We start from the raw sequence: 115343 nt of genomic DNA, 5'->3' as shown, positions 1-115343 counted from the left end.
GTTCTTGCGATTGAAACGAATCGGGTAGTGCGTATAGCGGAAAAAATCTTTCAGCCAGATGACCTTTACGACGAAGACCGCACACGAAATGCATATTATGGTAGCGATCCAACTAAATGCAACCATTGCATCGGTGGGGTCTGATCCATCGTCACGTGGCGAATATATAATAAACCCAAACAAACCAGCAAAAAACAAGGCCAAAAAAAGAATGGAACCCCACCCATTGCAGCCCACCCGCGGCGCAAAAAATACCTATCCATGTATTCGAAAAAAGTCGAATTCAACCGGAGGAGTCCACGATCATTTGGCGGTAATTCCGCAGTGACAGCTTTAGGATCCAGATATTCCTCTTCCTCATACTGATACAGTGGCCTATCTAATTTATATCGTGTAATCCAGCCTGCATACTCACCGCCTCACATTCATTAACTCCAATCAGACGTTCAGCATCGCCTCATAGGCGCATTCCGGCTCCTTCAAGTGCTTGAAACGTCAATGCGCATGACAACCAAATGATGGTTTATCGAGCCAGAGCTCAAGTTGGGTGATGAGCTTGCGCTCCCCCTCCGTAGAGGATGTCCACCAGCACCAGCTCCGTTTCACTCTGCCCGCGCCGGGCGGACCTGCGAACAGGACCACGCTGCGTGGCCTCGTAGGATCTTCCAGGCTGCCGGCGACGGTGCGCACGCGCTGCCCCGATTTCATTCAGCGTGGTCTTGGCCGATCAACCGTGCCGCCAGCAAGGGCTTCAGGTTCCCTCGACCATTGCGGCGGGGACAATTCCGGTCCATGGAATACGATCGCGGAGAGCATTTGTCCGCCCCTGAAGTGGCACCATCGGCGTCTCACTCGTATCACTCTGGAGGACACGTAGTTCGGCCAAAAGCCCGGCCGAGTTTGTCAGGTTCGGCGGCTGCAACAGACTTCCGGCCCTTCCTTGGCATCGCCACCACATCGATGTTGGCGGCTATGGCCGTATTGGCAATGTCCGCCTCCCGCGGTGCACAGCGCCTGGATCCTCCACCGCTTCGCGGCCCTGTGCCAATCGCGCATCGGCTGCGACTGCGCGTTGCTCGAGTTCGGTCCGCTGCGCCTCCAGCGCTGCGAGGCCGCCCGCGTGCGCGGCACCGGCTCGTTGCTCCCGCTGCAGCGCTACCATTCAAACAGGTACCGATTCGCCTTGCCCTTTCCTACTAGTTTCGCGAACAGCCTTCCACCGTAACGGCTCTTCCGGCCCAATCCCGCTCTCTCGGCGTTTTTGGCCGCAGTCGCTGTTCCACTCCTCTGGGAAGGTAGGCCACTTGCACAGGCGTTCAGCCAAGCAATGCAACGGCGACCAGATTGCTGTCATCATAAAAGTGATTTGCGTCTGAGCCGAGTTACTGCCTCGTCCACCAATCTCGTCCAGCACCCGGGATGGGCCTAACTCGGTTTCCTCGATATGTTGTGAAGGAGTATGAAACCCTTTACGAAGCCATTCATGCTTATTGGGAGCCGGTACTGTGTCGATGCCCTCTTCCATGAAGGTACGTATATATTGCCAAAGGTGTTCCCCCGCAAGTTTGGGGCCAACCCATAGCACGTCCTCTCCCTTCCGTTCCGGATCATCACGATTCAACGGCGGCCAATACAACACGAGGCCTCGCATCCGAAATTCCCCCCCGGCATTGTCTTGTCGGCGCTGGCGTGCGTCCCGATCATCGATTTCGTCGGGCTCCATCTCCCGCGGTGCACACCAATTTGGATGAGCCCGCACCCGATCCCAGTCAAGGACCACGTTACCCCCATAACGACTTGGCCGAAGAACATAGACCTTACGCGTCGTGCGATTGAATCGATAACGAGCACGAAGATTAGTAAAGAAATTCGGCGTGATTTGTATAGGCCAAAAATATACGCCGAAAATAATTGCACACCCAACAATCGCAGCCACAAAAAAGAATGCCAGATCGAATGGCCCACCCTCTACAATATCCATCAACATAAATGCAGCGGGAATCAATGAAACAGCGAGATAAATAATGGAGAGCAGAAACTCCAAAGAGCGATCCTCCTCACCAAGGTTAGAAAGCTCTATAAAATGTTCATTATAATCAAATATTGTTCTAGTGAAATTAAGACTAGGATTTACCGAGGATGAACTCGCATTACTTTTTTCATTCGGAAAATGAAATTTTGTATATTTATTTACATCAGCCACATATTCAATGGCTTCTTTCCTACCATGCTTTTTTTGATGTAGCCAGAAAACTGATTCACAATCGAACATTGCGGATCCCTAAATTATGCCATTTCAGCCAATGCGTCGGCCAGCTTATCCAACGTCTCATCCTCACTAGAAAAAGGCACCTTCTGGCTATTTTTCTGTCGAAACGGCTGCGATTTCAACCAATTTACCCACGCCTCACCTTTCAATTTATTGATCGCCAATGTCAGGACCACTGTCGCTACGGCAATCGCAAGGTTCAATCGCGTCAATATTAATGCCGCTTTGACATAGCGTGCGCTCTTGATGGTCGTGTAAACCCCACCGGCACCGAGGGCTAGTCGACCTAAGTATGCCGCCATCAAACTACGTTCACCTTCTCTTCGCGCTGTGGTGGCATCGACAGCATCCCATACCACGCCAACCACCATCCCCGCGGCAACGAACCGCGCCGCCGCACCCTTGAGTCGAATAAGCTCACCCTCTGCAACACTTGCAACACCAGCCCGATGTGTCTTGTATGCCCAGTCTGGCACAGTCTTGAATAGAGCCTTTTCGTAGAAATCTGCCCTCGCTTCCTTTAGCGTGCCCACTAGTGAAGCCAATGCTCCCGCCAATTCCGTCGTTGTTCGAGTATCGCGGCGTGTGTCCGCACGGCCGATTGCCGGAAAGATAGACAGCGCCGTGATCGCACAGACAGCATGCTTTAATCGCAATTCTGGCATAGCGCCCTTTGCGCCCCCGTCACGGATCCTCTTCTCTACCCGACGCTGGATTGAATTGGCTTGCCTGAACCAAGGTCGATCAAGTGCTTCGGCCTCCTGCTGCTTGAGAAACGCCATCGCCTGAACGCCAAGCCCTCGGGCCAGCAACAATGCCTGCCCCTGGGCAACCGCGCTTTCGATGCCGCTAGGCGCAAGCGCCTTGATCTTCCCCACAACAGCGGCGAACAAGACCGCTGCCATGCTATCTTTAGCCGCCTTGCCAACTTTCACCAGCGCCTCTATACGCTGTCCAGGCTTGGCAGTGCTATCGACAACCGTCCGCCATTCCTTGTCCAGCTTCTCGGCACTGGATAACGTTTTACTCATGGAGCCCAAAGCCGCCACCATGTCAGCATATGCTTTTTGAGTGCGGGCATTGTCCTTGGCCTCTTCAATAGCTGGACCGGGAACCGGCAAAGGATCGGCAAGCCGCTGCAACGCAGTGACCAACTCCTGGCTTACCTGAGCGTTGTTCAGGCTCAGCATCCGCCAAACCAGATTCTTCTTACCGGGTGAAAAGGTGTCCAGGGCAGCATACCAGTCCCGCCCCCGGCTACTGTTGTCAAGCTGAAGCAGGATGGCGCACAACTGGCCGGCACAGCGCATACCGTCCCCCGATTCGATCGGAGCCGTCGCACTGTATCGGGCCAATGCATTGTCGATAAAGCTGTCGGCCTTTAGCCAGACGATCAGGTCGTCGGCAAGACGGTCCAGCAACATATCGCGCTTCTCGATCTGCTTCTGGTGCAGTGCATCGAATGCCTGCACGGCAGCCATGTCGCAATTCGCGGCAATCTTCGCGAGAGCGTCCTCGTTTGCCTTCTTTTCGACCTTGTCCCGCTCCGCAACGCGCGTATCAATGTCGTTTTGGATTGCCTCTCGCCTGCGCCGATTTAGCTCCTGTACAGAGATCAACTCGTAGGTGCCGTCAGGTCGCGGCAGTCGTACGGGCATGGGACTGTCAGAACCGGGATAGTGCCCACCCATCCGTTCATGCACGTCACGAAGGTTTTCGGTCTGACCGTCGTAGGTCGAGATTACCTGCTTCTCCAAGGCTGCCTTGATTGTCTGGATGCTGCGGCTGGCGCTATCTTTCCATTCGTTGCTGACCTTGTTGCTGTCCGTCTCCTTCAACCAATCCATATAGGGAATGGCAGCGCTGAGGTGATGGAGGCTCAATTCCTGTGCAATGCCTATGGCATCCTCACACGCTACGACGGCGCCTTTGTTGTCCAGCAGGAACTTACGAATTCCCTCAAGGCGCGGCCCATGAGCCTCTGCATATGCAGGTTGTTTGACGTGGACGGTATGCGGTCCCTTTGCCATCCCAACCACAGCTCCCGCGCCATTTTCTACGAAATGCTTGCCATCGCGCAGTTCATCGTAGCTGCCCCAACCACGCTCACGAGGCGTAGCGCCCATTAGACCAAAGCATTGCTCATTTCCGACACGCTGCAATGACTCATTGCGAAGGGCGGCGTACTCCACCACATGCTTGTCGAGTACCGACGGCTCACAGGAATCTTTCTGCTGTGTGTTGCCACCCAGCCAGCCCGCGACGTTGAGGCGCTGCATGTACTTTGCACGATTCGGTTCGAGCTCCTGCTTCAAATGCCGGGGGTCAACAGGGTCGGGATGGAACATGTACCATAATGCCGACACCTTCTTGGCATCTTCCAGCCACACTAGACTGTTGTTGGCCTGGCGCGCCTCGCGTGCGCAGGCAACTTTAGGTGCAGCATTCTCCGGCAACATCACCGGAAATTCATTCAGGTAACCATGTGGGTGGACTGCGTAGCCTTTCCATTCCAGTTCCCCCGCGCGTTCAATGCACAAGTACAGAAAACCGGTGCGTAGCATGCGCACGACGTAACGACCGGTTTTCAGCGGAACTCCGGCAGGATTGGCCTGAAACTGCCCACCCGGCGCATGGGCTTCGAGCAGTTCCATTCCCTCAGCTCTAGGACTGTATGCCGCTGCATAGCGCGTAAACAGAATAGGCAGACCTTTTCGGTTGCATTGCTCGCACGGTGTAGCACAAGTCATGGGTTTCTCACTGTTCAATCGGACAGTTGCGCATGCAGCGCTTCAGCAAATCCTGTATCTGGGTCATTCCGGATTGTGGCCAGCACTCCGTCTAGAATGTACTTCCATCTTTCGTTGCGCCAGTCTACTGCGGGTGCTTCGCCCCGATAGCGCCAACTGCACCAGACAAAATCCTTCAGATCGCGGCTCGCCAGGCCAAGGGCGCTTCCCATATCAAGTAGCGAGTTCATTTGGCTGCCGTCAAGCTGATCTTCAAGCCTGATGGCATCCATAGCAAACCTTTGCCACACAAGATTGCCAGCCGACGTTCCGTGAGCGCATTGCCATTGTTCCTTCTGAAAAAGCTGGTGAATCCCGTGGTCGCTCGGCGGTGCGGCTCTGGCGTCTGAGCCAAGTGCACAGAACCAATGCGGATCTGCTGAATTGGTCAAGTCGTCACCAACCAGTTGACCCAGGTCCATGGCCCCCCATGGCTGGACAATAGCCCACCACTGGCTGACTGGCCCCAGCCATCGCATTTGCTGATTGGGGGACAACCGGGGCCACACCCTTTGCATTACGCGTGGATCCTGATATCGAAAGAGTCTGGGCGGCCCGCCGGTCGGCGGCACCTGCACTCCCAAAAGGGCGAAATGGTCGGCGACTTTTGTAATGGGCTGGTCAGAGAGAAGAACGGCGCAGAGCGGTATGCTCACCAGCCGCTTTTGGGACTGCTGCCACGTCAGCTCCAGCCACCGCGCAAGTTGTTCCTGTGCCTTGGCTTCCGCAAGCGACCCCGTACCTGACGGGGCAGGCAACATAGCGCTAGGCACGGGGACTAAACAAGGCGCGGAATCTTCACGGCCCTTGTAATGACTGTCTGGAACAGCAATCCGCTGGCTTGCTTCAATGGGAAAGCGCGAAGTAAAGTCCTCGGCCAGCTCTGCTTCATTCCATCGATCAAGCAACAAGTATGCGCAGATAGGTTCTCTGGTGCCTGCCTTAGAGGCGAAGTCGGCATACCCTTGCGCTAGCGACTTGCACAGCGTAATAAACTGGAACCGACGGGGACTTTCGCCTAGATCAGACATAGGCGTTGACAGCACGGGTTCTTGCATTTGGACCATATGACGTGCTAACGGGAAACAGAAGCTTCGCCGGCAGCGGCGCTATACGTCTCTTGTACATCGCAGCCCTTTAGGCTGCCGTTCGGCATGGCATGACTATTGCCGCTACCCCCCGGCCCCACAAACAAATGCTGCCCCCCCTTAAACGTAGTCATCCCCGGCGCATGCACCTCAATCGTGTTCCCGAGCACCCGGATCTGCGCCCCGGCCGCATTCAACAGCACATGCTCCTTCGCTTGCACATTGACCGCCCCCTGAGACGAGGACACCGTCACCAGCTTTTCGGCGGCGATGCGTCCCTGTCCCTGCAAGCTGGCAATACCCACCTTCCCGCTCGCCGCATGCATGGCAATCCCAGCCGCGGCTTCACCCCCAGCCTTACCATGCGTAAACAAGCTAACCCCATCAGCCACCGCCACCGACAGATTCCCACCGGCCGCCACATTGGCATCCTTTTGCGCCGCCACCGTCAGCTGCGTACCCGCGACCAGCACAGCATCGGCAGGCGTGGTTGCGGCGATGCCCTTGGGTGATGACACCTGCAGGTGGGGCTCGTTATAGGCAGTGGCGCTGGCCTTGCCATCGGCTCCCGCTTCCGTATGCCGCAGCACTTCGGTGGTGTGCTTCAGCTGGGCGATGGCCGGCAGTTCGGCGGGAGCCGGTTCGTCCGGCAAGTCCGCCTTCTGCTTGCGCGCGACATCGGCGAGCGAGGTCAGCAGTTCGGTGCTGGCTTCTACCTGCGTTGCAGCGCCTTCGCTGTCGAGCAAGGGCACGCTGGTGCTGGCGCCGTGCGCGGTCAGCAGCATGCCTGCGCCGCCGCGCAAGGCGCCGCTGTCTGATGTTTCCAGCGCGGCGCCGTGGCCGAGTGGGGCCTGGCGGGCGTTATCGCGCTGTTCCAGGTGGTGGCCCAGCGTCAGGGCCGAGGCCGCTTGCGTGGTGGACAGCAGCGTGCGGCTTTGCCCCTGGGTATCGTCGAAGACAAGCTGGTTGTAGCCGCCGGTACCGTCCTGGCTGTGGCCCAGTGCCTGGGTCTTGATGCCGGACAGCACTGCATTGTGGGCGTGGCCTTGCTGGCCGTTGGACGGGTCGCCACCCTGCTGTTTGCCATCGGCGGCCTCGTTGCTGCCGGCAAACCACGCCGGGGCGTTGCCGGTGGCGTTGGCGGCGCCGGTCTGGTTCTGGTTGTACTGGGCGCTGGCCTGGCCGCGGCCGTTGTAGGCGGCGCCGATCACGACCGGGCGGTCGATGTCGCCGTGCTGGAATTCCACCACCACTTCCTGGCCGACGCGTGGCAATGCCACGCCGCCCCAGTTGGCGCCGGCAACCGGGGTTGCCACGCGCACCCAGGTGCCCAGGCTGGCTTCGGCGCGGGCATTGTCGTCTCCGGCGGGATGAGACAGCCGGCTGGCCGAGCGGGCGCCGCGCTGCCAGTGGAACTGGACCTTTACCCGATGGTCCCGGTCGGTATGCACGGGACCGTCCGTGCCGATGACGATGGCGGTCTGCGCGCCGGTGACTGTGGGTCGCGGGTGCAATTGCCGGCCTTGTCCGTCATGCTGCTGCGGGCGGTATGGCAGCTTTGCCGGCACAACCGTAAATCGATTGCGGTAGAACGGCACGTCCGCGGCGGCAGATGTATCTTTGGCTGGCGCCTCAGGCGGCTGGCCGGTCCCGAGCAATTGATCGATGACGGCCCGGAAGCGCTCGTGCAGGTTGTTGCGGGCCGCATGCGCCACCGCCAGGACGACAAAGCGGCGCTCGTCGTCTCCCTGCACGCGCTCGTAGTCATAATGGCCGGTCAGCATGAAGCGGCTGGCGGGCGCCAGCGTGCGCACGCTGCCCTCGCCAGAGAACGACAGGCGCCTTACTTCCAATGCCTCAATCAGTTGCCGGGCATGCCGCTGCGCCTGGTCGCCGTCTTCGAACCAGTATTGGCCGGGATAGTCGGTGTCCTGCAGGGCTGGGGTGGCTGAGTTGCCTTCGACCGGCGCACCGGCCTCGGCACTGCGCACCGCCTTGGCGCGATAGTCCCAGCTGGCCACGGCCACGGCGTTGGTCTGCAGCCTGCGCGCGCCTTGCCAGCGGTCGATCACGTCTTCGGCAGCGGTGGCATCGGCGCGGCCGAAGCGGATGCTGGCCTGCTCGTTGTCCTGGAAGACATCGTTGGCCTCGGCGATCACCATGCGGTGCGTGCCGAGTGCCTCGCCGTCGGCGGCTTCATGTTCGAAGTAGTAAAACAAGCCTTCTTCGGCGAGCAGGCGCGTCACGAAATCGAAGTCGCTTTCTTCGTACTGCGTGACGATGCTGCGGCGCGGATAGGCCGACGCGTCGCGCAGCGCCCAGCGCCACGCCGGCACCAGCTTGCCCTGGCCGTTGTAGTCGCCGAACACGCTGTCGACCACGTCGACCACCGACATGTCCTGGAACAGGAAGCTGTCGCGACGGTGGCGCAGGAACGCAAGCCATGGCTCGATCACGATGCGATAGCGCGCCAGCCCGCCGTTTGCGCCGACGCGTTCGAAGCGTGTGACGTGGCCATGGAAAGGCCGCAACGTGGTGCGGCTGCGCTGCGTCAGCAAATCCACGCGCACGGCCTGGCCCAGCAGGCTTTGCGGTTCGATGCCGGCGTTGTCCGATACCGCCGTCAGTTCGATGCGGAACCCGCCGCCGTCCAGCTGCTCTGCCACCTGCAGCTGCTCCGGCATCAGCGCGTCTTGCCCAAGGGGCGTCTGCAGGCGCAGCAGGCGGTTGGCCTGCGAGAAGGCGGCGCCAAGCAGTTTGGCCAGGTCGGTCGCTGCAACCATGAATGACTCCTGCGATGTCACCAGTCTGCGCATGCAGATATCAGCTGATGCGGTACTTGAACTCACCGTTCTTGCCCGTGGTGACCTTGATCTTGTCGACGCCGCCGCCCTCTGCCATGCGCACCAGCACGGTTTGCGCGATCTCCGGAAGCAGCGTCCCGTTCAGGATATGGTCGACCGCACGCGCACCGGCATCGACTTCGGTGCAGCGCGCCAGCACCGCCTCGACCAGCGCGTTATCCCACTGGAATTCCGCCTGGTGGTTGGCGGCTACACGGTCGCGGATGCGACCGAGCTTGAGCGTGATGATCTCCACCAGCACGTCGTCCGGAATCGGGTAGTACGGCACTACCTTGGTACGCCCCAGGAAGGCAGGCTTGAAGGCCTTGTACAGCGTCGGCCGCAGCATCTCGGCCAGGGCGTCGGCGTCAGGAAATTCCTCTGCCGGCTTGTTCAGGCAGGCCTGCATGATGGCCGACGAGCCGACATTCGACGTCAGGATGATGATGGTGTTGCGGAAGTCGATGGGCCGCCCTTCGGCGTCGTCCATCTCGCCCTTGTCGAAGACCTGGAAGAACATTTCCAGCACGTCGGGGTGGGCCTTCTCGATCTCATCGAGCAACACCACGCTGTAGGGGTTGCGGCGCACGGCCTCGGTCAGCACGCCGCCCTCGCCATAACCGACATAGCCCGGCGGCGACCCCTTTAGCCCGGACACGCTGTGCGCTTCCTGGTACTCGCTCATGTTGATAGTGATGAGCTTGCGCTCGCCACCGTAGAGGATGTCCGCCAGCGCCAGCGCGGTTTCGGTCTTGCCCACGCCGGACGGGCCTGCGAACAGGAACACGCCGCGCGGCTTGTTGGGATCTTCCAGGTTCGCGGTGGCGGTGCGCACGCGCTGGGCGATTGCATCCAGCGCATGGTCCTGGCCGATCACGCGCGCGGCCAGCAAGGGCTTCAGGTTCAGCACCGTGCGCAGCTCGTCCTTGACCATGCGGCCGAGCGGAATCCCGGTCCATGCCGAAACGATCTCCGAAACCACGTGCCCGTCCACCTGCAACGGCACCATCGGCGCCTCACCCTGGAGCGCACGAAGCTCCGCCAGCAGCCGCTCGAGTTCGTCGGGTTCCGCGGCCGCTGCGGCTGCCTTGCGGCTGCCCTTGCGCGGCATTGCCACCACATCGCTGTTGGCCGCCATGGCTGGGGCGGCTGCTTCCGTCTCCGCATCGTTGCCCTGCTCTCGTGCCGTACGCAGTGCCTGGATGCGCGCCACCAGCTCGCGCTCCTGCGCCAGGCGCGCATCGGCGGCGGCCACGCGTTGTTCCAGTTCGGCTCGCTGAGCTTCCAGCGTTGCCAGACGCTCCCCGTGCGCGGCGCCGACGCGCTGCTCGCGCTGCAGCGCGGCCAGTTCCACGGCCAGGCGCTCAAGCGCCTTGCGATCGTCCTCGATCGCGCCTGGCGTAGCGTTCTGCCCCAGCGCCACCTTGGCGCAAGCGGTATCGAGTACGCTGACCCCCTTGTCCGGCAGCTGGCGGCCGCTGATGTAGCGATGCGACAGGCGCACCGCCTCGGTGATGGCTTCGTCCAGCACGCGCACGCCGAAATGGCGCTCCATCAGCGGTACCATGCCGCGCAGCATCGCTGCGGCCAGCGTCTCGCTAGGCTCGTCGACCTTGACCACCTGGAAGCGCCGCGCCAGGGCGGCGTCCTTCTCGAAGTACTTCTTGTACTCGCTCCAGGTGGTTGCGGCGATGGTCCGCAGCTCGCCGCGCGCCAGCGCCGGCTTGAGCAGGTTGGCGGCATCGTTCTGCCCGGCCTGGCCGCCCGCGCCGATGATGGTATGGGCTTCGTCGATAAACAGGATGATGGGCTGCGGGCTCTTGCGGACTTCCTCGATGACGTTCTTCAGGCGATTCTCGAATTCGCCTTTCACGCTGGCACCGGCCTGCAGCAGCCCCATGTCGAGCGTACGCACGGTCACGCCTTGCAGCGGCGGCGGCACGTCGCCCACCGCAATACGCTGCGCAAGGCCTTCGACCACCGCGGTCTTGCCGACGCCGGCCTCGCCGGTCAGGATCGGGTTGTTCTGCCGGCGCCGCATCAGGATGTCGATGACCTGGCGGATTTCGGCATCGCGCCCGATCACCGGGTCGATGCGGCCGTCGCGCGCCGATTGGGTCAGGTCGACGGTGAACTGGTCGAGCGCCGGCGTCGCGGTCAGCGCGGGCGCCGCCGTGGCACCGTTGGCGTTTGCCGTGATCCCGCTGCCCTCGGCAATATCCACCGCCTGCTCCCGCTCTTCGGAACCGGCGGTCAGCTGGTCGAAATCATGCTTGAGGCGATCCGCATCAAACTCCGCAAAGCGATGCGAGCCGCGTACCGCCAGCGGCGCCAGCGCCGGCTCCGTCAGCAAGGCCAGCAGCAGGTGGCCGGATCGGATGCGGGTGGTCTGGGAGTCGAGCGACGCAATCAGCCACGCATGTTCGAACAGCTTCGGCAGATAAGGCGAAAAAGCCGGCGTGCGCGTGTTGCCGTCCTTGAAGCGCGCGATTTCCGCTTCCAGGTCGCGCTGCAGCGCCGAGGGATCGATGCCGCTGGCACGCACGGCCACCGAGAAATCGCTGCGCGCGTTTTCCAGCAACGCCAGGAACAGGTGCTCCAGGTCGACCTCATAGTTGCCGCGCGCCATGCACAGCGACGCGGCGCGCTCCGCGGCCTGCCGGCAGCTTGCATTCAGTTTGGCGATCAACGTCTTGAGGGGAATGGCCATGGCGGCTTGGGCTCCGGTAGGTCTTAATCGCGTTGGTGGCGCGCGTTAGTGGCGAAATCGGGACGAAATCAACTTGGTACTTAGTGCACGGGGGCAAGCGTGTAGCGGGCATCGCTGCGGTCATGGCGCGCGGGCCTGGTGCTGAGGAAGGTATCCCAGCCAAGCCTGCCGCTGCCCTCGGCGCCGAGCGCGCAGCCGGATACGTCGCTGGCGCGCAGGATCAGGCCGACTTCGTACTCCAGCGTCGCGCCGCACAGCACCGTCACCATCTTGCGCAAGGCCAGGGCGCCTTCGGCGCCGGGCAGAAAGTTGCGATACTGTTCGCGGCCCAGCGGCCCCATCCAGATCCGCACGCGCAGGTCCCGCTGCCAGACGCGAGTCCCGGCAAGCGCAGTGGCGCCCAGCAGGTTGTTGGTGCCGCCAAGCCGTGAATACTGGGACGGCGGCACCTGGTACCAGCCGCCGACGAACTGCTCCACGCGCACTTCAGCCTGGAAGTAGTCGGACAGCACCTGCTGCAAATAGGCGGCCGATACCGGCCGGTGGCGCGCGGCGGTGGCATACCCGGCCAGCGCTTCGTCATGCACGACCCCGGCAGTGGCCGACAGGCTGCGCCGCATCGACTTGTCCGCCATGCCGGCGAGCGACAGCAGCAGGGGCAGGTAATGCCGGTTGCGGTCGACTTCGTGCTGGAACGGCAGCCGGTATTTTTTCCACGCCTGGTAGAACAGCGCCGTGGCGCGATTGGAAAAGATATCGAAGAAGGCACGTGCGGCGCGGTCGCGGCGCAGGGTTTCGCGCTCCGCCACGATCTCGGTGTAGTGCAGCGGCAGCGCGCCCTGCGCCCCCAGCATCCCGAAGAAGGTCGGCGTGATCGACACCTGGTCCAGCGCACCATCGGCCAGGGCCTGTGCAAAGGCCGCATCGCTATCCAGTTCGCCATTCAATGCCGTGGCGGCCTCGATGGACTGCAGCTCGCTGGGCGGGAACGACAGCGACAGGGTGTTGCGGAAGGCGACGCGCGTGGCCAGCACCTGCTCCGGCGTGCCGGCACCTTCGCGCGCATAGTGGAGCTCGAGCAACCGCACCGCCTGGAAGAACTCATAGCGATAGGGTTGCCGCAGCAGCGTGCGGATTACACCAGGATCGATTCGCCGCTGCGGGGTGCGCATCTTGCCAGTTCCTTGCCGCCGCGGCGCGATACCGCGACCAGCTGCACAAAGCTGTTCAGGTGGACATAGAGGCCAAAGAAATGATCCATGACCCGGATAAAGCGATGCAGGCCGGTGCCGACGAAGGCATCCTCGTCCAGCGTCAGCTGGATCTCGAGCCCGCGTACAAAGGTGGCGAACGGCTTGCCGGCCAGCCACTGCGTCGTCGGCTTGTAGTCCAGGCCGACGATGCCTTCGATCTGCCGCGCCGAGATCGCGCTGCGCGGCAGGTCATGCAGGCGCAGCATCTCCTTGAGCGTGGCCAGGCCGTTCTGCACCAGGGACAAATGATTCAGCGCCAGCAGCGAAACCAGCCGCCACTGCGACGAACGCCCGCTGCTCAGCCGCATCGACGGCGTTGGCTTGCGCAGGAAGCTGATGCGGCGAGCGATCGAGCTGCCCTCCATGGTCAGGTCGCCATCGGGCTGGCCGAACGCCAGCAGCGCGGGCAGGTCGCGGTTGGTGCAGGTTACGCTCAGGCTCAGCGTTTCCGTGCGCGGGCTGGCGGGATCGAAGTCCGAATCGACGATGGAGATTTCGGTCTCGAAGCCTGGGCTGCGTTCCGCTACCAGGGCATTGCGACGGGCGATCCAGTAATGGCCGGCGCTGCCCGGATCTTCACCGTGGTGCAGAGAGTAGAACGGCCGGAACTCCACCACGTCGTGACTGGCGGCGGTTTCACGCACCAGTTGCACCTGGTCGATCGAATAGATCTCGAAACCGTGCGCCCGGCGGCTGTCGGCCACCACCGGATAAGCGGTGGCGGTATGCTCGATGCGGATCGGGTCGGCCTTTTGCCGGAACAGGTTGACCACCGGCGTGCAGTGCAGGCGCAGGTGAGCCGCGCCAAGCCCTTCAAGCAGACGCGCGGTGTTGCTGTCGCTGCGGATCTCGGTCAGCACCAGGTGCAACGTCAAGCGGCGCGCGGCGGCGCCGGCCGATAGCGCGCGCTGAACCGGATCCAGGTCGAGATCGAAGAAGTTGAACTTCTCGGCAAAGCCGAAATGCTCGCTCAGCAGACGGTATGCCGGATGCGAGCGCGCGGGGGTGTCGATCAGCGCCTCGTCCGCGCCGAAACCCACTTCGCGCAGCGGCACCCGCTGCAGGCGCTTCCACACACCGGGGCGCTCTTCCACATATGCCGCGGCCACGTGCAGGAACAGTGCGTCGCCCAGCGCCGCCACGAATGACGGCTCGCCATCCAGGTAGACGCGCACCGCCTGGCGGCCCAGTGCATCGAAGCCGCCCTGCTCCCCCAGGTACTCCAGTTCGATCGAGATGGCGCCCGTGGCGCCATTCGGCAAGGTCACCGTCGACGGCGCGGACACAGCCCGCTCAAAGCCGGCGGCAGCGACCCGCAACGGCAGGAAAGTCACGTCATAGGCCGTGCGGAAACGGCACTCCACCTTGCGCACCGGGCGCGTGGTCAGCAACGTGCCGCGCGGCACTTTGACCGGCGCGCTCAACTGCGCGGCCATGCCGGCCACGTCGAAATGCGCAATGGAACAGGACGGAAACGGGCTCAGATAATGCGGATACAGCACCTCCAGCAACGCTTCGGTGAATTCGGGGTACTCGTCGTCGAGCTTCTTGCTGATGCGGGCGGACAGGAAGGCGAACGATTCGATCATCCGCTCGACGTGGGGGTCGTCGCAGCCATCGGCCGACATTGCCAGGCGCGCCGCAATCTTGGGATAGCGCTCGGCAAAGTCGCGCGAATACCGGCGCAGGAAGGCCAGTTCGCGTTCGTAATATGGCAGCAAGTCTTCCATTCTGTGTGGCCGGTGGTGACACTAGTAAGGCGGGTACGCAGCGATTGAGGTCTGTGGCTCCGACCGCCAACCCGACCCGCCGCGCTTCAGCCCCGCCCTCGCGTGACCGAGTACTGCAGCGTCGATGGCTGCAACATGGCATCGAAGCTGACCGGCTCGCGCGCGGGCCCCACCAGCAGTACTGCACTGATGCCAAAGCACAGCACACTGGTGGCCCGCTCGTTGACCGACAGCGCGACGTTGACGTTCTGCAAGCGCGGCTCATGGCGCTCAATGGCGTTGCGCAGCGACTGGCAGATGTACTGGCGGTCATCGAAGCTGGCCAGGCTCAGCCCCGCGAAGTCATTGAGCCCATAGGTCAGCAGCGACCGCCGGCATTCGGGCAAGCCGTTGAAATCGGCATCCTCATGGACGATGCGCGTATTCAGCAGCGACTCGATGTCGCGTGCGACCGTTGCCTTCAGCTCCTCCAGCGACAATTGCCGCAGCGCGCTGGGCAGCGGCGCGTGCGGCTCGTCGTCGAAGAGCTTGTCGAGCAGGCTGGGCTCAAAGCCTTTCATGGGAGCGAACAAGCAAATGCCGCGGCAACGCTGCCGCGGCAAGGCTTGACTGCAGGAACGTCAGACCGAGTAGGTCTTGTCGTTCTTGGTCAGGCTCCAGGCGCCCTGGGAGTTGCCGCCCTGGTTGCCGCCGATCTTCTGCTGCGTGTACTTCCACTGCACGGCAGCGTACTTCAGCGTGAAGCTGTCGCTCGGAATGCCCTCGGCTACCACGTTGGCCGACACCGCGCCGAGGATGGCGTTCTTCAGCTTGATTTCCAGGTACTTGACCCGCTTGCCTTCACCGTCGGCACGCAGGAAGTCGATGGTGACTTCGTCGAACGTGGTGCCGCCCGACACGTGCTGGTACAGCAGCGGGCTGACCACGTCCAGATCCTTGGTGAACACCATCTCGCCGTGCTCGCAACGCTCGGCGGTATGGCCGCCCGCGGTGGACGCGGTTGCCGAACGCGGCTGCGTGATGCTGTGTTTCCAGGTGTTGACCTCGATCCAGTCCTTGTGGTCCTTGTCTTGCGATTCGCCCTTGATTGCCGGGCTGCCGAACTTGACGTAGATATCCTTCATGGAAAGACCCTCGATGAAAATCGCTATTTAGGCTTCTTGCCAGTTTCCTGGCATTGCTAGGTACTGCGCCCGCATTCCCCCGCAGGGATCACGGTCAGGAGTTTGCCGCTTTCGGCAAATCCGCAACCAGCCGCAGCGAGATCGAAAGTTCATCAAGCTGGAAGTGCGGGCGCAGGAAGGCGACGGAGCGGTAGGTGCCCGGCTTGCCGGGTACCTCCGACACCTGGATCGAGGCTTCCCGCAGGGGGAACTGAGCCTTCTGCTCCTGGCTGGCGTTGTCGTCCAGCAGAACGTATTGCGAGATCCAGCGGTTCAGGAAGCTCTCCACGTTCTGCGCTGAAGCAAAGCTGCCGATCTTGTCCCGCATCATGGCCTTCAGGTAATGCGCCACGCGCGACACCGAGAAGATGTACTGCAGCTGAGCCGACAGCACGGCATTGGCGTTGGCGCTGTCAGTGTTGTACTTCTTGGGCTTCTGCACCGATTGGGCGGCGAAGAACGCGGCATAGTCCGAGTTCTTGCAGTGCACCAGCGGGATGAAGCCGAGGTCGCTCAACTCCTTCTCGCGGCGATCGGTGATGGCGATCTCGGTCGGGCACTTGAGTGCGATCTCGCCATCGTCGGTCTTGAAGGTATGCGTCGGCAGGTCCTCGACCAGGCCGCCGCCTTCGACGCCGCGGATGGCTGCGCACCAGCCAAAATCTTCAAAGGCTGCGGTCAGACGCGCGCCGAAGGCCCAGGCGGCGTTGCACCACAGATATTTGCCATGATCGGTGCCGTCCACGTCCTCGACGAAATTGAAGCCCTCGACCGTGGTGCCGTCCTTCGGGTTGTACGGCAGGCGCCCCAGGAAGCGCGGCATGGTCAGGCCGACGTAGCGCGAATCCTCGGATTCGCGGAACGACTTCCACTTGGCATATTCGACGGTGTCGAACACCTTGGCCAGATCGCGCGGCTTGCCGAGATCGGCGAACGTCTCCAGGCCGAGCAGCTCGGGCGACGCCGACGCAATGAACGGTGCGTGCGAGGCCGACGCCACGTGCGACATCTGCTCGATGAAATACACGTCCTCGGGCTGGCGCGTAATCTCGTAGTCGCCGATCAGCGCGCCGAACGGGGCGCCGCCAAAGGTGCCGAACTCTTCTTCGTAGACCTTCTTGAACAGCGCGCTCTGGTCGAAGTCGATCGCGGTCTTGAAGTCACGCACCAGGTCGCGCTTGGTCGCGTTCAAGGCCTTGATCTTGATCATCGTGCCGGTCTGCGTTTCCTTGACCAGGTACGACAGGCCGCGCCACGTGCTCTCCAGCTTCTGGAACTCCGGCGCATGCATCACGGCGCTCAGCTGGGCCGAGATCAGGCGATCCAGCTCGGCCACGCGCGCATCCAGCGTCGCCGACAGGTTGTCGGACACCACCACGGTGCCGTCCAGCACCTGGGTGACCAGCTCGCCGATGATGTCCTTGGCGCGCGCATGCTCGGAATCCGACTTCGCCACCTTGCTTTGCTCGACGATCTCGTCGAGCAGGTTCAACGTGCCGACAGCCGCGCCGGGCTGGGCCACTGCAGCGGATTGGTTATCAAGCATCGTCGCCACCGTTCCTGGCATTGGCACCGAGCTTTTGCAGCGACTCGGTATTGGTCAGCACTTCGGAGAGCAGGTCTTCCAGCTTGTCGTTGCCAGCCAGCTTGTTGCGCAGGTCGGCCAGCTTGGAGCGGGCTTCGAGCAGCTTGCGCAGCGGCTCGATCTGCTCGACCACGGCTTCCGGATTGAAGTCTTCGAGGGAATGGAACTTCAGGTCCACGCCAAACTTGCCGCCTTCCTCGGAAAGCGTGTTGGGCACCTGGAACGCCGCGCGCGGCTCGATGCCGGCCATCACGTCGTCGAAGTTGTCGCGGTCGATATTGACGAACTTGCGGTCGCGCAGCTTGGGCTGCGCCACTTCCGACTGGCCCGACAGGTCAGCCACCACGCCCACGACAAACGGCAGTTCCTTCTGCTCGATGGCATCGCCCTTCTCGACGTCATACGTCAGTTGCACACGGGGGGGACGCACCTTCTGCAGGCGCTTCTGGACACTTTCTTTCTTGGCCATCACTACTCTCCGATCTGGCGGAATCCGGTCTGGGAATCAGCGCAGGGCGCCGAACGGGTCTGCGCTGCCGCCGCCCGAAGCTGCGGGCTGTGCCGGCTGCGCCGCGGCGGCGGTCGGCTTGGCAGGCGCGGCACGGCGGCGCGGCACCGGCTTGGCCACGGGCGCTGCATTCTTGTCGCGGGGGAACAGCACTTGCTCGCCCAGCGTGTCGCGCAGCATCTGGGCCAGCAACTGGGCGTCGGAGCGGACGTCGCCAGCCAGGGCGCTGTCGGCGCGCAGTTCCTGCAGCGAGCGGCGCGCCACGCGCAGGCCGCTGACCGCCAGCACGCTCTTGGCCTTGCGGTCAGTGGCGTCGCGCTGCAGCGCTTCTTCGGCCGCGACGATCGCCTGCGGATAGTGCTCGGCACCAAACTCGATTTGCGCCATGCGCGACCATGGTTCTTCGCGCGTCGGATTGTTCTTGGCGATCTGCTCGAACAGGCTGATGGCCTGCTCGCGCTGTCCGCTGGCCAGGGCCGCTTCGGCCTCGGACATGCTCTGCTTGAACGACTCATCGCTCTGCGGCCCCGGGTTGGAGGTTGCACAGCCGGCGAGCAGCACGGCGGTGCTGGCCAGCATCACCAGGGTGCGATGGATTCCTGACTTGGGCTTGTAGTCGTTCACGGCGAGTCTCTGTGAAAGTTCAAGATTGCTGCGGGGCGATTCGGGCCTGGCCCTGGCAAGATCCGTCTGGGGAAAAGTGCCAAATGCCAATAATGTCAGAACTGTGTTGAACCCGAATTGGCCGGAATAGTACACTCTGCCGCTTACGGCTGACAACAGATCGGCGGATATTGTCAGCATTAGTACTTTTTGGTAGTTCTCTACCGTTTTGTCGGATAAGTCTCCGTCTGCTGAGTTAGATAGTTCTTACTTCTGTCATGCGCCAAATTGAATTCAGTCTGGAGCCGTACCGCGCGCCTGCCGCTCATGCGCCGCGCAGCTACGCCATGTGCCAGCGCGCCAGGCTGGGCGCAGGCCTGGCTGCGGCGGTTTGTGTAGCGGCGCTGACAGGCTGCTCGGTCGGCGGCACGCTGCTGGCGGGCGCAGCCAGCGGGGCGCTGGAGGCTGTTGGCCTCAAGCCGTCCAACCTGCCGGAATCCCAGAAGCCGCCGCGCGAAGTCCCGCTGAAGCTGTACGCCGGCAACAACCTGAATGCGGCAGCCGATAACCGGCCGGCCGCCATCGTGGTGCGGCTCTACAAACTGAAGGATCCCACCAGCTTCCTGCAGGCGCCGTTCGATACCTTCATCGACCCGCAACGAGAGCAGAAGACACTGGGCGCCGATCTCGTACAAGTTAGAGAGATGACTCTAATTCCCGGCCAGCGCTATGAAATCGTGGAAAAGATCACGCGCGAGGCGGGCACCTTCGGCGTGGTGGCGCTGTTTCGCAGCCCTGCCCCGCAGCGCTGGAAATTCGCCTTCGACAGCGCCAGGAGCGAGAAGTCCGGCGTGACCATTGGCCTGCACGCCTGCGCCATGACGCTGACGGTTGGCGATGCCATCACGCCGGCGGGCGCCGCGTCCAGCAGCAACCTGAACCTGGTCTCGGCAGCCGGCTGCCGCACCTGACGTAGCCGACCCGGCACCAACAAGGACAACAAAGGCAACCGTGAGTTATTCCGCCAAGATTCTGTGGGGCGAAGGCCTGTTTCTGCGGCCCCAGCATTTCCAGCGGCAGGACGCGTACCATGAGTCGCGCCTGCACGCCACCGCGCAAGTGATCCAGCCCTACGGTTGGGGCGTGCGCAACGCCAGTTTTGACACGGACGCGCTGGCCAGCGGAGTGCTGCGCGTGACCGAGCTGTCGCTATTCTTTCCCGACGGCGAGCTGTATTCCGCGCCCCAGGCCGATGAACTGCCACCGCCGGTGGTGCTGGACGCGATTCCCGCCGGTACTTCGGAACTGACCTTCTACCTGGCCCTGCAGCCGCTGCATGATGCCGGCGGGAACTACCGCGATGACGTGGAAGGATCGCTGTCGTCCCGCTATGTCGGTCTGCAAAGCGAAACGTCGGATCTCTTCACCGAAGCGGAACCGGCAGCCATCACCTACCTGAAGAAGGCCGTGCGGCTGGTGGCCGAGACCGAGCCGCGCGACCAGTTCATCTCTCTGCCGGTCGTGCGCATCCGGCGTACCGCGACCGGCGGCTTCGAGCTAGACGAGACTTTTGTCGCCCCCAGCCTGTCGATCAATGCATCGGCCGTGCTGTACCTGCGCCTGCGACGGCTGATCGATGCGCTGCAGGCCAAGGTCAATGCGCTGTACGGCTTCCATCGCGAACCCACCAAGAACATTATCGAGTTCCGCTCGGGCGACATCGCGTCGTTCTGGCTGCTGCACACCGCCAACGCCTCTTTCGCTGCGCTGGCACACCTGTTCCACCATCCCGAACTGCATCCCGAGCGGTTGTTCCAGGAGATGCTGCGCCTGGCCGGCGCGCTGATGACCTTCTCCAAGAGCCACACGCTGGCCGATCTGCCGGTCTATGACCACGACAGTCCGGGCCCGGTCTTTGCGCGCCTGGACAGCATCATCCGCGACCTGCTCGATACCGTTATCTCCACGCGCTACTTCTCGATCGCGCTGGACGAGACCCGTCCCTCGTTCCATCTGGGGCGGCTGGATTCGGGCAAGATCGACGACAAGACCAGCTTCTACCTGTCGGTCAGCGCGGACATGCCCGTGGCCGAGCTGGTCGAGGCCATCCCCAGCCGCTTCAAGGTCGGCGCGCCCGACGATGTGGACAAGCTGGTCCTTTCATCAATGCCGGGCGTGCCGTTGACCTACACGCCGCAGGTGCCGCCCGCGATCCCGGTGCGTCCGGGCGCGTGCTATTTCGCGGTCGAAGCGCGCGGCGCGCTGTACGACCGCATGCTGCAGGCCCAGACCATCACCATCTACACCCCGGCCGGCATCCGGGAACTCAAACTAGAACTGATCGCGGTGACCGCATGAGCGCTACCTCCACGCCTTCGCTGTTCGGCGCTTCGCCGTCCGGCCAGCCCTCTCCTGCTGCTGCGGGCTCCGCCGACGGCGCCATGCACGCCCGCACGCTGCTGGACCTGCTCTACGATGGCTTTTTCATGCTGTTCCTGCTGCGCAATGGGCAGCAGCCCGGCAGCGCCGAAGAGTTCCTGCAGAAGGTGCGCGACTTCCTCGATGACTTCGAGCGCGGCGCCAAGCGGCTTAACGTGGCGGCCGAAGACATCTTCGATGCCAAGTACGCGTTCTGCGCCGCCATCGACGAGACCATCCTGGCGTCGAACTTCAGCATCCGCAGCACGTGGGAGCGGCGGCCGCTGCAACTGGTGCTGTTCGGCGAGCAACTGGCCGGCGAAGGCTTTTTCACCAAGCTGGAAGAACTGCGCGCGCATGGCGCGCCGCGCCTGCAGGCGCTGGAAGTCTTCCACATGTGCCTGCTGCTGGGGTTCCGCGGCAAGTACATCCTGGAAGGGCCAGAGAAACTGGCTTACCTGACCGCGCGGCTGGGCGACGAGATCTCGGCGATCAAGGGCAAGCGGGCCGCCTTTGCGCCGCAATGGCCGATCCCGGACAAGATCTCGCACGCACTCAAGCGCGAAACCCCGTTGTGGATTTTCGGCGCGGTCTTTGCACTGATCGCACTGCTGGCCTTCCTGGGGCTGTCGACCACGCTGCGCTCGCAGACCAGCGATACGCTGCAGGGCTACTCGCAGGTGATCAAGCTGGGCCCGCGTTATTCGCACCTGACCATCTCGCTGCCCTGATGCCGCGTTGATGCCATCGAAGGCGGTCCTGCCGCATCCAGGCCCGCATGCCGAACCCTCTAGCGCGAGCCCGCTCCGATGAAGCCCTTGTCCTCATATCCGTCATCCGCGATGGCCGCCCTGTCCGGGCTGCTGGGCCAGCGCACGCGCCAGATCACGCTGGAGACGTCGCTTACCGCCGACGACCTGGTAGTGGAGCGCTTCGTCGCGCACGAGGGTGTCTGCACACCGTTCCAGCTGCAGATCGACTGCCTTAGCCCGTCGGCACACCTGGACACCGCCCGCCTGGCCGCCGAGGAAATCACGCTGCGGCTGATGCTTGCCGACGGCACCCGCCGCGCCTGGCACGGCTATGTGCAGACCTGCGCGGCCATCGGCGGCGACGGTGGCCTGGCGCGCTACCGGCTGACGGTGGGCACCTGGTTCGATCGCCTGCGCGCGCGCACCGATTGCTATGTCTACCAGGACAAGACCGCGCTGGAGATCATCGAAGACGTGCTGGATGACTACCCGCTGGCCCAATTCCGCATGGTGGTGAGCCAGCCGCTGCGCAAGCGCTCGGTCTGCTGCCAGTATCGCGAAACGGATCTTGCCTTTGTCACGCGGCTGCTGGCGGAAGAAGGCCTCTCCTATCGCTTCGAGCATCAGCAGGACGACGCCGAACAATCCAGCCAGGATGACAAGGCCCAGTCCCGCCATTGCCTGGTGATCTTCGACAACCAGGCCGAACGCCCCGCCTGCGCGCAGCCCAGCATCCGCTTCCACCGCAGCGACGCCACCGAGCGCGAAGACGCCATCGACCATTGGTCACTGCAGGCAGCCGCTGGCACCAACGCCGTCACCGTCGCCTCGTGGGACTACAAGTCCCTGGCGGCGACCGCCGCCGACGCCGGCAGCGAAAGCCTGGGCGAATGGCCCACGCTGGAGTCCTTCGAAACGCGGGGCACCTACCGCTTCCCCGACGCCGACGCCGCTCGCCGCGCCGCACAGTTGCGCGCGCAAGCCCATGAAAGCCGCTACCTGCGCTACGAAGGCGAAGGCAGCGTCCGCGCCCTGGGCGCCGGCGAACGCTTCACGCTGACCGGGCACTTCGACACCGCCTCGAACGAGTTCGTCACGCTGGCCGTGCGCCATGAAGCGGCCAACAACCTGGGGGCCGAGGTAGCGCTGCTGCTGGGCCTGTCCGACATCGAAGCCGGCAGCTACCGCAACCGCTTCGAAGCGGTGCGCGCCGACGCCCCGATCGTGCCGGCGTACTTGCCCAAGCCCACCGCGCCGGAAGGGCAGCCAGCCGTCGTCATCGCCGAAGGCGGCGCCCCGCTGACCACCGAGCGCGATCACCGCGTGCGCGTGCGCCTGCCCTGGCTGCGCGCGCCAATGGCCGACCCCAAGGCCGACACCGCCGCCGACCCGGCCCAGGACGACCTGACCCAGGTCACCGCCTGGGTGCGCGTGGCCACCGCCGCGGCCGGTCCGAATTGGGGCGTGCATCACCTGCCTCGTGCCGGCACCGAGGTCATGCTGACCTACCTCGATGGCAACATCGACCGCCCGATGGTGGTGGCGCAACTGCACAACGAACAGGACGCCCTGCCCTGGCCCGCCACCGAGGCCCCGCTGAACACTGCGCTGTCCGGCTGGCATTCGCACAACCTGGGCGACGGCGGCTACAACCAGTGGGTAGTCGACGACAACACCGGCCAGCTGCGCATGCGCCTCGCAAGCTCCGCCGCCGACACCCAGCTCAACCTTGGCTACGTCATCGCGCAGGCCCCCGCCAGCGGTGAACGCGGCGCCTGGCGCGGCACCGGCGCCGAACTGCGCACCGACGCCTGGGCCATCGTGCGCGCCGGCAACGGCTTGCTGCTGTCGACCACGGTCCAGGCCAGGGCCGCCGGCACCATGCTCGACATCCGCGAAGCCCGCGGCCAGATCACGGCCGCCGAGCGTACCGCCCAGCGCCTGTCCGATGCCGCCACCTCGCAGCAGGCGCTGCCGCTGGGAGCCGTCGCCGCTTTCGAACCGCTGACCAGGGCCATCGACCCGCAGCAGGACGGCAGCTATCCGGACCGCGTCAACGAGCAGGACGCCAAGCGACCCGATACCGGCACCGCCGCCGAGCGCTTCGGACAACCGTGGCTCGTCGCGGAATCGCCGAGCTCGATTGCACTGGCCACGCAGGCCACCACCAGCATCTTTGCCGGACGCCACCTGTTGGGCTTGGCACAGGCCGACTGGCATGTCGGCGCCGGCAACACAGTCGCCGCGGCCGCGGCCAAGGGCGTGAGCCTGTTCAGCCAGAACAACGGGATTCGCGCCATTGCGGCCGGCGGACCGGTTTCCATCCAGGCCCATACCGATGCGCTGGCAGTCATGGCGGACAAGGCCGTGACGGTGACTTCATCGACTGACGGCATCGAGGTGCTGGCGCAGAAGAAAGTGGTGCTGCACGGTGGCTCGTCGCGGATCGTGCTGGATGGGAATGCGATTACGTTTGAGACGCCGGGGTTGTTGTCGGTGAAGGGGGCTGGGCATCCGTTGGTGGGGGGTGGGGGGAATCCGGCGGAGTTGGCGGCGCTGCCGGTGGGGGCGATGTCGCCCTCGACGCTAATGCTTGATCACCGATATCACGACGACGAAGGCCTTGCAGGCGCCCAATACTTTGCGAAGTTGGCTGACGGCTCTGAACGTCAGGGAACACTCGATGCGCAGGGACGCGCCGTCATTGAAGGCATTCCTCCGGGGCCCGTGCAGGTCAGCTTCGGCCCGATGCCAGGCGCCTTCGAACGCAAAGACAAGACACCGACGCCCGGCCACGACCCTAATCCGACGGAAGCCAAGTTAGCCAGCCTGGTGGACAAATACCTGTCCACTGAGACGGATCCGGAAGCAACGTCCGCTTAGCCTACTCCAGAAGCAAGAAAAAATGCCTTCAGCTGCAAACACAACGCCACCGGGTGGCCTCACCTGGAGTCGCTTCCGTGCCATCTGCGCCGACGTCGGCAGTTGGACCTGGGGTACGGTCCAGGGCGCCTTCAATGAGAAGGCAAGTTTTTCCCAAATCATCGTAGATGCCGTAATCGGCATGATCCCGCTTGTTGGCGATGTGACCGCCGTTCGCGATATTATCGCCGTCGTTATTGGCATGGTCGACAAGCCGGAGAAGCGGGAAAGTGTCTGGGAGTGGGTGCTGCTCGTTGTTCTTGTCGTTGCCTTGATTCCTGTATTCGGTGGTGTCATCAAGGGCGTCGGCCGCATTCTCATCAAAGTCTGCAAGGAAGCCGCTGCGCTGAAGGGCGCTGCGCGAGCCGCTAAGCTGCTTGAAGGCGCTAATGAAATCATTGCTTTCCTGAACCGGATAGGTGTCAAGAATGCTGAACGGTGGCTGCTAAAGCTGCGTTTTGCGGATCATCAGGCAGCGATCATGGAACGATTCGCGGCATTGATGAACAACTTGTATAAGGTACTCGGTCAGATTAAGAACAAGGCCGGCACAGCGATCCCGGCGGTCTTGTTACGACGAATCGATGGTCTGCGCAGTGGACTGCTACAACTCAAAGCCAAGGGAAACGAAATGATTCCTAAGGCTATCAAGGAATTGGATCAATATCTAAGGGAGGTCCAAGCCTATATTAGATCGGGTGGCGAGTCGACTAGTCGAAAAACGATGCATCAGGTGGCCACAGGGCAGCGGGTCATTACTCGGGCCGATGAGGCGAGATTGGTTGAAAATGGATCGCTGCCTGTGCGCTCCGCCAGGGGAGGCTGGAAGCAAAACGAAGCTCTCGTTCGCGATCCGGGAACTTGGAGAAGCAAGTATCGGCCAGCGCCTGGATATCCGGACCTTACCGCCCGAACCTCACCTGACGGTAAATTCTATCCCGCCATTCGAGCTTATAGCGGAAAGTTGGTCAATCGTGAACTGAAGCAGGGCGAGAGAATATTCCGATTCTTTGGCCCCGAGGGCACCACTCACGGCAAGAAAATTAATGAGACCTTCCCCGGCGGGGCCTGGTGGGGACTTGGCTCACCACCGAAGTCGGCAAAGGAATGGCGCGAACGAGCAGCCGTCTTGGATGAATTCAACCGTGATGGGTTCTTCGTTACTGGAAGTGTGAACGGGAAGACCGGGCCCAAGGCAGTAGTCGGGACCGTTGCGGAGCAGACTGGCGAGATGCTACCCGGTCAATACCTTCCCGGAGGGGCAACTCAGGCATTCTTCTTCCTCGACAAGAAGGTGTCCGACGCGCTGGAAGCACTTGGAAAAAAGGTCATTGCGACCGGAAAAGCAGCGACGTGGACAGACGAGGTCAGTGGCCTGACCTTTCGCATAGCTCCCACCGGATGGACGGACGCAAACGGTGTCTGGGGATACAAGTCACCTTTGGGACAAGGTACAGTTCAGACCTTGCGGCTTGGTGCACGCGAGAAAGCAACGAAAGAAAACCGGCAAGTATTGGTGAAACCATGAAACCGAGCTCCGTCAATAACATCCATCTACCAAACGACGATGAGCGTCGAAAAATATTTCATTGGCTCAAGCGAATCAGTTCATACACAGCATGGAAACGCATTCTTGAATACTACGAGGCCTGGACGCTCGCCATCGAAAAATGTAGAAAACTGGCTAGTGAATTGGGTAAGGAGCATTCTTCACAAATTACCGAATCTCACTATATCGACGCCCTGGAAGGGCTCGCCCACTTTGAGGATGCGGTACTCCGACTTAAAGCTGGAGACAAGCTAGTATTTAAATATGACGTTAACGGCCTCCTTGCACTGGCAGATCGGCCTCGATCGTATTGGGGAAATTACCTGGTTCGTGTTGATTGGCGAGAACAACCAGCGATCGAGGAGCCTAGCAGTCCTGGGGCGACTAGCTTTCTCAATACCTTTAAAGATCTCTCGGAGGCTTGGGGAGAGTGTTCCGACATACTTGAAAGCAAATGGCTTGATGACGCCGCACCATATAGTTTTGGCAGCTGGCTGCGAGATCAACTCGCCAGCATGCATTTCCCCGATTTCCTAGTCGATGTACCTGACCCAAAGGTACCATTGCTCATTTCAACCGGAAACACCATTCCTTATTCCGGAATATGGGAACCTGTTGAGGTTCCGAAATCAGTTGGATTTTCGCTATTCAAGAAAAAGGAAGAACCCAAAGGACCATTCCCGATCAGCGGATGTATGAACTACTTGCACGCGGGATCGCCAGCCCCAGCATCGAGGTACGAACATCAGGATGAAAGTCTTTCAGAACCTGTAACCTGGCGTCTGCTATGGAAGGATACGCGCTACGAAGATGGTTCAATCCCTGCGGAGGAAGACGAGTATGTCTTCCAGAAGCCAAATGGAGCTACAGATGATTCTTCCGCGACAAGCGAAACGGATAGCACCATGATTTGGTTCGAAACAGGCCAGCCCGCCCCAAAAGCGGGACGTTGGCTTCCAGAAGATGACCTCTCCGTGAGCATCGTCGTGCAAGCCGGCGAAAAACTTCCTATGCATCGAGGCCGCTCGACCCGGTGGGTTTTTGCCTCCGATTAGACGCTTCATTGATTCAGGAATACGAGGCAAGTCCCGAAACTGATGCGGTCTGGGGTACAAGGGCGAACGCCCCGCCCGCGCACAAGCCAGCGTTCCTGACGATATTCAATGAGTTCCACCAACCTGAAACACTATCCAATCGCGCAGCGAAATCTCGACCAGGATGCTTGGTTCCTGTATCAAACCAGTTCGCTCGCCTACTATGAGTGTTGCGCGCGCCTGTGCGAGGACTTCGCCCACCTCTATGACTCCCTGATCACCGATAACGACGTACACGGTGCAGCAGCGCTAGACTACTGGGTAGCACGTTATCGCTCCCATGCGAGTAGCATCAGACGAGGCATCCGGTTCGTTGAACTTGGCGGCGATTACATGTCGCTCCTTGATCTGATCGAGGCACCGTCGACCGATTTTCGCGGCATGATCGAACAGCCGCTTGGCTGGATGTCGGATGAGGAGCGATCACGCTGGGACCTTGCCATCCAAAAGGTGATCTATGCCTGCGGCACCGCAGCTACCACACTTGACAATAACCGCGGCAAGGGCAGCCTTTGGCTGCAGCGAATGAATATCGGTGCCGACCAGGTTTACTTGAACCGTGACGACAGCCATGCCGGTGACAGCACAGAGGCAATCGAGCTTCTAAACAGGCAAGGTCTCCTTCCTAAACCCTCCGTTTATCCTCGCCACACCATCGACCAAATTTTGACCACCGCCCCAGGACATGCATGCCCTCGAAGCGGAGTTTGGGTGCCCAAGCAATGGCTCGATGGCGCGAAAGATTTCAGTTTGGCCTTCGGCGTACACGGCCAGCCAATGCAGCCGGCCTATCGTATCATCGGACTGGAGACAGATAATCCCTTTGCCGGATTCGATGACGAAATGGCCGAAGCGTATGAAGCGGTGGCCCAGGGGTCGCCTGTCACCGAGGCAATGGATACAACGTGGTTCTTTATCGATCCGGCACCCATATCGACTCAAGGTGCCGAGGACCAAACCTATCACATGCGTTGTGAAGCCGGACAACGGAAAAACTCTGGCTAGTCCCGCTCACTGCAACGCCCCTTCGATCAGGATAGCCTGCATGCGCTGCTCACGCGCTGTCCACTAGGGAAGGCTGATTTTTCAGCTGTGCTCGGCTCGGGCCAATTGGCCAAGGAAGGGATACGCGACTTGCTCCGGGCGTACAGCGAATAGTCTGGATGCGACTATCGCGCACAGCAATTTCTCCAGCATTTCACCGCCCCCTTTCCCGCTCCATCTTCTCAATCACCCTCACCCTCTGCCCACAATCCCCCGGCACCGCCTTGCACAGCGTCTTGTCATCCACCCCCAGCTTGCACTGCAAGACCCGAAACTCCCGCAAATAAACCCGCGCCGCCGCCTCGGCCCCCGGCAACGACAAACGCGCCGAACTATTGGCCCCGACCCACGCATAGTAGTAATGCCCGAGCAACCGCGCCGTCGTATCCTTGCGCCCCCGCGGAATCTCGCGGGCGACGGCGTCGATGCAGGAGCGGTATTCGTCGGCGTCGTCATGCATGTATTCCTGGCAGGCCGCCATGGCATGCCGGCTTGCCTGCGCCACGGCTGGCGGCAATTCGGTGGTGGCGGCTTGGGTAATGCCCGTGGACACGGCCAGTGCGCAGGCGATCAGGTAGGGATGCATTGGCGTTCGGTGCATGGCGTCTTTGATGGCGCTTCAGGTTAGCGCCATGGCATGACATCCCCGCGTCATGAAGCAGTCACGATAGGCCCATAGAGTGGCTGCCTGCAGCCGCTTCCCAAAGGATGGGCCACATGACACGCAAACGGTATGTCGTCGCGAGCCTGGGTGCGCTCGCTCTTGCAGGCATCGTTGCTGCCTGCGGTTCCGGGAATGACGAGAGCGGCTCGGCGCCGTCGAGCCCCGCTCCGGTGGCGGATGCTCCGGTATCGGTCAAGATCATCGGTCTCAATGATTTCCACGGCAACCTGGAAGCGCCGGCGGCAGCGTGGTGGTACAGGATGCCGCCAGCCCGGCTGGCACGCGGGTTTCGGCGGGCGGTGCCGCATACCTGGCCGCGCTGATCCAGACCCTGAAGGCGAAGAATCCGAATAACGTGGTGGTGGCCGCCGGCGACATGGTGGGCGCTTCGCCGCTGGTTTCCGGGGCGTTCCATGAGGAGCCGGCCATCGATGTGCTGGGCCAGATGGGCTTGGAGATTTCATCGGTCGGCAATCACGAGTTCGACAAGGGCCGCGATGAGCTGCTGCGGCTGCAGAACGGGGGCTGCTTTCCGCGGTCGGCCGACGGCCGGCGCGGCATTGTCGGCGTGGATACGTGCATGACCAACGGCGCCTACGCTGGGGCGAAGTTCCAGTACCTGGCGGCCAATGTCATCGACCAGGCGACCGGCAAGCCGCTGCTGCCGGCATACCAGATCAAGACCTTCGACTGGGCCAAGGTGGCCTTTATCGGCATGACGCTAAAGGACACGTCGTCGGTGGTGACACCCGCGGGCACGGCGGGCCTGACGTTCGAGTCCGAGGCAGACACAGTCAATAAGCTGATTCCGGAACTGCGCCAGCAGAACGTCAATGCGATCGTGGTGTTGCTGCATGAAGGCGGAGCGACCACGGCGGGCACGGTGAACGACAAGAGCTGCCCGGGACTGAACGGTGCCGTCGTATCGATCGTCGACAAGCTGGATCCCGCCGTGGATATCGTGATCAGCGGCCACACGCACCAGGAATATGTCTGCACGCGGCCGGACGGCAAGCTGCTGACGCAGGCGGGCTTCTACGGCCGGCTGGCTTCGGAAATCGATATCACCATCGATCCGGCCACGCGCCGGATCTCCTCCAAGCTGGCGAACAACCGCGTGGCTGTCAACGAGCTGGTGATCAAGGACAGCCAGGGCAAGCCGATCCCGCTGCCTGCCGGCTATACGGCGCTGCCGAAGGACAGCGCAGTCGACGCGAAGGTCAGCCGTTACGTGGCACTGACCGCGCCGATCAAGAACGCGGTGGTGGGCGCCATCACCGCGAGCATCGATCGCACCCAGACGGCGGCGGGCGAGTCGGCACTGGGCGGCCTGGTGGCGGACGCCTACCTGGCCGGCACGTCGGATGCATCATTCGGGCCGGCGGTGATCGCCTTCACCAATCCCGGCGGGCTGCGCCAGAACCTGACGTACGACGCCGCCACCAATGGCCAGACCACGTTCGGGCAGCTCTATGCCGTGATGCCCTTCGGCAACAGCATGGTGACGATGAACCTGACCGGCGCGCAGATCCTGCGTCTGCTGGAACAGCAATGGGAAGCCCCACAACCTGCGGGCGGGCGCGTGCTGCAGGTTTCCGGCGGCTTTACCTATACCTGGGACGCAAGCAAGCCGGCCGGTGCCGCCGCAGGACAGGGCAATCGCGTCGATCCGGCCTCGCTGCGGCTCAATGGCGTCGCCATCGACCCGGCAAAGACCTACCGCGTCACGGTGAACAACTTCATGGCCTCCGGCGGCGATAATTTCACGGTGCTCACGCAGGGCACGAACCAGCAGGCCGGTCCGGTCGATATCGATGTCTTCGAAAGCTATTTCAGGGCGAAATCCCCGGTCAGTCCAGGCGCGGCCAACCGCATCACGCGCCTGAACTGAAAGAGCGAGCGGCGGATCCCGCCGCTACGACCGCGGCGCAGCAGCCGCCAGCCGCATCCAGCTGGCCACGGCACCGGCGCCGGCAAACGCCGCGCCCAAAGCCAGCGCCAGACCCGGCCCGTGGTCGCCGGCGATGCCGAAGCACAATGCCACCAGCGCCGCCCCGGTGGCCTGCCCCAGCAGCCGCGCCGTGGCCACCACGCCGCTGGCGCCGCCGCTGCGCTCGCGCGGGGCGCTGGTCATCAAGGCCTTGAGATTGGGCGACTGGAAGAAGCCGAACCCGGCGCCGCACAGGCACATGCGGATCCCGATATCGAGCGTGCTAGGGTTGTCCGGCAGCAGTGCCAGCGACAGCATGCCGGCACTAAGCACGGCCAGGCCCACGCCGCCGAGCACGGCCGGCGGATAGCGGTCGGACAGGCGCCCGGCCAGCGGCCCGATCAGCGCCACCACCACGGACCATGGCGTCAGCAGGAAGCCGGTCTCCACCTGCCCTCGCCCCAGCACGTGTTGGAAGTAGAACGGCAGCGACACAAAGGCCAGCCCCTGCGCCGCGAACGAACACACCGCCGTCAAAGTCGACAGCGCGAACATCGGCCGCCGGAACAGGTCTACCGGCAGCATCGGCGCCGGATGGCCGCGTTCGCGCCACAGCAGCAGCCCGAACGCCACCACGAAGATACCGGCTGCAGCCAGCGACAGATGCAGCGGCGCGCGCTGCGCGCCCTCGCCCAGCGCGAGGATCAGCGCGGCAAAGGCAATCACGCTGAGCGCCGCTGCCACACGATCGAAACCGTGCGTGCTGCGCGCCGTCAGCGGCAGCGAGCCGCGCCCGATCGCCAGCGCCAGCAGGCCGATCGGCAGGTTGACGGCAAACAGCCACGGCCATGTGCCGAATGACAGGATCACCGAAGCCACTGTCGGCCCCACGGCGAACGAGACGCCGACCACCAGCGCATTCAGCCCAAGCCCGCGGCCAAGCCGGTGCGCGGGAAAGATCGCGCTGATCAGCGCCGTGTTGACGCTCATGATGGCTGCCGCGCCGATGCCCTGCAGCACGCGCGCCGCCGCCAGCGTCGGCAGCGACCACGCCAGCGCGCACACCACCGACGCGGCCGTGAACAGCAGCACACCGCCCAGGTAGATGCGCCGGTGGCCAACCACGCCGCCCAGCGCGGCGAACGGCAGCAGCATCGCCACCATCGCCAGCTGATAAGCATTGATGACCCACACCGAGGCGGCCGGGGTTGCACGAAGATCCGCCGCGATCGATGGCAACGCCGTGTTGGCAATGGCGGTATCCAGCGTGGCAAGGGCGACGGCGATGAGGATGGCTGCCATGCCGCGCCGCTCGCGCGAGGTCATGGCGTCTGCTGCGGAGGCGGTCTGGGGAGGGGCTGTGCTGGACACTGTCTTTACCGGTTGCCGCCATGGCCGGCGTCGACGATGCAGGAGCGCACCGTGGGCGAATGGCGGTCGTCAGGCAAGACGATACGGGAAAACCCTTCACCTTGCTGAAGACGGGTTCATATGTATGCACATTACCGTTACGGGGAGAGGAATTAGATGATGCCCAACATCTATTGAATAAATGACGTACATCATCTAAGCTTTGCGAAAGCCCAATCCCAGCGAGGTCAGCAGATGGCACGCGCATCACGCGAGCAAACCGACAAGAACCGCGAGGCGATCGAACAGGCGTCGTCGCGGCTGTTCCGCGAGCGCGGCCTGAATGGCGTCAGCGTGGCGGAGGTGATGGCCGATGCAGGCCTGACCCATGGCGGCTTCTATGGCCACTTTGCTTCGAAGGATGCGCTGGCGGCTCAGGCCTGCAAGCGGGCGTTCGAAGAATCCACCGCGCGCTGGCAGCGCCGCCTCGACCGTGCGGGCGGCGACCACAAGGCCATGCTCGCCAATCTGGTCGAGCCCTACCTGACCGCCGCGCATTGCGCCAACCCGGGCGTCGGATGCGCGGCAGCCGCGCTGGCTGTAGACGTTGCACGCGAGCCCGCCGGCAAACCGGTGCGCCAGGCCTATGCGGAGGGGCTGCGAACGATGATCGATGACATGGCCCAGACCGTGGCGTCAGCTGATCCCAAGCAACGCCACGACCAGGCACTGGTGCGCATGGCGCTGCTGGTCGGCGCCCTCACGCTGGCGCGGGCCACTGAAGGCGATCCGCTATCCGACGAGATGCTGAACGCGGTGCGGACGCACCTGCTGGGCAACACCGGCTAGCATCAAGCCATTCTCTTCCCAAAGCCTGACCAGCAACCCGCCGCAGCGAGCGGCGGGACGCCCTTTCTTTGCCTTTTTCAACCGCATCCAGACCGAGAGCACAAGAGCCCCATGTTCGCGCAAGCCCTTTCCCGCCGGCTCGACCGGCGCGGCATCCACTACGCGTGGCTGATCGCCGCCCTGACCTTCCTGGTCATGCTCACCACCTCGGCCGCGCTTGGCCTGCCCGGGGCCTTCCTGCAGCCGCTGAGCCGGGAGATGGGCTGGAACACCGACCAGATCTCGTCGATCCTGGCATTCCGCTTTGCCCTGTTCGGGCTGATGGCGCCGTTCTCGGCGCTGCTGATGGACCGCTTCGGCGTGCGCAACGTGGTCTGCGCCGCGCTGGCGCTGATTGCCGGTGGCATGGCGCTGGCCACGGTATCGACCGAGTTGTGGCAGCTCTTCGTGGCGTGGGGTCTGATGCTGGGCGTCGGCTCGGGGCTGACCGCGCTGGTGCTGGCGGCCATCGTTGCCAATCGCTGGTTCAGCGCACGGCGCGGCCTGGTGATGGGCATCCTGACAGCCAGCGCCGCCACCGGCCAGCTTGCGTTCCTGCCGGTGGCAGCCTGGCTGATCGAGCATATGGGCTGGCGCGTGGCCGTGTTGCCGGTGCTGGCGGCGTGCGCGGTGCTGGCATTGCTGGTATTCGGGCTGATGCGCAGCCGGCCCGCCGATGTCGGCCTTGCCGCATTCGGCGAAGTCCTGGCCACCACGCCCGTGCCGCCCGCAGCCCAGGCCCCTATGCCGTTTACGCTGAGCGGACCGTTCCGTGTGCTGCGCGACGCGACGCGTACCCAGGCGTTCTGGGTGCTGGCGGGCACCTTCTTCATCTGCGGCCTGAGCACCAACGGCCTGATCCAGACCCATTTCATCGCACTGTGCGGTGACTTCGGCATGGGTCCGGTGCCGGCGGCGTCGGCGCTGGCCATGATGGGCGCGTTCGATTTTGTCGGCACCATCCTGTCGGGCTGGCTGTCCGACCGCTACGACAGCCGCAAGCTGCTGTTCTGGTACTACGCACTGCGCGGCCTGTCGCTGTTCTGGCTGCCGCATTCGACCTTCACGCTGTACGGGCTGTCGATCTTTGCGATGTTCTATGGCCTCGACTGGATCGCGACGGTGCCGCCGACGGTCAAGCTGGCGGCCACGGCGTTCGGCCGCGAGCGCGCGCCGATGGTGTTCGGCTGGATCTTCGCGGCACACCAGATCGGCGCGGCCGTGGCGGCGTTCGGCGCGGGCCTGAGCCGTACGCTGCTGCTGACCTATACCCCGGCGCTCTACGCCGCGGGCGCAGCCTGCATGGTGGCGGCGCTGATGGCGTTGATGGTCAGCCGCCAGCGTGCAGGGGTGGCCACGGAAGCTGCGCGCGCCTAAGCCAGGCGCGAGGCGCTGTTCGCTTCAGAGCTTGCAGAGAGAACTAAAGAGAGAAATCGCCGGCGTCATGCGCGCCGGCCACTCAGAATTTCGGGATGCGCAGCGTCTTGCTGACCATCAGCGTGCCCGACAGCGCGAACAGCAGCACCAGCGGATGCAGCACGGCGGGGCCGAGCGCCCATGCGCCGCCAGGCAGTTCGGCACCCAGCTGGCCCTGCGACGCGCACCAAGTCAGCACGGCAGTCAGCAGCACGCTGGTGGGGATGGGCGTGCCTTCGAAATACGCCACCTTGCCGCTGTCGCTTCCCGCCGCCAGCGATTCGGCGGTGACGTTGAAGCGCGCCAGCCGGCTGACGCCGCAGCAGACAAAGTAGATCAACACCGCCAGGTCCCAGCCGCCGCGCATGCCAGCGGCAAAGGCCAGCGTGGCGGGGCCGACGCCGAACGAGATCACGTCGGCCAGCGAGTCCAGCTCGCGCCCCAATGCCGAATGCGCGTGGCGCCAGCGCGCGATGCGGCCGTCGAGCACGTCGAAGATAAAGGCCAGCGGTGCCAGCGCCGCGGCCGTATAGAAATGCGCCAGCTGCTGGTCGGCCACGTAGAACATCGCGAAGAACACCGACCCCATGCCGCAGGCCGCGTTGCCAAGCGTGAAGACATCGGCCAGCTGCAGTTCGCGCAGCATCGAGAAATGGCGGGGACGTTCAGGCCGGGTGTTCATAACGCGGGCTTACAGGACCTTGGACACGTGGTGCACGCTTGGCGGCCCGGCAAAGGTTTCCGCCACCAGCCCGCGCCATTGCTGGAACTCGGGCGATTCGCGGAACAGGACCATGTGGTCGTCGACGGTTTCCCAGTCCACCACCAGCGTGTACTGTTCCGGCTGCTCGATCGAGCGGAACAATTGCACCCCGTGGCAGCCGTGCGAGCGCAGGAACAGCGGCGTGGCCTGGCTTACGCCTTGCTCGAACTGCTTGTCCATGCCGGGCTTGATGGTGATTTGCGCGATTTCCTTGATCATGTCGTCGTGGCGATGAGGTGGATGCCGGCGCCGGTCGGGTACCGGCGGGTCTCTACTACCTTAGCACGATCGCGGCGTCACATGCCGGCGGCAAGGATTTCGTTACACGCGGGGGTTAGCATCGTCCACCTTGCCAACACCTGCCGAAACCGCCATGCGTCTGCCCTTGCCCGAACGCAGCATTGCGCTGCCCACCCTGTGCCTGGTCTGCCTGCTGGCCCAGCCCTTCGGCGCGGATGCTGCAATGCAGCCATGCGGCAGCCCCGCGACCGCGCTTGCCGATGTTCGCAGCCCCGGCCAGGTCTCGCCGCTTGCCGGCCGCACGGTCGAAGTCCAGGCCATCGTCACGGCGGACTTCAGCGGCGACGGCGGCCTGCGCGGTTTCTTCCTGCAGACCGCGGATGCGCAGCGCTTGCATCGACCCGGCCTTGCGGAAGGGCTCTTTGTCTACGCGCCGCGCGCCCGGGCCGAGGTCGGCGACATGGTGCGCGTGTCCGGAAAGATCGAAGAAAAATTCGGACAAACGCAACTGGTGCTGTCAGGCTCGCCCGCCGTATGCGCGCGGGGGCTGTCCGTCACGCCGCAAACGCTGACGCTGCCGCTCGCCGGCGAATCCGATCTGGCCGCGCTGGAGGGCATGCTGGTGCGGCTGCCGCAGACACTGACCGTCAGCGATGCCCACGAACTCGGCCGTTATGGCACCTTGGTGCTGAGCCATGGGCGCCCCATCGCGCCCACGCAACAGGCCCTGCCGGGGCCGGCTGCGCGGCAAGCCGCGGCGGTCAACGCACGCAACCGCTTGTTGCTCGACGATGGCTCGACACGCCAGTTTCCTGCCGTGGTGCCCTACCCGCCCCCGCGACTCTCGCCAGCGCATCCGGTACGGGCCGGCGACACCGTCACCGGCGTGCAGGGCGTGCTGGAGCGACGCCACGGTCAATGGCGGCTGCAGCCGGTGCCCGGTGCCGGCGCACCGGCCTACCAGCACGCCAACCCGCGCCCCTCGGCACCGCCGCGGCATCCGGCCACCACGCTGCGCGTGGCGGCCTTCAACCTGCAGAACTACTTTAATGGCGACGGCCACGGCGGTGGCCTGGATGCGGCCGACAACCGCGGCGCGCAGGACACTGCTGCGCTGGCACGGCAGCAGGCCAAGCTGGTGGCAGCGCTACGCGGCCTGGACGCCGACGTGATCGGCCTGATGGAGGTCCAGAACAATGGCTATGGCCCGACCGGCGCGATCCGGCAGCTGGCCGCGCTGCTGGGGCCGGACTGGCGCGTAGCCGACCCAGGCACCCCTGCGCTCGGCACCGATGCCATCGCGGTCGGGCTGCTGTACCACGCCCGCACCGCGCTGCCCGCCGGCCGGGTGGCCACCACATGGCTGGGCGAGCGCAGCCGCCAGCCGCTGGCGGCCACCTTCCGTGCCACGACGGGTGGCGCGCCGGTGACGGTGGTGGTCAATCATTTCAAGTCAAAAAACTGCGTCGAGGCCGCCGGCGCGCAAGCCGACCAGCGCGACGGCCAGGGCTGCTGGAATCCCGCGCGCGTGCAGGCCGCCGACACCCTGGCGCGCTGGCTGGGCACGGCGCCGACCGGCATCGCCGATGCGGGCGTGCTGGTGATCGGCGACCTGAACAGCTATGCGATGGAGGATCCGATACGCCTACTGGCGCAACGCGGCTACGCCGACCTGGTCGCGCGCTTTGCCGGCCCGCACGCCTACAGCTACGTCTACGCGGCGCAGGCCGGGTACCTGGACCATGTGCTCGCCGACGCCACGGCCGCGGCGCATGTGGTGGCCGTCCAAGCCTGGCATATCAATGCCGACGAGCCTGCGGCCTTTTCCTATGCCCCGGCCCCGGGATCCGGCGCCGTGCCGGGCTTCTATGCGCCCGGCCCGTTCCGGTCTTCCGATCACGACCCCCTGGTGGTCGATTTCGCCAGCAGCCCGCGCGCCAGGTAAAGCACCACCAGCAGGTTGGCCGCGGCCAGCGCGCCATGCAGCCAGCTGGGGTGGACCAGCGCTTCGTATAGTTCCAGCGGGATGTAGATGCCGCCCGACCACACCCCGAGCCAGTTGCCCCAGGCCAGCCCGCGCCATAACCCGTAGGCCTCGGCAAAACGCATCAGCGCATAGACCGCGGCGGATCCGCCGATGGCCCACAGGCGCGCGTTGTCCGGATGCTGCAGCAGCGACAGGAAGATGGTGGGATAGCGACTGGCCGGATTGACATGCCAGCGCTGGATGATGGCTTCGGCCAGGGCCTGGGCATCGCGATGCAGCAGTGCCGCCAGGCCCAACCCGGCCACGATCACCAGCAGCCCCTTGGCGGCCTCGAACAACGCAATGCTCCTGAGCCCCAGTGCGCCCTGCTTTGCCATGCGGTATCTCCGGTCGATGCAATATCTGCAAAACCGGTATTGTGCAATATCGGCAAACACAAGGACTCGGCAAGCCGAGCGCGCGCCGCCTACTGTCGTGACTTCTGGTAAGTGCCAATCAGTTCCGCGTTGCCGAGCACGTGGCCTTGCATCGCCCGCTCCAGGGCCGCCTTGTCGGGCTGGCCGAGATCCGGCAGAGTCACGTCCAGCGCATAGAGCTTGAAGACATAGCGGTGCTGGCCGATGGGCGGACAAGGGCCGCCGTAGCCGGTGCGATGCCAGTCGTTCAGCCCTGGTCGCGTGCCGGCCGGCAACCCGGCCTTGGCGATATCGGCGGGAAGCGCACTGGTGTCGGCCGGCAGGTTGTAGAGCACCCAGTGGACCCAGGTCATCTTCGGCGCGGCAGGGTCAGGCGCGTCCGGGTCATCGACGATCAGCGCCAGGCTTGCCGTGCCGGGCGGCAAGCCGCTCCAGGCCAGCGGTGGCGAAATATCGGCGCCTTCGCAGGTGTGCTGTGCCGGGATCGCGCCACCCGCGGCAAATGCGGTCGATTGCAGCTGGAACGGCATACGGGCCTCCCTGGAAGCAATGCGCAATGGCTCCAACTTAGGCCGGATCGGTGCCGCGCGCAAGGCGCCGCGCTGCGATGGCGGCGGCTCGGTCTCGAGCAGCGCCTTGAGCCGGCGCACCGCTTCGGAGGACTCTGCCTGTAACTGCTCGCGCAACATCAGGCGGTTGATCAGCGCAAACAGCAACGTGGGCGAGCGGTAGTGGAATTCGCGCTCGAAGCGCGTGCGTTCGGCCGTCGGCGTCAGCGAGGGGTTGATGGCGGGCGTCAGCCGGTAGGTGATGGTGCCAACGCGGCGCCCGTCGGCCACGCCCTCGATCGACCACGTGCGCGGCCGCTGGCTTTCGATCACGGTCCAGACCACCACGCCTCCGCGCCGCGCCAGCATGAAGGTCTCGGCGACGCGCTCGCCGCGCTCGAGCGGATGATCGGTGGCGCCCGCGACGCCGAGCGAGGCCGGATGCCAGGCGGGCCAGTGCCGGGGCGTCGCGACATAGTCGAAGACCAGCGCCAGCGGGCGCGCGATCACCACCTCGTCATGGATGGCGGTACGGTCCAGCCCCGGCAGCGGTGCCAGCAGCGCACCCACCGTGACCGCGGCAAAGATAAATCCCCAGAGCAGTTTCCTGTGTCGGACAAGCATGGCGGCGGGACCGGACGCAACCGGGACGCACCCGTGCATCCCTTGCGCATGGCGCGATGCTTACAGTGTAGTGACTGCGAGGCATCGCGCCAGTCCCGTGCGTGGTTCAGCGCGCCACCGCGGCGACGGCGCCCTCGGCCGCAGGCGCCGGCGCCGTGGCCACCGTTGCCGGCAGCGGGCCCCAGCCACCGCCCAGCCGGCGCACCAGCGACACTGTGGCGGCCGCGCGCAGGCCGGCAACCTGGTTGGCCTCGCGCTGCGACTGCAGCACGGTGCGGTCGGCATCGATCACCGTCAGGTAGTCGACCGCGCCCGCGTCATAGCGGCTGCGCGAAATCCGCGCCGCACGCTTCGCGCCGCCGAGTGCGCTGTCCAGCGCGCCGGCTTGCTGGCTGAGCCAGCGCACGTCCGCCAGGCTGTCCTCTACTTCGCGGAACGCCACCAGCACGGTCTGCCGGTAGCTGGCCACGGTTTCCTCGTGCGCGGCGCGGGCACCGGCCAGGTTGGCGCTGTTGCGGCCGCCGTCGAACACGGTCTGCGCGATGCTGGAGCCGATCAGCGGGCCGAGCATCCAGGTGCGCGAGGACCACTTGAACAGGTTGGACAGGTCGGCCGATTCAAAGCCGAACAACCCGGTCAGCGTGATGCGCGGGAAAAACGCCGCCTTGGCCACGCCGATGCGCGCGTTGGCCGCCGCCATCTGGCGCTCCGCCGCTGCGATATCCGGGCGCCGCTCCAGCAGCTCGGACGGCAGCCCGGCCGGGATTGCCACCGGCGCGGCGTCGAACGGCCTGGACGGCAGCGCGAACGCCGCCGGCGGCACCCCGGTCAGCACTGCGAGCGCATGCTCCTGGTTGGCGCGGCGACGCTCGATGCCGGCCAGGTCGGCGCGCGCGGTGCCCAGTTCCGCTTCGGCGCGGGCGGGATCGAGGTCGGTGGTTTCCCCGGCGTCATAGCGCTTCTTCAGCAGCGACAGCGCATCTTCGCGCAGCTTGATGGTGGCGTTGAGCAGCTCGCGCTCGCTGTCCAGCGTGCGCAGCGCGAAATACGCCTGCGCCACATCGGCCTGCAGCGCCAGCTGCACCGAGCGGTACAGGTCTTCGGCGGCCTCGCCTTCGGCGCGGGCGGCATTGACGCTGGACGCGACGCGGCCGAACAGGTCCAGCTCATAGCTGGCGAAAGCGCGCGCCTTCAGCACCGTCTGCGGCGGCACACGGGTGCCGTCGGGCAGGCCTTGGGAGGCCGCCGACGGCTGCGAGCGGGTCGGATCCAGCCCCACGCTCAGCTGCGGGTAGAGGTCCGCCTCGGTGGCGCCGGTGAAGGCGCGCGCCTGCTTCAGGCGGGCCGCGGCGATGGCGAGGTCCTGGTTGGATTCGCCGGCCGCTGCGATCAGGCGGTCCAGTTCGGCGTCGCCGAAGATCTTCCACCATTCGCCGCGATGCTGGCCCTCGGCCGGCGTCGCGGTCTTCCATTGCGCGCCTTCGGCCTGGGCGGCCTCGGCTTCCTTGAAGGCCGGCACGGTGGCCGTCTCCGGCACCTTGTAGGTCGGGGCCAGCGAGCAGCCGGCCAGCACCAGCGCGGCGGCCAGCGTGGCGGTTCGGGGCAACTGCCTTGTGATGTGGGCAATCATTTGTGCATTCCTTGATTGTTCTGTGCTCCGGCGGTATCAACGCCGCCGAGGTAGCTCCCCTCTCCCGCTTGCGGGAGAGGGGTTGGGGGAGAGGGCCGGCTTGTATGACGAAGTGAAGCGCGTCCGTACGGCAAGCGCCGGCCCTCTCCCCCGCCCCTCTCCCAGAGGGAGAGGGGAGCAAACATGCGTTATTCAGCCGAAGCCACGGCCTGGTGTTCGACCTGTGCCGGCTGCGCGCGGCGCTGGCCACGCGTGGCCAACAGCCGCAGCGCCACATAGAACACCGGCGTCAGGAACAGCCCGAAGAAGGTCACGCCCAGCATCCCCGCGAACACCGCCACACCCATCGCATGGCGCATCTCGGCGCCGGCGCCGGTGGAGACCACCAGCGGCACCACGCCCATGATGAACGCGAACGACGTCATCAGGATCGGGCGCAGGCGCAGGCGGCTGGCCTCGATCGCGGCCTGCACCACGGTGCGGCCGTGATGCTCCAGCTCGCGCGCAAACTCGACGATCAGGATCGCGTTCTTCGCTGACAAGCCCACCAGCACGATGAAGCCGATCTGCGTGAAGATGTTGTTGTCGCCCTGCGTCAGCCACACGCCGGTCATTGCCGCCAGCAGGCTCATCGGCACGATCAGGATCACCGCCAGCGGCAGCGTCAGGCTCTCGTACTGGGCAGCCAGCACCAGGAACACCAGCAGCACGCACAGCGGGAAGATCCAGATCCCGGCATTGCCGGCCAGGATGTCCTGGTAGGTCAGCTCGGTCCATTCGAACTTGATGCCCTTCGGCAGAGTCTCCGCGGCAATGCGCTCGGCGGCGGCCTGCGCCTGGCCCGACGAGAAGCCGGGCGCGGGCCCGCCGTTCATGTCGGCGGCGGTAAAGCCGTTGTAGCGCACCACGCTGTCCGGACCGAAGCCCTGCTTGACCTGCACCAGCGACGACAGCGGCACCATGTCGCCGGCGGCGTTGCGCGTCTTCAGCTGCAGGATGTCCTCGGCATGGGCGCGGAACGGCGCATCCGCCTGCACCTTGACCTGGTAGGTCCGGCCGAACTTGTTGAAGTCATTGACATAGGCAGAGCCCAGGTAGGTCTGCAGCGTGTCGAACACATCCGTCACCGGCACGCCCAGCTGCTTGGCCTTGACGCGGTCCAGCCTGACGTCCAGCTGCGGCACGTTGACCTGGTAGTTGCTGAAGATGCCGGTCAGCTCGGGCGTGGCGCGCGCCTTGTTGGCGAACGCGTTGGTGGCCTCGAACAGCGCGTCATAGCCCAGCGCGGCACGGTCTTCGATCATCAGCTTGAAGCCGCCGATGGTGCCCAGCCCCTGCACTGGCGGCGGCGGGAACACCGCGATGAAGGCATCCTGGATCGCCGCGTACTTCTGGTTCAGCTCGGCCGCGATGGCCGCGCCACCCAGCTCGGCGCTCTTGCGGTCCTCGAACGGCTTGAGCGTGGCGAAGACGATGCCGGCGCTCGGGCTGTTGGTGAAGCCGTTGATCGACAGGCCGGGGAAGGCCACTGCCGATTCCACGCCCGGATGCTTGAGCGCGATGTCGCTCATCTTGCGGATCACGTCTTCGGTGCGGTCCAGCGTGGCGCCGTCAGGCAGCTTGGCAAAGCCCACCAGGTACTGCTTGTCCTGCGCCGGCACGAAGCCCTTGGGCACCAGCTGGAACACGCCCCAGGTCAGCGCCAGCATCACCGCGTACACGCCGAACACCGAACCCTTGCGGCGGATCACGCCCTTCACGCCGCGGCCGTAGCTCTCGGCGCTGCGGCCGAAGAACTTGTTGAAGCGCTTGAAGAAGCCGCCGAAGACACGCTCCATCCAGCGCGACAGCCAGTCCTTGGGCGCGTCGTGGCTCTTGAGCAGCAGCGCCGACAGCGCCGGCGACAGCGTCAGCGAGTTGAACGCCGAGATGATGGTCGAGATCGAGATGGTCAGCGCGAACTGCTTGTAGAACTGCCCGGTCAGGCCGGTCATGAAGGCCAGCGGCACGAACACCGCGATCAGCGTCAGCGCGATGGCGATGATGGGGCCGCTGACTTCGCGCATGGCCTTGTAGGTGGCCTCCTTCGGCGTCAGCCCTTCCTCGATATTGCGCTCGACGTTCTCCACCACCACGATCGCGTCATCGACCACGATGCCGATCGCCAGGACCAGCCCGAACAGCGACAGCGCATTGATCGAGAAGCCGAACAGATGCATCAGCCCGAAGGTACCGACGATCGACACCGGCACCGCCAGCAGCGGGATGATCGACGCGCGCCAGGTCTGCAGGAACAGGATCACCACCAGCACCACCAGCGCAATCGCCTCGAACAGCGTGTGCGTCACCGCCTCGATCGAGTGGCGCACGAACTGCGTGGGGTCATAGACGATGCTGTAGTCGATGCCGTCGGGGAAGTTCTGCTTCAGCTCTTCCATGGTCTTGCGCACGTCATCCGATATCTGGATGGCGTTGGAGCCCGGCGCCTGGAAGATCGGAATCGCCACCGCCGGCTTGTTGTCGAGCAGCGAGCGCAGCGCATATTCCGACGCGCCCAGCTCGATCCGGGCGACGTCCTTCAGGTAGGTCACGGCACCGTCGGCAGAGGTGCGCACGACGATATCGCCGAACTCTTCCACCGTGCTCAGGCGGCCCTGCGCATTGACCGACAGCTGCAGGTCGGCGCCCGGCAGCGACGGCGACTGGCCGATCACGCCGGCCGCCACCTGCACGTTCTGCTCGCGGATGGCCTTGATCACGTCGCCGGTGGCAAGCTGGCGCTCGGCCATCTTTTCCGGGTTGAGCCACACGCGCATGGCGTAGTCGCCCGAGCCGAACAGCTGCACCTGGCCCACGCCCTGCAGCCGCGCCAGCCGGTCCTTGACGTTGATCACCGCGTAGTTGCGCAGGTAGGTCATGTCATAGCGGTCGTTGGGCGAAACCAGGTGGACCACCATGGTCAGGTCGGGCGAGCTCTTGACCGTGGTGATGCCGAGGCGCCGCACGTCTTCCGGCAACCGCGGCTCGGCCTGCGAGACGCGGTTCTGCACCAGTTGCTGTGCCTTGTCCGGGTCGGTGCCCAGCTTGAAGGTCACGGTCAGCGTGAGCAGGCCGTCGCTGTTGGACTGCGAAGACATGTACAGCATGTCCTCGACGCCGTTGATCTGCTCTTCCAGCGGCGACGCCACGGTTTCGGCGATCACCTTGGGGTTGGCGCCCGGATACTGTGCGCGCACCACCACCGACGGCGGCACCACTTCCGGGTACTCCGAGATCGGCAGCTTGAACATCGAGATGGCGCCGATCAGGAAGATCAGCACCGACAGCACCCCCGCGAAGATGGGGCGGTCGATAAAGAATTTTGAGAGATTCATGTTGGTCTCTGCTAAAAGCGCTCCCCTGGCGGCCCGCTCGTGGCGGGCACCATCAACAGCCTGGGGGACGATGCAAAACTAGGGGCGCTGGGTGTGCGGGCTCAGGTAATGGCCGTAGCTCAACTCACCGGCTTCACGTCTGCATCGCCCTTCTCGCTCGCGGCCTGCTTGCGGTCAGGCGCTGCCGGGCGCGGTTCCAGTTCGCTGCGGTAGGCCATGGCCACCGTCTTGGGCTGCACCGTGTCGCCCGGCCGCACGCGCTGCAGGCCATTGACGACGATGTTCTCGCCCGGCTTCAGACCCTTGCGGATCACGCGCAGGCCTTCATAGTTGGGTCCGAGCTCGACTTCGCGGTAGACCAGCTTGTTGGCCTTGTCGACCACCAGCACGAACTTCTTGCCCTGGTCGGTGCCGACCGCCCGGTCGTTGACCAGCACCGCCGCGTGCGGCGCGCCGCCGCCCATCTTGACCTTGGCGTACAGGCCCGGCAGCAGGCGGCCGTCGTCGTTGTCGAACACCGCGCGCACGCGGATGGTGCCGCTGCGCGTATCGAGCCGGTTGTCGACCGACTGGATCTTGCCTTGATGCGGATGGCCGTCTTCGTTGGCCAGGCCCAGGAAAACCGGCAGGTTGGCTTGTCCGCCGCCGGCGCCGGGAGCGGTGTAGCGCAGGTAGCTCTGCTCGTCGATCTCGAAGCTGGCATAGATCGGCGACACCGACACCACCGTGGTCAGCGGCGGGGTCGCCACGCCGGGCGCCACCAGGTTGCCCACCGTGATCTCGGCGCGCGACACGCGGCCGGACACCGGCGCGGTGATGCGGGTGTAGGCCAGGTTCAGGCGCGCGGTTTCCAGCTGTGCCTGCGCGGCGCGCACATTGGCGCCGGTTTCGCGCGCGGCATGGATGCGCTCGTCGAACTCGCGCCGCGAGATCGCGTTGTCGTCCAGCAGGCGCTGCGCACGTTCGCCCTCGCTCTTGGCGTGGGCTGCGCGCACCTGCGCCGCGGCCAGCGCGGCCTCGGCGCGTGCCACCTCCGCGGCATAAGGCCGCGGGTCGATGGTGAAGAGCGGATCGCCCTTCTTCACCAGCGCGCCTTCGCGGAAGTGCACGGCATCGATGGTGCCGCCGACGCGCGGGCGGATTTCGACCCGGTCCACCGCTTCCAGGCGGCCGGAGAATTCATCCCACTCGGTGATGGTCTGCCCGACCACCGCGGCCACCTCGATAGCGGGCGCCGGCGGCGGCGTGTTGGCGTGGGCTTCGCCGCTGTGCCAAGGGCGCAGGATCGAACCGGCCACGCCGGCACCGAGCACCACGACGATGGCGAGGGCAATCAGGGTACGTCGCTTCTGCTGCTGCATTTCTCAAACTCCTGGATCGGGTTTTCTTCAACCGGAAAAGCAAATGGCCGAACGCCGCCTGCCGGTCCGCGCGGGCGGATCGGAACCATGGTCAAACTGATGGTCGGACTTGGACCGCGCGCATCACGGCGCGCGCTGCGGTCCTGGCTCTGGCCGAAACAGAGCCGGCTGGCGGTTGTCTGGAGCGGCTCAGCCGGCGGGCTTGGCTCCAGGCCGGCTGGCGTTGGCGCCAGCGCAGCGTTCAGTCAAGGTGAGGTAGCGTCGGCCACGGCCAGACATCGCCGCAGGAACCGCGCACCTTCGTCGACCCATGCCTGACAGCTGTCATGGGCCTCTTCCACGCCGTCGCCGCAGGCGCCGGGCATGATCATGGCTTGGGCCGGCACACCGGCCTTGCCCAGGCGCCCGGCGAAGGCTTCGCCTTCGGCACGCAGCGCGTCGTGTTCGGCTACCTGCACCAGCGTGGGCGGCAGCCCGGCCAGGCGCGAGGCCAGCGCCGGCGCGGCATACGGATGCACCGTATCGGCCGGCGTCGGCAGGTAATCGCGATAGTTGTCGGCCAGCCGGCGCAGTGTTTCCATCGGCACCGTGCCGCCGCCAAAACCCGCGCAGGAGGCATGCTGCAGGCACGGGTCGGTCACCGGGCGGATCAGCCACTGGCCGCGCGGCTGGGCGGTGCCGCGGTCGCGCAGCATCTGCGCCAGCGCGATCGCCAGGTTGCCGCCGGCCTCCTCGCCCACCAGCGCGAAGCGGGTCTTGTCGACCTTCAGGCGCCGGGCATTGCGCAACACCCACTGCACCGTGCTGTGCGCATCCTCGGGCGCCGCCGGGAACGGGTGGTCGGGCGCCAGCGAATACGCCGGCGTGACCACCACCGCGGGCACCGTCGTGGCCAGGTCCTGCACCAGGTGGCAGGCGTGCTCCAGGCCGCCGTCGACGAAGCCGCCGGCGTGCAGGTACACCAGCCAGGGCAGCAGCGCGGCGCTGTCGATGCCCGGTGCCGGGTAGCCCGGCGGATAGCACACCCGCACCAGGATCTCGCGGCCATCGCTGGTCACCGTGTGCTCGGCCACGCGCGCCTGTCCCGGCCCGGCTGCCGTGGAGGCAGTGGCGGCGCTGGCGGCTGCGGAGCGTTGGCCTGGCTTCTGTGACATGGCATCGGCGCACGGCATGACAATGCGCTTGAGTGTTGCGATGCAACGGATTATGGTGATTGACGAGGATGGGATAAAGCGAGAGATCGCCAATGCACTGTTCCGGGATTGGAATAATCAGAAACCGGCCTGTCAGCCGTCTGCAAAATGAAATCCCCACGCATGACAAGGTCTTGGATTTTGTGATTCACTCCCGCTCTCGGCACGCGCGGCGGTTGGCCAGGCCGTTGCGCGCCCGGCCCGCAGGTGGACTTCCCGCCGCGCCGGACGCCTGACTGAATTCAGGCCGGCATCGCGCCCAGCCAGCGCGCATCCAGTGCCGGCAGCCGGCAGACTCCCCATCACAACAACAAGACAGGCCGCGTGCGCCACGAGCGCGGGCGGCACGCCGTTCGGATCTATCGTCGGAACCTCATCATGGACCGTCTCGTATCAATGCAGGCATTCACCCGGGTCGTCGACGTCGGCAGCTTTGCGCGTGCCGCCGAATCGATGGACCTGCCCAAGGCCACGCTGACCCGCCTGATCCAGAACCTGGAGACCCACCTCGGCGTGAAGCTGCTGCACCGGACCACGCGCCGCATCAGCGTGACCAACGACGGCGCCGCGTACTACGAGCGTTGCGTGCGCATCCTGGCCGATGTCGAGGAGGCCGAGCAGTCGCTGACGCGCCAGAACAATTCGCCGCGCGGCACGCTGTCGGTCGATACCACCGCCGGGCTGGCGCAACTGGTGCTGGTGCCGCACCTGCATGAGTTCTTCCAGGCCTATCCGGACCTGAAGCTGGAGCTGACCATCAACGGCAAGCCGATCGACCTGCTGCAGGAAGGCGTCGACGTGGTGCTGCGCGTCGGCATTCCGCTGGACGAAGCCATGGTGGCCCGCCGCATCGGCCATGTGCAACTGGCGTTCTACGCCTCGCCGATCTACCTGAAGCGCAGCGGCACGCCGCGCGACCTGGCCGAACTGGCGCAGCACAAGGCGGTCAATTTCCTGTCCAACCGCACCGGCCGGGAAATGCCGTGGCCGCTTGCGCGCGGCACCGAGCGCGGCGAGGTGCTGCTGCCCTCCGCCATTTCGACCAACGACGCCGATGTCTACCTCGGCTGCGCGCTGGAAGGCCATGGCATCGCCCGCATCTCGCGCGCCATGGCCGAGCCCTATGTGGCCAGCGGCAGGCTGGTGGAAATCCTCGCCGACTGGCAGACCGATGAACTGCCGATTTCGGCAATGTATCCGCAGAACCGCCACCTGTCGGCCAAGGTACGGGTGTTCGTGAACTGGGCTGCGGAGCTGTTCTCGCGCCATCCGCATTTTGGTGCGGCACAGCAGCCGCTGCCCGTGGCGGCCTGAGTGGCTGACCTGAACGACTAAGCTGCGCTGGCGCGATCCGCCAGCGGCGCGTGTGCAGGCGGCATGTAGGACAAAACCGGAAATCGGTTCAGCGGCCGCCGACCTATACTGTTTCTTCCGAAATCACGACAAGAAGAGGATTCCGATGAAACAAGTGCTTCTCCCCCTGGCGGCGTGCATCGCCGCAACCATGGCACTGGCCGGCTGCGCCGGCTCCGGCATGCCTTCGTCGTCCGCGGCCCCGCCGTCCGCCACCGGCGCCACCAGCGGCGCGCGGGCGTCGGCCACGCTGCAGCCCAAGAGCGGCTCCAACACCGCGGGCACCGTCACCTTCCAGCAGCAGCCCGGCGGCGTGATGATGACCGCCGCGATTACCGGCCTGCCGCCCAATTCGGTCCACGGCTTCCACGTCCACGAGAAAGGCGATTGTTCCGCGCCTGACGCGATGAGCGCGGGCGGCCATTTCAACCCGACCGGCAAGCCCCACGGGCAGATGACCATGCCGGACCACCATGCCGGCGACATGAACAACGTCACCGCCGATGCCAGCGGCAACGTGCGCGTCAGCATGCTGCTGCCGTCGCTGTCGGTTGGCACCGGCGCCAACTCCGTGATCGGCCGCGCGGTGGTGGTGCACAAGGATCCGGACGACTACAAGACGCAGCCCACCGGCAATGCCGGCGGCCGCATTGCCTGCGGCGTGGTGGCGGCGTCTTGAACCCAGCACGCTCGGCCGGCGGGCCTGGACCACGCGGGTCCGGGCTCGCCGCGCTGCCACACCCTCCTCAATACCCCTTGAAGTTCGCATCGACCCGCTGGCGCAGGTAATCCCCTGCGCTGATCGGCGGGTACTTGCCGGCCGGCCCTGCGATGGTCGCGCCGCGGTTGGCCTGGCAGAAAAACGCCATGCTGTAGCGCGGCCCCATGTATTCGCCCGGCGCGGGATTGCGCACGCGATGGAAGTTCGACGGCAGTCGGTCATCGCTCCAGCGCATCAGCATGTCGCCGATATTGCAGGTGATCACGGTCTCGTCCGGCTCGATCGGGGTCCATGCCTGCGCCGCCATCTCCTTGCCCGGGCACACCTGCAGGCCGCCCTGGCCGGGTCGCTGGAGCAGCAGCGTCAGGCAGTCGAAGTCCGTATGCGCGCCGGCGCGCCACAGCCCCAGCCCTTCGCGCAGCTCGGGCGGGATCGCGTAGTAGTGCAGCAGCCGCAGCGTGCTCTGGTAGTCCGGCGCGCTCGGATCGTGCGCCTGCGTGAAAAAGTCGCTGGCAAAGCCCAGCTTGTCGGCAAAGCATGACAACACCCTCATGCCGACTTCCCAGCATTGCGCCTCGAAGGCAAGCATGGTGTCGCGGAAGCCTGCCAGTTCGTCCTCGCCCGGCCACAGGCCATCCATATGCGGGCGCGTGATCTGGTACGACTCCTTCTGGTCTGCCGTGCCGGTGGAGGGCCGGACCTGCGCGCGGCTTTCCCAGCCGGCGTTGCTGGCCTTCTGCAGCGGGTATTGCGCCTTCACCTTATCGGGCAGCGCAAAGAAGCGCTCGGTCATGGCAAAGGCATGGCGCACGCTGGCCAGGTCGATGCCGTGGTTGGCGAGCTGGAAGAAGCCGACGTCGACCGACGCCTGCCACAGCGCATCGGCAATCTGCGGCTTGCGCCGCGCGTAGTCGGACAGGTCGATGCGGCGGATCTCGCGCTGGCGGGTTTCGGAACCGAACGCGCCCATGCGCGATTCGCGGCGGAGTTCGTCCAGGGAGCAGGCCTGGTCTGGCTGGGTCATGGCATTTCTCGTTGCAAGCGGGTCAGGGACTTGCCCCGCGCCGGCCAGGCATGGCCACCAACGACAATGCGCGCCGGGACAGCGCGGTCCTGAGGTCGACGGTGCCAGCCTGCGCAACGGCGCGGGGCACGGACTTCAAGAGCAATTCCCGGCCAGCCCGCATGCGCATCGATCTGGCACGCGGCTGGTGAACGCTTCTACTCTTGCCTCGGCTTATGCAGGTTCCGGGCCAGCGCCGTAGCCCACGACATGCCGGCATTTGCCCTGCCGTGCTTCGCCATGGCGCACGCCGGGGCGCAGTCTGGTGCATGGCGCAGCCGCTTGTCGCCTGCCCGAATCGGGACGCCCGCGGCGCGCCATGGCAACATGGCGCCATTGCCGCAACCACGGGGCCCCGCACCGGGGCCGTCCCGACGCCCAATGCCATTGCCGACAGACGCCGCATTCGTCCCCCACCGCCGCTTGCGCGCCGGTTCGCTAATGCTGTGCTGCGCCGCCCTGCTTGGCGGCTGCGCGCTGCCGCCGCTGCATCCCCGCACCGAATCCTCTGCGCTGACGCCGGCCGAAGCCCAGGCCACGCCGCTGGGCCAGGCGCTGGCCGGCGAAGTGGCGCGCCACCCGGGGCTGAGCGGCATCCACCCGCTGGAGAACGCCTACGCCGCCTTTGCCGCGCGGGTGCAACTGGCCCGCACCGCGCAGCGCACGCTCGACGTGCAGTACTACATCTGGCGCGACGACCTCACCGGCACGCTGCTGCTCGAGGCCCTGCACGAGGCCGCCGATCGTGGCGTGCGCGTGCGCCTGCTGCTCGATGACAACGGCATTGCCGGCATGGACGAACTGCTGGCCGCGATGGACGCGCACCCGCAGGTCGAAGTGCGGATCTTCAACCCGTTCGTGATCCGCCATCCCAAGGCACTCAATTTCCTGACGGATTTCCGGCGCCTGAACCGGCGCATGCACAACAAGTCGTTCACCGCCGACGGCGTCGCCACCATCGTCGGCGGGCGCAATGTCGGCGACGAATACTTTGGCGCCACCGACGGCGTGCTGTTCGCCGACCTCGACGTGATTGCGGTCGGTCCCGCGGCCGGCGACGTGGCGCAGGATTTTGACCGCTACTGGTCAAGCGCGTCGGCCTACCCTGTTGACCGGCTGCTGCCGCCGGTCAGCGTGGAACGGCTGCAGGCGCTGGTCGGGCACGCGCGCGAGGTCGAGCGCAACCCGGCCGCGGCGGCCTACCTGGCCGCGGTGCGCGAACTGCCCGACGTGCAGCGGATGCTGGACGGCACGCTGCAGTTCCAGTGGGCAAGCACGCGCATGGTCAGCGACAACCCCGCCAAGGCGCTGGGCGAAGCCTCGCGCAGCACGCTGGTAGCGCACCAGCTGCGCGAAATCCTGGGCGAGCCGCAGCGCGAGCTCGACCTGGTCTCGCCCTACTTCGTGCCTTCGACCGGCGGCACGTCCTATTTCGCCGATATGGCCGCGCGCGGCGTCGCGGTACGGGTGCTGACCAACGCGCTGGAAGCCACCGACGTGGCCGCCGTGCATTCGGGCTATGCCAAGCGGCGCAAGGCCCTGCTCGAGGCCGGCGTGGACCTGTACGAACTGCGGCGCGCGGCCGCGCCGCGCAAGAAGGAAGAGCGCGCCGGCCCCTTCGGCAGCTCAGGCTCAAGCCTGCACGCCAAGACCTTCGCGGTCGATGGCAGCCGGGTTTTCGTGGGCTCTTTCAATTTCGATCCGCGTTCGGCCATGCTCAACACCGAACTCGGTTTTATCATCGACAGCCCCGCGCTGGCGGGCCGGATCGAATCCACCTTCGCCAGCGTGGTCCCGCAAGCGGCCTACCAGGTCAAGCTGGACGAGGCCGGCCAGCTCTACTGGCTGGAACGGCGCGGCGATGAAGTGATCCGCCACGATACCGAGCCGAACACCAGCTGGTGGCGCCGTCTCGGCATCTGGTTCCTGTCGATCCTGCCGATCGAGTCGATGCTGTAGGCGCGCGGCTCGGTTCCGGGCACTCAGATCTGGTCGATCAGGCTGCGCACCACGTCGGCCAGCCGGCCGGCGCGCTGGCGCCCCTTCGCGTCAAGACCCATGCCGCTGCCGCCGGCCAGCGCCTTCAGGCCGAATAGTGCATCACCCACGTCGCGCCAGGCCGGGAAATCGGCATGGATTTTCTCCAGAGCGGCGGCCCCCGCCGCCACCTGGGCGGGCGCGGGCGTGTTGCCGGCCGCCAGGTCTTCCAGCGCCATGGCGGCGTCGACCAGGCCTTTGCGATTCATCTGCTGTCTCCCCGGAAGCTCTTTTGTCATGGCCGCCTGCATGGCGGCCATGACACTGTAGCAGGCCTGCTGCTGGCCTTTGCCGGGATGGGGGAAAGTCCGGGGGCAGGCTCGGTAACGGCGGCTCAGTTGCGGCCGATATCCTGCAGGATCCGAGTCATCAGGTACAGGCGCGGCACGATCGAGTCCAGTTCGATGTATTCGTCGCGCGCGTGGTAGCCGAAGCCCGCCAGGCCGAAGCTTTCCACTACCGCGGGCTTGCCCGAGCGGGCCGCGTAGCTGGCGTCGGTGGCGCCGCCGGTGCCTTCGGCCAGCGCCAGCGTGCGGCCGTCCAGTTCGGCATAGATTTCCTGCGCGCGCTTGGCCAGCGCGCGGCCGCGCGCATCGGCCACGAACGGCGGACGGCCCTCTTCCATCGTCACCGTGGTGTGCGTGTCGGGCACCAGCTGGCTGGTCTTGACCTTGTCCTGCAGCGCCACCTTCAGTTTTTCGGCGGCACCGGCGGCCGTGGTGCGCACGTCGCCGTAGGCCACGGCGCTTTCCGGGATCTGGTTGCGCACGGTGCCGGCCTGGGCCTGGGTCCAGTTCAGCTGCGAGCCCGGCACCAGGCTGGCCGCGTCGCGCGTCTGCTGCAGCTGGTGGGCCAGCTCGATCAGCGCATTGCGGCCGCGCTCGGGCGCGGCGCCCGCGTGGGAGGCGCGGCCCTTGACCTGCATGGTGGCGGTGGCGGTGCCGGAGGCGCCCAGCAGCAGCGCCTCGGCCTTGACTACATCCTTGGCCGCGGTGGGCTCGCACGACAGCACCACGTCATGCTGTGCCGCCAGCGTGGCGATGGTTTCGGCCGAACCGACCGAGCCGACCTCCTCGTCCGGGTTGAACAGCACCGTGATCTGCGCGTAGTCGCGCCAGCCCTGCTGCTTCAGGATCTCCAGCGAATGCAGGATCACGGCGATGCCGCCCTTGTCGTCGGCGATGCCGGGGCCATAGAGCCGGTTGCCTTCCTCGCGGATCGGCTGCGTGGCGAGCGTGTTGTCGGGGTATACGGTGTCCAGGTGGGCAATCAGCATGACGCGGCGCTTGCCGGTGCCGGTGAAGGTGGCCTTGACCATAGTGCCCGGACCCTTGGTCACGGGCAGCCGCTCGACCTTTGCGCCCAGCGCCTGCAGGCGCTTCTCGGTGTAGCTGGCCATCTGCGCCAGCCCCTTGGCATTGGCGCTGCCGGACTCGATCGACACCATCTCCTTGAGCGACTGCACGACCCTGGGCTGTGCGGCCTGCGCGGCCGACAGCAGCGCGGCATCGGGCTGCGCGGCAATGGCCGGCATGCCGGCCCCGGCAAGCGTCAGGGCAGCGGCAATGGCAACGTGGCGAACGGAAAACGGCATGGAATCTCCTCGGTATGGTCTTGTTGGCGGTGCCGCGGGCATGGCCGTTCGCCGCGGCACAACGGCACGATGCTAGTCCTTGCCAGCCACTATGGGGAGGTTCAATATCGCCAATCCGGATGCCGATCCCGCCACCGCGTTCGGCATCCGGCCCATCATCAACCATTCGAACGCCTCAAGCGAACGCCTCAAGGCATGCCCGCCCCCACCGCCGCCATCGCCCCCTCATCACAGAACGTCCCGCTGCATGTGCGCCTGCTGTGGCTGCCGCAAGCCATGCCCGGCAGCCTGTTCACCACGCTCGACGTGCTGCGCACGGTGGCAGGCGTGGCCAGCCTGCAGCGCCCCGGCGCCGCGCCGACGCTGAGCTGGCAGCTGTGCCGCGCCAACGGCCGCACGCTGGCCACGGAACTGCCCGGGCTGGTGTCGTCGACGCGGCGCGCGCGTGCGCCCGGCAGCCGCACGCTGCTGGTCATTCCCGCGCTGCTGGCCAGCAATGCGCCGCAGCTGGGCGAACTGGTGCTGCGCGATGCCGCGGCGTTGCGGCTGGTGGAGCGCCATGCGCGCGCCGGCGGCTGGATCGCCGCGTGCGCGTCGGGGATGGTGCTGCCGCTGCAGCTGGGGCTGCTGGATGGCGCCAGCGTGGGGGCGCCGTGGATGTTCCAGAGCTGGATGGCGCGCCAGTACCCGCATTGCGATCTCGCCAGCGACGCGGCCATGAGCGTGCACGGGCAGGTGTTTTCGTGCGTGGCGCCCGCGCTGCAGGTGGAATTCATGCTGCGCGTGCTGGGCCACCTGCACGACCCTGACCTGGCGCAGGCGGCGTCGCGGCTGATGCTGTTCCAGCCCGAGCGCCAGCGCAGCGTGCCGGCGCTGGTGTCGCAACGCTGGCTCGGCCGCACCGCCGACAGCCCGGTCTACCGCGCCATCCAATGGCTGCGCGACCATGTGTCCGAGCCCTACTGGCTGGCCGCGGTGGCGCAGGCGGCGGCGGTCAGCGAACGCACGCTGCTGCGGCATTTCCGCCAGGTCACCGGCATGACGCCGCTGGACTACCTGCACACGCTGCGCGTGGAGCGTGCCCGCATGCTGCTGGAGGTCACGCTGCACGGCACCCATGCCATTGCCGAGGCCTGCGGCTACAGCGACGCCGCGGCTTTCCGCCGGCTGTTCCAGCGTACCACCGGCATGTCGATGTCGGATTACCGCGCCCGCTTTGCGCTGCGGGCGCGGCGGCGCTACTGGCGCATGGAAGATACCGCTGCAAAGCGCGGCGCGCACCGATAGTCGGTCCCGTGCCCGCGCTCAGGGGCGCAGCGAGATGTGGTTGACCACGTCCTCCACGCCCTGCACGTACCACGCATCGCGCTCGGCCTGACGGCGCGTGCGCTCGTTGTTGACGCAGCCCTCGAGCGTGACCACGCGGTCCTGGGTATGCGCGCTGACCTGGGCGGCATCGACGAAGGGATCGGTCTCGAGCACCAGCATCAGCGCCTCGGTGATTTCATCGTCGCGGTCGGTCTCGGCGGGCGCCACCACCAGTTCGTTGACGACGCAGCGGCAGCCGCGCGACCACCACGCCAGCACGCCGGCCAGGCGCATGTGCGACAGGCTGATCACCTGCCCCCACAGTGTCACCACGCCGTCCTGCACCGCGACCTCGATCCAGCCGTTGCGTTCGTTCACCGGTTCGCGCATGGCCTCCGGCTTGCCCTTGACGCGTGCGCAAATCTTGCAATCGTGGAATTCGACGGCATTGAGCAGGCGCTCGCACACCGCGTCGCGCAGTTCGCCGTCGCCGACCGGGGCGCCGCCGTCGGCCACGCGCAGGTGGTCGATCACGCTGGTGACGCCGTCCACGCGCCGCAGCGTCGCCGCGGCCCGGGTCTTGTCGACGATATCGGCCACCTCGCCCTCGAGGATCAGCGCCCCGTCCGAGAGCCGCAGCTGGATGGTGGGATGGAGGACATGGCCCTGATAGGGCACATGGGCCAGGGCTGCGCGCGCCTGCGTCAGCACCGCTTCGCTACTCTGCATGTTGTCGCCTCGCCGGTTGGTCTGGAGATGGAGGGATGCGCGCCCCTGCCTGCAGGCGCGCGGGAGCGGCGCCGCGGCCTCCTTCACCCCCGGGACCCCGGCAACCGCTTCCTCATTATAGGAAGCGGTCCGCCGCGGGCTCGCCAGGCACCTGCCGACATGGCAGGGTTCAGGCGCCGGCCGCCTCACGCACCCGGGCGACTTCCTGGTTGCGCAGGATAAAGCGCTGGACCTTGCCGCTGGGGGTCTTGGGCAGTTCGGCGACGAACTCGATCTCGCGCGGGTAGGCATGGGCGGCCAGGCGCTGGCGCACATGCAGGCGCAGGGTCTCGGCCAGTTCGGGCGAGGCCGGGTGCTGCGGGTCCAGCACCACGAAGGCCTTGATCAGCTCCGTGCGCTCCGGGTCGGGCTTGCCGATCACCGCGGCCTCGACCACCGCCGGGTGCTCGATCAGCGCGCTTTCCACGTCGAACGGCCCAACCCGGTAGCCCGAGGTGGTGATGACGTCGTCGGCGCGGCCGATAAAGCTGATGCTGCCGTCGTCGTTGAGCTCGGCGGAATCGCCGGTCAGGTAGTAGTCGCCGGCAAACGCGCTGGTGGGCGTGCCGTGGTAGCCGCCGAACCAGCACATCGGCGAGCGCTTCAGGTCCAGCGCCAGCGTGCCGGGCTGGCCGGGCGGCAATTCGCGCAGCGCGTCGTCGACCACCACCACGCGGTGCCCAGGGCTGGCAAAGCCGGCCGCGCCCAGGCGCACCGGGTGGGCCAGGGCGTGGTGGTTGCACAGCACCATGCCCAGTTCGGTCTGGCCATAGTGGTCGTGGATGGTGACGCCCAGCTCGCTGGCGAACCAGCGGATCACTTCCGGGTTGAGCGGCTCGCCGGCGCTGCTGACGGCGCGCAGCTGCCCGCGCAGCGGGCCGGACACGGCCTCGCCCGCCGCGATCAGCAGCCGGTAGGCCGTGGGCGAGCCGGCCAGGTTGGTGATGCCATATTTGCGGATCACGCGGCAGGTGCTGTCGACCGTGAACGGGCCGTCGTAGAACGTGGTGGCATGGCCCAGCGACAGCGGGCCGGTGACGGCGTAGTACAGGCCGTAGGCCCAGCCCGGATCGGCCAGGTTCCAGAACGCGTCATCGTCGCGCAGGTCGACCGCATCGCGCATATAGCCGGCAAACGCCGCAATGGCCTTGAGCGGCACCAGCAGCGGCTTGGCCGGGCCGGTGGTGCCGGAGGTGAACATCATCAGGAAAGGATCGTCGCCGCGCCGCATCACCGGCGCCAACGATGCCGGCTGGCGTGCCAGCTCGGCCCAGAAGCTGAAATCGCCCGCATCCAGAGCGTGTTGTTCAGCGCTCCCCTGGGTGCCGGTCACGGTGACGATGGCGGGACAGCCGGCTACCTCGTCCAGCTTGGGACGGTTGGCGGAATCGGTGACCACCACTTTCGCCCCCGACGCATTGAGCCGGTGCTCGATGGCCTTGGGGCCGAAAGCGGTAAACAGCGGCTGGTAGACGGCTCCCGCGCGCCACGTGCCGAGGATCGTCACCAGCAGTTCCGCGTTGCGCGGCAACAGGCCCGCGACGCGATCGCCCGGCTGCACACCCTGCGCCTTGAGGAAGCCAGCAAACTGTGCCGACAGCGCCTGCAGTTCGGCGAAGGTCCAGCTGCGCGCATCGCCGTTGCGCCCTTCCCAGTTCAGCGCAATGCGGCCTGGCTGTGCGTGCCGGTCGCAGCATTCGACGCAGGCATTCATCGCCGCCAGGCTGCCGTGCAGTTGCCGGGCCACGGCGTCGTCATGGGAAAATCCATCGAAAGCTTGGGCGTAGTCGCGCATGGGGTCTCCTGGATCCGGCTTGTGCCTTGTAGTCGGTGGCCGTGCGCGTTGACCGCGCCACGGCTGCCGCAAGAGTGTGCGCCACGGCGCGCCGATCCGGCAATAACCGATTCCGCCAGCGCGGCTGACGGTTTTTGCCATCCCTGCCATGCGGGTCAACGGGGCGCCGAAGCGGCCTTGACGCGGCGCCCCTGGCCCCACACGATACGGGCATCACCCTCGGGAGAGAGCGCATGTGCACCAACTATGCCCCGGTCCAGCGCCGCATCCTGCGGGAGATCTTCGGCGTGGAGCCACCCGCGGGCGTGTACAAGGCCGAGACCTACCCCGACTATGCGGCGCCGATCGTGCGCGCCGACCACGGCGGTGCACGCAGCGCCGACCTGGCCTCGTTCGGCATGGTGCCGCGCGCACGCATTCCACCGGGCGCACGGCGTTACGACACTACCAATGCCCGCAGCGAAACCGTGGGCGAGCGACCCGCCTTTGCGCGCTACTGGCGCCAGGGCCAGCTCTGCCTGATACCGGCCACGGCGTTCTATGAGTTTGCGTACCCCGAAAATGTGGCGGACGGCGCGGCGCCGGGCAAGCCGGTGCGCTGGCGCGTCTGGCTGCCCGGCGAGCCGGCCTTCGGCATTGCGGGGGTGTGGCGCGGTTGGCCGGACCAGGCGCTGTCCTTCACCATGCTGACCGTCAACTCGGCGCAGCACCCGCTGCTGCAGCGCTTCCACAAGCCGGGCGACGAGAAGCGCGCCGTGGTCGTGGTGCCGCGCGCGCAGTGGGACGACTGGCTGGCCTGCCGGGACCCCGAGATCGCGCGCACCTTCCTGCGGCTGTTGCCCGCCGATGCGCTGCAGGCCGAGCCGGCGCCCAAAGTGCAGGGTGCGCCCATTCCCGACGCGGATTAGCGCGAACGGCGCGGCGGCGGCAAGGCACGATCCGCTGCCACCCTTGCCATGGCGATTTTCCCGACTACACTCGTTGCTGGACGCCGACGGGCGTCTGATTGCTGATCGGGCCCCCGACCACCCCGGCCGGGGGCTCGATTCTTTGCGCCGGTCCGCTCAGAAGCGATAGGTGACCGTGCCCACTACCGTGCGGCGCGCGCCGAAGTAGCAGTCGCCGCGCGCGAGGCAGGTCGTCAGGAACTGCTTGTCGAACAGGTTGTTGGCGTTCAGCGCGACCCGCAGCGGGCCACGGTCATAGGCGATCATGGCGTCGTACAGCGTCACGCCGCCCACCCGGTTCTGGTCGTTGCCGTCATAGCTGGGCCCGACGTAGCGCAGGCCGCCGCCCGCCACGAAGCCCGGGATCCCCAACAGCTTGAAGCGATAGTTGGCCCACAGCGAGGCCATGTTCGACGGCGTGCTTGCCAGCTTCTTGCCGACCTCGGCCGGGGTGCCGTCGATCACGCGCGCGTCCAGGTAAGTGTAGGTCGCGATCAGGTCGAGCCGGTTCGTCAGCGACGCCAATGCCTCCACCTCGATGCCGCGCGTGCGCGCTTCGCCCACCTGCACCGAATCCGGAATGCCGTTGACCACGCCGGCGGTCTTGCGGTTTTTCTCGCGCATGTCGAATGCCGCGATGGTCAGCGTGGCGTTCTTGCCCGGCGGCTGGTACTTGATGCCGGCCTCCCACTGCGAGCCGCGCAGCGGCTTGAAGGCCTGGTTGGCCTTGTTGAAGCCGGCCAGCCCCTGGAACGATTCGGAGTAGCTGACGTACGGGTTCAGGCCGATGTCGGAGCGGTACATCAGGCCGGCGCGCTTGGTCAGCTCGTTGTCGTCGCGGCTGGCAGACGGCGTGTTGTCCTGCGCGGCGCGCGACCAGTCATAGCGCAGCCCCAGCATCAGCAGCCATTTGTTCCAGGCCAGCTGGTCCTGCACGTACAGGCCGGTTTGCGCCTGCGTAGTGGGATTCAGGGCGCGCGAGCCCGGCAGCGTGAAATTGCCGTAGACCGGGTTGAACACGTTGAGCGGCGCGGCAGTGCCGCCCACGCCGGCGTTACCGGTGATTTCCGAGTGCTGGTAGTCCACGCCGGTCAGCAGCGTGTGATGGACCGGGCCCGTGCGGAAGTTGGTCTGCGCCTGGGTATCGACCGCAAACGAGTTCAGCGTCGGCTGGTTGACGTAGACCGTGCGGCGCAGCAGCGAACTGCTGCCCGGCACCCAGCCATGGCCGGCACCGTTGAAGCCGGCGGCATAAATGCTGCGGTAGTCCACCGAGCTATGCGAGTAGCGCAGGTTCTGCCGCACCGTCACGGTGTCGTTGAACTTGTGCTGGAACTCGTAGCCAACCGACTGCTGCTCGGCGGTGTAGCGATCAAAGCCGGGTTCGCTGACGAACAGGTGGTCCGGAATCTGTCCGCCCGGGTTCGGGTACAGCGTGCCGCGCCACGGGAAGAAGCCGACCGAAGTCCCGCTCACGTCGCGCTGGAAGTTGGCCAGCAGCGTCAGCGAGGTGTCCTGGGTCGGCCGCCAGGTCAGCGACGGCGCGAGCAGGTAGCGGTTGTCCTGCACGTAGTCCACTTGCGTGTCGCTGTCGCGCGCCAGCGCCACCAGGCGGTACAGCCACTTCCCCTCGGCATCGAGCGGGCCGGTCAGGTCCGCCTGCACCTGCTTGCGGTTGTAGTTGCCGAACTGCACCCCGATCTCGCGCGCCGCGTCGGCTTGCGGGCGCTTGCTGACGAGGTTCAGGATGCCGCCGACCGCGCCCTGCCCGAACAGCATCGACGACGGCCCGCGCAGCACATCGATGCGCTCGAGTGCGTAAACATCGGGACGCACGTTGTTATAGAAGCCGACCTGGTTCAGCAAGCCATCGCGATACTGCGTGAAGTCCGTGCCTCGGAACTTGCCCCAGTCGCCACGCGCATCATTGCCGAACGGTCCAGCGTAGACACCGGCGCTATAGCCGATCGCCTGCTGCACAGTCTGCGCGCCCTGCGCCTCCATGCGGTCGCGCGTGATGACGGTGATCGACTGGGGCGTCTCCATCACGGGCGTGTCGGTCTTGGTGGCGGTGGCGCTGCGTTTCGCCACAAAGCCATGGACCGGGCCAGTGGCGGTTTCATCGTCGCTGCTGGCGCGGACCGTGACGGCCGGCAATTCCGCCGCGGCCGTGGCCGCCGGCGCGGCAGACATCGGGCTCTCGCCGGACTGCGCGAACACGCCGCCGGCCTGCAGGCTCAGCACAAGGGTGGTCAGGGAAAGACGGCAGGGGGACACAAGCGCAGAGCGGGCAAAGCGCGGCTTGGCCCGACGGTTCGGGTGCAGAGGCATCACTCAGGGGTCAAAGTGTGGCGGAGCCGCCGAAGCGGCATCACAAGTGGAAAATTCTGATTACGAATAGGAATGATTCGTGATTACATCAGAATTGTAGCCTGAATGTGTCAGGGACTAGACATATGATTCGCACTTTTCGTGGGTCTTCGTTGCTCGCGTGACCGATTTTCCGCTTTATGCGATGTCGTCCACGATTTTTGCGCTGTAGCATAAAAATATTGCCTACCTTATTTTCTGCTGCTACAGTAAATCCGAATGGAAATCGAGTTTGACTTGGCAAAGGACGCCATCAACCAACGTCATCACGGGTTGTCACTGGCCGCTGCAGGGTTGATGGGTTTCGATAACGCCCTCCTGAAAATCGATGACCGCAAGCCGTACGGCGAAACCCGTTACATCGCATATGGACCGATTGGTGCGCGCCTGTATTGCCTGGTATTCACGATGCGTGGCGACGCACTCAGGGCAATCAGCCTGCGTAAAGCAATTCAAGAGAGTTGCGAGACTATGAACAAGAAACCTGACCTCATCCGCCCCACCCCAACCGAGGACGCCGCCATCGCGCGCGGTATTGCGCAAGACCCCGATGCGACGTCAGTGCCGACAGAGCAGTTCCGGAAGATGCGCCAGGCACGGGAGCTGCTCGGCGACGACAAAGCCGATGCACTGGCGAAACGTCGCGGCAGGCCGGCCAAACCGGTTGGCGAGCGCAAGGTCAATCAGACGCTACGCATCGATCCCGACGTGCTGGCGGCCTACAAGGCAACCGGCAGCGGCTGGCAAACGCTGATGAATGAGGCGCTGCGCGACTATGCGGCAGCGCGCCGGATGCTGCCCCGGCGCTAGGCCGGACGATCCCGTCATTCGCCCTGCAAACGGCCAAGGAACCGTCTGCCCGCCTCGATCACCGCGCTGTCCGGCTGCATCTGGTAGCGCACGATCATGCCCTCGATGCACAGCATCGCCTCCGCCCCCACCGCCTGTGGCTCGCGCAGTCCCAGGCGCGCCGCGATGTCGGCGACGAAGGCCTCCAGGTCGGCCTTGTGGGCCGCGGCCTGCTGCTGTGCCTGGGCGTCGCCGCCCGCCTCGGCCACCACGTTGATGAAGGCGCAGCCGCGGAAGTCGCGGCCGAACCAGTCGGCCAGGGTGTCGGCGATCACGTCAAGGCGGGGCCGCTCGGCGAGGCGGGCTTTCACGTCCTGGCGGAACCACGCCATCCACTCGTCATGCCGGCGCGCCAGGAACGCCGCGATCAGCGCGTTCTTGGAGGCAAAATGCCGGTAGAGCGACATCTTGGCGACGCCGGACTCGGCAATGATCCGGTCGATGCCGGTGGCGCGATAGCCCTCCTGGTAAAACAGGCGGGCGGCGGTGTCGAGGATGCGGTCGCGGGCGGAAGGCGTGGCCATGTGATGCAAGCGGAGTAGCGAGGGAGAACGCCCGGGGCTACGTGAAGCGCCGCCCCGGGGTTGTGCTTCGATACTATGACAGACAGACCTGTCTAGCAATCGCCGCGATCAGGCTTCCAGCCTGGCGGCCGCATCGCGCAGCGCCGTGCGCAGGCCTTCTTCCACCACCGGGTGGTAGAACGGCATCGTCAGCATCTGCGCGATGGTCAGCCCCTGCTGGTACGACCACGCCAGCAGGTGGGCGATATTCTCGGCGCGCGGGCCGGTCCACTCGGCGCCCAGGAAGCGGCCCGTGGTCTTGTCGGCATAGACGTGCATCAGCCCCCGGTTTTTCAGCATGACGCGGCTGCGGCCCTGGTCTTCGAAGCTGACCTCACCGGTGACGAAGCTGTCCGCACCGCGCGCCGCCAGTTCGGCGTAGCGCTGGCCAACCATTGCGATCTGCGGGTCCGTGAACACCACCGCGATCGGCGCGCGGCGCGCCAGCGGCTTTACCTGCGGATAGCTGGCAGCGTTCTCGCCGGCGGCCTTGCCTTCGTCGGCGGCCTCGTGCAGCAGCGGCAGGATGTTGTTGGCATCGCCGGCAATGAAGACAGGCGCGTTGCCACACTGGAGCGTGTGGGCGTCGAACAGCGGCACGCCGCGCGCATCCAGCGCCAGGCCGGTGTTCTCCAGGGCCAGGCCGCGCACATTGGGGGCGCGGCCGGTGGCTGCCAGCGCGTAGTCGAAGCGCTCGGTCACGCTGCGACCTTCGCGGTCGAGGTAGGTCACCACCACCTGGTCGCCATCGCGGCCCATGTCGGTGACCTGCGCGTCGGGATCGAGGTAGAACTCCTGGTTGAAGGTGCGCGCCGCGTCGGCGCGGATCACCGGATCGGTCAGCGGTCCGAGCGAGCCGCTGACGCCGAACACGCGCACCCGCACCCCCAGCCGCGACAGCGCCTGTCCCAGTTCCAGCCCGATCACGCCGGGGCCGAACACCACCACGCTGCCGGGCAGGTCCTGCCACGAGAACACATCGTCATTGACGATCAGGCGGTCGCCAAACACCTTGAACGGCGCCGGCAGCACCGGCGTGGAACCAGTGGCGATGACCACGCGGCTGGCGCGCACGGTGGTGTGCCCGTCCACTTCGAGCGTGGTGGTGTCGATAAAGCGGGCATAGCCGCGAATGCGGTCGGCCGGCGCGATGTTCTCCACGCCGCGCACCACGAACCCGACAAAGCGGTCGCGCTCGCTGCGCACGCGCGCCATCACCTCGCGCCCGTCGATGCGGACCTCGCCGTCGACATGCACGCCGAACGGCGCGGTGTGGCGCAATTCATGCGCGGCCTCGGCGGCGGCGATCAGCAGCTTGGAGGGCATGCAGCCCACGCGGGCACAGGTGGTGCCGTAGGGGCCGCCTTCGATGATCACGGCGCGCTTGCCCGCCGCAATCGCGGCGCGGTAGGCGGCAAGGCCGGCGGTGCCTGCGCCGATCACGGCGACGTCGGTCTGGATGGTGGTCATGGCGGTGGTTCCTTTGTGTTCTGAAGCGTCAGGCTGGGTCAATCTGCGGACTGGATGGCGCTGCCCGGCGTGGCTCGGGCAAGGCGGCGCCATCGGGTCCGGCGACTGCCGGCCCTGTGGGTCAGGGCAAGAATGGAAAACGGCTGATTGCGGCTCAGGCGGCCAGGTACTGCTGCAGCGCTTCGGCGCCGCCGATCAGCTTGCCGTTGATAAAGACCTGCGGTGCGGTCATCTCGCCCGACACGGCGCCCAGCACCTTGCCGCGCACCTTGTTGTCGAGCGGCACGTCGATGTAGTCGAAGCCGTTGTCGTCGAGCAGTTGCTTGGCCTTGGCGCAGAACGAGCAACCGACCTTGGAGAACACCACCACCTGGTCAGGCTTGCGCGCGCCGGGGGCGATGTGGTCCAGCATGGTGTCGGCATCGGACACCTTGAACGGGTCGCCCGGCTCTTCCGGCTCGATGAACATCTTCTGCACCACGCCGTCCTTGACCAGCATCGCATAGCGCCAGCTGCGCTTGCCGAAGCCCAGGTCGGCCTTGTCCACCAGCATGCCCATGCCTTCGGTGAATTCACCGTTGCCGTCGGGGATCATGGTGATGTTTGCGGATTCCTGGTCCTTGGCCCATTCGTTCATCACGAAGGTGTCGTTCACCGACACGCACAGGATGTCATCGACGCCATGTTTGGCGAAGACCGGGGCCAGTTCGTTGTAGCGCGGCAGGTGGGTCGACGAACAGGTCGGGGTGAAGGCGCCAGGCAGCGAGAACACCACGACGGTCTTGCCGTCGAACAGCTCGCCGGTGGTAATGGTCTTCCACTCGTTGTCTTCACGCACACGGAAAGCGACATTGGGAACGCGTTGGCCTTCGCGGGATTGCAGCATCAGTTCACTCCTGGTTCTGGATCGGGTTGGTTCGGCTGCGGGTTGCAGCGAAGGCCCCATTCTGGAGACCTGGAAGTGATTTGTACAATTCATCGTTTCAAAAGCGATGATTGCCAAAGACTATGATGGGCACATAGGCACTGCCTATCGGTCCGGAAGCTGTCCGACCCGCGCGGACGAAAAAGCATTTTTTTTCAAGAAAACCCCGCGGAGTGCCCTATCATGCGGCATCTTCTCCGATTTCCTTCTTCGCAATGACCCGATCTTGCCGCCTGCCGTACCGCCATCGGTGGGCACCCCTGCTCGCGCTGTCACTCGCGCTGGCCCTTCCCGCGCACGCCCAGACGCTGAAGAAGCCGGCGCTGGAAGCCCTGACCGGCAACAGCGTGGCCGCCGCCAAGGCGGCCCAGGCCGACCTGCCGGCCTTCATGGCGGCGGCGGCCAAGGCCGAGCCGATGGTCGCGCCCGCGGTGGCGGCGTGGCAGTCGAAGACGCCGCTGTCGGGCGACAACCTCGTCAATGTCGCCCGGCTGCTCGGGGTCTACAACCGGCTGCGCAACGAGGCCGCGGCCATCGATGTGCTTGGCAAGATGGTGGCGCTGCGCACCGTGCGCGACGAAAAGATCGCCCAGCACGAGAATCCCGCCATCATCGAGTTCGGCAAGATGATCGAAGGCATGGCGCGCGAGTTCGGGCTGGCCTATCGCAATGTCGACAATCGCGTGTTCGAGGTGACCCTGCCCGGCGGGGGCAAGGACACCTTCGGCATCCTGACCCACGCCGACGTGGTGCCGGCGGTGGCCGAGGAATGGGTGCTGGACGACGGCACCAGACTTGACCCGTTCCGGATGACGCGCATCGGCGACCTGCTGTACGGGCGCGGCACCATCGACGACAAGGGCTCGATCGCCGCGGTGCTGTACGCGATGAAGACCGTCAAGGAAAGCGGCGTGCCGCTCGAGCGCAGCATCCGCCTGATGATCGAAACCACCGAGGAAACCGGTGGCGACGGCATGAAATACTACCGCCAGCACACCGCGCTGCCCGAGTACAACGTGGTGCTCGACAGCAAGTATCCGGCCGTGGTGGCCGAGAAAGGCGCGGGCACGCTGACCGTCTCGTTCGGCATCAAGGCGGCCGACGACAAGCGCGCACCCAGCCAGGCCGACAGCAAGGGCCCGGCCATTGTCGCGATGCGCGGCGCGGCGTCGGCCAACGCCATCCCTGAGACCGCGACCGCGCGCATCGCCGGTGGCGATCCCGCCGCGGTGGCCGCCGCGCTGGAACAGGCGCGCGCGGATTTCGTGCGCCGCTACACGCCGCGCGGCAAGTTCTCGATCGATGTCAAGCGCGCCGGCAACGATGTCGAAGTCAAGGTCACCGGCGCCTCGGCGCACGGCTCGCGGCCCGAAGAAGGCGTGAACCCGCTGCCGCGGCTGGCGCTGTTCCTGCAGGCCAGCGGCGTGCGCTTCGCCGAAAACCACTACCTGAACGCGGTCCGCTACCTGAACGACCTGTACGGCCTGGACTACCTTGGCAACCGCATGGACGTGGCCTACCGCGATCCGTTCATGGGGCCGCTGACCATGTCGCCCACGCTGGTGCGCGAACGTGGCGAGTACGTCGACGTGGTCACCAACGTGCGTATGCCGCGCGGGCGCACGCCGGACGAGCTGGGCGGCAAGATCACCAAGCGCATTTTCGGCTGGGCCGCCACCCATGGGCCGGTCGAGATCAAGTACGACCAGGGCAACTGGATGGCGCGCGATCCGAAGGGCGCGTGGCTGTCGACGCTGCTGAACATCTTTGGCGATACCACCGGGCTGGAAGCCAAGCCGGTCTCGACCGCCGGCAGCACCACCGCCAAGCTGATGCCCAACGCCATCAACTTCGGACCGGCCATGCCGGGCAAGAAGTACACCGCGCACAATGCGCGCGAATACAAGGAAGTGGCCGACCTCAATCTCGATATGCAGATGTTCACCGAGATGCTGGTGCGGATCGGCAACCTGGACAAGATGCAGTAAGCCAGGCTTTTTTTCTCGCCCCTGTCCCGCGCGCATGACAGGGGCAAGTCCCATTACAACCCCAGCTCGCTCAAGCCCGGATGCCCGTCCGGGCGCCGGCCCAGCGGCCAGTGGAACTTGCGGTCCTCTGACCGGATCGGCGCATCGTTGATGCAGGCAAAGCGCTTGCGCATCAGCCCCGCGTCATCGAATTCCCAGTTCTCGTTGCCGTATGACCGGTACCAGTTGCCGGAATCGTCGTGCCATTCGTAGGCAAAGCGCACGGCGATGCGGTTCTCCTCGTGCACCCATAGTTCCTTGATCAGGCGGTAATCCAGTTCCTTCTGCCATTTGCGCTGCAGGAACGCGACGATATCGGCGCGGCCGTTGACGAATTCCGCCCGGTTGCGCCAGGCGCTGTCGCCGGTATAGGCCAGCGCCACGCGCTCCGGCTCGCGGCTGTTCCAGCCGTCCTCGGCGGCGCGGACCTTGGCGATGGCGGTTTCGCGGGTGAACGGAGGCAGCGGCGGGCGGGTTTCAACGGGTGCGGACATGGAGGCTCCTCTGGGGACAGGCCTTGAAGGGAAGAAAACGACGAGACGATACAGATCTGTCTCATTATTGGTAGACAGATCTGTCTTGTCAAGGCAGGATGGCGGACGGAATTTGAAAGCAAGACCCGGAGTGTGCCGCACACGGACCCGGCCTAAAGTTGGCACCATGCAAGCACAGGACAGGAGATTCGCAGTGGGCACCAGCCAGATTCAGCAGCCGGAAATGGCAGTCGCCGGGCCGCGCCGGCCGCTTCCCCGGGCACCTGGCGCGGCTGTGGCGCGTCGGCATGCGGCGGACGTCGCGACCCGGGTCGACGGCATCGACTGGGCCGCGGTCGCGCGCGAGCTCGATGACTTCGGCTGCGCCGCCATCCCGGGCCTGCTGTGCGCCGACGAATGCGACGCGCTGGCGGCCGGCTATGGCAACGACGCGCTGTACCGCTCGCGCATCGAGATGCGCCGGCACGGCTTCGGCCAAGGCGAATACAAGTACTTCCGCTATCCCCTGCCCGGCCTGGTCGCCGGACTGCGCACGGCGCTCTACCCGCACCTGGTGCCGGTGGCCAACCGCTGGAATGCCGCGATGGGCATCGACGTCCGCTACCCCGCCGCGCACCGGGACTTCATCGCTCGCTGCCACCACGCCGGCCAGTCCCGTCCGACGCCCTTGCTGCTGCGCTATGGCCCGGGCGACTACAACTGCCTGCACCAGGACCTGTACGGCGAGCACGTGTTCCCGCTGCAGGTCGCGGTGCTGCTCTCCGAGCCCGGCCGCGACTTCACCGGCGGCGAGTTCGTGCTGACCGAGCAGCGCCCGCGCATGCAGTCGCGCGCCGAGGTGGTGACGTTGCGCCAGGGCGATGCCGTGGTGTTCGCGGTCAGCCAGCGGCCCGTGCAGGGCAGTCGCGGCAGCTATCGCGTCAACCTGCGGCATGGCGTCAGCCGGCTGCATGCCGGACAGCGCTACACGCTCGGCATCATCTTTCACGACGCTACGTGAGGCATCCATGACCCGATCCATCCGTTCCGCCCAAGCAGCCGAAGCCACTCTGGTCGAACAGGATCCGCGCTGGGCGCGCGTGCTGGCGCGCGACCCCGGCGCCGATCGCGACTTCGTCTATGCGGTCAGGACCACCGGCGTGTATTGCCTGCCGAGCAGCCCGTCGCGCCTGCCGCATCCTGCCAATGTCGAGTTCTTCGACAACGCCGCCGCGGCCGAAGCTGCCGGCTACCGGCCCAGCCGCCGTGCCGCGCCGCCCGCGCTGGCGGCACGGCACGCGGCCATGGTGGCCGACGCCTGCCGCCGCATCGAAGCCGCCGACGCCGTGCCCACGCTGCCGGAGCTGGCCAGCGCCGCGGGCGTCAGCCCCTACCACTTCCACCGCCTGTTCAAGAGCGCCACCGGCCTGACGCCGCGCGCGTACGCGGCCGCGCATCGGGCCAGGAAACTGCGCGAGCAACTGGGCACCAGCGACTCCGTGACCGAGGCCATCTACGATGCCGGGTTCGGCTCCAACAGCCGCTTCTATGAGGCCTCGGACGCCGTGCTCGGCATGACCCCGTCGCGCTACCGCGCCGGCGGCGCCGACATGGACATCCGCTTTGCCATCGGCCAATGCTCGCTGGGCGCGATCCTGGTGGCGCAGAGCGAGCGCGGGGTCTGCGCGATCCTGCTGGGCGACGATCCGCAAGCGCTGCTGCAAGATCTGCAGGACCGCTTCCCGCGCGCCAACCTGATCGGCGGCGACGCGCAGTTCGAGCAGCTGGTGGCGCAGGTGGTGGGCCTGATCGAAGCGCCTTCGATCGGCCTGGCGCTGCCGCTGGACGTGCGTGGCACCGCGTTCCAGCAGCGCGTATGGCAAGCGCTGCGGGAGATTCCCGCCGGCAGTACCGCCAGCTACGCCGAGATCGCGGCCCGCATCGGCGCGCCGCGCGCGGTGCGCGCGGTGGCGCAGGCGTGTGCCGCCAACCACCTGGCGGTGGCGATTCCCTGCCATCGCGTGGTGCGCAGCGACGGCGACCTGTCGGGCTATCGCTGGGGCGTGGCGCGCAAGCGCGAGTTGCTGGAGCGCGAGGCGCAGGGGTGAAGCCGTCCGCCGTTCAGTGGGAGGCAGGCGCCTCGATCTTTGCCAGGTAATCGTGGATCTGCGCCACCACCGCCGCGCCTTCGCCGACCGCGGCGGCAACGCGCTTGGTCGATCCCGCGCGCACGTCGCCGATGGCAAACACACCGGGCACGCTGGTCTGCAGCGGATACGGCACCGCCGACGCGCAACCCAGCGCGCCGCCGCCGGTGCGCACGAAGCCCTTGTCATCGACCTCGACATGGCAGGTACGCAGCCACGCCGCATTGGGATCGGCGCCGATAAACAGGAACAGGTGCCGCACCGCCATGGTGACCGGCGCGGGATGCTCGGCGCGGCAATCGTAGTGCACCGCGCTGAGCCAGCCGTCGCCGTCCAGCGCGCGGATCTGGGCGTGGGTATGCAGCGTGACATTCGGCAGCGCGGCGATGCGGTCGATCAGGTAGCGCGACATGGTGGCCGCCAGCCCAGGGCCGCGCACCAGCATATGCACGTGCGCCGCATGCGAGGCGAGGAACACCGCCGCCTGCCCGGCCGAGTTGCCGCCACCAACCAGCATTGCCGGCTCGTTCTTGCACAGCTTGGCTTCCACCGGCGAGGCCCAGTAGTAGACCCCGCGGCCTTCGAAATGCTCGAGCGCGGCGATGCCGGGGCGGCGGTACTGCGCGCCGGTGGCGATCACCACGGTATGGGTCGGCACGATGCGGCCGTCGGCCAGCTCCAGCCGGATCGGGTCGGCGCCGCAGTGCAATGCCTTCACCTCCAGCGGAATGGCGATGTGCGCGCCGAACTTGAGCGCCTGCACGAAGGCGCGCCCGGCCAGCGCCTGTCCGGAGATGCCGGTCGGGAAGCCCAGGTAGTTCTCGATGCGCGCGCTCGCGCCCGCCTGCCCGCCCGGCGAGCGGCAATCGATCACCGCCACCGAAAGGCCTTCGGAGGCGGCATAGACCGCCGTCGCCAGCCCTGCCGGCCCGGCGCCAACCACCACCACGTCATAGACGTGGTCGGGATCGAACTCCGGCAGCAGGCCGAGGCACGACGCCAACTGCCCCTCGTCCGGGGCGCGCAGCACGCGGCCGTCGGCGCAGATCACCAGCGGAAAATCGCTGGCGGGCGCGTTGGCGTAGTCGAGCAATAGGGAACAGTCGCGATCGGCGTCGATATCGATGACGGTATGCGGATAGCCGTTGCGCCGCAGGAAGGCCTGCAGCGCCAGCAGCTGCGGCTCGGTGCCGTGGCCCACCAGCACCGGGCCGCTGCCGAACTCGATCAGTCCGACGCGGCGCAGGATCAGCGCGCGCATGATGCGCTCGCCCAGCTCGGCCTCGGCCACCAGAAGCGCACGCAGCCGGTCCGGCATGATCACGTAGCCGTGGGTCTCGGTGACGGCGACGCCGTCGACCAGCGCGGGGCGGCCGGCCAGGGTGCCGACCTCGGCCAGGAAGTGCCCGGCGCCCTGCTCGGTGATCTGGTGTTCGCGTCCCAGGCCGTCGCGCCGCATCACGCGCACGCGGCCGCTGGTGACCAGGTACATGCCGCGCCCGGACTGGCCGATGGCAAACAGCTTCTCGCCCGCGTGCCAGCTCTGCGGCGTGCCGAAACGCCGCACGCGCGCCATCTCGTCGGCGGTCAGTTGCGGGAACATCTGGTGCCAGCGTGATTCCAGCGTGGAGTACGGTGCCTCCAGCCCCCCGCCGGCCTCTGCGCCCGGCTCCGCCTCGGCCGCCACTGCCGCCGCCTGCAAGTTCGCCATGCTGCCCCCTGATGACATCGGTACAAGCCGGATCGCGCGTATCCCGGCTGCCGCGGCGCGACCTATGGATAGTAGACGGCGCGGCGGGGAATGCGAGCCCGTGGGCGCCGACAGTTGCGCATTGCGCCGGCTTGGGATTGAATGGTCGCCTCGGCGCTCCGGCAAGCCCGGGCAGCGCCGCCACCGTCAGCAAAATCAAGCCTTGATGCAATCCACCCCTGAATCCGACCCGACCCCGTCCAACGACCGTCCCGCGCGCCCGGCATTGCGAGCCCTCACGCCAGTCGAAGGACGCGTGCTGGGCGTGCTGGTCGAAAAGCAGCACACCGTACCCGATACCTACCCGCTGTCGCTCAACGCGCTGGCTTCCGGCTGCAACCAGAAGACCGCGCGCGCGCCGGTGATGAACGTCAGCGAGGCCGAGATCCTGGAGGCCATCGACGGCCTCAAGGGCCTGAGCCTGGTGTTCGAAGGCAGCAGCAGCCGCGTGCCGCGCTTCGAGCACAACATGCAGCGTGCGCTCGGCGTGCCGAGCCAGTCGGTCGCGCTGCTGGCGATGTTGCTGCTGCGCGGCCCGCAGACGGCCGCGGAACTGCGCCTGAATACCGCGCGCCTGCACAGCTTTGCCGACATCTCCTCGGTCGAGGCCTTCCTCGACGAACTGGCCAGCCAGACACCGCCGCGGGTGGTGCGCCTGCCGCGCGCCCCCGGCGCCCGTGAAAACCGCTGGATGCACCTGCTGAGCGGCGAAGCCAGCGCCGCCGCGGCCGCCGAAGACAGCGGGCGTGGCGCCGACGGCGACGCCGCACCGTCGGCCGAACTGGAACAGCTGCGCGCCGAGCAGCAGGCGCTGACCGAAAAAGTGGCAAGGCTGCAAGGCCTGGTCGAACACATGGCCGCGCAGCTCGGCATCTCCGCCGACGAGTTTCTCGGCTGAGCGCCACCACCAAGCGCCTCGCCGTCGAAGCCAACCCCCACCGCTGCTGGCCCAAGCCTGCTGGTGGGGCAAATTCATGGCGGTTAATTGCGCAATCCGAAAGAAGCTCAGGCCGGCCTCAGTGACAAGCCGCCCCTGCCGGATGGCCCCAAGGTCGCCTATCCTTTGCACAGGACGCCGACAAGCCAGGGAGACCGCCGCAGCCATGGACAAGACAGCCTTTGTATTCGCCGGCGGCGGCAGCCTGGGTGCGATCCAGGTGGGGATGCTGCGTGAACTGGCGGCCTGGGGCGTGACGCCGGATATCGTGATCGGCGCGTCGGCCGGGGCCATCAACGGCGCCTACTTTGCCTGCAACCCGGGCGTGGACGGGGCGCAGCGGCTCGACGCGCTGTGGCGCGCGATCCGGCGCACGGACATCCTGCCGTGGAGCTGGCGCAGTGTCTGGAATATGTTCGGCGGCAGCCGCGGCCACCTGGTGGAGGCGACGGGATTGCGCAGCCTGCTGGCACGGCATTTTGGGCCGCGCCAGCTGGAGGCGGCCGAACTGCCGCTGCACGTGGTGGCGACCGACATGCACAGCGGCGACGAAGTGGTGCTGTCGAGCGGCAGCATCGTCGACGCGGTGCTGGCCAGCGCCGCCATTCCCGGCGTGTTCCCGCCGGTGCAGCTGGCGGGCCGTACCCTGATCGACGGCGGCGTGGCCAATAATACGCCGGTGTCGACCGCGATCGGCCTCGGTGCGACCCGCGTGATCGTGCTGCCGGCGGGCTTTACCTGCGCCGAGCGCCGCCCGCCGCGCGGGGCGCTGGAGCATGCGTTCAACGCGCTCTCGCTGCTGGTGGCGCGCCAGCTGGTGCACGACCTGCAGCACTTCTCCAGCCACGCACAGATCAGCGTGGTGCCGCCGCTGTGCCCGCTCGATATCTCGCCCTACGACTACTCCCGCTGCGGCGAACTGATCGACCGCGCCGCCGCCACCACGGCCGAGTGGCTGCGCGGCAAGGGCCTCGACACTCCCCGCATCCCCGGCGCTCTCGCCCCGCATTCGCATGACGAGACGGCACCGAGCTGCAGTGCCGACATTCCGGCGGCAGCGCCGCACTGAAGCGCCGCGCACCGCGGGAAATCCAGCGCACGGGCCTGCAGTCTCGGGCCGGATCGAAGCGCCGCGGTATCGCGGGGACGGCAAGCTGCCCCGGCGCCGTTGCTACAATCCGGCCCATGCCCAGCCAAGCCGAACGCAGCGCCAGTACCCGCCAGTCCCTGATCGACGCCGCCGCGACCCTGCTCATCGAGCAAGGCTACGCCGCCTTTTCCGAAGCGCGCGTGTGCGAGCTGGCAGGCACCAGCCGCGGCTCGCTGCGCCACCACTTTCCGGAAGGGCGCTACGACCTGCTGCCGGCCATGCTGAAGTCGCTGCTGGAGCGCGAAGCCGACCGCCTGGCTGCGCTCGGGCCGCTGGGCCCGTCACTGCGCATGCACCTGATGCTGCATGTGCTGGCAAACCGGCCGCAACGGCATGCCTCGCTGGCAATCCTGGAAGTGTGGATGGCAACGCGCGGCGACATCCGTCTTGCCCGCGCCGTGCACGAACCGCTGGCGGCGGTGCCGCAGCGGCTGTTCGGCCAGCCGCCGGACGCACCGCCCCAGCCGGAATGGCTGGCGCTGCGTTGCTTCCTGCACGGCGCCACCCTGCACAGCTTTGCGCCCGACTACGACGCACAGCAGTTGTCCGACGCCGTGCGCTGGCTGATCGCACAGCTGCCGCGGCCCGACGGCCTGGACGCGGTGCTGGCCCGCATGCTGGCGCAGCCGCGCTAGCGCACCGAGCTGCGCGATGGCCTGGGCGCTCAAGGCAGCCGCGCCAGCAGCCGGTCGTGCAGCGGGGGCGGCAATGCCAGCCGCCCCTTGCGGCCAGGCGCAGCCGGGTCGAACACCACGGCCTGCCCGTCCCAGCTGAGCCGCACCGGCCCGGTACTGGTGAAGGTGCGGTGGGCCAGCACCCGGTCGCGTTCGGCGCCGTAGATCCGCAGCAAGATCCGCTCGCCCCCCAGGTAGCAGTATTCGGCGGCGTAGCGGGCCGCGGCATCGACTGCCGGCACCCGGCGGCAGTTGTGCGCGCCGGCGCGCTCGGTAACGCCGTGGCCGTAGGCGATGGCGGTCCAGATCGCGCCGACCGCCAGCACGCGTCCGGCGCTGACCAGCAGCATGCGCCGGGCGCGCGCCGGGCGCCCTTGCGGCGATGCCATGACATAAGCCACGGCGCGAAACGCGGCCAGTCCCAGCAACAGCAGCGCCACCGCAGCCAGGTGGAAATAGACCGCCGAATCCGGCATTGACGCCATGATATGGGCCATCCCTGCCTCCTCCCCGTAAATGCCTGAAGCCTCTGCCAGCAAAGGCCTTGGCAGCATCCGGCATTCAACCAGTCCCGAACAAAATAAATCGGCGTGATTTAGATAATCAATAATGCACGCCTTATTTCCATTCAAGGCACCAGAATAATCAAGCGCCGGGATCGCGCCAATTCGGTGTATTCCCGCTGTGCTATTTTTGCGCGGCGTTATCGTAATGGTTTGCGGAAGGCAGGCTGGCCAGCAGCGCGAGCAGCCGTGCCGCCGTTGGCGCCACAATCGCTGCCAGCGCCGCGGCCGTGGCTGCATCGCCATCTCGGGCGGCATGCTCGAGTCGCTGCGCCGTCAGCCGCAGCGCATGGCAGCCGACATAGTGGGCGGAGGCCTTGAGCCGGTGCGCGACGCCCCGCACCGCCTCCAGGTCCGGCCCGGCCCGGCGCAGTTGCGCCAGGTCATCGCGGGTCGAGGTCACCAGCGCCTGCAGCAGTTCCCTGGCGAAGGCCGGATTGCCGAAGGTCTGCGCGGCAATGGCCCCGGCGATGCCGGCGGCCTCGCGCGCGGACAGCGCCACGTAGTGCTCGCCGGCCAGCATGGCGAGCAACATCGCTTCGGTGACCGGCGCGGGCAGAGTGGCCACGCTGGCGTCTGCGCCAGCCGCCGGTACCGCGCCCGGCGGCAACACCACGGCGCAAACCGCGCCGCGGGCGCGCCATGCGTGCATCAGCGAGGCAGGCACCCCGGCAGCGGCGCTCGCCATCACCAGTTCGACATCGGCGGCCATATCCGCCTCTGGCGCGCCCACGTCGATCCGCACCACAAAGCCGAGCTCACGCAGGATCCGCGCGGCATCCGCTAACCAGCCCGGGTCGCCGCGGGGTGCCAGCAACAAGGCCCTGGGGCGGGACTGCGCTTCGGCCGCGTCCACGCTATCCCACCGCAATATGGTGGCGCCGCGCAAAATCGATGACATCGACAATCGATTTTGCGCCCAGTTTTTCCATGACCCGGGTCTTGTGCGTGCTGACGGTCTTGTTGGATATAAACAGGACCTGCCCGATTTCCTTGTTCGACATGCCCTTCGCCAGCATCTGCATGACCACCAGTTCCTTGTCCGACAGCGAGGCCAGGCGCTCGGCTTCATCAGCCAAGCCCGATTTGCCGTGGTCGATCTCCGGCATCACCGTATAGCCCGCCAGCACCGACTCCGTGCATCGCACGATTTCGGCCAGTTCCTGCGTCTTGCTGACGAAGCCATGGGCGCCGGCATGGCGCGCGCGGGGCGCGAAGGCGTTCTGGTCCTGGCCCGAGATCACCAGGATGCGCACCGTGGGATGGCTGGCCTTCAGGCGCGGAATCACGTCCAGCCCGTTGATCTTGGGAATATCCAGATCCAGGATGACCACGTCGGGCATGTATTGCCGCACGATCTCGATGGCCGCCTGGCCATTGTCGGCCTCGAGCACGTGGGTGACACCCAGCACCTGGGAAAAGTGCGTCTTGAGTACGGCACGCACGGGTGGGTGGTCATCGACGATCAGGATTGTGGTCAAACTTTACTCCGTTGCAAACTTCGCGTTTTCCGCGCGAGTCGGGCACATCATTGTCCTAAGCCTTAACGCCTTACGAAACCAGAAATTTCCGAGGCATGGGTGGTTTCTTCCGAAAGGCCGCGCTTGCCATAGCGGCGGTGCCGTCCATGTGATGCACCGCAAACGTGCCGGCATTGCAGCGCCGCTGCCATGCCTGCCATCGCGCCGCAAGCGGGCCCAGATTGTGTTCTATATGTGGCGCAGCCGACGGCAAAGTGCCTGCGATTTCGAAATTTCCGTATCAATTTCAGATTCGTCCTAATGAGATGGCGGGCCCGGGCCCCTAGAGTGAAAACACTTCACTGACCTCGCCAACCGTTTGCCGTTCCGCCCGCCCTCTCCTGCCGCGCCACCCGCCACCACGCGCCCGCTTCGTGCTGCTGTCGATTCCAGCCAACCCGCCCGGCCCCCGACACGGGCCGGCCGGAGCGCGCGTGCGCGGCGACTCGCGCGCGCCATGGCCGTGGCCATCGGCCTGTCGCATGCCCTGGTGACCGCGGCGCTGGCAGCAACCTTGCCAGCGTCCGCGCAGGTGGCTGCGCCGGATTCGCATGCGCAACTGCTGGGCTGGTCCACCGCCGTGCTGTGCGTGCTCACGCCGTTTCTGCTGGCGTGGATCGTCGCGCTGTACCGCGAGGTGCGCCGGCGCCGGGCCGCCGAGACCGCGCTGAAAGACTGCGTCGCGATCCAGACCGCGCTGCTTGACGGCATTCCGCAGCCGGTCTACTTGCGCGACGCCGCGCTGCGCCTGATCGCCTGCAACCGCAGCTACGAGGAACTGCTGGGCGCCAGCCGCGGCACCTTGGTGGGGCAACCGCTGGACGCCCTGCAGGCGTCACACCCCCTTGCCGTCGACATGGCGGAACTGGCGCGCGACTACCGCCAGGTCATCGAAAACGGCGCGCCGCTGCGCACCGACCGATGCCTTCGCCTTGGCGACCGCACCTTCCATGTGCTGAACTGGCTGACTCCGCTGCGCGGCGCCGACGGCACCGTCAAGGGCCTGGCCGGCGGCTGCGTCGACCTGACCGAGCGCCACCAGATGCTGGCCGAGCTGGCCCAGGCCAAGACCGAGGCCGAAGCCGCCAACCGCGCCAAGTCCGCGTTCCTGGCGTCGGTCAGCCACGAGATCCGCACGCCGATGAATGCCATCACCGGCATGCTCGAGCTGACGCTGGCGCAAGGCCAGCTGCCCGACGGGCAGCGGCTGCAGCTGGTCACCGCGCACAAGTCAGCACTGGGACTGCTGGCGCTGATCGACGACATCCTCGACCTGTCCAAGCTGGAGGCGGGCAAGTTCAGCATCCACCCGGCACCCGCGTCGCTGCCGGGGCTGGTCGACGATACCTTGCTGATCTTCGGGCCCGTGGCCGCGCAAAAGGGCCTGCCCCTGACCAGCGGCGTCAGCGCCGCGCTGGCGCCGCTGCATCAGGTCGACGCGCTGCGCTTCCGGCAGATCCTGGCCAACCTGGTGTCCAATGCGGTGCGCTTTACCGACAGCGGCACGGTCCACGTCCGCCTGGATGCGCAGGCGCCCTGCGACGGCGTCCAGCACGTCGTGCTGACCGTCTCCGACACCGGCATCGGCATTCCCTTCGAAGCCCAGGCGCGGCTGTTCCAGCCGTTCGAGCAGGTGCACGGCTGCGCGCGCACCCATGCCGGCGGCACCGGGCTGGGTTTGGCGATCTGCCGGCGCCTGGCCACAGCCATGGGCGGCCGCATCACGCTGACCAGCCAGCCCGGCCGGGGCACCCGCGTGGTGGTGTCGCTGCCGCTGGCCATCGCCAGCGCGCCCCAGACGGCCGAGCCAGCCGAGCCGGCGCGGCCGTTGCCCATGGCCGGCTGCCCGCGGCGCAACGCCGGCATCCTGGTAATTGACGACCACGCCCCCAACCGCCTGCTGCTGCAGCGCCAGCTGGAACACCTGGGCCACCGCGTGAGCACGGCATGCGATGGCCGCGAAGCCCTGGCCGCGCTGGACCGCGCCAGCTTCGACGTGATCGTTTGCGACTGCGCCATGCCGGTGATGGACGGCCTTGCCTTCACGCGCGCGGTGCGGGCCCGCGGCGACGCCCACCGCCGCGTGCCCATCGTCGGCTGCACCGCCAGTGCCGTGGCCGGCGATCACGCCGCGGCGCTGGCGGCGGGCATGAACGCCGTGGTGGTCAAGCCGGTGGGCCTGCAGGCGCTGGATGCCGCCGTAGCACAGGCGTGCGGCGGCCGGGCGCTGCCGTCCCGGGCGCCCGAGCCGGAGCGCACCAGCCCCGCCCATGGGCGAGATCCGTCGTCTACCGGCTCAGTGAGCGGCGACGGTTCCCGCTACGAAGCCGCCCCCGGCGCGCGGGCATCGTGGTGTGCGGTCTGCCGCGCGATGAACGTGCAGTGCGACCGCATCGATCTGCCCGAGGACTGACCGGTCCGCTTCAGGGCTCCATCGGCACCGCGCTGGTGCATTTGATCTCGTCCAGGCACACGCTCGACTTCACGCCGCTGACGCCCGGAATGCGCATCAGCGTATCCAGCAGGAAATCCGACAGCGACTTCAGGTCGCGCGCGACCACCTTCAGCACGTAGTCGATGTCGCCCGTCACCGAGAAGCACTCCTGGATCTGCGCCAGTTCCGCCACCAGCCGCTTGAAGTTGGAGAGGTCGCGGATATGTCCGCGCTCCATCGTCACGTGGATAAAGGCGACCACGCCGAAGCCCAGCGCCGCGGCGTCCAGCCGCGCCTCATAGCGCTTGACCAGCCCGGCTTCTTCCAGCCGGCGGTGGCGCCGCAAGGTCTGCGCCGGCGACAGCGCGATGGCCTCGGCCAGTTCCAGGTTGGATGCCCGCCCGTTCTCCTGCAGCACCCCGAGCAAGCGGCGATCGGTGCGGTCCAGCTCGATTGATTGCACTTCGGTTTCCTCATCTCATGAATTCAAGCAATCAAATTTCATAATCTAGGGTTTCCCTGCCTGTTTTACGAAATCCAATTTTGCCGCCCCGAATATACACTGCATCCCAAGCAAGCGCACCGCAAACCCGTGCCGTCATGGGTCCGGTGCCGAGCCGGCTGGCCCCGGCGCGACTGCGCAAGCAAGTGCTGAAGCCACAATATTATTTCCCGCCCCTACGTTCTTACCGAGAAAGCCATGGCCGACCTGTTTGACAATCCGATGCAGCTGATGGGCTTCGAATTCGTGGAATTCGCCTCGCCCACCCCGAACCTGCTTGAGCCACTGTTCGAGCAGATGGGCTTCACGCTGGTGGCAAAGCACCGTTCCAAGGACGTGGTGCTGTACCGCCAGGGCGAAGTGAACTTCATCGTCAACCGCGAGCCGCACAGCCACGCCGCCTACTTTGCCGCCGAGCACGGCCCGAGCGCCTGCGGCATGGCTTTCCGCGTCAAGGATTCGCACAAGGCCTATGCCCGCGCGCTGGCTCTGGGCGCGCAGCCGGTCGAGATCCCGACCGGTCCGATGGAGCTGCGCCTGCCGGCGATCAAGGGCATCAGCGGCGCGCCGCTGTACCTGATCGACCGCTTCGAGGAAGGCAAGTCGATCTATGACATCGACTTCGAGTTCATCGAGGGCGTCGACCGCCACCCGGTCGGCCACGGCCTCAAGCTGATCGACCACCTGACCCACAACGTCTACCGTGGCCGCATGGCGTATTGGGCCAATTTCTACGAAAAGCTGTTCAACTTCCGCGAAATCCGCTACTTCGACATCCAGGGCGAATACACCGGCCTGGCCTCCAAGGCCATGACCGCGCCGGATGGTAAAATCCGCATTCCGCTGAACGAGGAATCGTCCAAGGGCGCCGGCCAGATCGAAGAGTTCCTGATGGCCTTCAACGGCGAGGGCATCCAGCACATCGCCTTCCTGACCGACAACCTGATCGAGGTCATCGACCGCCTGCAACTGGCCGGCGTGCCGCTGATGACCGCGCCGAACGACTACTACTACGAGGCGCTCGACACCCGCCTGCCCGGCCACGGCCAGCCGGTCGAGCAACTGAAGTCGCGCGGCATCCTGCTGGACGGCACCACCGAAGGCGGCAAGCCCCGTCTGCTGCTGCAGATCTTCTCCAAGACTGCGCTCGGCCCGGTGTTCTTCGAGTTCATCCAGCGCCAGGGCGACGAAGGCTTCGGCGAAGGCAACTTCAAGGCACTGTTCGAGTCGCTGGAACGCGACCAGATCGAACGCGGCACGCTCAAGGTCGAGGCCTGACCGGCATCGACCTGTTCCTGACCGGCCGCCTTTGACGGTGAGCCGGCCCCGGAAACGCGCACACCCCCGCGCGGCAGTCACCCTGCCGCGCGGGCGGTGACGACCCCCAGGCCCAAGCGTCCGACTCCGACAACAGCCAGAGGCGCGGGCCCGCATTCCATGAGAATGGGTAGAGGAAACACTGCATGCATTCCAGCAACAATGACGGCTCGCTCAAGCGCGGGCTGAAGAACCGGCACATCCAGCTGATCGCCCTGGGTGGCGCCATCGGCACCGGACTTTTCCTGGGCATCGCCCAGACCATCAAGATGGCGGGGCCTTCGGTCCTGCTGGGCTATGCCATCGCCGGCATCGTCGCGTTCTTCATCATGCGGCAGCTCGGCGAGATGGTGGTGGACGAGCCCGTCGCCGGCTCGTTCAGCTACTTCGCCGACAAGTACTGCGGCCATTTCGCCGGCTTCCTGTCGGGGTGGAACTACTGGGTGCTGTATATCCTGGTGAGCATGGCGGAACTGTCCGCCGTGGGCATCTACGTGCAGTACTGGTGGCCGGAGATTCCCACCTGGGTCTCGGCGCTGGCGTTCTTCGTCATCATCAACGCGATCAACCTGGCGAGCGTGAAGTCCTTCGGCGAGATGGAATTCTGGTTCTCGATCATCAAGGTCGCGGCGATCATCGGCATGATCGGCTTCGGCGGCTACCTGCTGATGTCCGGCAATGCCGGCCCGCAGGCGAGCGTGGCCAACCTGTGGCAGCACGGCGGGTTCTTCCCCAACGGCATGGGCGGCCTGGTGATGGCGATGGCGGTGATCATGTTCTCGTTCGGCGGCCTGGAGCTGGTGGGCATCACCGCGGCAGAGGCGGACTCGCCCGAGAAGACCATCCCCAAGGCCACCAACCAGGTGATCTACCGCATCCTGATCTTCTACGTGGGCGCGCTGGCGGTGCTGCTGTCGCTGTATCCGTGGGAGAACGTGGTCACCGGCGGCAGCCCGTTCGTGCTGATCTTCCACGCGCTCAACAGCAACTGGGTGGCCAACGTGCTGAACGTGGTGGTGCTGACCGCGGCGCTGTCGGTCTACAACAGCGGCGTGTACTGCAACAGCCGCATGCTGTACGGCCTGGCCAAGCAGGGTAACGCCCCCAAGGCGCTGCTCAAGGTCAACCAGCGCGGCATCCCGCTGACGGCACTGGCGTTCTCGGCGGTCGCCACCGCGGCCTGCGTGGTGATCAACTACTTCATGCCGGGCAAGGCCTTCGAGCTGCTGATGGGGCTGGTGGTGTCGGCGCTGATCATCAACTGGGCCATGATCAGCCTGATCCATCTGAAGTTCCGCGCCGACAAGCGCAAGGCAGGACAGGCCACGGCGTTCCAGAGCTGGGGCTATCCGCTGACCAACTACCTGTGCCTGGTGTTCCTGGCCGGCATCCTGGTGGTGATGTACCTGACCGAAGGCCTGCGCCTCTCGGTGTACCTGATCCCGGTGTGGCTGGTGGTGCTCGGCGTGAGCTACCTGGTGCGCCAGAAGAAGGCCGGCGCCGCGCTGCAAGCCGGCGTGGCCGCGCAGCAGCTGCGCTGACCGGCCCCCAGCCAGGCTGGCGCCTGCAGCCTGTGGGCGCCGCCGGTTAAAATCCCGGGCTGCGCGGCGTCTTGCGCCGCGGCAGCCGCCCCCGACCCAACTCCATCGCATCCCATGTTCGCACACATCGAGGCCTTTCCCGGCGATCCGATCCTCTCGCTCAACGAGGACTTCCAGCGCGACCCGCGCACCGACAAGGTCAACCTCAGCATCGGCATCTACTTTGACGACGACGGCCGCCTGCCGGTGATGCAGGCGGTGGCGCAGGCCGAGGCGTCGCTGCTGGCCGACATGGGTCCGCGCCCCTACCTGCCGATGTCGGGGCTGGTGGCCTACCGCAACGCCGTGCAGGCGCTGGTGTTCGGCGAGGACTCGCCCGCGCGCGCCGCCGGGCGCATCGCCACGCTGCAGACGCTGGGCGGCTCGGGCGCGCTGCGCGTGGGTGCCGATTTCCTCAAGCGCTACTACCCGCAGGCGCAGGTGTGGATCAGCGACCCCAGCTGGGAAAACCACCGCGTGGTGTTCGAGCGCGCCGGCTTCACCGTCAATACCTACCCGTACTATGACGACGCCACCGGCGGCCTGAAGTTCGACGCCATGATCGACGCGCTGCGCGCGATCCCGGCCGGCAGCATCGTGCTGCTGCACGCCTGCTGCCACAACCCGACCGGTGTCGACCTGAACCAGGACCAGTGGCGCCAGCTGATCGCGCTGCTCAAGGCCAACCAGCTGCTGCCGTTCGTCGACATGGCCTACCAGGGCTTCGGGGCCGGCCTGGAGGACGACGCCTTCGCCATCCGCGAACTGGTGGCGCAGGATGTGCCCTGCCTGCTGGCCAATTCGTTCTCGAAGAACTTCTCGCTGTACGGCGAGCGCTGCGGCGGCCTGAGCGTGTTCTGCAACACCGCGGCCGAGGCATCGAACGTGCTGGGCCAGCTGACCGGCGCGGTGCGCGCCAACTACAGCAACCCGCCCACGCACGGCGCGCGCGTGGTGGCCAAGGTGCTGACCACGCCCGAGCTGCGCCAGCTGTGGGAACAGGAACTGGCCGAGATGTGCGGCCGCATCGCGCGCATGCGCGAGGCCATCCACCACCACCTGCGCGACCATGTCAGCGGCGAGGCGCTGTCGCGCTACCTGACCCAGCGCGGCATGTTCACTTACACTGGCCTGAGCGCCGACCAGGCCGAGCGCCTGCGCGAGCAGCACGGCGTGTACCTGCTGCGCTCGGGCCGCATGTGCGTGGCGGGGCTGAACGAGCGCAATGTCGGCATCGTGGCCAAGGCCATCGGCAGCGTGCTGAAGGGCTGAGCCCGGTCCCACACGGCCTCATGGCGGCGCCTTCGGGCGCCGTTTCTGTTTGTGGCGCAAGGTATCGCCCCACGTACGGCCCAGCGTAATTTCTACACGCACGGCGTGGCGTTTTTGACGCTTGCCGCACCGTGTTGCCATACTGCCCCGCGGCGCCATGGCCGGGGCGCTGCCCGGCACTGAACTTGCAGCCTTCCGGTATTCCCGGCGCCTCCTGACGACATGCCGGGACGCCGACAGAAGGCTCGCCCATGTCCGAAGACAACGTTCCGGCCCATTGCAGCACCACCGTCCCGTTAGGCGCGGCCACCCGCCCGTTCACGCTCCATGTCAACGGCAAGCCCTGCACGCTGCAGCTGGAACCGCGCTGCACGCTGCTCGACGCGCTGCGTGAAATCCTCCACCTGACCGGCGCCAAGAAGGGCTGCGACCGCGGCCAGTGCGGCGCCTGCACGGTGCTGGTCGACGGCCGCCGCATCAACGCCTGCCTGACGCTCGCGGTGATGCAGGAGGGCCGCCACATCACCACCATCGAAGGCCTGGCCAGCGGCGACACCCTGCACCCGATGCAGCAGGCCTTCGTCACCCACGACGCGCTGCAGTGCGGCTTCTGCACCCCCGGCCAGATCTGCTCGGCAGTGGGCCTGCTGGCCGAGGCGCAGGCCGGCCATGCCAGCGCGGTGCGGCCGCTGAGCCCCGCGACTTTGCCGCTCGGTGACGACGAGATCCGCGAGCGCATGAGCGGCAACCTGTGCCGCTGCGGCGCCTACCCCAATATCGTCGCCGCGGTCCGCGCAGCTTGCGGCAACGGCGACGGCAGCTAGGGCCCGGTATGAATCCTTTCGCTTATGAACGGCCGGGCTCGGTCGACGAGGCCATGCGCCTGGGAAGCCAGCCGGGCGCCCGCTATGTCGCCGGCGGCACCAACCTGCTGGACCTGGTCAAGGCCGGCGTGGAAGCGCCGCGGCTACTGGTCGATGTCAGCCGGCTGCCGCTGGACCAGATCACGGCGCTGCCCGATGGCGGCCTGCGCCTGGGCGCGATGGCCAGCAACACCGATGCGGCCAACCATGCGCTGGTGCGCGAACGTTATCCGCTGCTGGCGCAGGCGCTGCTGTCGGGCGCCTCGGGGCAGTTGCGCAATATGGCCACGGTGGGCGGCAACCTGCTGCAGCGCACCCGCTGCCATTACTTCTATGACCTGGGCTTTCCGGCCTGCAACAAGCGCAAGCCCGGCTCGGGCTGCGGCGCGCGCGACGGCATCAACCGTATCCACGCCATCCTCGGCGCCAGCGAGCATTGCATTGCCGTGCATCCGTCCGACATGTGCGTGGCGCTGGCCGCGCTCGAGGCCGTGATCGTGGTGCGCGCGACCACCGGCGAGCGCCGTATCCCGATCGGCGACTTTCATCGCCTGCCCGGCGACACCCCGCAATGCGACACCATGCTGGCACCCGGCGAGCTGATTGTCGCCATCGACCTCCCGCCCTCGCCCTACGCCGCCCATGCGCATTACCTGAAAGTGCGCGACCGCTCCAGCTTTGCCTTCGCCCTGGTCTCGGTCGCCGCGGCGCTCGAACTCGACGGCAAGCTGGTGCACAGCGCGCGGCTGGCGCTGGGCGGCGTGGCGCACAAGCCCTGGCGCGTGCCCGCGGCGGAACGCGCGCTGGCCGGGCGGCCGCTGAGCGCGCACAGCGCGGCCGACGCGGCGCGGCTGCTGCTCGACGGCGCGCACCCGTATGCGCACAACGCGTTCAAGATCAGCCTGGCGCAGCGCGCGGTCGCTCTGGCGCTGAAGGTTGCCAGCGGAGGAACTTCGGCATGAGCGTTACCGGCACCCCGCTCGACCGCGTCGACGGCATCCCGAAGGTCACCGGCAGCGCCCGCTACACCGCCGACCACACGCTCCCGGGACTGGTCCATGCGGTGATGGTGACCAGCGCCATTGCCCGCGGCGAGATCGTCGCCATCGACACCGCCGCGTGCGAACGCATGCCGGGCGTGCGGCTGGTGCTGACGCCGTTCAACGCCCCGCACCTGCCCAGGGCCGGCAAGGCGGCCGCGGACATCCCCACCGCCGGCCACGTGATGAGCCTGCTGCAAGACACCACGGTCCACTACAACAACCAGCCCATCGCGGTGGTGGTGGCCGATACGCTCGAGCAGGCCCGCGATGCCGCGCGCTGCCTGCCGGTGCAATACCGGCCGGCCGATGCCGTGCTGGACTTCGCGCAGGCGCGCGCGCGGGCACGCAAGCCTGACGAGGACGAATCCGCCGACAGCCGCCGCGGCGATCCCGATGCGGGCCGGCGCGGCGCCGCAGCCGTGATCGACGCGGTCTACACCACGCCGATGGAAACCCACAACCCGATGGAGCCGCACGCCACCCTCGCCGCGTGGGACGGCGACCAGCTGACCCTGTACGACGCGACGCAATATGTCACCGGCGTGCGCAAGACCGTCGCGGCCGCGTTCGGCATCGCCACCGACAAGGTGCGCGTGATCTGCCCGTACGTGGGCGGCGGCTTTGGCTGCAAGGGCTCGGTGTGGTCGCACGTGGTGCTGGCCGCGATGGCGGCGCGGCAGGTCAGCCGCCCGGTCAGGCTGGTGGTGGAACGGACCCAGATGTTCGGCCCGGTGGGCGGGCGGCCGTTTACCGAGCAGCATGTGTTCGCCGCCGCGGCGGCCGACGGCGCGCTGCACGCGCTCCGCCATGACGTGACCGCATGCACTTCGGCGATCGAGGAATGGCTTGAATCCGCCGCGCTGATCACGCGCCGGCTCTACGCCTGCGCCAACGTGCAAACCAGCCACCGGCTGGTCGAACTGGACATCGGCACGCCCACCTTCATGCGCGCGCCGGGTGAAGCCCCTGGCAGCTTCGCACTCGAATGCGCGCTCGATGAACTGGCGGAGCGGCTGGGCGTCGACCCGGTTGCGCTGCGCCTGCGCAACCACGCCGACACCGATCCGGACAAGCAGTTGCCGTTCTCGAGCAAGTCGCTGCGCGAGTGCTATCGCGACGCCGCCGAGCGCTTCGGCTGGGCGCGCCGCGATCTGGCCCCACGCTCGATGCGCGCCGACGGCAAGCTGGTGGGAATGGGCATGGCCACCGCCACCTATCCCACCTACCGCTCACCGGCCAGCGCGATGGTGCGCCTGCTGCCCGACGGCACGGCGCTGGTACGCACCGGCTCGCAAGACCTCGGCACCGGCACCTATACGGTGATGACGCAGGTCGCCGCCGATGCGCTGGGCCTGCCGCCGCAACGCGTGCGCTTTGAACTGGGCGACACGGCCTTCCCCGAGGCGCCGGTGTCGGGCGGTTCGCAGTCCGTGGCCAGCGTCGCGCCCGCCGTACAGCAGGCGGCCGAAGCGGCACGGCTGCGACTGATCCGCCAGGCCGTGGCCGATACCGCCTCGCCGTTGTCCGGCGCGCCGGTGGAAGATGTCGAGATCGTCGATGGCTGGCTGCAACGCCGCTCGCAACACCGCTCGGATGTGGCGCAGCGCGAACCGATGTCCGCGCCGATCCGGCGTGCGGGCGGGCGAGCGATCGAAGCCCGGGCCAGCACCAAGCCCGGCAAGGAGCGCCAGGCGTATTCCATGCACGCCTTCGGCGCGGTCTTTGCCGAAGTCCGCGTCGACCCGGAACTGGGCGAGATCCGCGTCCACCGCGTGGTGGCCAGCTACGGCGCCGGCCGGCTGCTCAACCGCAAGACCGCGCACAGCCAGCTGATGGGCGGCATCGTCTGGGGCATCGGCATGGCGCTGCACGAGAAGACCGAGCTCGACCTGGCCACCGGGCGCGTCGCCAACGCCAACCTGGCAGAATACCACGTGCCGGTCAATGCCGACATCGGCACCATCGAGGTCACGGTGGTGGACGAGGACGATCCGCATATCAACGCCCTGGGCACCAAGGGCATCGGCGAGATCGGCATCGTCGGCGTGGCTGCGGCGATTGCCAATGCCGTGTACCACGCCACCGGCCGGCGCGTGCGCGACTTGCCGATCACGCTGGACAAGCTGCTCGACTGAACGCCCTCCCGTCACCAGGCAGGAACCTGCGGCGCCGCGCTGGCTGCGCCAGTGGTTGCGCCCGCCGCGATCCGGTGGAAAGATGTCGTCCACGGGCCCCGCGCCCGCAACCTGGCCGCCCGCCATGCGGGCATGGAGGCTGCCGTGACCGAGCGAATTCCACCGCGTACTTCCTCGTGCATCGCCCTGCTGCTGGCCATCGGCGCGCTGCTGGCCACGGGCCCGGCCAGCGCCCAGACGCCGGCACCACTGGCCGAATGGCAGTTCTCCGCCGGCATCCCGCTGCAGAAGCTGTTCCAGGACGACATCCCCGACTGGCAGGTCCGGCTTGGCGCCGCCGCGATGCTGCGGCCGCGCTACGACGGCTCGTCCGAGTACATCGTGATCGGCGGCCCCAGCATCGATATCCGCTACCGCGACCTCGCCTTTGCCTCGATCGGGGAAGGGCTGGGCGTGAACCTGCTGCGCGGCAGGAACTGGCGCGCCGGCATCGCCCTCACCTACAACCTGGGCCGGCGCGGGCAGGAAGACTCGCCGCACCTGGACGGCATGGGCAATATCAACCCGGCGCCGGAAGGCAAGCTTTTCGCAGAATACGCAGTCTCGAAGGAATTCCCGCTGGTGCTGCGCATCGATGCGCGCCGCAGCCTGGGCGGCAGCGACGGCTGGATCGGCGACATCGGCGCCTATATGCCGCTGCCCGGCAGCTCGGAGAAGTTCTTCTGGTTCGCCGGCCCCACCGTCACGCTGGCCGACTCGCGCTACATGAACGCCTGGTACGGCGTCAGCGCCGCGCAGGCGCGGGCTGGCCGGCCGCAGTACCACGCGCGGGGCGGGATCAAGTCATACGGCTTCGGCGTGACGTCGGTGTGGTACTTCGCCAAACACTGGTTTGCCAGTTCGGACGTGGCCGTGTCGCAACTGGCCGGCGATGCGGCGGACAGCCCGATCACGCGCAAGCGCACCAACGCGGTGTTCGACCTGTCGGTCAACTACGAATTCTGACGATCCCTGCGGCCGGCCTGGTTCGGCTATCGCACATTGGATGGCCCACGTCCGCGATTCAGCCGCATCCGGTGCGGCACCGCACAGACTGCGTCCCGCATAATTGGCCGGCCGGATCTCCGGCCGCAGGCCCCGCCAGGGGATTGCCAGGCATGCCAAAGAAGGAGACGTAGTTGAAGTCCAGCATCAAGCATCGCGTCGCGCGCAGCGCGCGTTCCATCGCCCTCGCCGCTGCCGGCGTGGCCGCCCTCCACACCGCCCCCACTGCCCTCGCCGCCGACGCATGGCCGGCCAAGCCGATCAAGGTGATCGTTCCCTACACCCCGGGCGGCTCCACCGACACGGTCTCGCGGGTCGTGTTCGAGCAGGTCTCGCAACGGCTGGGCCAGCCCATCATCATCGAGAACAAGCCCGGTGCCAACAGCACCCTGGGCGTCGGCGTGGCCGCGCGCTCGGCGCCGGACGGCTACACCTTTGTCTCGGTGCTGGCCGCCTACAGCGCCAACATGTCGCTGTATTCGAAGCTCAGCTACAAGCCCGCGGACCTGGTGCCGGTGGCTGAAATGGCCGAGCTGCCGCTGTTCCTGTTCGCCAGCAAGAAGCTGCCGGTCAAGACCGTGGCCGAGCTGGTCGACTACGGCAAGAAGCATCCCGACACGCTGACCTTCGGCTCCAGCGGCGTCGGCAGTTCCGCCCACCTGACCGGCGAACGCCTGGCGATGGAGTCGAAGCTCAAGCTCACTCACGTGCCCTACAACGGCAGCGCGCCGATCCTGCCGGCACTGGTATCCGGTGAGGTTTCGGTGGCGTTCGACCCGCTGCTGGTGCCGATGCCGCACGTCAAGTCCGGCAAGATCAACGTGCTGGCCGTCGCCTCGGCCAAGCGCTGGCCGGGCGAGCCCAATATCCCGACCATGGAAGAAGCCGGCTTTCCCGGCTTCGTCATGAGTTCATGGACCGGACTGCTGGCGCCGGCCGGCACGCCGCAGCCGATCGTCGCGCGCATGGCCCGGGAAATCGCCGCGGCCACGCGCAGCCCGGAAGTCACGAAGAAGCTCACCGACCTTGGCTTTGTGCCGGTCGGCGGTACGCCCGAGGAGTTCCGCAAGCTGATCGAGCGCGATACCAGGCGCTATGCGGAGATCGTCAAGGCGGGCAAGATCACGCTCGACTAAGGCCGTGGCTGGCGGCGCCGGGCGCCGCCAGCCACGCCGCACCGCTTACCAGCGGTGCTGGTACATCGCCGTCAGCGTGATGCCCGCCGCCGGCAGCCGGCTGGTGTTGTTGCTGTTGCGCAGCAGCTGGCTGTACAGCGGGTAGTAGTTGCGGTTGAACAGGTTCTCGATGCCGACCGTGATCGTATCCTTGCGCGTCAGTTCATAGCGGCTGATCAGGTCCACGGTGGTATAGCTGCCGACCTCGCGTCGGCCGAAGCTGTTCTGGCCGTTGAGCCGGTAATCGCGGCTGGCGTAGTAGCTGAGCTGCACGCGGTTGCTCCACTGGCTGACGGGACGGAACTGCAGGTACGCCGTGACCTTGAGCGGCGGAATGCGATAACCGGTCATGTCTTGCAGGCCGGCGCTGCCCTGCGGCCGCTCGCGCCCGTTGATCCAGGTGATGGTGCCGCCCGCGCCCCAGCGCTCGTCGTCCGAGCGGTAGTCGGCGGCCGCTTCCACGCCCGCGATGCGCTCTTCGGTGCGGGTCAGGATCAGGCCGTTGTTGAAGCTCTGCACGTCGCCAAGCTTGGACGTGGTGTAGAACAGCGCCACGCTCGCCAGCGTATTGCCCAGCGCGCCGCGCCAGCCCAGTTCGTAGTTGTTGGTCTTGACCGGATCCAGGCTGGACGAATTGATATCGAAGCCGGCACGCGCGTTGCGGATCTGCAGGCCGATGTCCGGCAGCTGGAAGCCCTGGCTGAACGACGCATAGAACTCCTGTCCCTTGACCGGCGCATAGGCCGCGCCCAGGTTGAACAGCCAGGCGCCATAGTTGACCGTGCCGCCCTTGACCGTGGCCGGGTTGCTCGCGCGCGATTGCGACAGCGGCACGAAATCATCGAAGCTGGCGTTGGCGCGCTCATAGCGCAGGCCGCCCTCGGCCGACCACTGCTCGCTGAACTTGTGCTGCAGCTGGCCGAAGATGCCGCCACTGCGCGTGGTCAGCGGCGGCATGTAGGTGGCCGTGCCGATGCGGTTGAAGACCAGCCCGCCGCTGCTGTCGTAGGCGCGCGGGTCGAACAGGTCCAGCGGCATGTCGCTGCGCTCCTGGTTGTAGTCGGCGCCCCACAGCAGCTTGGTGGCCTTGGCCTGGCCCAGCGGCGTGCTGATGGTCAGGCGCCCGCCGAACACGTCGCTGTTCTGGCTGATCTGGTCGACATTGCCGCCGCGCGTGGCCACCGCACGCGCATCGAAGGGCGGGAAACGCGTGAAATAGTCGCGGTAGTAGAACTGGCTCGATACCGTGCTGCCGAACAGGTCCTGGTGCTGGTAGTCCAGGTTGACCACGGTATTGCGCAGCTCGTTCTGGTTGTCCAGCTGCAGGCCGCGGATCGCACGTGCGGCCGTGGAGCCGGCTGGCGCACGGGCCACCGACGGATCGGACGCATAGTCGGTGTTCTGCTTCGCCTGGTAACGGCTGACGCTCAGCTGCAAGCGCTGCTGGCCGTCGATGCGCCAGCCCAGCTTGCCGCTCAGGTTGTAGACGTTGGAATCGAACAGGTCGCCCTGGCTGGGCTCCGGCGCAATGCGGTGGCCTTCGGCATCGTAGGGGCTGCCGATGCGCTGCGCGCCCAGGTGGAAGGCATAGTCGATCGGGCCCTGGCTGCCGGAGAAATGCTGCTGCACGTTGGCGCTCAGCCCCTCCTTGCTCAGCCGCGTCAGCGGCGTGCCCAGCGTCACCGTGGTATCCGCGCTCGGCGGCCCGCCGGCCTGGCGCGTAGTGATCGAAATGATGCCGCCGCTGGCGCCCGCCCCGTAGAGCGCGCTGCTGCCGCGCAGCACCTCGATGCGCTCGATGTTGCTGGGGTCGATGGTGGCCAGGTTGCGCGCCGAGTCGCGGTTGGTGTTCAGCGGGATGCCGTCGACCAGCACCAGCGCGCTGCGCCCGCGCAGCGTCTGGCCGAAATCCGTCACAGTGCGGCTGGAATCGGCCATGCCCGGGATGACCTTGCTCAGCATGGTGGCAAGGTTGGTCGAACCCGTGCGCAGTTCGTCCAGCTCCTCGCGCTCGATCACCGTGACCTGCCGCATCGGGTTGACCAGGTCGCTCTTGATACGGTCGACCCGGACCTCCACGGCATTCAGGCTGCCCGCTTCGACCGACGCCGCCGGCGCCTGGGCTTGAGCTTGTGCTTGGGCCTGTGCGGCCGAGACAAGCGGCATCGTGCCCGCGATGGCACAGATCAGCAGGGACAGCGGGCGGGGACGAAGGGCGAAGCGGATGGAGGTGGCCGGAAGGGTTTGCATGGTGGCTGCAGGCGCGCGCGCTGGCTTTTAATGATTTGTAACAAAACCTGGAATGATAATGATTCCTGATTGTGTCAGCAAGCGCGGGTGTGGCCCTGCTTATGTCTGGCATGGCATATGGCAGCGCAGGACGCGATCGGAACCCGCCCCGATTGCCGTGATAGAGTCGGCCTTCGTTCGCTGTAGTCAACCTAACGTCGCCATCCATCGAGCCAACGACTGAGGAGCACCCATGTTTGACCACGTCAAATTCGGAGTCAGCGACTATGCAGCCAGCAAGACGTTCTTCCTCAAGGCGCTGGAGCCGCTCGGTGTAGCGGTGGCGTCGGAAGGGCCGCCGGCCTACGGTGTCGAACTCAGCGGAAGCGGCAAGGCTTCGCTATGCCTGTTCCAGACCGACGAGAAGCCCGCGCATCTGCACCTGGCGTTTGTCGCCGAGACGCGGCAGCAGGTCGACGCGTTCCATCGCGCAGCGCTGGCGGCCGGAGCCACGGACAATGGGGGCCCCGGGCTGCGGCCGCATTACCATGCGAACTACTATGCGGCCTTCGTCATTGGTCCTGAAGGGCACAACATCGAGGCGGTTTGTCACGCGCCCGGCGCATAACCCTTCAGACCAACATCTTGTCGTCATCATCGCGCTCCTGGTCGCGATCAAGGCGGCGCCAGCCTGCCGCTTCGGATTGATGCGCGTCAAGCGCGCATCGACGCCGGCATCTAGGCTGAATAAGGCGCCCCGCTACCTTGATTCCGCACATCCCTTCGTCAGGAGACTCATCATGTACCAGCGCATCCTGCTCGCCGTCGATGGCAGCCGTTCTTCGGACCTGGCCCTGAGCCAGGCCATCATCATCGCTAAGGCAACCGGCGCAGAGGTCAAGGCCCTGTTCGTGGCGGATGACGCCGATGTCTTCTTCGAAGCCAGCTACTTCAACCCAAAAGAACTGGTCGACAGCCTCATCGCGCATGGTCGCAAGGCGCTCGATGCGGCCTCCGTCAGGCTCAGCGAGGCGGGCGTGCCGCACCTGATGCAGCTGGATGAAAAGCCAGTGGCGCCGGGCCAGATCTCGTCGACCATCGTTGCCGAGGCCGATGCCTGGAATGCCGACCTGATCGTGCTGGGCACGCACGGACGCCGCGGCGTACGGCGCCTGTTGATGGGCAGCGTCTCGGAAGGCGTGCTGGCCAAGACCAGCAAGCCCGTGCTGCTGGTGCGCAGCGAAATCGAAGGCTAGCTCCTAGACTGCAGGCATGTGGCTGACCAGGAGCAATCATGCCAAACGTTCATGTGATACCCAGCGGGGGTAAATGGAAGGTCGAAGTGGAGCGCGGCACACAGGACACGCCGACGTATGACAGCGAGGACGCAGCCATTGTCGCCGCGACGGCGCTCGCCAGGAAGCTGCAGGGGGAATTGCTCGTACATGGGGAGGATGGGGCGATTCGCATACGAAATTCCTATGACAATGACCGGGACGTCAAGAGGTAGGCGTCAACGTTGTGCGGAAGACCGCCCTCGCGGGGGCGGGTACGAAACCTGCAAGCGCATGCTGGCATCCGCACCCATCGCATCCTTGCCATGAAACCTGTCACGCTGATTGGCGCCCCCACCGACGTCGGGGCCGGCACGCGCGGCTGCTCGATGGGCCCGGAGGCGCTGCGCGTCGCCGGCCTGGCGCAGGCGCTGTCTCGCAACGAACTGCAGGTCGAGGACGCCGGCAACCTCGACGGCCCCGCCAATCCGTGGGAGCCGCCCCGGGACGGCCTGCGCCACCTCGACGAAGTGCTGGCGTGGAACCGTGCCGTCTATGACGCCTGCCTCGGCACCCTGCAAGCCGGTCGGCTGCCGCTGCTGATGGGTGGCGACCATTGCCTGGCGATCGGCTCGATCAGCGCCGCGGCGCGCCATTGCCGCGACACCGGCAAGACCTTGATGGTGCTGTGGCTCGACGCGCACGCCGACGCCAATATCGGCACCACCACGCCGACCGGCAACATGCATGGCATGCCGGTGGCCTGCCTGTGTGGAGACGGCCCGGCACCGCTGACCACGCTGGCCGGCGCGGCGCCGGCGGTGCAGCGCAGCGCGATCCGGCAAATCGGCATCCGCAGCGTGGATGCGGAGGAAAAGCGCCGCCTGCACGAATTACATCTGGCGGTGTACGACATGCGCTACATCGACGAAAACGGCATGCGCCACACCATGCAGCAGGCGCTGGCGGGCATCGACGCACAGACGCACCTGCACGTCAGCTTTGACGTGGATTTCCTCGACTGCGTGATTGCCCCCGGCGTGGGCACGACCGTGCCGGGCGGGCCGACCTATCGCGAAACCCAGTTGTGCATGGAAATGATCGCCGATACCGGCCAGCTGGCATCGCTCGACGTGATGGAACTGAACCCGGCCTGCGACGTACGCAATCAGACCGCGCAACTGGCCGTGGACCTGGTCGAAAGCCTGTTCGGGAAATCGACGCTATGGCGTCCGCCGCCCGCTTAAAAAGTTGCACGGAGTGCCTGTCGATACTTCAATGCCGTGCAGGGACGCCGTCATGACGAAGCGCCGATGAGCTGCTATATTGGGAGCCATCGTTTCCTAATTTGCCAGTCTGGCGGCATGACAGCAACCCATCCCCAGGTCCCACCGCGCCCACGCGGCCGAGGCCGCCCGCGCGAGTTCAACGTGGACCAGGCGCTGGATCGGGCCGTGCGCGTGTTCAGCGAACGCGGTTATCACGGCGCTTCGATCTCCGACCTGACCCGCGCCATGCGTCTCGCGCAGGGCAGTCTTTACAAAGCGTTCAAGGACAAGCAATCGCTGTTCCTGGCGGCGTTCGATCGCTACCGTGCCCAGCGGGCGGAGAAGCTGCACCGCGCCATCGACAACGCCGGCACCGGGCTGGAACGCCTGCGCGCCATGCTGGACTTCTATGCCGACTCCGCCCAGGGCGCCGCCGGCCGGCAAGGTTGCCTGGTCGTCGGCAGCGCGGTGGAACTGTCAGCATTCGACAGACCAATGGCCAGCCACATCGCCGCCGCGATGTCGCGCAACGAGGCATTACTGGCTGACCTGATCCGCCAGGGGCAGCAAGACGGCTCGATCCCGGCCCATGTGGACGTCGAAGCGACTGCGCGGATGCTGTTGTGCCTGACGCAAGGCATGCGGGTCGTCGGCAAGACCGGACGCAGCCGCGAACAGATGCAAGCCGTGGCGAGCGCCGCACTCCAGGTATTAGCCTGAAAATTTTTTTCCTATTTAGGAAACAATCGATTCCATTTTGACTGAGGAGAACACCGATGAAGATCGCTTTTCTTGGCCTGGGCACCATGGGCCTGCCAATGGCTGCAAACTTGCTCAAGGCCGGCTATGCCGTGCGCGGCTGGAATCGCTCGCCCGCGCCGGTGGCGAAACTGGCAGCGCTCGGGGCGCAAGGCGCGGCCACGCCCGTCGAGGCGGTCACCGATGCGGACGTGCTGATCTCCATGCTGGCCGACGATGGCGCCACCCGTGCCACGATACTGGATGCACGGGCACTGTCCGCGCTGAAGCGGGGAGCCATCCATGTCAACATGGCCACGATATCGGTGGCCCTGGCAGCCGAACTGGCTGCGTTACACCAGGCGCAAGGCGTGGGCTATGTCGCCGCACCGGTGCTGGGCCGGGTAAACGTTGCTGAAGCGGGCCAGCTCAACATCCTGGCAGCGGGCAATTCCGACGCCATTGCAACCGTTCAGCCGCTGCTGGATGTAATCGGCCAGAAGACCTGGCGCCTGGGCGAACGGCCAGAACAAGCCAATGCTGCTAAGCTTGCCGTGAACTTCATGATCGCCAGCGCCATCGGTACGATGGGCGAAGCGGTGGCGCTGGCGCACGGCCATGGGGTGGACAAGGCCGGCTTTCTGGAACTGGTCATGTCTACGGCCTTCGCTGCTCCTGTCTACAAGGGCTATGGGCAGGCCATCGCCGAAGAGCGCTTCGAGCCAGCGGGATTCAAGCTGGCGCTAGGCCTCAAGGACGTGCGCCTGGCGCTGGAAGCGGCGGAACAGGCCAACGTTCCCCTTCCGCTGGCCAGTACGCTGCGCGATACACATATCGAAAGCCTGGCCCATGGCGAAGGCCACCTGGACTGGGCGGCACTGTCGCGCACGTCCGCACGCCGTGCCGGGCAGGCCTGAACGCCACCGCACAGTGGCCGCTTCGCAGAGGCTGGCACGAACCAAGGGCCGGCGCATGGCCGGCGCCTTTCTCATTTGAGCTGCTGGATCCGGATCATGTTGCCGGCCGGATCGCGCACCGCGAAATCGCGCACGCCGTAAGGCTGGTCGGTCGGCTCCTGCACGATCTCGGCGTCGCGGTCCTGCAGGCGCTGGAAGACGGCGTCCAGGTCCTTCGCGCCAAGCAGCAGCATGGCGAAGGTACCCTTGGCCATCATCTCGGCGATGGTGCGCTTCTCCTCGTCGGTAACGCCCGGGGTCGCATTTGGCGGGTACAGGACGATGGAGGTGTCGGGCTTTTCCTTCGGGCCGACGGTAATCCAGCGGTGGCCGCCAAAGGCGACGTCCTTGCGGATCTCGAAATCCAGGGCGTCCCGGTAGAACGCCAGCGAGACCTCCGGATCGGAATGCGGCAGAAAGGTCGAATGAATGGTGAGGTCCATGATCAGTCTCCATGAGGGGTGAGGGGTGATGCATGGACGCCAGTCTAGTCGGACGACGGTTCCTGCGCTTCTCGATTCCTGACCGGTCGCGTCAGCTGCCTGGCGATGCAGGACGGGATGCCCTCCGCCTCGCGCGCGCAATCGCGCCGGTAAATGCTGGGCGAAACGCCGACCAGCTCGGTGAACCGCGAACTGAAGGACCCCAGGGACGAGCACCCCACCTCGTAGCAGACCTCGGTGACACTCAGGTCGCCCCGGCGCAGCAGCGCCATGGCGCGCTCGATGCGCCGGGTCATCAGATAGGCATAGACCGACTCGCCATAGGCCAGCCGGAACTGCCGGCTGAGATGACCCGCCGACATATGCACGCCCCGTGCAAGCGCCTCGACGTCCAGCGGCTGGGCGTAGTCGCGGTCAATGCGGTCGCGGACCCGGCGCAGGCGGGCCAGGTCACGCAGGACGGTGTCGGGGGTGGCGGCGGGCATCGTCGTATGGCCGGGCTCAGGCCCTGGCGGCCGGAGGCGGCGCGCAGGATTCGCGCAACACCATCTGCGTGGCCAGCCGCACTTCCTGCCCCGTCGACGCCTTGGTATCTGCCCCGGATTCGTGATGGCCAATGGCCCTCAGCAGGATTTCGGCGGCGGCCGTGCCCACCGCCTCCAGGTCCCAGCTGACTGCAGTGATGGCCGGCGAATACAGCTGCGGCAGGTCACCGTCGCCGACGCAGACCAGGCTGACATCGAGCGGCACGCGATGGCCGCTTTGTCGCGTCGCCTGCAGAACGCCGGACAGTATCCGCGTGCCCAGGCAAATGAATGCCGTTGGCCGGTCTTTTGCCGACAGCATGGCCAGCGCGTCGCTGAAGGAAAAATCCATGGCAGAACGGCTGGAGCGCACGAGCGTCTGGTCCACCGCCACGCCGCGCTCCTGCAGCGCCGCGCGATAGCCGTGGATGCGTTCGCGGCCGGGGCGCAACGCGGCATCGGAGGTCATCAGCGCGATGCGCGTGTGGCCCAGGTCGAGCAGATAGCGGCAGGCTTCGTATGCGCCGCGGAAGTGATCGACGTGGACGCCGGAACCATTCTCACCAAAATCGCGGTCCATCGCCACGACGGCAAGATCGCGCGAGACCTGGTCGAGGTACTCGGACCGCTCGACTTCGCAGGGCCCCAGAATCAGCCCATCGACGCGACGCCGGCGGAACAGGTCCACCATCAGCTCTTCCTGCGCCTTGCTGTTGTGCGTGTTGCCGACCACCATGGCGTAGCCTTCGCGCTGCAGACGGCTTTCGACCGCGGTGATGATGCGGGCGTAGAGCGGATTGGCCAGATCGGAAACCAGCAGTCCGACCACGCCGGACGTACCCGTGCGCAGGCTCTGCGCGATCGGGTCGGGCGCATACGCCAGCGCCTTCGCCGCGCGCTCCACCGCCTGCAGGGCCGCGTCGCTGACCGGGCCGCTGCGATTCAGCGCCCGCGAGGCCGTCCCCAGCGACACGCCGGCCGCCCGCGCCACGTCTCGAATCGTGACGCGTGCAGGTGTGGCGGGGCTGGTAGTGCGCGTTCGACTGCTCATCGGTGTTCCTGGCGGAAAATAGCAGACGCATGGCAAGGGCGCCGCCGGCTTCTCGGCCTGCGATTATCTCCCAAAAGCGGCGGAGTGCCCCGGCCGTGGCGTCAGTACACGGCGCGCCCGCCGCTGATGTCGAAGACTGCGCCCGTGCTGAAACTGCAGCGTGCGGAACACAGCCACGCCGCCATCTCGGCCACCTCGTCGACGCGCACAAAGCGCTTCATCGGCACACGTTCCAGCAGGCGCGCCCGCAGTTGCGCGCGCTGGCTCTCGTCATATGCTCCGAAGATGTCGGTATCGGCGGCGCTCGGGGTGATGCAGTTGACCAGAACTCCCGCGTCGGCCAGTTCCTTGCCCAGGCTCTTGGTCATCGATATCAGCGCCGCCTTCGATGCCGCATAGGCGCCCGCAAACGGGTTGCCCTCCTTGCCGGCGATCGATGCCACATTGACCACCCGGCCATATCCCTGCGCCACCATCGCGGGCACCAGTGCCTGCGCACATTGCAAGGCGCCGAAGACGTTCACATCGAACACGCGCTTCCATTCGTCCATCGATGCCTCGACCGTGGGGCCATGGCGTCCGAGAATGGCGGCATTGTTGACGAGCGCCGTGGGCGTTCCCAGCGCTTCCGTGGATTGCGCCAGGGCCCGGACGACCTGCGCGCGCCCGGTAATGTCGACGGCGACATCGAGCACCGTTGCGCCGTGATCCCGCAAGGCTTGCGCGGCCTGTGCAAGCGGCCGGGCATCGCGATCCCACAGCGCGATCGAGAAGCCATCGGCGGCAAGCCGCGCGCCAATGGCGAGACCGATGCCCCGTGCCGCGCCGGTCACCACCGCGACGCGTCGCGCCGGCTCCTTGCCTTCGATGACCGTCATGGCTGCGCTCCGATCCGGCGCAGCGCCGACGCTTCACGGTAGTAGCGGAACTTCGTGGTACCGACCGCTTCCTTGTAGAACCAGACCTGGCAAAGACCACCGAACAGCAAACTCATCGGGCTCCTCCGGGATCTAATGGAAACGTTTCCATATGACCAGTCTACTCAACGGCCTGATGGTCGCCGCCTAGCGTTAACCATGATTGCAGGCCACGACGCGATTACGAAACTGGATTGGAAACGTTTCCATATCGAGTGGAACAAAGCGAAAGACACCCGCGACCAGAATGGGTGATACCCCTTGGAGACAACCATGAGAAAAGCCCTGGCAGGCGCCCTGCTCGCCGTAGCCACCACTGGCGCGCTGGCCGCCGATGACCCTGGCTATCCGGATCGGCCGGTCCGCATGCTGCTGCCCTTCTCCGCAGGCGGCGGCGGCGACATCCTCGGGCGCCTGCTCGCCGAGCGCTTTGCGGCGCATCTCCGGCAACCTGTGGTCGTGGAAAACAAGCCGGGCGCGGCCGGCACGATCGGAACGCACGCGGTGGCTACCGCGGCGCCGGATGGCTACACGATCATGATCGGCGGTATGTCGACCCACCAGCTTGCGCCGGCCACTTACAACAAGCTGCCCTACGACCCGGTACGCGATTTCCAGAGCCTTGGCGCGATCGGCAATTCGTCGATCGTCATGATTGCCGCCAACCAGTACCCCGCCAACAACATCAGGGACCTGATCGCGCAGTCGCGCAAGGACGCCGCGCCGATCCAGTACGCAAGCTGGGGGGCGGGATCGACCGGCCACTTCTGCGGCGAGGTGCTGAGCCAGAAGACCGGGATTCCGCTGCAGCATGTGCCATACAAGGGCACTGCGCAGATCGTCACCGACATCATCGGCAACCACATCTCGGTGGGCTTCGTCGACATGGTGACCGCCACGCCTTTCGTCCAGGAGGGCAAGGTCAAGGCGCTCGCCGTCTGCACACGCCGCTCGCCAAGCCTGCCGAATGTCCCCAGCTACCAGGAACAGGGCGTGGACTTCGACCGCGAACTGACCTGGGTCATGTATGTGCCCGCCAGGACGCCGAAGCCTGTCGTCGACAAGCTCTCCCGCGTCCTGGAAACCACGCTCAAGGACCCGGAAGTCGCCAGGAAGCTGCTGTCACTCGGCATCACGGCCAAGTACGTGCCGGGCCCCGAGCAGCAAGCCGCCAACGCCCGCGATATTCCGATGTGGAAGGCTATCGCCGCGCAGGCACGGATCAAGCTGGACTAGCCGCGCCAGCGCGGCGCAGGCCTCGCCATTATTCGAATTCCACCATCTCCGCAGGAGCCCTGCCTTCATGTCCAATGCTCTGAACACTGCACGCATCCAGACCGTACGCGATCACATGGCGCTGGAATGCGTGCATGACTGGGACGCCGTGATCGACACGTTCGCCCATCCCCGCTATGAAATGCACGGCAGCGGTGCCGTGTTCGACGGCGAGACCGCGGTGCGCGGATATTTCGACGCGTCGCGCATCCCCTTCCCCGATCTCAAGAATGAAATCATCGCCATTGCGGCGGCAGGCGACACGGTCCTGGTGGAATTCTGGCTCCAGGGCACGCATCTGGGACCGCTGCAGGCCAACGGCAAGACCTTTGCCCCAACCGGCCGAACCTTCCGTGTGCGCATGGCTGCCACGTTCGAGTTCGCGCCGGGCTCGGACAAGATCATCTGCGAGCGACCGTACTCGGCACCCGACGCCAAGCTGAGGGCACTTGGACTGCTCTGAGTTCGATCGCTGGCGAACGCCTGGACTGGCGGTTCCATGAGCCGTCAAGACGGCGTGCGACTCGCCAGCGCAGCATCGCGCGGCCCTGCGAACCGGCCCGCCAGTATGGCTTCCACCCGCACACGGTCCGTGGTGTCTCCCGTCACGACAAGCAGCCCGCTGTCCAGCGCTTGCCTCCAGCCAATCCTTCCTTCCAGCAAGCCGCGCAGCACCTGCTCTCCGGTCACCACGACAACATCGCCGGCGCCGGGGCCCGCTTCGTGGCCGGCATGGGGATCTGCCTGGCGTTGGCGCGACGGGGCATAGCGCGTCCAGAGCCGCGATTCGACCAGCAGCAGCGATGTCGGAGGCAATTTGGACCTGACTGACGCCAGCCGCTGTTCCAGCAGGTGCGCGGTGTCATCGGCGCGCAGGCGCGCTTGCTCGCCGGTAAGGCGCTGGGCCGGTGCCAGCGTGCCGGTGCCGAGCGCGTCGTTCATGGCGAAGGCGACGCCGACCGAAGCGGGATGGGCCGCGCCGACTTCGTCGCCGAGGACAAAAGAAGAGCCGCAGGCCGCCACCGGCTGCGGCGCCAGGACCAGCCAGCCGGCGGCCAGCACGGCCATCAGTGCGGTAGCGCTTGTTTTCATGGCGTCACGATGTTGAACCAGAAGGGGAAGTTGTCCAGCAGGCCAAGGAATTCGCCCAGCGCCTCGCGTCGGCCTTCCACTTTCATGTCTCCTTTCGCGATGGCGTTCTCTAGCGTCGTTTGCTTGAGCTGGATGGCATCGAGCGTTGCCTTTGACATCGTGATGTTCGCATCCGCCTGCGGCAACGGCTTGCCGTAGTTCAGCACGGCGTTCTCCACGGCCAGGCCGTATTGCTGCTGCAGGTCGGTGAAGTTGAGATTGAGCGAAATCTTCTTGCCCGCGGCCTTGGGTCCGTTCAGTCGCACTGACATGTAGTCGAACAGCATCTCGGGTGGCATTGCCTTGATGGTGTCCGGGCTGGCTACGTCGGTACCGCCCGCCTTGGGCACGCCATTGCGCAACTCGTATGCGCCCATCAGGTACACCGAGCGCCACGGGCCGCTTTCCGCCTGGTAGCCCAGCTGTTCCAGGGAATCGGCGAGCAGGTCCTTGCCGGCCTTGCTGTCCGGGTTGGCGAAGACCACGTGCTTCAGCGCCTCGGCGGTCCAGCGATAATCGCCCTTGTCGAAATCAGCCCTGGCGCGGCGCAGGATCGCGGCCTCGCCGCCCATGTACTCGACGTATTTCTTCGCGGCCATTTCCGGCGGAAGGTTGTTCAGGTCCGACGGATTGCCGTCATACCAACCCATGTACCGTTGATAGACCGCACGGGAATTGTGGCGCAGCGTGCCGTAGTAGCCGCGGTTCGGCCAGAACTTGTCGAGCTCGGGCGGCAGCTTGATCATTTCCGAGATCTCAGCCCCGGTATAGCCCTTGTTCATCAGGTTGACCGACTGGTCATGCGTGTATTTGTAGAGGTCGCGCTGCTTCTTCCAGTAGTCGATGATCCTGGCATTGCCCCACATCGGCCAGTGGTGGGCCTGGAACTTGAATTCCACGTCCTTGCCGTAGGTGTCGATGGTTTCGTTCAGGTAGCTCGACCACTTCAGCGCATCCCGCACCTGTGCACCGCGCAGCGTCAGGATGTTGTGCATGGTGTTGGTGGTGTTTTCCGCCATCCACATGCCCTTGAACTGAGGGAAGAAGGTATTCATCTCCGCGGGCGCCTCGGTGCCCGGCGTCATCTGGAACACCATCCTGACGCCGTCCACGGTGACTTCGGTGCCGGTCTTGCTGATGATGTCCGTGGGTACGATCAACCCTGCAGCGCCGGTCGAGACTGTCTGCCCCAGCCCGCCGTTGACGCCGCCGCGCGCATTGCGTGGCAACAGTGCGCCATACATGTACACGGCACGGCGGGCCATCGCGTTGCCGGCAATGACGTTCTCGCTGACGGCATGCTCGGTAAAGCCCTGCGGCGCGAAGATCTTGACCTTGCCAGATTTCACGTCGGCCTCGTTGACGACGCCGCGCACGCCGCCGTAGTGGTCGATGTGTGAATGGCTGTACACCACGGCCACGACCGGCCGCGCGCCGAGGTGCCTGGTCACGAATTCATAGGCTGCCTTGGCCGTTTCCTCCGAGATCAGCGGATCCAGCACAATCCAGCCGCTATTCCCCTGGACGAAGGTCACATTGGAAAGATCGAAGCCGCGCACCTGGTAGATGCGGTCGGAGACCTTGAACAGGCCGTGCTGCATGTTCAGCTGGGCGTTTCGCCACAAGCTGGGGTTGACGGTGTCCGGCGCGGGCTTGTCGATGCCGATGTATTGCTTGTATGCCTCGAGGTCCCAGACCACGTCGCCCTTGGCGTTGCGTATCGTCAGCGTGTCGGGCCTGGCCACCAGGCCGCGTTGCGCATCCTCGAAATCGGCTCTGTCCTGGAAAGGCAATTCGTTCAGCACCGCGGCGTTCGCCGCCTTCGTCGCCGCCGTGGCGGGCTTGCCGCCGACCGGCTGGGCCTGGGCCCAACCAAACGATGACCCTGTCATGCAAAGCACGGTAGTCAGGACGAATGCCGCCTTCATTGCTGTCTCCCGGGATGTCACATGGCGCGAATAGATGGGGCTGGACAGCCCATCCAAAGTCATTCGATGGTCCTTCATCGAGGAACACGACGGAAGTGAATTCTTTTTCGCGCGTATGAAAAATCGTTGTGACACCCTGAATCGGTGAGGCAGACTGGCCCCCGGACGCGCCGCGAATGGCGGCATCTGCAAGCACGCCTGCTAGCGCAACACCCGGCACTGCGCCTGCAGCATCAACGGCGCACCGCTCAGCGCCGCCACGGTTTCAAACGACACACCTTCGGCCAGCCCGGTGACCAGCAGTCCGCCGCCGGGCTGCACGTCGATCACCGCCAGGTCGGTGTAGATGCGGTCCACCACGCCGAGGCCGGTAACGGGATAGCTGCAGCGCTGCACGAGCTTGGGTTGGCCGTCGCGGGTGACATGCTCCATCATCACGAACAGCCGCGCCGCGCCCGCCACCAGGTCCATGGCGCCACCCACGGCAGGAATCGCGTCGCGGCCGCCTGTCGACCAGTTGGCCAGGTCGCCCGTGGCGGAGACCTGGAAGCCGCCCAGCACGGTAAGGTCGAGATGGCCGCCGCGCATCATGGCGAAGGACATGGCGTGGTCGGAGATGGAAGCGCCCGGCAGCAATGCGATCGGCTCCTTGCTGGCGTTGATCAGGTCGGGATCGCCCGCGCCATCGCGGATCACCCCGCCCATGCCGAGGATGCCGTTCTCGCTGTGCAGCACGATCTCCCGCTCCGGCGGCAACTGGTCCGCCACCAGGGTCGGCATGCCGATGCCCAGATTGACGTAGCTGCCGTCCGGAATGTCGGCCGCCACGATGCGCGCCATGGCGTGGCGGCTGAGCCGGGGCAGTTGCCGGATCTGCGGGATGTCATGCGGCATGGCATTCTCCGGTCTGAACCACGGCGTGGACGAAGATGCCGGGCGTCATCACCTGCTCCGGCGGCAGCGTGCCCAGCGGCACGATGTCATCGACCTGGACGATGGTGTGGCGGGCCGCGGTGCACATTACCGGCCCGAAGTTGCGGCCTGCATAGCGGTAGGTCAGGTTGCCCCAGCGGTCCGCGCGATGCGCCTTGACCAGCGCGAAGTCGCCACGCAACGGTTGCTCCAGCACATAGCCCCTGCCCTCGATCTCGCGCGATTCCTTGCCCTCGGCCAGCGCGGTGCCATACGCGGTCGGCGTAAAGAACGGTCCCAGCCCGGCGCCGGCGGCGCGCATGCGCTCCACCAGCGTGCCCTGCGGCACGCATTCCAGCTCGACCTTGCCGGCGCGGTAGGCCTCGATAAAGGCTTCGGCATTGCTGGAGCGCGGATGGGAGCAGATCACCTTGCGCACCGCGCCGGCGCGTATCAGCGCCGCGATGCCGGTGTCGCCGTTGCCGGCATTGTTGTTGACGATGGTAAGGTCGCGCACGCCGCGCGCGAGCAGCGCGTCAAGCAGCGCGCCGGGGACGCCGGAGCCGCCGAAGCCGCTCACCAGCACGGTGGCGCCGTCGGCGATGCCGGCCACCGCTTGCTCCAGGGATACCACGGTCTTGTCGATCATGTCTGAGGCCTCATTGCTGCGGAATGCCGGTGTCCTTGACCACGCGCGCCCAGCGCTCGCGCTCGTTCTTGATAAAGCCGCCGAAGTGGGCGGGCGTATCGCCGCCCGGGATGCCGCCCAGCTCCGCCAGCCTCGACTTGATTTCGGGCTCGTCCAGGATGCCGGCGACGGTCTTCTGCAGCCGGTCGATCACCTCCGGCGGCGTGCCGGCCGGCGCCACCAGGCCGAACCATGCCGTCAACTGGAAGTCGTTCACGCCGGCTTCCTTCATGGTGGGCACGTCGGGCAGTTCCGGCACGCGGCTGGCGCTGGTCACCGCCAGCGCGCGCAGCTTGCCCGAGCGGATATGCGGCAGCGAACTCGGCAGGTTATCCACCATCATGGTGACCTGTCCCGCCACCAGGTCGGCCACGGCCGGTGCCGCGCCCTTGTACGGAACATGGATCAGGTCGGTGCCGGTGCGTTTGCGGAGCAACTCGCCGGACAGGTGGACCGACTGGCCGGTGCCGGAAGATGCAAACGAGTACTTTCCCGGCTGCGCCCTGGCCAGCGCAACCAGTTCGGCGACGGTGCGGGCCGGCACGTTGGCATTGACCACCAGTACGTTGGGCACCGACACCACCAGGGTGATCGGCGCAAAGTCCTCGGCGCGGTACGGCAGTTGCCGGTACAGGCTGTAGTTGATGGCATTGGGGCCGATATTGCCCATCATCAGGGTGTAGCCATCGGCGGCCGACTGCCTGAGCGCCTGCGCGCCGATGATGCCGCCTCCGCCGGCGCGGTTTTCCACCACCACTGGCTGGCCCAGCACCTCGCCCATGCGCTTGCCGACCAGGCGCGAGGCGATATCGGCCGTTCCACCCGCGGCCGCCGGAACGATCAGCCGGATCGGCTTGTCGGGATATGCCGCCGCCGCTGCGCCCGGGGCCGCCACAAGGGCCACACCAAGCGCCAGCCACAGTCCATGGAAAGCCTGCTTCATCGTCGTCTCCTTTTATGGTCGCGCCATGTCTGTGATGTGGTTCTGGCGCGGCGTCGAGTGACGATAAGGCGCCCGTCAGGGCGACGTGAATTCACGTTTCGAGAAAGAAGGCTTTGGCTTGGCGGAAGCCGTGCGTGCGGTATGGCGCGCTAGCGGCGCGGCGTCGTGCCGTCGTGAAAAATCCGCGCTGTGCACCGGCTTTTCTCAGCGGCTTGACGCAGGATTCCAGCATCAACTCCGCCGTTTCCGCGGCAGCGAACGGATTTCCCAAAGTGGAATGCAGCCAGCCGGCGTCAGGTGCGGGACGTGGGCGCAGCCTGGCAATGCAGTGGCACGCCAGGCTGCATACCTCAGTCCCGATACGCCCACAGGTCCGCCACGCGGCCGCCGTCGTCCGCGATCAGGCGGAATGCGGCCGGCTGGTAGTCCGTATCGATGGCGAGCACACCGCTGGCACTGGCGGGCAGCGTGCCGCAGGCCGACGTCGACAGCTTCAGGCTCAGCGTATTCGGCATGGCCTGTGCGGCCAGCGTTCCCGACAGCTGGCATGCCGACGCGCCGGGCGTGATCCTGCCCTCCGCCGTGACCGTGAAGCTGGCACTCGCGCCCGTGGGCAGCACCGTGGTGTAAGCGCCGGCCACGCTGGCAGGATCGACGCTCGCCGCCGGCACCGGGGCGTGGCTCAGCAGCTTGACGTTGGCGGCGGCATCGGCGCCGGGTGCGGCGACCCAATTGCCGCCCTTGTCCCGACGATAGATGGTTGTGGCCTTGTCTTCGGCATCGGCCAGGGCCAGGTAGCGGCTGCCGTCCGCGCCGGCGTAGTACTTGCCGACGGTCGGGTTGTCGGCATCGCCCACGCTGACGACGTAGGCGCCGGGCTCCAGGTCGGTGACCGACAAGGTCGCGGTGGCGGGCGGTGCGCCGTTGTCGGGCGAATCGTTGCCGCCGCAAGCGGCCAGCCCCAGCACGGCTGCCAGGGGAAACAGGGAAATCAGGCGTTTCATCGGGACCTGCCTCACTGGCCGAATAGTTCACCCAGGCGCAGGCGCAGCCATTGCTGGCCGGCGGGGCGCTGGTCGAAGCCGATCTGCATGGCGGTAACGGCGGTCCTGGTCTTGTAGACCACGGACTCGTCCTCGGCCTGCGCGGCGGTCGGCGTGCCGCTGCCGGCTCCGATGCCAAGCCCGTACGGCGCCGTGCCGCTGAACTTCAGCGCATAGGCGTCGAAGGTGCCATGCCGCGAGAACGCGAACGGCGTGGCCGCCGTCGGCGCGTTCGGGAAGTTGACGTTCAGCGCCAGACCCGCCGGCAGCAGCGGGCCGCCATTGGCCTTGGCCTGCAGCGTGCCGAGCAGCTTGATGGTCAGCTGCGCCACCACGCCGGACACCGGGCTCGCCAGGCCGGCATTGTCGACCGAGTCCGTGCCCGCGCTCAGCGCGATCGACGGGATGCCGCGCGCCGCGCCGAACTGGGCATTGCTGACGGTGCCCGAGCTGTTGACGATGCGGCCGACGTTCTGGCCTTCGTTGGGACCGGACAGCACCAGGTCCGGGGCCTTGCCCCAGCGTGCCGGCGCCAGCACGTCCAGGCCGTACATGGTCGCCATCACCGGCGTGCCGTGGGCGTAGTGGTAGTCGCCATTGGTGTAGCCCGCCTTGGTGAAGGGCCCCACCGCCGGCTCGCCGGTCTTGGCCGCGCCGTTGTGGCAGCCGCCCTCGGCCTCGACCTGGGTCTTGTCGTTGTCCGGCACGATGACCGTGGTGCTGTACATCACGATGCCGGCGCCGCGGCCGCTCTGGCCGGTGCAGGGTACGCTGACGATGACGTTGTGGCCGGCGCCCTTGAGCGCGTCGTACAACGCCTTCAGGTTGCTGGTCAGGCCGTCGTCGTTGGTCAGCAGGATGTTCAGCGCGAAGGCAGGACTCGCCGTGGCGGCCAGCAAGGCCGCGGCGATCAGGCGGGATTTCATGTCGGTGGCAGGTCTGGGTGGTTCAGGAATGCGGGCGAAGCGTGCCCGCGCGGCAGGCAAGTTACTGCGGGCAGCCCGGTGAGGCTGGCTGGGCGCACGCGCCGGCAGCGCCGATGTAGGTGGCGCGGGCCGGGCGCAGCGCCCCGGGGTCGTCCGTGGTGGACGGACGCTACCTTAACCGCGTTTCATGTCAGTTGCGTGAACAACAAAGGGCGCTGCGCCGACGTAGTGCAGCCACCGGCCCGGCCATCAAGGACGACCCCCGGGGCCGTTACTCCCCTTGGTGGGAGGGAAGTCGATCCTCTGGCATGGATACGCTGCGATGCATGATGGCCTGTCGACCGACGCATGACCTGAATTTCCGGCCAGTACGGGATTCGCAGGAACTTGCTACATTGCTGACTGCTGGCGAAAACAGCCCAGGCAGCTGCGCCGCTCACCGCAAACCGACAGACCAAGGAGACATCGAATGCGCACCGCACTTCAACTTCGTTCGCAAATCAAGAGCAGCGGTGAACTCGAGCTGTCGCTAGAGAGCATCGACACGCCGCGGCCTGGTCAGGATGAAGTGCTCATCCGCATTGAAGCCTCTCCTCTCAACCCGTCCGATCTCGGCCTGCTGTTCGGTGCGGCCGACATGAGCACGGCCAAGGCCAGCGGCACGGCCGAGCGCCCCATCGTCACCGCGCGCGTTCCCCAAGGCGCGATGCGCAGCATGGCGGGCCGCCTGGATGTGTCCATGCCGGTTGGCAATGAGGGCGCGGGCGTGGTCGTCGATGCGGGCTCGTCCCCTGCGGCGCAAGCCTTGATGGGCAAGACCGTGGCCGCCATCGGCGGCGCGATGTACTCGCAGTACCGCTGCATTCCCGCGGACCAGTGCCTGGTGCTGCCCGATGGCGCCACGCCCGCTGACGGCGCCTCTTCATTCGTCAACCCGCTCACCGCACTGGGCATGGTCGAGACCATGCGGCTCGAAGGACATAGCGCCCTGGTGCACACCGCCGCGGCCTCCAACCTGGGCCAGATGCTCAATCAGATCTGTCTCAAGGATGGCATCAAGCTGGTGAACATCGTGCGCAAGCAGGAGCAGGCGGACCTGCTCAAGGCACAAGGTGCGGTCCACGTCTGCAACTCCGCGTCGCCCACGTTCATGCAGGAGCTCACCGAGGCACTCGTCGCCACTGGCGCAACGATCGCGTTCGACGCCACGGGCGGCGGCAAGCTCGCCGGCCAGATCCTCACCTGCATGGAAGCGGCCTTGAACAAGACGGCCCGCGAATACAGCCGCTATGGCTCGACCACCCACAAGCAGGTCTACCTCTACGGCGGCCTGGACACAAGCCCGACCGAGTTCAACCGCAACTTCGGCATGGCGTGGGGCATGGGCGGCTGGCTGCTGTTCCCGTTCCTGCAGAAGATCGGGCGCGAGCGGGCCAACGCGCTGAAGCAACGCGTAGTGGCGGAGCTGAAGACCACCTTTGCCAGCCACTACTCGAAAGAGATCTCGCTGGCCGAGGTGCTGGACCTGGACGTGATCGCCGTCTACAACAAGCGCGCGACGGGGGAGAAGTACCTGATCAACCCGAACAAGGGCCTGGCCAGATAAATCACCCGGGGCGCCTTGCGCGCCCACCGTGTCAAGAACTAGCCGCTGCGCCACAGCCAGCGGCGCGTCGCGGACGGCAATGAGTGAGCGCTTTCCAGTTCCGCGGCGGTGTGGAAGCTCGCCCGGGTACTGCCCTGGCAGTCGTCGCGCACCAGCACGCGCAGGGGCAAGTCCAGCGCAACGCTGGGTGCCGCGAGCATCAACGGCGTTCCCCGCTTGGCGTTGCCATGGATCAGGACCTGCGTCGGCGGCATCTGGCTGCTGCCAGTGATGCCGCGGCCGTCTCTGATCGACCCTGAGCCGCCGTTCGATACCTGTTTGGTGTTACGTCTCTTTTCGGAGGCGCAGGCGTCATTCCGCAGTGGGAATACCCCGGTCCGTCGTCTGGGCAATACGCCGGCTCGCTCGACCGACGCGTCAATCATCGCGCGGAAGCTTCGCGACGACCTTGATCTCAAAGTTGAAACCGTAAAGCCATGTCACTCCAATTGCTGTGAGCGTCGGATGCGGCGCGTCGCCCCAGAACTCGGGCACGACCTGCCAGACGCGCTCGAATGTCGATTGCGGATCGACCATGAACACCGTGACATCTACCACATCGTCGAACGTGCAACCGGCCTCGTGCAGGATCGCATTCAGGTTTCGAAAAGCGAGCCGCACCTGTTGCTGCAGATCCGGCTCAGGCGTTCCGTCCTCGCGGCTGCCGACCTGACCCGATACGAACAGAAAACCACTCGCCCGTACGGCCGCAGAATACCGGTTACGCTCGTAGAGCGCCTGACGTCCCGGCGGAAACACCACATCGCGCTTGCCCACTTTTACCTCCATTAATCAATCATTGGTTTCGATCAGCTCACTCTACACACCGGCGCCCGCGCGATAAACGGCCAACCCTGTCCATGACTGTTTGTAAAATACAAACAATTCAGACACCAGACCAACACTCATGGACCGCTTTGACGCGATGCGCGCTTTCGTCCGGGTAGTCGAGGCAGGCAGCTTCACGAAGGCGGCCGAGACGCTTCATATGAGCAAGACCACGGTGACGCATCTGGTCCAGCAACTCGAAGCGCGATTGCGCGTCCGGCTGCTGAATCGGACGACTCGCAGGATCAACGTCACGCCGGATGGCATCGCGTACTACGAGCGCGTGACCCGGCTGCTCGCCGATATGGACGACGCCGAGACGAGCCTGTCGAGCGCATCGGCGGTGCCGCGAGGCCGCCTTCGCGTGGACGTGCCGAGTCCGTTCGCCCGCCTGATCCTCATCCCGGCGCTGCCGGCATTCCTCGCACGCTACCCTGACATTCAACTCGACATGGGCGTGAGTGACCGCACCGTCGATATCATCGGCGAGAACGTGGATTGCGTCGTGCGTGGAGGCGAGCCGAACGATCAATCCATGGTCGCCCGGCGCGTGGCGGAGCTTCCGCTCGGCGTCTTCGCGTCGCCAGGATATCTCGCGTTGGCAGGTACGCCTTCGCATCCCAGGGAGCTCGAAAACTCGCATCACCGCATCATCGGGTTCTCGTGGGGACGCGCGGGCAATCTCTATCCGCTCGTCATGCATCACCGCGGCGAGACGGTAAAGGCGCAAGGCCGTTACGCGCTCGCCGTGGATGACGGCAACGCCTATCTCGCGGCCGGAGTGGCCGGCCTTGGCATCATGTGGCTCCCACGTTATATGTCGACAGCTCATCTGAGACGGCGCGAGCTGGTCGCGCTGTTCGAGGACTGGCAGCTCGATCCGATGCCGCTTTACATCGCGTATCCGCCGAACCGCCATGTCAGCGCGAAGCTGCGTGTGTTCATCGACTGGGTGGTCGAACTGATGCACGAACGTGCTTCCGTGCACATGCAATGAGCATGCGGGCACGGGGCTTCGTCAGGATCGTCAAGGGAGCGCCGAAGCCTTTCGCTTCGCCGCATCGCGCCGGGGGCGTTGTTACGGTTTTATCTAAAACAGCGTCGCGAGGGTCCGATATGGGATGTGCAGCAGCCCTCCGACCGACGACGTGCCTGCAATCCGGACGGTCGCTCATGGCCGATAGGCGCCCCCGCCAGCCAAGACTCCTTCCCACTGAGCAAAGCCGTCACCCTGGAGGAGCAAATCCTCGAGGCCATTGATGACATCCTGCGCGTCAGCGCCGGCCTTCAGTCCTTCCTGAGCTTGCTGGACCTGCAGAGCGACACCATCCCCCAAGGCATCGGCCTCCACGCCCTGCTTTTGCCGCTCAAGCAACAGCTGGACGAGAGCGCGGATCGCCTGCAGGCACTGGTCTGACCAGGGAGAGCCTGCTTACCGGCCCGACGGATGAGCAGCGCTGAAAAGCAAACGGCGCGAGCCAACTAGTCTCGCGCCGCTTGCATCTCCCTTATTGGCGCCGTGCGTCTCAATGAAAATCCCGGCTCCCCACCAGCAGCCGCCCCAGCATCGGGCTCAAATCCACCAGTTCCTTGGCCACCAGGTGGCGCACGTCGCCCTGGCGCTGCCAGGTGCCGACCACGCCCAGCAGCGTGGCGCCCAGCACCTCCTTGCGCTGGCGCTCGACCAGGTCGGGCCACAGGATCAGGTTGATGCTGCCGGTCTCGTCCTCGATGGTGGCGAAGATGGTGCCGCTGGCGGTGGACGGGCGCTGGCGCACGGTGACGATGCCGCAGGCGCGCACGCGGCGGCCGTTGGCGCAGCGTTCGAGCTGGCTGGCGATGATAAAGCGCATCGCCGCCAGCTTGTGCCGCAGCAGCGCCAGCGGATGCGACTTGAGCGACAGGCCCAGGCTGGCATAGTCCGCGGTCACGTCTTCGCCGAGGCGCGGCGCGGGCAGCGCCAGCGCGGCTTCGGCGGGCGGCGCTTCGTACAGCAGGTCGCGGTGCGCGGCATGCGCGGCGGCGGCGCGGGCCTGCCAGCGGGCCTGGCGGCGGTTGCCGGCGAGCGGCGCCAGCGCGTCGGCAGCGGCCAGCACGTCGATGTCGTGGCGGTCCAGGCCGGCGCGCAGCGCCAGGTCTTCGACGCTGTCGAAGGCACGCTGCGCGCGCGCGGCCTCGATGCGCAGCGCGGCGGCCTCGCGCATGCCCTTGACCCGGCCCAGGCCCAGGCGCACGCGCGGATGCGGCGGCCGATCCTGCCGAGTGCTGACCGCACTGTCCGCATCGGACTCCGGCACCGGCTCCAGCGTGCTGTCCCAGCGGCTGATGGTGACATCCACCGGCAGCACCTGCACATCATGGCGGCGCGCGTCCTGCACCAGCTGCGAAGGCGAATAGAAGCCCATCGGCTGGCTGTTCAGCAGCGCGCACAGGAAGGCCGCCGGATGGTGGCACTTGAGCCACGAACTCACGTAAACCAGCTTGGCGAAGCTGGCGGCATGGCTTTCGGGGAAGCCGTATTCGCCAAACCCCTCGATCTGCTTGCAGATCGCCAGCGCGAAGGATTCCGGATAGCCCTTGCCGGTCAGCGCGCGCACCAGCGCGTCCTGATGCTTGCGCAGGTCGCCGCGCCGCCGCCATGCCGCCATCGAGCGGCGCAGCTGGTCGGCCTGCCCGGGCGAAAAACCCGCCGCGTCGATGGCCAGCTGCATCACCTGCTCCTGGAAAATCGGCACGCCCAGCGTGCGGCCCAGCACTTTCTCGATCACCTGGTTGAAGTAGACGGGGGGCTTGCCCGTGCGGCGGAAGGCCTCGCGCCGCTTCAGGTAGGGATGGACCATGCCGCCCTGGATCGGGCCCGGCCGCACGATCGCCACTTCCACCACCAGGTCGTAGTACTGGCGCGGCTGCAGCCGCGGCAGCATCGATTGCTGCGCGCGCGACTCGATCTGGAATACGCCGATGGTGTCAGCCTTGCAGATCATGTCGTAGGTCGGCGTGTCTTCCTTCGGGATGTCCTCCATGCGCGCCGGCAGGCCCGCGCGCGCCGGATCGATGCTGGGGTTGGGAATCATCTCCAGCGCGCGCCGGATCGCAGACAGCATGCCCAGCGCCAGCACGTCGACCTTGAGCAGGCCCAGCGACTCCAGGTCGTCCTTGTCCCACTGGATCACGCTGCGGTCGGCCATGGCCGCGTTCTCGATCGGCACCAGTCGCGACAGCTTGTGCCGCGCGATCACGAAGCCGCCCACGTGCTGCGACAGGTGGCGCGGAAAGCCGCGCAGCTGCGCGGTCAGGCTGGCCCACTGCTGCACCGCCGGGGACTCGGGATCGAGCCCGTAGCGGGCGATCTTTTCGACAAAGCCCGGGCCGCCGTCCCACCATGCCTGGCCCTTGACCACCTGCTCGACCACGCTGGCATCGATGCCGAGCGCGCGGCCCACGTCGCGCAGGGCGCTGCGCGAACGGTAGGTGATCAGCGACGCCGCCAGCGCGGCGCGATGGCGGCCGTATTTGTCGTAGATGTACTGGATCACCTCTTCGCGCCGCTGGTGCTCGAAATCCACGTCGATATCGGGCGGCTCGTCGCGCTCGCGCGACAGGAAGCGGCCGAACAGCAGGTTGGCCTGCTCGGGGCTGACCTCGGTCACATACAGGCAGAAGCACACCAGCGAATTGGCGGCGGAGCCGCGGCCCTGGCACAGGATGCCGCGCGAGCGCGCAAAGCGCACGATGTCGTGCACCGTGAGGAAGAACGGCTCGTAGTGCTTTTCCTCGATCAGCGCCAGCTCTTCGTCCAGCTGTGCCTCCCACTCCGGCTTGAGGCCATTGGGAAAGCGCTCGCGCTTGCCCCGCTCGACTTCCTTGCGCAGGTAGGAGATCGGCGTTTCGTTGGGCGGCACCAGTTCCTCGGGGTACTCGTAACGCAGCGTGCCCAGCGAGAAATCGCAGGTCTCGGCAATCTTCAGCGTCTGCGCCAGCGCCTCGCGCGGGTACAGGCGCGACAGCACCTGGCGCATGCGCAGGTGCTGCTCGGCATTGGGCGCCAGCGCCATGCCGCATTCGGACAGCGGCTGACCCAGCCGGATCGCGGTCAGCACGTCGGACAGCGGCTTGCGCGAGCGCACATGCATGGTGACCGCGCCGGCCGCGGCCAGCGGCACGCCGGTCCGGGCCGAGACCGCTTCCAGGCGCGCGCGGTGCAAGGCATCGGCATGACCCTGCAACTGTTCCAGCGCGATCCAGGCGCGCTCGCCGAACACCGCGCGGCACCACTCGGCCTGCTCCAGCAGCCGTTCCGGCTCGGCGCAGTAGTCGGGCAGCAGCAGCGCCACGCAGCCGGGCATGCCGCGCAGGTGGGCGACGTCGCCGGCCGGCGCGGCGAGGTCTTCGGGATGCAGCCGGTAGCTGCCCTTCTGCGCGCGCCGGCGGCCCAGCGTGATCAGCTCGCTCAGGTTGCCGAAGCCCTCGCGGTGCTGCGCGATCAGCACCAGCCGCAGCGGCGCCTGCTCCGGGCCAGCGGCCGGGGTCAGGCTGAAGCGGCTGCCGATCAGCAGCGAGAACGCATCGGCGGCGCGGACCAGCGCCTGCAGCCGCCGGTGGCGGCTGGCGTGGAAGCCGGGATCGTCGTCGCCGCTGCCGAAGGCATCGGCGTCGTCGAGCAGCGGTTCATCGATGCCGTCATCGACACCATCATCGGCACCCTCGGCACCCTCGGCGCCCCGTGCCGCGCTGCGCGCCACCGCGTCGTGCAGGCGCTTGCGCAGGGTCTCGATGGCATCGTGCGCGCGCGCGGTGCCGGCCACCGAGCATTCATCGGTCAGGGCCAGCCCGCTGTAGCCCAGGCCGAAGGCGCGCTCGATCAGCTCGCCCGGATGCGAGGCGCCGCTCAGGAAGGTGAAGTTGGAGATGCAGTGCAACTCCACGTAATCGGGCAACGCCGGCAGCAATCCCGGCAAGGATGCAGGCAACGAAGGCGGCAAAGGCGGCGCGCTCATGCGAACAACCCATGCAGGAACCAGCGGTATTCGCCGCCATCGTCCTGCGCGGCATGGCCCGGACGCTCGCGGAAGATCCAGCAGCGCAGGCCGTCGGCGCGCTCGGCGATAAAGTAGTCGCGCGTGGCCAGGGCCCCGTCCCACCAGCCGGCCTCGATGCGCTCGGGCCGGCTCAGCAGCGCCAGCGGGCCGCCGTGGCAGGGCCGGTGGCGCTGCACCGGCAGCGGCAGCGGTTGCGGCAGCAGCCACAGCGGGCGTTCCGGCTGCGGCGCCGGCAGGCTGGCTGGCTTGCCGCCGGGCTCGTCGACCGGGCACCAGCGGTTGGCGCGCTCGGGCCGGTGGTCGGCCAGCGGGCGCGGCTGCAGCACGTTGTCGCGGCCCAGCCGCGCCATCAGCGTATCGAGCAGGCGGCCCAGGTCTTCCGGCGTGCCGCCGGGCTCGGGGAACAACGCATCGCTTTGCGGCACGCACGCGGCCATGGCCTCCACGCGCAGCGCCAGGCCGGTCACGGGAGCATGGAAGCTGAGCTTGTCGAGCTTTTCGCGCAGCAGCCG

General features: G+C 66.3%; 96 protein-coding genes and 2 pseudogenes (1 of these 98 only partly in view). 44 read left to right on the top strand and 54 right to left on the bottom strand.

The window, feature by feature from the left end:
* Positions 1-1162: 1162 nt before the first annotated feature.
* The 12 genes from ACEI37_RS10725 to ACEI37_RS10670 form a co-directional block, all read right to left on the bottom strand.
* Positions 1163-2272: an MFS transporter gene (locus tag ACEI37_RS10725; protein ID WP_373376684.1), complete on the bottom strand. Its 1110-nt coding sequence runs from the start codon at positions 2270-2272 to the stop codon at positions 1163-1165.
* Positions 2273-2286: 14 nt separating this feature from the next.
* Positions 2287-5019, bottom strand: coding sequence for a T6SS effector BTH_I2691 family protein (locus ACEI37_RS10720; RefSeq protein ID WP_373376683.1), 2733 nt, complete (start codon positions 5017-5019; stop codon positions 2287-2289).
* Between the two features lie 14 nt (positions 5020-5033).
* Positions 5034-5966, bottom strand: coding sequence for a DUF4123 domain-containing protein (locus tag ACEI37_RS10715; protein ID WP_373376682.1), 933 nt, complete (start codon positions 5964-5966; stop codon positions 5034-5036).
* 167 nt (positions 5967-6133) lie between these two features.
* The gene (locus ACEI37_RS10710; RefSeq protein ID WP_373376681.1) at positions 6134-8929 is read right to left on the bottom strand and encodes a type VI secretion system Vgr family protein; all 2796 of its coding nucleotides are present in this window, start codon (positions 8927-8929) and stop codon (positions 6134-6136) included.
* A 40-nt stretch (positions 8930-8969) separates the two neighbouring features.
* Positions 8970-11699: a type VI secretion system ATPase TssH gene (gene tssH / locus ACEI37_RS10705; RefSeq protein WP_373376680.1), complete on the bottom strand. Its 2730-nt coding sequence runs from the start codon at positions 11697-11699 to the stop codon at positions 8970-8972.
* A gap of 80 nt (positions 11700-11779) precedes the next feature.
* Entirely contained in the window at positions 11780-12871 is a 1092-nt protein-coding gene (tssG, locus tag ACEI37_RS10700; protein ID WP_373376679.1) for a type VI secretion system baseplate subunit TssG, read from the bottom strand.
* Positions 12835-14682, bottom strand: a complete 1848-nt coding sequence (gene tssF / locus ACEI37_RS10695) for a type VI secretion system baseplate subunit TssF (protein WP_373376678.1) — start codon at positions 14680-14682, stop codon at positions 12835-12837. Before tssF ends, tssG begins: the two co-directional genes overlap by 37 nt.
* Before the next feature lie 86 nt (positions 14683-14768).
* Entirely contained in the window at positions 14769-15242 is a 474-nt protein-coding gene (gene tssE / locus ACEI37_RS10690; RefSeq protein ID WP_012355845.1) for a type VI secretion system baseplate subunit TssE, read from the bottom strand.
* A 60-nt stretch (positions 15243-15302) separates the two neighbouring features.
* Positions 15303-15806, bottom strand: a complete 504-nt coding sequence (locus ACEI37_RS10685) for a type VI secretion system tube protein Hcp (protein ID WP_012355844.1) — start codon at positions 15804-15806, stop codon at positions 15303-15305.
* A gap of 94 nt (positions 15807-15900) precedes the next feature.
* Positions 15901-17391: a type VI secretion system contractile sheath large subunit gene (gene tssC / locus ACEI37_RS10680; protein ID WP_373376677.1), complete on the bottom strand. Its 1491-nt coding sequence runs from the start codon at positions 17389-17391 to the stop codon at positions 15901-15903.
* Positions 17384-17899: a type VI secretion system contractile sheath small subunit gene (gene tssB / locus ACEI37_RS10675; RefSeq protein WP_012355842.1), complete on the bottom strand. Its 516-nt coding sequence runs from the start codon at positions 17897-17899 to the stop codon at positions 17384-17386. Before tssB ends, tssC begins: the two co-directional genes overlap by 8 nt.
* Before the next feature lie 36 nt (positions 17900-17935).
* A complete protein-coding gene (locus ACEI37_RS10670) occupies positions 17936-18517 on the bottom strand; it encodes a tetratricopeptide repeat protein (protein WP_373377759.1) in 582 nt (193 codons plus the stop codon).
* A gap of 302 nt (positions 18518-18819) precedes the next feature.
* Between ACEI37_RS10670 and tssJ the strand changes: the two genes are divergently transcribed.
* The 7 genes from tssJ (at position 18820) to ACEI37_RS10635 (ending at position 28281) form a co-directional block, all read left to right on the top strand.
* The gene (gene tssJ / locus ACEI37_RS10665; RefSeq protein ID WP_373376676.1) at positions 18820-19512 is read left to right on the top strand and encodes a type VI secretion system lipoprotein TssJ; all 693 of its coding nucleotides are present in this window, start codon (positions 18820-18822) and stop codon (positions 19510-19512) included.
* Positions 19513-19552: 40 nt separating this feature from the next.
* On the top strand, positions 19553-20899 hold the full coding sequence (tssK, locus tag ACEI37_RS10660) for a type VI secretion system baseplate subunit TssK (protein WP_373376675.1): 1347 nt from the start codon (positions 19553-19555) through the stop codon (positions 20897-20899).
* Positions 20896-21690 carry a type IVB secretion system protein IcmH/DotU gene (icmH, locus tag ACEI37_RS10655; protein ID WP_373376674.1) on the top strand — a complete coding sequence of 265 codons (795 nt, stop codon included), beginning with the start codon at positions 20896-20898 and terminating at the stop codon, positions 21688-21690. Before tssK ends, icmH begins: the two co-directional genes overlap by 4 nt.
* Before the next feature lie 78 nt (positions 21691-21768).
* Complete coding sequence (locus ACEI37_RS10650; RefSeq protein WP_373376673.1) at positions 21769-24594, top strand: type VI secretion system Vgr family protein; 2826 nt, start codon at positions 21769-21771, stop codon at positions 24592-24594.
* 22 nt (positions 24595-24616) lie between these two features.
* Positions 24617-26161, top strand: a complete 1545-nt coding sequence (locus ACEI37_RS10645; protein ID WP_373376672.1) for a hypothetical protein — start codon at positions 24617-24619, stop codon at positions 26159-26161.
* On the top strand, positions 26158-27237 hold the full coding sequence (locus tag ACEI37_RS10640) for an Imm71 family immunity protein (protein ID WP_373376671.1): 1080 nt from the start codon (positions 26158-26160) through the stop codon (positions 27235-27237). The genes ACEI37_RS10645 and ACEI37_RS10640 overlap by 4 nt, the downstream gene beginning before the upstream one ends.
* A 108-nt stretch (positions 27238-27345) precedes the next feature.
* The gene (locus ACEI37_RS10635) at positions 27346-28281 is read left to right on the top strand and encodes a hypothetical protein (RefSeq protein WP_373376670.1); all 936 of its coding nucleotides are present in this window, start codon (positions 27346-27348) and stop codon (positions 28279-28281) included.
* A 193-nt stretch (positions 28282-28474) separates the two neighbouring features.
* On the opposite strand, the gene ACEI37_RS10630 is transcribed toward ACEI37_RS10635, so the two are convergent.
* Positions 28475-28906, bottom strand: coding sequence for a hypothetical protein (locus tag ACEI37_RS10630; RefSeq protein WP_373376669.1), 432 nt, complete (start codon positions 28904-28906; stop codon positions 28475-28477).
* Positions 28907-29037: 131 nt separating this feature from the next.
* Here ACEI37_RS10630 and ACEI37_RS10625 point away from each other — a divergent pair, with 131 nt between their 5' ends.
* Together ACEI37_RS10625 and ACEI37_RS10620 are read left to right on the top strand one after the other, a co-directional pair.
* Positions 29038-29307, top strand: a complete 270-nt coding sequence (locus ACEI37_RS10625) for a hypothetical protein (protein WP_373376668.1) — start codon at positions 29038-29040, stop codon at positions 29305-29307.
* Complete coding sequence (locus tag ACEI37_RS10620; protein WP_373376667.1) at positions 29232-30875, top strand: bifunctional UDP-sugar hydrolase/5'-nucleotidase; 1644 nt, start codon at positions 29232-29234, stop codon at positions 30873-30875. Before ACEI37_RS10625 ends, ACEI37_RS10620 begins: the two co-directional genes overlap by 76 nt.
* A gap of 24 nt (positions 30876-30899) precedes the next feature.
* Here ACEI37_RS10620 and ACEI37_RS10615 read toward each other — a convergent pair whose 3' ends face one another.
* Positions 30900-32240: an MFS transporter gene (locus tag ACEI37_RS10615; RefSeq protein ID WP_373376666.1), complete on the bottom strand. Its 1341-nt coding sequence runs from the start codon at positions 32238-32240 to the stop codon at positions 30900-30902.
* A gap of 279 nt (positions 32241-32519) precedes the next feature.
* On the opposite strand from ACEI37_RS10615, the gene ACEI37_RS10610 reads away from it, so the two are divergent.
* Together ACEI37_RS10610 and ACEI37_RS10605 are read left to right on the top strand one after the other, a co-directional pair.
* Positions 32520-33113, top strand: coding sequence for a TetR/AcrR family transcriptional regulator (locus tag ACEI37_RS10610; RefSeq protein ID WP_373376665.1), 594 nt, complete (start codon positions 32520-32522; stop codon positions 33111-33113).
* A gap of 111 nt (positions 33114-33224) precedes the next feature.
* Positions 33225-34529 carry an MFS transporter gene (locus tag ACEI37_RS10605; protein ID WP_373376664.1) on the top strand — a complete coding sequence of 435 codons (1305 nt, stop codon included), beginning with the start codon at positions 33225-33227 and terminating at the stop codon, positions 34527-34529.
* An 82-nt stretch (positions 34530-34611) separates the two neighbouring features.
* Here ACEI37_RS10605 and ACEI37_RS10600 read toward each other — a convergent pair whose 3' ends face one another.
* Positions 34612-35250: a phosphatidylcholine/phosphatidylserine synthase gene (locus tag ACEI37_RS10600; protein ID WP_373376663.1), complete on the bottom strand. Its 639-nt coding sequence runs from the start codon at positions 35248-35250 to the stop codon at positions 34612-34614.
* A 9-nt stretch (positions 35251-35259) separates the two neighbouring features.
* Complete coding sequence (locus tag ACEI37_RS10595; RefSeq protein ID WP_373376662.1) at positions 35260-35550, bottom strand: antibiotic biosynthesis monooxygenase; 291 nt, start codon at positions 35548-35550, stop codon at positions 35260-35262.
* A 154-nt stretch (positions 35551-35704) separates the two neighbouring features.
* Between ACEI37_RS10595 and ACEI37_RS10590 the strand changes: the two genes are divergently transcribed.
* A complete protein-coding gene (locus ACEI37_RS10590) occupies positions 35705-37516 on the top strand; it encodes an ExeM/NucH family extracellular endonuclease (RefSeq protein WP_373376661.1) in 1812 nt (603 codons plus the stop codon).
* Here ACEI37_RS10590 and ACEI37_RS10585 read toward each other — a convergent pair.
* From ACEI37_RS10585 to ACEI37_RS10555, 7 genes and pseudogenes are all read right to left on the bottom strand, one after another.
* Positions 37468-37935, bottom strand: a complete 468-nt coding sequence (locus tag ACEI37_RS10585) for a DUF2127 domain-containing protein (protein WP_373376660.1) — start codon at positions 37933-37935, stop codon at positions 37468-37470. The genes ACEI37_RS10590 and ACEI37_RS10585 overlap by 49 nt on opposite strands.
* Positions 37936-38024: 89 nt before the next feature.
* Positions 38025-38504 (bottom strand): YbhB/YbcL family Raf kinase inhibitor-like protein, encoded by a 480-nt coding sequence (locus tag ACEI37_RS10580; RefSeq protein WP_373377758.1) that lies wholly within the window; start codon positions 38502-38504, stop codon positions 38025-38027.
* Positions 38505-38657: 153 nt separating this feature from the next.
* A pseudogene (locus ACEI37_RS10575) lies at positions 38658-39146 on the bottom strand (SRPBCC family protein); the annotation flags it as partial.
* Positions 39147-39252: 106 nt separating this feature from the next.
* Positions 39253-40776 (bottom strand): efflux transporter outer membrane subunit, encoded by a 1524-nt coding sequence (locus ACEI37_RS10570; protein WP_373376659.1) that lies wholly within the window; start codon positions 40774-40776, stop codon positions 39253-39255.
* 188 nt (positions 40777-40964) lie between these two features.
* On the bottom strand, positions 40965-44150 hold the full coding sequence (locus ACEI37_RS10565; protein ID WP_373376658.1) for an efflux RND transporter permease subunit: 3186 nt from the start codon (positions 44148-44150) through the stop codon (positions 40965-40967).
* A 119-nt stretch (positions 44151-44269) separates the two neighbouring features.
* Positions 44270-45511, bottom strand: a complete 1242-nt coding sequence (locus ACEI37_RS10560) for an efflux RND transporter periplasmic adaptor subunit (protein WP_373376657.1) — start codon at positions 45509-45511, stop codon at positions 44270-44272.
* 245 nt (positions 45512-45756) lie between these two features.
* Positions 45757-46665, bottom strand: a complete 909-nt coding sequence (locus ACEI37_RS10555; protein WP_373376656.1) for an alpha/beta hydrolase — start codon at positions 46663-46665, stop codon at positions 45757-45759.
* Positions 46666-47082: 417 nt separating this feature from the next.
* Between ACEI37_RS10555 and ACEI37_RS10550 the strand changes: the two genes are divergently transcribed.
* Both ACEI37_RS10550 and ACEI37_RS10545 read left to right on the top strand, forming a co-directional pair.
* The gene (locus ACEI37_RS10550; protein ID WP_092312674.1) at positions 47083-48018 is read left to right on the top strand and encodes a LysR family transcriptional regulator; all 936 of its coding nucleotides are present in this window, start codon (positions 47083-47085) and stop codon (positions 48016-48018) included.
* Between the two features lie 145 nt (positions 48019-48163).
* Positions 48164-48736, top strand: coding sequence for a superoxide dismutase family protein (locus tag ACEI37_RS10545; RefSeq protein WP_373376655.1), 573 nt, complete (start codon positions 48164-48166; stop codon positions 48734-48736).
* Between the two features lie 67 nt (positions 48737-48803).
* On the opposite strand, the gene ACEI37_RS10540 is transcribed toward ACEI37_RS10545, so the two are convergent.
* On the bottom strand, positions 48804-49802 hold the full coding sequence (locus ACEI37_RS10540) for an isopenicillin N synthase family dioxygenase (RefSeq protein WP_373376654.1): 999 nt from the start codon (positions 49800-49802) through the stop codon (positions 48804-48806).
* Positions 49803-50222: 420 nt separating this feature from the next.
* On the opposite strand from ACEI37_RS10540, the gene ACEI37_RS10535 reads away from it, so the two are divergent.
* Positions 50223-51800, top strand: a complete 1578-nt coding sequence (locus ACEI37_RS10535) for a phospholipase D family protein (protein ID WP_373376653.1) — start codon at positions 50223-50225, stop codon at positions 51798-51800.
* A 23-nt stretch (positions 51801-51823) separates the two neighbouring features.
* On the opposite strand, the gene ACEI37_RS10530 is transcribed toward ACEI37_RS10535, so the two are convergent.
* Positions 51824-52087: a hypothetical protein gene (locus ACEI37_RS10530; protein WP_092312685.1), complete on the bottom strand. Its 264-nt coding sequence runs from the start codon at positions 52085-52087 to the stop codon at positions 51824-51826.
* 125 nt (positions 52088-52212) lie between these two features.
* Positions 52213-53472 (bottom strand): M20/M25/M40 family metallo-hydrolase, encoded by a 1260-nt coding sequence (locus ACEI37_RS10525; RefSeq protein WP_373376652.1) that lies wholly within the window; start codon positions 53470-53472, stop codon positions 52213-52215.
* Positions 53473-53667: 195 nt separating this feature from the next.
* Between ACEI37_RS10525 and ACEI37_RS10520 the strand changes: the two genes are divergently transcribed.
* Positions 53668-54759 (top strand): GlxA family transcriptional regulator, encoded by a 1092-nt coding sequence (locus ACEI37_RS10520; protein ID WP_373376651.1) that lies wholly within the window; start codon positions 53668-53670, stop codon positions 54757-54759.
* Positions 54760-54777: 18 nt separating this feature from the next.
* On the opposite strand, the gene ACEI37_RS10515 is transcribed toward ACEI37_RS10520, so the two are convergent.
* The gene (locus tag ACEI37_RS10515; RefSeq protein ID WP_373376650.1) at positions 54778-55509 is read right to left on the bottom strand and encodes a BON domain-containing protein; all 732 of its coding nucleotides are present in this window, start codon (positions 55507-55509) and stop codon (positions 54778-54780) included.
* Positions 55510-55678: 169 nt separating this feature from the next.
* Positions 55679-57343 carry an AMP-binding protein gene (locus ACEI37_RS10510; protein ID WP_373376649.1) on the bottom strand — a complete coding sequence of 555 codons (1665 nt, stop codon included), beginning with the start codon at positions 57341-57343 and terminating at the stop codon, positions 55679-55681.
* Positions 57344-57576: 233 nt separating this feature from the next.
* Here ACEI37_RS10510 and ACEI37_RS10505 point away from each other — a divergent pair, with 233 nt between their 5' ends.
* Entirely contained in the window at positions 57577-58251 is a 675-nt protein-coding gene (locus tag ACEI37_RS10505; RefSeq protein WP_373376648.1) for an SOS response-associated peptidase, read from the top strand.
* A 156-nt stretch (positions 58252-58407) separates the two neighbouring features.
* Here ACEI37_RS10505 and ACEI37_RS10500 read toward each other — a convergent pair whose 3' ends face one another.
* Entirely contained in the window at positions 58408-60621 is a 2214-nt protein-coding gene (locus ACEI37_RS10500; protein ID WP_373377757.1) for a TonB-dependent siderophore receptor, read from the bottom strand.
* A 258-nt stretch (positions 60622-60879) separates the two neighbouring features.
* On the opposite strand from ACEI37_RS10500, the gene ACEI37_RS10495 reads away from it, so the two are divergent.
* Positions 60880-61470, top strand: a complete 591-nt coding sequence (locus ACEI37_RS10495) for a BrnA antitoxin family protein (protein WP_373376647.1) — start codon at positions 60880-60882, stop codon at positions 61468-61470.
* Positions 61471-61484: 14 nt separating this feature from the next.
* Here ACEI37_RS10495 and ACEI37_RS10490 read toward each other — a convergent pair whose 3' ends face one another.
* The 3 genes from ACEI37_RS10490 to ACEI37_RS10480 form a co-directional block, all read right to left on the bottom strand.
* Positions 61485-62033, bottom strand: a complete 549-nt coding sequence (locus ACEI37_RS10490) for a TetR/AcrR family transcriptional regulator (protein WP_373376646.1) — start codon at positions 62031-62033, stop codon at positions 61485-61487.
* Between the two features lie 108 nt (positions 62034-62141).
* Positions 62142-63542 (bottom strand): dihydrolipoyl dehydrogenase, encoded by a 1401-nt coding sequence (locus ACEI37_RS10485; RefSeq protein WP_373376645.1) that lies wholly within the window; start codon positions 63540-63542, stop codon positions 62142-62144.
* A gap of 154 nt (positions 63543-63696) precedes the next feature.
* Positions 63697-64428 carry a glutathione peroxidase gene (locus ACEI37_RS10480; RefSeq protein WP_373376644.1) on the bottom strand — a complete coding sequence of 244 codons (732 nt, stop codon included), beginning with the start codon at positions 64426-64428 and terminating at the stop codon, positions 63697-63699.
* 254 nt (positions 64429-64682) lie between these two features.
* Between ACEI37_RS10480 and ACEI37_RS10475 the strand changes: the two genes are divergently transcribed.
* Entirely contained in the window at positions 64683-66455 is a 1773-nt protein-coding gene (locus tag ACEI37_RS10475) for a dipeptidase (protein ID WP_373376643.1), read from the top strand.
* A gap of 53 nt (positions 66456-66508) precedes the next feature.
* Here ACEI37_RS10475 and ACEI37_RS10470 read toward each other — a convergent pair whose 3' ends face one another.
* A complete protein-coding gene (locus tag ACEI37_RS10470; protein WP_373376642.1) occupies positions 66509-66988 on the bottom strand; it encodes a DUF1348 family protein in 480 nt (159 codons plus the stop codon).
* 193 nt (positions 66989-67181) lie between these two features.
* On the opposite strand from ACEI37_RS10470, the gene ACEI37_RS10465 reads away from it, so the two are divergent.
* Together ACEI37_RS10465 and ada are read left to right on the top strand one after the other, a co-directional pair.
* Positions 67182-67988: a 2OG-Fe(II) oxygenase gene (locus ACEI37_RS10465; protein WP_373376641.1), complete on the top strand. Its 807-nt coding sequence runs from the start codon at positions 67182-67184 to the stop codon at positions 67986-67988.
* Between the two features lie 7 nt (positions 67989-67995).
* Positions 67996-69075, top strand: a complete 1080-nt coding sequence (ada, locus tag ACEI37_RS10460; RefSeq protein ID WP_373376640.1) for a bifunctional DNA-binding transcriptional regulator/O6-methylguanine-DNA methyltransferase Ada — start codon at positions 67996-67998, stop codon at positions 69073-69075.
* Positions 69076-69088: 13 nt separating this feature from the next.
* Here ada and ACEI37_RS10455 read toward each other — a convergent pair whose 3' ends face one another.
* Positions 69089-70825: an FAD-dependent oxidoreductase gene (locus ACEI37_RS10455; protein ID WP_373376638.1), complete on the bottom strand. Its 1737-nt coding sequence runs from the start codon at positions 70823-70825 to the stop codon at positions 69089-69091.
* Positions 70826-71030: 205 nt separating this feature from the next.
* On the opposite strand from ACEI37_RS10455, the gene ACEI37_RS10450 reads away from it, so the two are divergent.
* From ACEI37_RS10450 to ACEI37_RS10440, 3 genes are all read left to right on the top strand, one after another.
* Positions 71031-71762 (top strand): YceH family protein, encoded by a 732-nt coding sequence (locus ACEI37_RS10450; protein WP_373376637.1) that lies wholly within the window; start codon positions 71031-71033, stop codon positions 71760-71762.
* A 205-nt stretch (positions 71763-71967) separates the two neighbouring features.
* Positions 71968-72870, top strand: coding sequence for a patatin-like phospholipase family protein (locus ACEI37_RS10445; RefSeq protein WP_373376636.1), 903 nt, complete (start codon positions 71968-71970; stop codon positions 72868-72870).
* A 116-nt stretch (positions 72871-72986) separates the two neighbouring features.
* A complete protein-coding gene (locus ACEI37_RS10440; protein WP_373376635.1) occupies positions 72987-73586 on the top strand; it encodes a TetR/AcrR family transcriptional regulator in 600 nt (199 codons plus the stop codon).
* A 29-nt stretch (positions 73587-73615) separates the two neighbouring features.
* On the opposite strand, the gene ACEI37_RS10435 is transcribed toward ACEI37_RS10440, so the two are convergent.
* The 3 genes from ACEI37_RS10435 to ACEI37_RS10425 all read right to left on the bottom strand — a co-directional run bounded on the left by ACEI37_RS10435 (position 73616) and on the right by ACEI37_RS10425 (position 75669).
* Positions 73616-74122 carry a hypothetical protein gene (locus tag ACEI37_RS10435; RefSeq protein ID WP_373376634.1) on the bottom strand — a complete coding sequence of 169 codons (507 nt, stop codon included), beginning with the start codon at positions 74120-74122 and terminating at the stop codon, positions 73616-73618.
* A gap of 190 nt (positions 74123-74312) precedes the next feature.
* Complete coding sequence (locus ACEI37_RS10430) at positions 74313-75044, bottom strand: Hpt domain-containing protein (RefSeq protein ID WP_373376633.1); 732 nt, start codon at positions 75042-75044, stop codon at positions 74313-74315.
* A 1-nt stretch (position 75045) separates the two neighbouring features.
* Entirely contained in the window at positions 75046-75669 is a 624-nt protein-coding gene (locus ACEI37_RS10425; RefSeq protein WP_115700197.1) for a response regulator transcription factor, read from the bottom strand.
* 496 nt (positions 75670-76165) lie between these two features.
* Between ACEI37_RS10425 and ACEI37_RS10420 the strand changes: the two genes are divergently transcribed.
* The gene (locus ACEI37_RS10420; RefSeq protein WP_373376632.1) at positions 76166-78121 is read left to right on the top strand and encodes an ATP-binding protein; all 1956 of its coding nucleotides are present in this window, start codon (positions 76166-76168) and stop codon (positions 78119-78121) included.
* Between the two features lie 10 nt (positions 78122-78131).
* Here ACEI37_RS10420 and ACEI37_RS10415 read toward each other — a convergent pair whose 3' ends face one another.
* Positions 78132-78605 (bottom strand): Lrp/AsnC family transcriptional regulator, encoded by a 474-nt coding sequence (locus tag ACEI37_RS10415; protein ID WP_025581629.1) that lies wholly within the window; start codon positions 78603-78605, stop codon positions 78132-78134.
* Positions 78606-78842: 237 nt separating this feature from the next.
* Between ACEI37_RS10415 and hppD the strand changes: the two genes are divergently transcribed.
* The 8 genes from hppD to ACEI37_RS10375 all read left to right on the top strand — a co-directional run bounded on the left by hppD (position 78843) and on the right by ACEI37_RS10375 (position 89034).
* Positions 78843-79922, top strand: coding sequence for a 4-hydroxyphenylpyruvate dioxygenase (gene hppD / locus ACEI37_RS10410; RefSeq protein WP_373376631.1), 1080 nt, complete (start codon positions 78843-78845; stop codon positions 79920-79922).
* A 185-nt stretch (positions 79923-80107) separates the two neighbouring features.
* Positions 80108-81502, top strand: a complete 1395-nt coding sequence (locus ACEI37_RS10405; protein ID WP_115683173.1) for an amino acid permease — start codon at positions 80108-80110, stop codon at positions 81500-81502.
* 114 nt (positions 81503-81616) lie between these two features.
* Entirely contained in the window at positions 81617-82813 is a 1197-nt protein-coding gene (locus ACEI37_RS10400; protein WP_373376630.1) for an amino acid aminotransferase, read from the top strand.
* 251 nt (positions 82814-83064) lie between these two features.
* Positions 83065-83637: a (2Fe-2S)-binding protein gene (locus tag ACEI37_RS10395; RefSeq protein WP_373376629.1), complete on the top strand. Its 573-nt coding sequence runs from the start codon at positions 83065-83067 to the stop codon at positions 83635-83637.
* Between the two features lie 8 nt (positions 83638-83645).
* Positions 83646-84638, top strand: a complete 993-nt coding sequence (locus ACEI37_RS10390; RefSeq protein ID WP_373376628.1) for a xanthine dehydrogenase family protein subunit M — start codon at positions 83646-83648, stop codon at positions 84636-84638.
* On the top strand, positions 84635-86854 hold the full coding sequence (locus tag ACEI37_RS10385) for a xanthine dehydrogenase family protein molybdopterin-binding subunit (RefSeq protein WP_373376627.1): 2220 nt from the start codon (positions 84635-84637) through the stop codon (positions 86852-86854). The genes ACEI37_RS10390 and ACEI37_RS10385 overlap by 4 nt, the downstream gene beginning before the upstream one ends.
* A gap of 132 nt (positions 86855-86986) precedes the next feature.
* Entirely contained in the window at positions 86987-87859 is an 873-nt protein-coding gene (locus ACEI37_RS10380; protein WP_373376626.1) for a MipA/OmpV family protein, read from the top strand.
* A 173-nt stretch (positions 87860-88032) separates the two neighbouring features.
* Positions 88033-89034, top strand: a complete 1002-nt coding sequence (locus ACEI37_RS10375; protein WP_373376625.1) for a Bug family tripartite tricarboxylate transporter substrate binding protein — start codon at positions 88033-88035, stop codon at positions 89032-89034.
* 45 nt (positions 89035-89079) lie between these two features.
* On the opposite strand, the gene ACEI37_RS10370 is transcribed toward ACEI37_RS10375, so the two are convergent.
* On the bottom strand, positions 89080-91323 hold the full coding sequence (locus tag ACEI37_RS10370) for a TonB-dependent receptor (RefSeq protein ID WP_373376624.1): 2244 nt from the start codon (positions 91321-91323) through the stop codon (positions 89080-89082).
* Between the two features lie 232 nt (positions 91324-91555).
* Here ACEI37_RS10370 and ACEI37_RS10365 point away from each other — a divergent pair, with 232 nt between their 5' ends.
* The 6 genes from ACEI37_RS10365 to ACEI37_RS10340 all read left to right on the top strand — a co-directional run bounded on the left by ACEI37_RS10365 (position 91556) and on the right by ACEI37_RS10340 (position 95499).
* Positions 91556-91930, top strand: a complete 375-nt coding sequence (locus ACEI37_RS10365; RefSeq protein WP_373376623.1) for a VOC family protein — start codon at positions 91556-91558, stop codon at positions 91928-91930.
* A 172-nt stretch (positions 91931-92102) separates the two neighbouring features.
* Positions 92103-92558, top strand: a complete 456-nt coding sequence (locus tag ACEI37_RS10360; protein WP_373376622.1) for a universal stress protein — start codon at positions 92103-92105, stop codon at positions 92556-92558.
* 38 nt (positions 92559-92596) lie between these two features.
* A complete protein-coding gene (locus ACEI37_RS10355) occupies positions 92597-92812 on the top strand; it encodes a DUF2188 domain-containing protein (protein WP_373376621.1) in 216 nt (71 codons plus the stop codon).
* A 90-nt stretch (positions 92813-92902) separates the two neighbouring features.
* The gene (gene rocF, locus ACEI37_RS10350) at positions 92903-93823 is read left to right on the top strand and encodes an arginase (RefSeq protein ID WP_373376620.1); all 921 of its coding nucleotides are present in this window, start codon (positions 92903-92905) and stop codon (positions 93821-93823) included.
* A gap of 207 nt (positions 93824-94030) precedes the next feature.
* Positions 94031-94564 carry a TetR/AcrR family transcriptional regulator gene (locus ACEI37_RS10345; RefSeq protein ID WP_373377756.1) on the top strand — a complete coding sequence of 178 codons (534 nt, stop codon included), beginning with the start codon at positions 94031-94033 and terminating at the stop codon, positions 94562-94564.
* Positions 94565-94620: 56 nt separating this feature from the next.
* Positions 94621-95499: an NAD(P)-dependent oxidoreductase gene (locus ACEI37_RS10340; RefSeq protein ID WP_373376619.1), complete on the top strand. Its 879-nt coding sequence runs from the start codon at positions 94621-94623 to the stop codon at positions 95497-95499.
* 71 nt (positions 95500-95570) lie between these two features.
* Here ACEI37_RS10340 and ACEI37_RS10335 read toward each other — a convergent pair whose 3' ends face one another.
* The 4 genes from ACEI37_RS10335 to ACEI37_RS10320 all read right to left on the bottom strand — a co-directional run bounded on the left by ACEI37_RS10335 (position 95571) and on the right by ACEI37_RS10320 (position 98434).
* Complete coding sequence (locus tag ACEI37_RS10335) at positions 95571-95981, bottom strand: VOC family protein (protein WP_373376618.1); 411 nt, start codon at positions 95979-95981, stop codon at positions 95571-95573.
* A 44-nt stretch (positions 95982-96025) separates the two neighbouring features.
* Complete coding sequence (locus tag ACEI37_RS10330) at positions 96026-96466, bottom strand: helix-turn-helix transcriptional regulator (protein WP_373376617.1); 441 nt, start codon at positions 96464-96466, stop codon at positions 96026-96028.
* A 16-nt stretch (positions 96467-96482) separates the two neighbouring features.
* Positions 96483-97556: a LacI family DNA-binding transcriptional regulator gene (locus ACEI37_RS10325; protein ID WP_373376616.1), complete on the bottom strand. Its 1074-nt coding sequence runs from the start codon at positions 97554-97556 to the stop codon at positions 96483-96485.
* A gap of 101 nt (positions 97557-97657) precedes the next feature.
* Positions 97658-98434, bottom strand: a complete 777-nt coding sequence (locus tag ACEI37_RS10320; protein WP_373376615.1) for an SDR family NAD(P)-dependent oxidoreductase — start codon at positions 98432-98434, stop codon at positions 97658-97660.
* 300 nt (positions 98435-98734) lie between these two features.
* Here ACEI37_RS10320 and ACEI37_RS10315 point away from each other — a divergent pair, with 300 nt between their 5' ends.
* Together ACEI37_RS10315 and ACEI37_RS10310 are read left to right on the top strand one after the other, a co-directional pair.
* On the top strand, positions 98735-99709 hold the full coding sequence (locus tag ACEI37_RS10315) for a Bug family tripartite tricarboxylate transporter substrate binding protein (RefSeq protein WP_373376614.1): 975 nt from the start codon (positions 98735-98737) through the stop codon (positions 99707-99709).
* Positions 99710-99776: 67 nt separating this feature from the next.
* The gene (locus tag ACEI37_RS10310) at positions 99777-100211 is read left to right on the top strand and encodes an ester cyclase (RefSeq protein ID WP_373376613.1); all 435 of its coding nucleotides are present in this window, start codon (positions 99777-99779) and stop codon (positions 100209-100211) included.
* A gap of 44 nt (positions 100212-100255) precedes the next feature.
* Here the strand turns inward: ACEI37_RS10310 and ACEI37_RS10305 are convergent, their stop codons facing one another.
* From ACEI37_RS10305 to ACEI37_RS10275, 7 genes are all read right to left on the bottom strand, one after another.
* Positions 100256-100840, bottom strand: a complete 585-nt coding sequence (locus ACEI37_RS10305; RefSeq protein ID WP_373376612.1) for a hypothetical protein — start codon at positions 100838-100840, stop codon at positions 100256-100258.
* Positions 100837-102942, bottom strand: coding sequence for an alkyl/aryl-sulfatase (locus ACEI37_RS10300; protein WP_373376611.1), 2106 nt, complete (start codon positions 102940-102942; stop codon positions 100837-100839). The genes ACEI37_RS10305 and ACEI37_RS10300 overlap by 4 nt, the downstream gene beginning before the upstream one ends.
* A gap of 66 nt (positions 102943-103008) precedes the next feature.
* Complete coding sequence (locus ACEI37_RS10295; RefSeq protein ID WP_373376610.1) at positions 103009-103701, bottom strand: 3-oxoacid CoA-transferase subunit B; 693 nt, start codon at positions 103699-103701, stop codon at positions 103009-103011.
* A complete protein-coding gene (locus ACEI37_RS10290) occupies positions 103691-104368 on the bottom strand; it encodes a 3-oxoacid CoA-transferase subunit A (RefSeq protein ID WP_373376609.1) in 678 nt (225 codons plus the stop codon). The genes ACEI37_RS10295 and ACEI37_RS10290 overlap by 11 nt, the downstream gene beginning before the upstream one ends.
* 10 nt (positions 104369-104378) lie before the next feature.
* Entirely contained in the window at positions 104379-105350 is a 972-nt protein-coding gene (locus ACEI37_RS10285) for a Bug family tripartite tricarboxylate transporter substrate binding protein (RefSeq protein ID WP_373376608.1), read from the bottom strand.
* Positions 105351-105700: 350 nt separating this feature from the next.
* Positions 105701-106354, bottom strand: coding sequence for a hypothetical protein (locus ACEI37_RS10280; RefSeq protein ID WP_373376607.1), 654 nt, complete (start codon positions 106352-106354; stop codon positions 105701-105703).
* 11 nt (positions 106355-106365) lie between these two features.
* A complete protein-coding gene (locus ACEI37_RS10275; RefSeq protein WP_373376606.1) occupies positions 106366-107319 on the bottom strand; it encodes a 5'/3'-nucleotidase SurE in 954 nt (317 codons plus the stop codon).
* 469 nt (positions 107320-107788) lie between these two features.
* Here ACEI37_RS10275 and ACEI37_RS10270 point away from each other — a divergent pair, with 469 nt between their 5' ends.
* Positions 107789-108925, top strand: a complete 1137-nt coding sequence (locus ACEI37_RS10270) for a zinc-binding dehydrogenase (protein WP_373376605.1) — start codon at positions 107789-107791, stop codon at positions 108923-108925.
* Between the two features lie 139 nt (positions 108926-109064).
* Here the strand turns inward: ACEI37_RS10270 and ACEI37_RS10265 are convergent.
* A pseudogene (locus ACEI37_RS10265) lies at positions 109065-109179 on the bottom strand (DUF302 domain-containing protein); the annotation flags it as partial.
* A gap of 163 nt (positions 109180-109342) precedes the next feature.
* The gene (locus ACEI37_RS10260) at positions 109343-109741 is read right to left on the bottom strand and encodes a RidA family protein (RefSeq protein WP_373377755.1); all 399 of its coding nucleotides are present in this window, start codon (positions 109739-109741) and stop codon (positions 109343-109345) included.
* Between the two features lie 130 nt (positions 109742-109871).
* Between ACEI37_RS10260 and ACEI37_RS10255 the strand changes: the two genes are divergently transcribed.
* On the top strand, positions 109872-110789 hold the full coding sequence (locus ACEI37_RS10255; RefSeq protein WP_373376604.1) for a LysR family transcriptional regulator: 918 nt from the start codon (positions 109872-109874) through the stop codon (positions 110787-110789).
* Between the two features lie 126 nt (positions 110790-110915).
* Positions 110916-111209, top strand: coding sequence for a DUF1484 family protein (locus tag ACEI37_RS10250; protein WP_373376603.1), 294 nt, complete (start codon positions 110916-110918; stop codon positions 111207-111209).
* A gap of 109 nt (positions 111210-111318) precedes the next feature.
* On the opposite strand, the gene ACEI37_RS10245 is transcribed toward ACEI37_RS10250, so the two are convergent.
* Both ACEI37_RS10245 and ACEI37_RS10240 read right to left on the bottom strand, forming a co-directional pair.
* Positions 111319-114789: an error-prone DNA polymerase gene (locus tag ACEI37_RS10245; RefSeq protein WP_373376602.1), complete on the bottom strand. Its 3471-nt coding sequence runs from the start codon at positions 114787-114789 to the stop codon at positions 111319-111321.
* Positions 114786-115343 carry the end of a DNA polymerase Y family protein gene (locus tag ACEI37_RS10240; RefSeq protein ID WP_373376601.1) on the bottom strand. It continues 1011 nt past the right edge of the window, so 558 of the gene's 1569 nt are visible here — the last part of the coding sequence; its start codon lies off the right edge, out of view; its stop codon occupies positions 114786-114788. The genes ACEI37_RS10245 and ACEI37_RS10240 overlap by 4 nt, the downstream gene beginning before the upstream one ends.

It is taken from the genome of Cupriavidus nantongensis, assembly GCF_041726985.1.
Classification (GTDB): domain Bacteria; phylum Pseudomonadota; class Gammaproteobacteria; order Burkholderiales; family Burkholderiaceae; genus Cupriavidus; species Cupriavidus nantongensis_A.
Note: the sequence above shows the minus strand (reverse complement) of the source record. Positions and strands in the feature narration are given on the sequence as shown.

Coding starts and splice junctions, on each gene's coding strand:
- ACEI37_RS10725 (WP_373376684.1), bottom strand. CDS start 2,272: ATGTTCGATTGTGAATCAGTTTTCTGGCTACATCAAAAAAAGCATGGT.
- ACEI37_RS10720 (WP_373376683.1), bottom strand. CDS start 5,019: ATGACTTGTGCTACACCGTGCGAGCAATGCAACCGAAAAGGTCTGCCT.
- ACEI37_RS10710 (WP_373376681.1), bottom strand. CDS start 8,929: ATGGTTGCAGCGACCGACCTGGCCAAACTGCTTGGCGCCGCCTTCTCG.
- tssH (WP_373376680.1), bottom strand. CDS start 11,699: ATGGCCATTCCCCTCAAGACGTTGATCGCCAAACTGAATGCAAGCTGC.
- tssG (WP_373376679.1), bottom strand. CDS start 12,871: ATGCGCACCCCGCAGCGGCGAATCGATCCTGGTGTAATCCGCACGCTG.
- tssF (WP_373376678.1), bottom strand. CDS start 14,682: ATGGAAGACTTGCTGCCATATTACGAACGCGAACTGGCCTTCCTGCGC.
- tssE (WP_012355845.1), bottom strand. CDS start 15,242: ATGAAAGGCTTTGAGCCCAGCCTGCTCGACAAGCTCTTCGACGACGAG.
- ACEI37_RS10685 (WP_012355844.1), bottom strand. CDS start 15,806: ATGAAGGATATCTACGTCAAGTTCGGCAGCCCGGCAATCAAGGGCGAA.
- tssC (WP_373376677.1), bottom strand. CDS start 17,391: ATGCTTGATAACCAATCCGCTGCAGTGGCCCAGCCCGGCGCGGCTGTC.
- tssB (WP_012355842.1), bottom strand. CDS start 17,899: ATGGCCAAGAAAGAAAGTGTCCAGAAGCGCCTGCAGAAGGTGCGTCCC.
- ACEI37_RS10670 (WP_373377759.1), bottom strand. CDS start 18,517: ATGCTGGCCAGCACCGCCGTGCTGCTCGCCGGCTGTGCAACCTCCAAC.
- tssJ (WP_373376676.1), top strand. CDS start 18,820: ATGCGCCAAATTGAATTCAGTCTGGAGCCGTACCGCGCGCCTGCCGCT.
- icmH (WP_373376674.1), top strand. CDS start 20,896: ATGAGCGCTACCTCCACGCCTTCGCTGTTCGGCGCTTCGCCGTCCGGC.
- ACEI37_RS10650 (WP_373376673.1), top strand. CDS start 21,769: ATGAAGCCCTTGTCCTCATATCCGTCATCCGCGATGGCCGCCCTGTCC.
- ACEI37_RS10645 (WP_373376672.1), top strand. CDS start 24,617: ATGCCTTCAGCTGCAAACACAACGCCACCGGGTGGCCTCACCTGGAGT.
- ACEI37_RS10640 (WP_373376671.1), top strand. CDS start 26,158: ATGAAACCGAGCTCCGTCAATAACATCCATCTACCAAACGACGATGAG.
- ACEI37_RS10635 (WP_373376670.1), top strand. CDS start 27,346: ATGAGTTCCACCAACCTGAAACACTATCCAATCGCGCAGCGAAATCTC.
- ACEI37_RS10630 (WP_373376669.1), bottom strand. CDS start 28,906: ATGCATCCCTACCTGATCGCCTGCGCACTGGCCGTGTCCACGGGCATT.
- ACEI37_RS10625 (WP_373376668.1), top strand. CDS start 29,038: ATGACACGCAAACGGTATGTCGTCGCGAGCCTGGGTGCGCTCGCTCTT.
- ACEI37_RS10615 (WP_373376666.1), bottom strand. CDS start 32,240: ATGACCTCGCGCGAGCGGCGCGGCATGGCAGCCATCCTCATCGCCGTC.
- ACEI37_RS10610 (WP_373376665.1), top strand. CDS start 32,520: ATGGCACGCGCATCACGCGAGCAAACCGACAAGAACCGCGAGGCGATC.
- ACEI37_RS10605 (WP_373376664.1), top strand. CDS start 33,225: ATGTTCGCGCAAGCCCTTTCCCGCCGGCTCGACCGGCGCGGCATCCAC.
- ACEI37_RS10600 (WP_373376663.1), bottom strand. CDS start 35,250: ATGAACACCCGGCCTGAACGTCCCCGCCATTTCTCGATGCTGCGCGAA.
- ACEI37_RS10595 (WP_373376662.1), bottom strand. CDS start 35,550: ATGATCAAGGAAATCGCGCAAATCACCATCAAGCCCGGCATGGACAAG.
- ACEI37_RS10590 (WP_373376661.1), top strand. CDS start 35,705: ATGCGTCTGCCCTTGCCCGAACGCAGCATTGCGCTGCCCACCCTGTGC.
- ACEI37_RS10585 (WP_373376660.1), bottom strand. CDS start 37,935: ATGGCAAAGCAGGGCGCACTGGGGCTCAGGAGCATTGCGTTGTTCGAG.
- ACEI37_RS10580 (WP_373377758.1), bottom strand. CDS start 38,504: ATGCCGTTCCAGCTGCAATCGACCGCATTTGCCGCGGGTGGCGCGATC.
- ACEI37_RS10570 (WP_373376659.1), bottom strand. CDS start 40,776: ATGATTGCCCACATCACAAGGCAGTTGCCCCGAACCGCCACGCTGGCC.
- ACEI37_RS10565 (WP_373376658.1), bottom strand. CDS start 44,150: ATGAATCTCTCAAAATTCTTTATCGACCGCCCCATCTTCGCGGGGGTG.
- ACEI37_RS10560 (WP_373376657.1), bottom strand. CDS start 45,511: ATGCAGCAGCAGAAGCGACGTACCCTGATTGCCCTCGCCATCGTCGTG.
- ACEI37_RS10555 (WP_373376656.1), bottom strand. CDS start 46,665: ATGTCACAGAAGCCAGGCCAACGCTCCGCAGCCGCCAGCGCCGCCACT.
- ACEI37_RS10550 (WP_092312674.1), top strand. CDS start 47,083: ATGGACCGTCTCGTATCAATGCAGGCATTCACCCGGGTCGTCGACGTC.
- ACEI37_RS10545 (WP_373376655.1), top strand. CDS start 48,164: ATGAAACAAGTGCTTCTCCCCCTGGCGGCGTGCATCGCCGCAACCATG.
- ACEI37_RS10540 (WP_373376654.1), bottom strand. CDS start 49,802: ATGACCCAGCCAGACCAGGCCTGCTCCCTGGACGAACTCCGCCGCGAA.
- ACEI37_RS10535 (WP_373376653.1), top strand. CDS start 50,223: ATGCCATTGCCGACAGACGCCGCATTCGTCCCCCACCGCCGCTTGCGC.
- ACEI37_RS10530 (WP_092312685.1), bottom strand. CDS start 52,087: ATGAATCGCAAAGGCCTGGTCGACGCCGCCATGGCGCTGGAAGACCTG.
- ACEI37_RS10525 (WP_373376652.1), bottom strand. CDS start 53,472: ATGCCGTTTTCCGTTCGCCACGTTGCCATTGCCGCTGCCCTGACGCTT.
- ACEI37_RS10520 (WP_373376651.1), top strand. CDS start 53,668: ATGCCCGCCCCCACCGCCGCCATCGCCCCCTCATCACAGAACGTCCCG.
- ACEI37_RS10515 (WP_373376650.1), bottom strand. CDS start 55,509: ATGCAGAGTAGCGAAGCGGTGCTGACGCAGGCGCGCGCAGCCCTGGCC.
- ACEI37_RS10510 (WP_373376649.1), bottom strand. CDS start 57,343: ATGCGCGACTACGCCCAAGCTTTCGATGGATTTTCCCATGACGACGCC.
- ACEI37_RS10505 (WP_373376648.1), top strand. CDS start 57,577: ATGTGCACCAACTATGCCCCGGTCCAGCGCCGCATCCTGCGGGAGATC.
- ACEI37_RS10500 (WP_373377757.1), bottom strand. CDS start 60,621: ATGCCTCTGCACCCGAACCGTCGGGCCAAGCCGCGCTTTGCCCGCTCT.
- ACEI37_RS10495 (WP_373376647.1), top strand. CDS start 60,880: ATGGAAATCGAGTTTGACTTGGCAAAGGACGCCATCAACCAACGTCAT.
- ACEI37_RS10490 (WP_373376646.1), bottom strand. CDS start 62,033: ATGGCCACGCCTTCCGCCCGCGACCGCATCCTCGACACCGCCGCCCGC.
- ACEI37_RS10485 (WP_373376645.1), bottom strand. CDS start 63,542: ATGACCACCATCCAGACCGACGTCGCCGTGATCGGCGCAGGCACCGCC.
- ACEI37_RS10480 (WP_373376644.1), bottom strand. CDS start 64,428: ATGCTGCAATCCCGCGAAGGCCAACGCGTTCCCAATGTCGCTTTCCGT.
- ACEI37_RS10475 (WP_373376643.1), top strand. CDS start 64,683: ATGACCCGATCTTGCCGCCTGCCGTACCGCCATCGGTGGGCACCCCTG.
- ACEI37_RS10470 (WP_373376642.1), bottom strand. CDS start 66,988: ATGTCCGCACCCGTTGAAACCCGCCCGCCGCTGCCTCCGTTCACCCGC.
- ada (WP_373376640.1), top strand. CDS start 67,996: ATGACCCGATCCATCCGTTCCGCCCAAGCAGCCGAAGCCACTCTGGTC.
- ACEI37_RS10455 (WP_373376638.1), bottom strand. CDS start 70,825: ATGGCGAACTTGCAGGCGGCGGCAGTGGCGGCCGAGGCGGAGCCGGGC.
- ACEI37_RS10450 (WP_373376637.1), top strand. CDS start 71,031: ATGCAATCCACCCCTGAATCCGACCCGACCCCGTCCAACGACCGTCCC.
- ACEI37_RS10445 (WP_373376636.1), top strand. CDS start 71,968: ATGGACAAGACAGCCTTTGTATTCGCCGGCGGCGGCAGCCTGGGTGCG.
- ACEI37_RS10440 (WP_373376635.1), top strand. CDS start 72,987: ATGCCCAGCCAAGCCGAACGCAGCGCCAGTACCCGCCAGTCCCTGATC.
- ACEI37_RS10435 (WP_373376634.1), bottom strand. CDS start 74,122: ATGGCCCATATCATGGCGTCAATGCCGGATTCGGCGGTCTATTTCCAC.
- ACEI37_RS10420 (WP_373376632.1), top strand. CDS start 76,166: ATGGCCGTGGCCATCGGCCTGTCGCATGCCCTGGTGACCGCGGCGCTG.
- hppD (WP_373376631.1), top strand. CDS start 78,843: ATGGCCGACCTGTTTGACAATCCGATGCAGCTGATGGGCTTCGAATTC.
- ACEI37_RS10405 (WP_115683173.1), top strand. CDS start 80,108: ATGCATTCCAGCAACAATGACGGCTCGCTCAAGCGCGGGCTGAAGAAC.
- ACEI37_RS10400 (WP_373376630.1), top strand. CDS start 81,617: ATGTTCGCACACATCGAGGCCTTTCCCGGCGATCCGATCCTCTCGCTC.
- ACEI37_RS10395 (WP_373376629.1), top strand. CDS start 83,065: ATGTCCGAAGACAACGTTCCGGCCCATTGCAGCACCACCGTCCCGTTA.
- ACEI37_RS10390 (WP_373376628.1), top strand. CDS start 83,646: ATGAATCCTTTCGCTTATGAACGGCCGGGCTCGGTCGACGAGGCCATG.
- ACEI37_RS10385 (WP_373376627.1), top strand. CDS start 84,635: ATGAGCGTTACCGGCACCCCGCTCGACCGCGTCGACGGCATCCCGAAG.
- ACEI37_RS10380 (WP_373376626.1), top strand. CDS start 86,987: ATGGAGGCTGCCGTGACCGAGCGAATTCCACCGCGTACTTCCTCGTGC.
- ACEI37_RS10370 (WP_373376624.1), bottom strand. CDS start 91,323: ATGCAAACCCTTCCGGCCACCTCCATCCGCTTCGCCCTTCGTCCCCGC.
- ACEI37_RS10365 (WP_373376623.1), top strand. CDS start 91,556: ATGTTTGACCACGTCAAATTCGGAGTCAGCGACTATGCAGCCAGCAAG.
- ACEI37_RS10360 (WP_373376622.1), top strand. CDS start 92,103: ATGTACCAGCGCATCCTGCTCGCCGTCGATGGCAGCCGTTCTTCGGAC.
- ACEI37_RS10355 (WP_373376621.1), top strand. CDS start 92,597: ATGCCAAACGTTCATGTGATACCCAGCGGGGGTAAATGGAAGGTCGAA.
- rocF (WP_373376620.1), top strand. CDS start 92,903: ATGAAACCTGTCACGCTGATTGGCGCCCCCACCGACGTCGGGGCCGGC.
- ACEI37_RS10340 (WP_373376619.1), top strand. CDS start 94,621: ATGAAGATCGCTTTTCTTGGCCTGGGCACCATGGGCCTGCCAATGGCT.
- ACEI37_RS10335 (WP_373376618.1), bottom strand. CDS start 95,981: ATGGACCTCACCATTCATTCGACCTTTCTGCCGCATTCCGATCCGGAG.
- ACEI37_RS10330 (WP_373376617.1), bottom strand. CDS start 96,466: ATGCCCGCCGCCACCCCCGACACCGTCCTGCGTGACCTGGCCCGCCTG.
- ACEI37_RS10325 (WP_373376616.1), bottom strand. CDS start 97,556: ATGAGCAGTCGAACGCGCACTACCAGCCCCGCCACACCTGCACGCGTC.
- ACEI37_RS10320 (WP_373376615.1), bottom strand. CDS start 98,434: ATGACGGTCATCGAAGGCAAGGAGCCGGCGCGACGCGTCGCGGTGGTG.
- ACEI37_RS10310 (WP_373376613.1), top strand. CDS start 99,777: ATGTCCAATGCTCTGAACACTGCACGCATCCAGACCGTACGCGATCAC.
- ACEI37_RS10305 (WP_373376612.1), bottom strand. CDS start 100,840: ATGAAAACAAGCGCTACCGCACTGATGGCCGTGCTGGCCGCCGGCTGG.
- ACEI37_RS10295 (WP_373376610.1), bottom strand. CDS start 103,701: ATGCCGCATGACATCCCGCAGATCCGGCAACTGCCCCGGCTCAGCCGC.
- ACEI37_RS10290 (WP_373376609.1), bottom strand. CDS start 104,368: ATGATCGACAAGACCGTGGTATCCCTGGAGCAAGCGGTGGCCGGCATC.
- ACEI37_RS10285 (WP_373376608.1), bottom strand. CDS start 105,350: ATGAAGCAGGCTTTCCATGGACTGTGGCTGGCGCTTGGTGTGGCCCTT.
- ACEI37_RS10280 (WP_373376607.1), bottom strand. CDS start 106,354: ATGAAACGCCTGATTTCCCTGTTTCCCCTGGCAGCCGTGCTGGGGCTG.
- ACEI37_RS10275 (WP_373376606.1), bottom strand. CDS start 107,319: ATGAAATCCCGCCTGATCGCCGCGGCCTTGCTGGCCGCCACGGCGAGT.
- ACEI37_RS10270 (WP_373376605.1), top strand. CDS start 107,789: ATGCGCACCGCACTTCAACTTCGTTCGCAAATCAAGAGCAGCGGTGAA.
- ACEI37_RS10255 (WP_373376604.1), top strand. CDS start 109,872: ATGGACCGCTTTGACGCGATGCGCGCTTTCGTCCGGGTAGTCGAGGCA.
- ACEI37_RS10245 (WP_373376602.1), bottom strand. CDS start 114,789: ATGAGCGCGCCGCCTTTGCCGCCTTCGTTGCCTGCATCCTTGCCGGGA.